101 protein-coding genes and 1 tRNA gene (2 of these 102 only partly in view) are annotated in these 113,982 nt (G+C 72.1%); 56 read left to right on the top strand and 46 right to left on the bottom strand.

The annotated features are described in order from the left end of the window. On the top strand, window positions 1-113 hold the 3' portion of the coding sequence (locus tag ACFYS8_RS27975; RefSeq protein ID WP_387645881.1) for a hypothetical protein. 508 nt of this gene lie to the left of the window's left edge; the window shows 113 of its 621 coding nt (coding positions 509-621); the start codon falls outside the window, past its left edge; the stop codon is at window positions 111-113. A 76-nt stretch (window positions 114-189) separates the two neighbouring features. Here ACFYS8_RS27975 and ybaK read toward each other — a convergent pair whose 3' ends face one another. The 3 genes from ybaK to ACFYS8_RS27960 are packed head-to-tail and all read right to left on the bottom strand — an operon-like array spanning window position 190 to window position 3,189. Next, window positions 190-744, bottom strand: coding sequence for a Cys-tRNA(Pro) deacylase (ybaK, locus tag ACFYS8_RS27970; protein WP_387645878.1), 555 nt, complete (start codon window positions 742-744; stop codon window positions 190-192). Window positions 745-758: 14 nt separating this feature from the next. Continuing rightward, complete coding sequence (locus ACFYS8_RS27965) at window positions 759-1,487, bottom strand: LON peptidase substrate-binding domain-containing protein (RefSeq protein WP_387645876.1); 729 nt, start codon at window positions 1,485-1,487, stop codon at window positions 759-761. A 49-nt stretch (window positions 1,488-1,536) separates the two neighbouring features. Further along, the gene (locus ACFYS8_RS27960; protein WP_387645874.1) at window positions 1,537-3,189 is read right to left on the bottom strand and encodes an oxidoreductase; all 1,653 of its coding nucleotides are present in this window, start codon (window positions 3,187-3,189) and stop codon (window positions 1,537-1,539) included. Window positions 3,190-3,283: 94 nt separating this feature from the next. Between ACFYS8_RS27960 and hisD the strand changes: the two genes are divergently transcribed. The 8 genes from hisD to hisF are packed head-to-tail and all read left to right on the top strand — an operon-like array spanning window position 3,284 to window position 9,036. Further along, window positions 3,284-4,591, top strand: a complete 1,308-nt coding sequence (hisD, locus tag ACFYS8_RS27955; protein WP_387645871.1) for a histidinol dehydrogenase — start codon at window positions 3,284-3,286, stop codon at window positions 4,589-4,591. Further along, the gene (locus ACFYS8_RS27950; protein WP_387645869.1) at window positions 4,588-5,688 is read left to right on the top strand and encodes a histidinol-phosphate transaminase; all 1,101 of its coding nucleotides are present in this window, start codon (window positions 4,588-4,590) and stop codon (window positions 5,686-5,688) included. The genes hisD and ACFYS8_RS27950 overlap by 4 nt, the downstream gene beginning before the upstream one ends. Before the next feature lie 7 nt (window positions 5,689-5,695). After that, window positions 5,696-6,289, top strand: coding sequence for an imidazoleglycerol-phosphate dehydratase HisB (hisB, locus tag ACFYS8_RS27945; protein ID WP_387645867.1), 594 nt, complete (start codon window positions 5,696-5,698; stop codon window positions 6,287-6,289). After that, window positions 6,289-6,432 carry a hypothetical protein gene (locus tag ACFYS8_RS27940; RefSeq protein WP_387645865.1) on the top strand — a complete coding sequence of 48 codons (144 nt, stop codon included), beginning with the start codon at window positions 6,289-6,291 and terminating at the stop codon, window positions 6,430-6,432. The genes hisB and ACFYS8_RS27940 overlap by 1 nt, the downstream gene beginning before the upstream one ends. 12 nt (window positions 6,433-6,444) lie before the next feature. Continuing rightward, window positions 6,445-7,080 carry an imidazole glycerol phosphate synthase subunit HisH gene (gene hisH / locus ACFYS8_RS27935; protein ID WP_387645862.1) on the top strand — a complete coding sequence of 212 codons (636 nt, stop codon included), beginning with the start codon at window positions 6,445-6,447 and terminating at the stop codon, window positions 7,078-7,080. Between the two features lie 29 nt (window positions 7,081-7,109). Further along, window positions 7,110-7,838, top strand: coding sequence for a bifunctional 1-(5-phosphoribosyl)-5-((5-phosphoribosylamino)methylideneamino)imidazole-4-carboxamide isomerase/phosphoribosylanthranilate isomerase PriA (priA, locus tag ACFYS8_RS27930; RefSeq protein ID WP_035861549.1), 729 nt, complete (start codon window positions 7,110-7,112; stop codon window positions 7,836-7,838). Continuing rightward, window positions 7,835-8,269 carry a RidA family protein gene (locus ACFYS8_RS27925; protein ID WP_387645859.1) on the top strand — a complete coding sequence of 145 codons (435 nt, stop codon included), beginning with the start codon at window positions 7,835-7,837 and terminating at the stop codon, window positions 8,267-8,269. Before priA ends, ACFYS8_RS27925 begins: the two co-directional genes overlap by 4 nt. Beyond that, window positions 8,266-9,036 (top strand): imidazole glycerol phosphate synthase subunit HisF, encoded by a 771-nt coding sequence (gene hisF / locus ACFYS8_RS27920; RefSeq protein ID WP_387645857.1) that lies wholly within the window; start codon window positions 8,266-8,268, stop codon window positions 9,034-9,036. The genes ACFYS8_RS27925 and hisF overlap by 4 nt, the downstream gene beginning before the upstream one ends. Before the next feature lie 45 nt (window positions 9,037-9,081). Here hisF and ACFYS8_RS27915 read toward each other — a convergent pair whose 3' ends face one another. Further along, the gene (locus ACFYS8_RS27915; protein ID WP_387645854.1) at window positions 9,082-9,720 is read right to left on the bottom strand and encodes a TIGR03085 family metal-binding protein; all 639 of its coding nucleotides are present in this window, start codon (window positions 9,718-9,720) and stop codon (window positions 9,082-9,084) included. A 76-nt stretch (window positions 9,721-9,796) separates the two neighbouring features. Then, complete coding sequence (locus ACFYS8_RS27910) at window positions 9,797-10,267, bottom strand: septum formation family protein (protein ID WP_387645852.1); 471 nt, start codon at window positions 10,265-10,267, stop codon at window positions 9,797-9,799. Window positions 10,268-10,410: 143 nt separating this feature from the next. On the opposite strand from ACFYS8_RS27910, the gene ACFYS8_RS27905 reads away from it, so the two are divergent. Beyond that, complete coding sequence (locus tag ACFYS8_RS27905) at window positions 10,411-10,725, top strand: hypothetical protein (protein ID WP_387645850.1); 315 nt, start codon at window positions 10,411-10,413, stop codon at window positions 10,723-10,725. A 212-nt stretch (window positions 10,726-10,937) separates the two neighbouring features. After that, a complete protein-coding gene (locus ACFYS8_RS27900; protein ID WP_387645848.1) occupies window positions 10,938-12,464 on the top strand; it encodes a WXG100 family type VII secretion target in 1,527 nt (508 codons plus the stop codon). Window positions 12,465-12,531: 67 nt separating this feature from the next. On the opposite strand, the gene ACFYS8_RS27895 is transcribed toward ACFYS8_RS27900, so the two are convergent. Then, a complete protein-coding gene (locus tag ACFYS8_RS27895; RefSeq protein ID WP_387645845.1) occupies window positions 12,532-13,230 on the bottom strand; it encodes a hypothetical protein in 699 nt (232 codons plus the stop codon). Window positions 13,231-13,339: 109 nt separating this feature from the next. Between ACFYS8_RS27895 and hisI the strand changes: the two genes are divergently transcribed. From hisI to ACFYS8_RS27815, 16 genes are all read left to right on the top strand, one after another. After that, on the top strand, window positions 13,340-13,714 hold the full coding sequence (gene hisI / locus ACFYS8_RS27890; protein WP_387645842.1) for a phosphoribosyl-AMP cyclohydrolase: 375 nt from the start codon (window positions 13,340-13,342) through the stop codon (window positions 13,712-13,714). Window positions 13,715-13,755: 41 nt separating this feature from the next. Next, window positions 13,756-15,258, top strand: coding sequence for an anthranilate synthase component I (locus ACFYS8_RS27885; RefSeq protein WP_387645840.1), 1,503 nt, complete (start codon window positions 13,756-13,758; stop codon window positions 15,256-15,258). A gap of 46 nt (window positions 15,259-15,304) precedes the next feature. Then, window positions 15,305-15,910, top strand: a complete 606-nt coding sequence (locus ACFYS8_RS27880; protein ID WP_387645838.1) for a TIGR02234 family membrane protein — start codon at window positions 15,305-15,307, stop codon at window positions 15,908-15,910. Window positions 15,911-16,040: 130 nt separating this feature from the next. After that, on the top strand, window positions 16,041-16,289 hold the full coding sequence (locus ACFYS8_RS27875) for an HGxxPAAW family protein (RefSeq protein WP_387645835.1): 249 nt from the start codon (window positions 16,041-16,043) through the stop codon (window positions 16,287-16,289). Window positions 16,290-16,380: 91 nt separating this feature from the next. Then, entirely contained in the window at window positions 16,381-16,806 is a 426-nt protein-coding gene (locus ACFYS8_RS27870; RefSeq protein WP_387645832.1) for a DUF2752 domain-containing protein, read from the top strand. A 337-nt stretch (window positions 16,807-17,143) separates the two neighbouring features. Continuing rightward, window positions 17,144-17,956, top strand: a complete 813-nt coding sequence (gene trpC, locus ACFYS8_RS27865) for an indole-3-glycerol phosphate synthase TrpC (protein WP_387645829.1) — start codon at window positions 17,144-17,146, stop codon at window positions 17,954-17,956. Window positions 17,957-17,965: 9 nt separating this feature from the next. Next, window positions 17,966-18,115 (top strand): tryptophan biosynthesis modulator TrpM, encoded by a 150-nt coding sequence (trpM, locus tag ACFYS8_RS27860; protein WP_360291891.1) that lies wholly within the window; start codon window positions 17,966-17,968, stop codon window positions 18,113-18,115. Window positions 18,116-18,331: 216 nt separating this feature from the next. Beyond that, on the top strand, window positions 18,332-19,564 hold the full coding sequence (trpB, locus tag ACFYS8_RS27855) for a tryptophan synthase subunit beta (RefSeq protein WP_387645825.1): 1,233 nt from the start codon (window positions 18,332-18,334) through the stop codon (window positions 19,562-19,564). Window positions 19,565-19,566: 2 nt separating this feature from the next. Next, window positions 19,567-20,376, top strand: coding sequence for a tryptophan synthase subunit alpha (gene trpA, locus ACFYS8_RS27850; RefSeq protein ID WP_387645823.1), 810 nt, complete (start codon window positions 19,567-19,569; stop codon window positions 20,374-20,376). 158 nt (window positions 20,377-20,534) lie between these two features. Beyond that, window positions 20,535-20,705 carry a hypothetical protein gene (locus ACFYS8_RS27845; protein ID WP_387645820.1) on the top strand — a complete coding sequence of 57 codons (171 nt, stop codon included), beginning with the start codon at window positions 20,535-20,537 and terminating at the stop codon, window positions 20,703-20,705. 129 nt (window positions 20,706-20,834) lie between these two features. Further along, a complete protein-coding gene (locus ACFYS8_RS27840) occupies window positions 20,835-21,347 on the top strand; it encodes a MauE/DoxX family redox-associated membrane protein (protein WP_387645818.1) in 513 nt (170 codons plus the stop codon). A 64-nt stretch (window positions 21,348-21,411) separates the two neighbouring features. Beyond that, window positions 21,412-22,269, top strand: a complete 858-nt coding sequence (locus ACFYS8_RS27835; RefSeq protein WP_387645816.1) for a thioredoxin domain-containing protein — start codon at window positions 21,412-21,414, stop codon at window positions 22,267-22,269. A gap of 91 nt (window positions 22,270-22,360) precedes the next feature. Next, window positions 22,361-23,380: a prolipoprotein diacylglyceryl transferase gene (gene lgt / locus ACFYS8_RS27830; protein ID WP_387645814.1), complete on the top strand. Its 1,020-nt coding sequence runs from the start codon at window positions 22,361-22,363 to the stop codon at window positions 23,378-23,380. 188 nt (window positions 23,381-23,568) lie between these two features. Then, window positions 23,569-24,309, top strand: coding sequence for a VIT1/CCC1 transporter family protein (locus ACFYS8_RS27825; protein ID WP_387645812.1), 741 nt, complete (start codon window positions 23,569-23,571; stop codon window positions 24,307-24,309). Window positions 24,310-24,736: 427 nt separating this feature from the next. After that, window positions 24,737-29,329, top strand: coding sequence for a glutamate synthase large subunit (gene gltB / locus ACFYS8_RS27820; protein ID WP_387645809.1), 4,593 nt, complete (start codon window positions 24,737-24,739; stop codon window positions 29,327-29,329). After that, window positions 29,322-30,782, top strand: coding sequence for a glutamate synthase subunit beta (locus ACFYS8_RS27815; RefSeq protein WP_387645807.1), 1,461 nt, complete (start codon window positions 29,322-29,324; stop codon window positions 30,780-30,782). The genes gltB and ACFYS8_RS27815 overlap by 8 nt, the downstream gene beginning before the upstream one ends. A 301-nt stretch (window positions 30,783-31,083) precedes the next feature. On the opposite strand, the gene ACFYS8_RS27810 is transcribed toward ACFYS8_RS27815, so the two are convergent. Further along, window positions 31,084-31,449 carry a nuclear transport factor 2 family protein gene (locus ACFYS8_RS27810; protein ID WP_387645804.1) on the bottom strand — a complete coding sequence of 122 codons (366 nt, stop codon included), beginning with the start codon at window positions 31,447-31,449 and terminating at the stop codon, window positions 31,084-31,086. 97 nt (window positions 31,450-31,546) lie between these two features. Between ACFYS8_RS27810 and ACFYS8_RS27805 the strand changes: the two genes are divergently transcribed. From ACFYS8_RS27805 to ACFYS8_RS27795, 3 genes are all read left to right on the top strand, one after another. Further along, entirely contained in the window at window positions 31,547-34,207 is a 2,661-nt protein-coding gene (locus ACFYS8_RS27805) for an AAA family ATPase (RefSeq protein ID WP_387645801.1), read from the top strand. A 125-nt stretch (window positions 34,208-34,332) separates the two neighbouring features. Further along, window positions 34,333-35,202 carry a helix-turn-helix domain-containing protein gene (locus ACFYS8_RS27800; RefSeq protein ID WP_387645798.1) on the top strand — a complete coding sequence of 290 codons (870 nt, stop codon included), beginning with the start codon at window positions 34,333-34,335 and terminating at the stop codon, window positions 35,200-35,202. Between the two features lie 57 nt (window positions 35,203-35,259). Further along, entirely contained in the window at window positions 35,260-36,717 is a 1,458-nt protein-coding gene (locus ACFYS8_RS27795) for an aldehyde dehydrogenase family protein (protein ID WP_387645795.1), read from the top strand. 149 nt (window positions 36,718-36,866) lie between these two features. On the opposite strand, the gene ACFYS8_RS27790 is transcribed toward ACFYS8_RS27795, so the two are convergent. The 5 genes from ACFYS8_RS27790 to ACFYS8_RS27770 all read right to left on the bottom strand — a co-directional run bounded on the left by ACFYS8_RS27790 (window position 36,867) and on the right by ACFYS8_RS27770 (window position 41,989). Then, window positions 36,867-37,475, bottom strand: a complete 609-nt coding sequence (locus ACFYS8_RS27790; protein WP_387645792.1) for a hypothetical protein — start codon at window positions 37,473-37,475, stop codon at window positions 36,867-36,869. Window positions 37,476-37,524: 49 nt separating this feature from the next. Further along, complete coding sequence (locus ACFYS8_RS27785) at window positions 37,525-38,460, bottom strand: hypothetical protein (protein ID WP_387645789.1); 936 nt, start codon at window positions 38,458-38,460, stop codon at window positions 37,525-37,527. Window positions 38,461-38,593: 133 nt separating this feature from the next. Then, window positions 38,594-39,100, bottom strand: a complete 507-nt coding sequence (locus ACFYS8_RS27780) for a GNAT family N-acetyltransferase (protein ID WP_387645786.1) — start codon at window positions 39,098-39,100, stop codon at window positions 38,594-38,596. A 9-nt stretch (window positions 39,101-39,109) separates the two neighbouring features. Then, window positions 39,110-40,009 (bottom strand): hypothetical protein, encoded by a 900-nt coding sequence (locus ACFYS8_RS27775; RefSeq protein ID WP_387645784.1) that lies wholly within the window; start codon window positions 40,007-40,009, stop codon window positions 39,110-39,112. Window positions 40,010-40,153: 144 nt separating this feature from the next. Next, window positions 40,154-41,989, bottom strand: coding sequence for a bifunctional metallophosphatase/5'-nucleotidase (locus ACFYS8_RS27770; RefSeq protein ID WP_387645781.1), 1,836 nt, complete (start codon window positions 41,987-41,989; stop codon window positions 40,154-40,156). Between the two features lie 554 nt (window positions 41,990-42,543). Between ACFYS8_RS27770 and pyk the strand changes: the two genes are divergently transcribed. Further along, window positions 42,544-43,971: a pyruvate kinase gene (gene pyk / locus ACFYS8_RS27765; RefSeq protein ID WP_387645779.1), complete on the top strand. Its 1,428-nt coding sequence runs from the start codon at window positions 42,544-42,546 to the stop codon at window positions 43,969-43,971. A gap of 38 nt (window positions 43,972-44,009) precedes the next feature. Here pyk and ACFYS8_RS27760 read toward each other — a convergent pair whose 3' ends face one another. Further along, window positions 44,010-44,936: an NADP-dependent oxidoreductase gene (locus ACFYS8_RS27760; protein ID WP_387645777.1), complete on the bottom strand. Its 927-nt coding sequence runs from the start codon at window positions 44,934-44,936 to the stop codon at window positions 44,010-44,012. Window positions 44,937-45,085: 149 nt separating this feature from the next. Between ACFYS8_RS27760 and ACFYS8_RS27755 the strand changes: the two genes are divergently transcribed. Beyond that, the gene (locus ACFYS8_RS27755) at window positions 45,086-46,420 is read left to right on the top strand and encodes a LuxR C-terminal-related transcriptional regulator (protein ID WP_387645774.1); all 1,335 of its coding nucleotides are present in this window, start codon (window positions 45,086-45,088) and stop codon (window positions 46,418-46,420) included. A 114-nt stretch (window positions 46,421-46,534) separates the two neighbouring features. On the opposite strand, the gene ACFYS8_RS27750 is transcribed toward ACFYS8_RS27755, so the two are convergent. Further along, window positions 46,535-46,608 (bottom strand) — tRNA-Leu (locus tag ACFYS8_RS27750). Window positions 46,609-46,706: 98 nt separating this feature from the next. Here ACFYS8_RS27750 and ACFYS8_RS27745 point away from each other — a divergent pair. Further along, window positions 46,707-47,360, top strand: a complete 654-nt coding sequence (locus ACFYS8_RS27745; RefSeq protein ID WP_387645771.1) for an ANTAR domain-containing response regulator — start codon at window positions 46,707-46,709, stop codon at window positions 47,358-47,360. A 65-nt stretch (window positions 47,361-47,425) separates the two neighbouring features. Here ACFYS8_RS27745 and ACFYS8_RS27740 read toward each other — a convergent pair whose 3' ends face one another. The 7 genes from ACFYS8_RS27740 to ACFYS8_RS27710 form a co-directional block, all read right to left on the bottom strand. Next, window positions 47,426-48,142 carry an ABC transporter ATP-binding protein gene (locus ACFYS8_RS27740; protein WP_387645769.1) on the bottom strand — a complete coding sequence of 239 codons (717 nt, stop codon included), beginning with the start codon at window positions 48,140-48,142 and terminating at the stop codon, window positions 47,426-47,428. Then, entirely contained in the window at window positions 48,139-48,963 is an 825-nt protein-coding gene (locus tag ACFYS8_RS27735) for an ABC transporter ATP-binding protein (RefSeq protein WP_387645993.1), read from the bottom strand. Before ACFYS8_RS27735 ends, ACFYS8_RS27740 begins: the two co-directional genes overlap by 4 nt. A 5-nt stretch (window positions 48,964-48,968) precedes the next feature. Continuing rightward, the gene (locus ACFYS8_RS27730; protein ID WP_387645766.1) at window positions 48,969-50,915 is read right to left on the bottom strand and encodes a branched-chain amino acid ABC transporter permease; all 1,947 of its coding nucleotides are present in this window, start codon (window positions 50,913-50,915) and stop codon (window positions 48,969-48,971) included. Between the two features lie 5 nt (window positions 50,916-50,920). Then, window positions 50,921-51,850, bottom strand: coding sequence for a branched-chain amino acid ABC transporter permease (locus tag ACFYS8_RS27725; protein WP_387645765.1), 930 nt, complete (start codon window positions 51,848-51,850; stop codon window positions 50,921-50,923). Between the two features lie 86 nt (window positions 51,851-51,936). Next, complete coding sequence (locus ACFYS8_RS27720; RefSeq protein ID WP_387645762.1) at window positions 51,937-53,169, bottom strand: ABC transporter substrate-binding protein; 1,233 nt, start codon at window positions 53,167-53,169, stop codon at window positions 51,937-51,939. 289 nt (window positions 53,170-53,458) lie between these two features. Then, window positions 53,459-54,124, bottom strand: a complete 666-nt coding sequence (locus tag ACFYS8_RS27715; protein WP_387645761.1) for a Tat pathway signal sequence domain protein — start codon at window positions 54,122-54,124, stop codon at window positions 53,459-53,461. 86 nt (window positions 54,125-54,210) lie between these two features. After that, window positions 54,211-54,663 (bottom strand): PaaI family thioesterase, encoded by a 453-nt coding sequence (locus ACFYS8_RS27710; RefSeq protein WP_073813597.1) that lies wholly within the window; start codon window positions 54,661-54,663, stop codon window positions 54,211-54,213. A gap of 202 nt (window positions 54,664-54,865) precedes the next feature. On the opposite strand from ACFYS8_RS27710, the gene polA reads away from it, so the two are divergent. The 3 genes from polA to ACFYS8_RS27695 are packed head-to-tail and all read left to right on the top strand — an operon-like array spanning window position 54,866 to window position 59,010. Continuing rightward, complete coding sequence (gene polA, locus ACFYS8_RS27705) at window positions 54,866-57,547, top strand: DNA polymerase I (protein ID WP_387645991.1); 2,682 nt, start codon at window positions 54,866-54,868, stop codon at window positions 57,545-57,547. Window positions 57,548-57,587: 40 nt separating this feature from the next. After that, window positions 57,588-58,358, top strand: coding sequence for a GNAT family N-acetyltransferase (locus ACFYS8_RS27700; protein ID WP_387645758.1), 771 nt, complete (start codon window positions 57,588-57,590; stop codon window positions 58,356-58,358). 58 nt (window positions 58,359-58,416) lie between these two features. Next, window positions 58,417-59,010 (top strand): GNAT family N-acetyltransferase, encoded by a 594-nt coding sequence (locus ACFYS8_RS27695; RefSeq protein ID WP_387645756.1) that lies wholly within the window; start codon window positions 58,417-58,419, stop codon window positions 59,008-59,010. On the opposite strand, the gene hrpB is transcribed toward ACFYS8_RS27695, so the two are convergent. Both hrpB and ACFYS8_RS27685 read right to left on the bottom strand, forming a co-directional pair. Then, window positions 59,011-61,554 carry an ATP-dependent helicase HrpB gene (hrpB, locus tag ACFYS8_RS27690; RefSeq protein ID WP_387645753.1) on the bottom strand — a complete coding sequence of 848 codons (2,544 nt, stop codon included), beginning with the start codon at window positions 61,552-61,554 and terminating at the stop codon, window positions 59,011-59,013. Window positions 61,555-61,556: 2 nt separating this feature from the next. After that, window positions 61,557-62,468 (bottom strand): class I SAM-dependent methyltransferase, encoded by a 912-nt coding sequence (locus tag ACFYS8_RS27685; RefSeq protein WP_387645989.1) that lies wholly within the window; start codon window positions 62,466-62,468, stop codon window positions 61,557-61,559. Between the two features lie 423 nt (window positions 62,469-62,891). On the opposite strand from ACFYS8_RS27685, the gene rpsA reads away from it, so the two are divergent. The 3 genes from rpsA to ACFYS8_RS27670 all read left to right on the top strand — a co-directional run bounded on the left by rpsA (window position 62,892) and on the right by ACFYS8_RS27670 (window position 68,620). Continuing rightward, the gene (gene rpsA / locus ACFYS8_RS27680; RefSeq protein ID WP_043913368.1) at window positions 62,892-64,382 is read left to right on the top strand and encodes a 30S ribosomal protein S1; all 1,491 of its coding nucleotides are present in this window, start codon (window positions 62,892-62,894) and stop codon (window positions 64,380-64,382) included. A gap of 1,386 nt (window positions 64,383-65,768) precedes the next feature. Further along, window positions 65,769-67,874: an MMPL family transporter gene (locus ACFYS8_RS27675; RefSeq protein ID WP_387645749.1), complete on the top strand. Its 2,106-nt coding sequence runs from the start codon at window positions 65,769-65,771 to the stop codon at window positions 67,872-67,874. Window positions 67,875-67,975: 101 nt separating this feature from the next. Further along, window positions 67,976-68,620: an MBL fold metallo-hydrolase gene (locus ACFYS8_RS27670; protein ID WP_387645747.1), complete on the top strand. Its 645-nt coding sequence runs from the start codon at window positions 67,976-67,978 to the stop codon at window positions 68,618-68,620. 4 nt (window positions 68,621-68,624) lie between these two features. Here ACFYS8_RS27670 and ACFYS8_RS27665 read toward each other — a convergent pair whose 3' ends face one another. Then, window positions 68,625-69,503 carry an alkaline phosphatase family protein gene (locus ACFYS8_RS27665; protein ID WP_387645744.1) on the bottom strand — a complete coding sequence of 293 codons (879 nt, stop codon included), beginning with the start codon at window positions 69,501-69,503 and terminating at the stop codon, window positions 68,625-68,627. Between the two features lie 197 nt (window positions 69,504-69,700). Between ACFYS8_RS27665 and coaE the strand changes: the two genes are divergently transcribed. From coaE to ACFYS8_RS27640, 5 genes are all read left to right on the top strand, one after another. Next, window positions 69,701-70,297: a dephospho-CoA kinase gene (gene coaE / locus ACFYS8_RS27660; RefSeq protein ID WP_387645741.1), complete on the top strand. Its 597-nt coding sequence runs from the start codon at window positions 69,701-69,703 to the stop codon at window positions 70,295-70,297. Between the two features lie 111 nt (window positions 70,298-70,408). Beyond that, window positions 70,409-72,502 carry an MMPL family transporter gene (locus tag ACFYS8_RS27655; RefSeq protein ID WP_387645738.1) on the top strand — a complete coding sequence of 698 codons (2,094 nt, stop codon included), beginning with the start codon at window positions 70,409-70,411 and terminating at the stop codon, window positions 72,500-72,502. A 266-nt stretch (window positions 72,503-72,768) separates the two neighbouring features. Beyond that, a complete protein-coding gene (locus ACFYS8_RS27650) occupies window positions 72,769-74,082 on the top strand; it encodes an MFS transporter (RefSeq protein ID WP_387645735.1) in 1,314 nt (437 codons plus the stop codon). A 50-nt stretch (window positions 74,083-74,132) separates the two neighbouring features. Continuing rightward, window positions 74,133-75,200, top strand: coding sequence for a DUF2332 domain-containing protein (locus tag ACFYS8_RS27645; protein ID WP_387645733.1), 1,068 nt, complete (start codon window positions 74,133-74,135; stop codon window positions 75,198-75,200). Window positions 75,201-75,343: 143 nt separating this feature from the next. Further along, on the top strand, window positions 75,344-75,601 hold the full coding sequence (locus ACFYS8_RS27640) for a recombinase family protein (RefSeq protein WP_387645731.1): 258 nt from the start codon (window positions 75,344-75,346) through the stop codon (window positions 75,599-75,601). A 346-nt stretch (window positions 75,602-75,947) separates the two neighbouring features. On the opposite strand, the gene ACFYS8_RS27635 is transcribed toward ACFYS8_RS27640, so the two are convergent. The 3 genes from ACFYS8_RS27635 to soxR all read right to left on the bottom strand — a co-directional run bounded on the left by ACFYS8_RS27635 (window position 75,948) and on the right by soxR (window position 78,362). Then, window positions 75,948-76,784, bottom strand: coding sequence for a sulfurtransferase (locus ACFYS8_RS27635; RefSeq protein WP_387645728.1), 837 nt, complete (start codon window positions 76,782-76,784; stop codon window positions 75,948-75,950). 66 nt (window positions 76,785-76,850) lie between these two features. After that, the gene (locus ACFYS8_RS27630) at window positions 76,851-77,702 is read right to left on the bottom strand and encodes an SAM-dependent methyltransferase (protein ID WP_387645726.1); all 852 of its coding nucleotides are present in this window, start codon (window positions 77,700-77,702) and stop codon (window positions 76,851-76,853) included. Window positions 77,703-77,810: 108 nt separating this feature from the next. Further along, window positions 77,811-78,362, bottom strand: a complete 552-nt coding sequence (gene soxR / locus ACFYS8_RS27625) for a redox-sensitive transcriptional activator SoxR (RefSeq protein ID WP_387645725.1) — start codon at window positions 78,360-78,362, stop codon at window positions 77,811-77,813. A gap of 234 nt (window positions 78,363-78,596) precedes the next feature. Here soxR and ACFYS8_RS27620 point away from each other — a divergent pair, with 234 nt between their 5' ends. Both ACFYS8_RS27620 and ACFYS8_RS27615 read left to right on the top strand, forming a co-directional pair. Next, on the top strand, window positions 78,597-79,238 hold the full coding sequence (locus ACFYS8_RS27620) for a transketolase (protein ID WP_387645988.1): 642 nt from the start codon (window positions 78,597-78,599) through the stop codon (window positions 79,236-79,238). 18 nt (window positions 79,239-79,256) lie between these two features. Next, window positions 79,257-80,162, top strand: a complete 906-nt coding sequence (locus tag ACFYS8_RS27615) for a transketolase family protein (RefSeq protein ID WP_387645723.1) — start codon at window positions 79,257-79,259, stop codon at window positions 80,160-80,162. A gap of 13 nt (window positions 80,163-80,175) precedes the next feature. On the opposite strand, the gene treZ is transcribed toward ACFYS8_RS27615, so the two are convergent. The 3 genes from treZ to glgX are packed head-to-tail and all read right to left on the bottom strand — an operon-like array spanning window position 80,176 to window position 86,482. Next, window positions 80,176-81,909 (bottom strand): malto-oligosyltrehalose trehalohydrolase, encoded by a 1,734-nt coding sequence (gene treZ, locus ACFYS8_RS27610; RefSeq protein WP_387645721.1) that lies wholly within the window; start codon window positions 81,907-81,909, stop codon window positions 80,176-80,178. Next, entirely contained in the window at window positions 81,909-84,299 is a 2,391-nt protein-coding gene (treY, locus tag ACFYS8_RS27605) for a malto-oligosyltrehalose synthase (RefSeq protein WP_387645718.1), read from the bottom strand. Before treY ends, treZ begins: the two co-directional genes overlap by 1 nt. 59 nt (window positions 84,300-84,358) lie before the next feature. Then, entirely contained in the window at window positions 84,359-86,482 is a 2,124-nt protein-coding gene (glgX, locus tag ACFYS8_RS27600) for a glycogen debranching protein GlgX (protein ID WP_387645715.1), read from the bottom strand. Window positions 86,483-86,896: 414 nt separating this feature from the next. Here glgX and ACFYS8_RS27595 point away from each other — a divergent pair, with 414 nt between their 5' ends. Both ACFYS8_RS27595 and ACFYS8_RS27590 read left to right on the top strand, forming a co-directional pair. Further along, window positions 86,897-88,150, top strand: coding sequence for an SAV2148 family HEPN domain-containing protein (locus ACFYS8_RS27595; protein ID WP_387645713.1), 1,254 nt, complete (start codon window positions 86,897-86,899; stop codon window positions 88,148-88,150). 103 nt (window positions 88,151-88,253) lie between these two features. Next, window positions 88,254-88,961 (top strand): exonuclease domain-containing protein, encoded by a 708-nt coding sequence (locus tag ACFYS8_RS27590; RefSeq protein ID WP_387645710.1) that lies wholly within the window; start codon window positions 88,254-88,256, stop codon window positions 88,959-88,961. Between the two features lie 16 nt (window positions 88,962-88,977). Here ACFYS8_RS27590 and ACFYS8_RS27585 read toward each other — a convergent pair whose 3' ends face one another. The 4 genes from ACFYS8_RS27585 to ACFYS8_RS27570 all read right to left on the bottom strand — a co-directional run bounded on the left by ACFYS8_RS27585 (window position 88,978) and on the right by ACFYS8_RS27570 (window position 94,705). Further along, the gene (locus tag ACFYS8_RS27585) at window positions 88,978-90,411 is read right to left on the bottom strand and encodes a S1 RNA-binding domain-containing protein (protein WP_387645708.1); all 1,434 of its coding nucleotides are present in this window, start codon (window positions 90,409-90,411) and stop codon (window positions 88,978-88,980) included. 64 nt (window positions 90,412-90,475) lie between these two features. Next, the gene (locus ACFYS8_RS27580; protein WP_387645707.1) at window positions 90,476-91,432 is read right to left on the bottom strand and encodes a polysaccharide deacetylase family protein; all 957 of its coding nucleotides are present in this window, start codon (window positions 91,430-91,432) and stop codon (window positions 90,476-90,478) included. Between the two features lie 129 nt (window positions 91,433-91,561). Further along, the gene (locus ACFYS8_RS27575) at window positions 91,562-92,479 is read right to left on the bottom strand and encodes a phosphotransferase enzyme family protein (protein ID WP_387645705.1); all 918 of its coding nucleotides are present in this window, start codon (window positions 92,477-92,479) and stop codon (window positions 91,562-91,564) included. Between the two features lie 18 nt (window positions 92,480-92,497). Then, on the bottom strand, window positions 92,498-94,705 hold the full coding sequence (locus ACFYS8_RS27570; protein ID WP_387645985.1) for an MMPL family transporter: 2,208 nt from the start codon (window positions 94,703-94,705) through the stop codon (window positions 92,498-92,500). A gap of 512 nt (window positions 94,706-95,217) precedes the next feature. Here ACFYS8_RS27570 and ACFYS8_RS27565 point away from each other — a divergent pair. From ACFYS8_RS27565 to ACFYS8_RS27555, 3 genes are all read left to right on the top strand, one after another. Then, window positions 95,218-97,386, top strand: a complete 2,169-nt coding sequence (locus ACFYS8_RS27565; RefSeq protein WP_387645703.1) for an MMPL family transporter — start codon at window positions 95,218-95,220, stop codon at window positions 97,384-97,386. A 336-nt stretch (window positions 97,387-97,722) separates the two neighbouring features. Further along, a complete protein-coding gene (locus ACFYS8_RS27560) occupies window positions 97,723-97,926 on the top strand; it encodes a cold-shock protein (protein ID WP_376047050.1) in 204 nt (67 codons plus the stop codon). Window positions 97,927-98,103: 177 nt separating this feature from the next. Beyond that, window positions 98,104-99,903 carry a DEAD/DEAH box helicase gene (locus ACFYS8_RS27555; RefSeq protein WP_387645700.1) on the top strand — a complete coding sequence of 600 codons (1,800 nt, stop codon included), beginning with the start codon at window positions 98,104-98,106 and terminating at the stop codon, window positions 99,901-99,903. A gap of 113 nt (window positions 99,904-100,016) precedes the next feature. Here the strand turns inward: ACFYS8_RS27555 and ACFYS8_RS27550 are convergent, their stop codons facing one another. Further along, on the bottom strand, window positions 100,017-100,463 hold the full coding sequence (locus ACFYS8_RS27550) for a MarR family winged helix-turn-helix transcriptional regulator (protein WP_387645699.1): 447 nt from the start codon (window positions 100,461-100,463) through the stop codon (window positions 100,017-100,019). 111 nt (window positions 100,464-100,574) lie between these two features. Between ACFYS8_RS27550 and ACFYS8_RS27545 the strand changes: the two genes are divergently transcribed. From ACFYS8_RS27545 to ACFYS8_RS27530, 4 genes are all read left to right on the top strand, one after another. Then, on the top strand, window positions 100,575-101,066 hold the full coding sequence (locus tag ACFYS8_RS27545) for a hypothetical protein (RefSeq protein WP_387645696.1): 492 nt from the start codon (window positions 100,575-100,577) through the stop codon (window positions 101,064-101,066). 139 nt (window positions 101,067-101,205) lie between these two features. Further along, entirely contained in the window at window positions 101,206-101,532 is a 327-nt protein-coding gene (locus ACFYS8_RS27540) for a type VII secretion target (protein ID WP_387645694.1), read from the top strand. Next, the gene (locus ACFYS8_RS27535) at window positions 101,529-102,464 is read left to right on the top strand and encodes a WXG100 family type VII secretion target (RefSeq protein ID WP_387645691.1); all 936 of its coding nucleotides are present in this window, start codon (window positions 101,529-101,531) and stop codon (window positions 102,462-102,464) included. The genes ACFYS8_RS27540 and ACFYS8_RS27535 overlap by 4 nt, the downstream gene beginning before the upstream one ends. A gap of 28 nt (window positions 102,465-102,492) precedes the next feature. Continuing rightward, the gene (locus ACFYS8_RS27530) at window positions 102,493-103,098 is read left to right on the top strand and encodes a hypothetical protein (protein ID WP_387645689.1); all 606 of its coding nucleotides are present in this window, start codon (window positions 102,493-102,495) and stop codon (window positions 103,096-103,098) included. Window positions 103,099-103,188: 90 nt separating this feature from the next. Here ACFYS8_RS27530 and ACFYS8_RS27525 read toward each other — a convergent pair whose 3' ends face one another. The 11 genes from ACFYS8_RS27525 to ACFYS8_RS27475 form a co-directional block, all read right to left on the bottom strand. Beyond that, window positions 103,189-103,902 (bottom strand): sirohydrochlorin chelatase, encoded by a 714-nt coding sequence (locus tag ACFYS8_RS27525; protein WP_387645984.1) that lies wholly within the window; start codon window positions 103,900-103,902, stop codon window positions 103,189-103,191. 287 nt (window positions 103,903-104,189) lie between these two features. After that, window positions 104,190-105,077: an ABC transporter permease gene (locus ACFYS8_RS27520; protein WP_387645686.1), complete on the bottom strand. Its 888-nt coding sequence runs from the start codon at window positions 105,075-105,077 to the stop codon at window positions 104,190-104,192. Further along, entirely contained in the window at window positions 105,064-105,867 is an 804-nt protein-coding gene (locus ACFYS8_RS27515) for an ABC transporter ATP-binding protein (protein ID WP_387645683.1), read from the bottom strand. Before ACFYS8_RS27515 ends, ACFYS8_RS27520 begins: the two co-directional genes overlap by 14 nt. A gap of 140 nt (window positions 105,868-106,007) precedes the next feature. Then, window positions 106,008-107,150: an aliphatic sulfonate ABC transporter substrate-binding protein gene (locus ACFYS8_RS27510; RefSeq protein ID WP_387645680.1), complete on the bottom strand. Its 1,143-nt coding sequence runs from the start codon at window positions 107,148-107,150 to the stop codon at window positions 106,008-106,010. A 225-nt stretch (window positions 107,151-107,375) separates the two neighbouring features. After that, window positions 107,376-108,686, bottom strand: coding sequence for a sulfate adenylyltransferase subunit 1 (locus ACFYS8_RS27505; RefSeq protein ID WP_387645981.1), 1,311 nt, complete (start codon window positions 108,684-108,686; stop codon window positions 107,376-107,378). 8 nt (window positions 108,687-108,694) lie between these two features. Further along, on the bottom strand, window positions 108,695-109,624 hold the full coding sequence (cysD, locus tag ACFYS8_RS27500; protein ID WP_387645980.1) for a sulfate adenylyltransferase subunit CysD: 930 nt from the start codon (window positions 109,622-109,624) through the stop codon (window positions 108,695-108,697). A 5-nt stretch (window positions 109,625-109,629) separates the two neighbouring features. Continuing rightward, entirely contained in the window at window positions 109,630-110,196 is a 567-nt protein-coding gene (gene cysC / locus ACFYS8_RS27495) for an adenylyl-sulfate kinase (RefSeq protein WP_387645678.1), read from the bottom strand. A 43-nt stretch (window positions 110,197-110,239) separates the two neighbouring features. Then, on the bottom strand, window positions 110,240-110,938 hold the full coding sequence (locus ACFYS8_RS27490; RefSeq protein ID WP_387645676.1) for a phosphoadenylyl-sulfate reductase: 699 nt from the start codon (window positions 110,936-110,938) through the stop codon (window positions 110,240-110,242). Continuing rightward, entirely contained in the window at window positions 110,922-111,098 is a 177-nt protein-coding gene (locus ACFYS8_RS27485; RefSeq protein WP_387645673.1) for a hypothetical protein, read from the bottom strand. Before ACFYS8_RS27485 ends, ACFYS8_RS27490 begins: the two co-directional genes overlap by 17 nt. 100 nt (window positions 111,099-111,198) lie before the next feature. After that, window positions 111,199-112,932, bottom strand: coding sequence for a nitrite/sulfite reductase (locus ACFYS8_RS27480; protein ID WP_387645670.1), 1,734 nt, complete (start codon window positions 112,930-112,932; stop codon window positions 111,199-111,201). 192 nt (window positions 112,933-113,124) lie between these two features. Next, on the bottom strand, window positions 113,125-113,208 hold the full coding sequence (locus ACFYS8_RS27475; RefSeq protein ID WP_318264789.1) for a putative leader peptide: 84 nt from the start codon (window positions 113,206-113,208) through the stop codon (window positions 113,125-113,127). 304 nt (window positions 113,209-113,512) lie between these two features. Between ACFYS8_RS27475 and ACFYS8_RS27470 the strand changes: the two genes are divergently transcribed. After that, window positions 113,513-113,982: the beginning of a YihY/virulence factor BrkB family protein gene (locus ACFYS8_RS27470; protein WP_387645669.1), read on the top strand. Its footprint extends 604 nt past the window's final position; only the first 470 of its 1,074 coding nucleotides appear in the window; it begins with the start codon at window positions 113,513-113,515; its stop codon lies beyond the right edge, outside the window.

The raw sequence follows: 113,982 nt of genomic DNA, 5'->3' as shown, positions 1-113,982 counted from the left end.
CGCACGGGGCGTTGCTGGTGTGGCCGATGACGGCGACGATCGTGCTGCTGGCGCTGTCGGCGACGTTCGGCAAGCGGGAGCCGGACCGGCCGCCGTACTGGGCGCAGCAGTAGCGGGTGCGAGGACAGGGGCGCGGGGAACTGCGCGACAAGCGCAAGTCACGTCCGCAAGGTCGCGATCACGTGCAGGTCATTGTCCTGCGTCGCGATCTTGCGGTTGGGTGCGTTCCCCTTCGCGCAGTTCCTCGCGCCCCTGATTTCGCCTGATCGCCCAAGTGACCGCGTTGGTGAGGCGGATCAGGTCCGCCGGGGCGAGTTCGATTTCCATGCCGCGCTTGCCTGCGGAGACGTAGATCGTGGGGTGGGTCAGGGCGGTGGTGTCGATGACGGTGCGGAGCTTCTTGCGCTGGCCGAGCGGGGAGATGCCGCCGAGGACGTAGCCGGTGGAGCGTTCGGCGGCGGTGGGGTCGGCCATGGTGGCGCGTTTCGCGCCGAGCGCGGTGGCGAGGGCCTTGAGGTCGAGTTGGCCGGAGACGGGGACGACGGCTACGGCGAGGGCGCCGTCGGTCTCGGCGAGGAGGGTCTTGAAGACGCGGGCCGGCGGCACGCCGAGGACTTCGGCGGCCTCCGCGCCGTAGGAGCTCGCGGCGGGGTCGTGGGCGTACTCGTGGACGGTGAACGGGACCGCGGCGGTGTCGAGGGCGACGGTCGCGGGGGTGCCGCCGGCGGTCTTCTTCTTGGCCATGGGTGGGGGTGTCCTCAGTTCGGGCTGAAGGCCTGGCGGGTGAGGTCGGTGGCGGGCAGGGACGGGAGTTTGGCGATCACCGCGCTCTCCTGGCGGAGCAGTTCGAGTTCGCGGGTGAGGCGCTGCGCGGTGTCGGGGCAGGCGAGGAGTTCCTGCTTGACGGCCACCGGCAGGGTGGTGGCGGCGGCGACCAGGTAGGAGAGCACCTGCGGGTCGTCGGGGAGCTCGGGTTCGCCGTTGAGGGTGGCTTCGCGGGCGCCGGCCAGTCGTTTCTGGTAGGTGCGGAAGGCGCGTTCGACGCCGGCGGCGAGTGCGCCGGAGCCCTCGCCGGGTTGTTCGGGCAGCATGGAGACGTCGCCGACGAGGTAGGGGCCGGTGGCGTCGATCGCGCGGAGCCGGAACCGGGTGGTGCCGGTGACGAGGAGTTCGTAGCGGCCCTCGGGCTGGTCGCGGACGGAGGCGACGTCGGCGACGCAGCCGACCGGGTGGAGGGCGTCCAGCGGGTCCTCGCCGGGGGCGCCGATGCCGTCCAACGGGCCTGCGGGCTCGTCGAGTTCGCGGACCGGAGCGACCTCGCGACCGTCCCGGAGGGCGATCACGCCGAAGCGGCGGGGTTCGTCCTCGGGCAGCTTCTTCAGGTCGGCGACCAGCCGGCGGTAGCGCTCCTCGAAGACGTGCAGGGGCAACACCAGTCCCGGGTACAGGACGGTGTTGAGCGGGAAGAGCGGGAGCCGATCAGTCACGGCGGACAGCGTAGTTCCCGTGGGGCCGCCGCCGCTCCGGACTTACCGGCTAGCCGCGCTGGAGGAGCCGGGTGACGCCGGCGACGGCGGTGGTGGCGAGGACCCAGCCGGTCAGGACCAGGGCGGTGGCGACCCACTGGCCGGGGCGGTCGGGGTTCCAGCCGGCCTGGCCGAGGTCGATCAGCGGGAGGACCTTGCCGGCGGCGTACAGGGCGGGGTTCCACATCACCTTTTCGTCGGGTTTGATCGGCTCGGGCGGGTGCTCCTGGAAGTAGATGGTGCCGAGCGCCCAGGCGAGGACCAGCCAGGTGGCGGCGCGGCCGGGGCGGTAGCCGTAGCCGACGGCGGCGTCCTGGAGGTGGCCCCAGAGCCGGCCGGGCAGCGGCAGGGTGGCGCGGCGGCGGCGCTGCTTGGCCAGCAGGACGGTGCGGGCGTCCTCGTCGGCGCCGTCGCGGCGCAGGGCGGCGGCGAGCTGCTCGTAGGCCTCGGGGCGGAACTCGGCGCCGGACTCCAGCCATTCGACGCGGCGTTCCAGCGGGAAGGGCTCGGCGGGGCGGAGCGATTCGTAGCTGAAGCCGGTGAGTGAGATGTGCCGGTCGGTGGGCCAGGCGCCGGGGGAGTCGACCAGGTTGCCGATCCGGGCGCGGTTGAGGCTGACGGTGCCGGTGGGCGGGGTTCGGCAGGTGAAGCGGAGCTCGGGGGTCTGGATCCGGTTGAGGGAGAGTTCCTGGTCGGGGCCGAGGTGGAACTCGGCGGCGGTGATCAGGCAGGCGTTGTCGAAGCGGGCGTCGGAGAGCCGGACCCGGCCCCAGGAGCGGAACGGGGTGTGGGTGACGTCCTCGTAGGCGGCGGTGGCGGGTTCGCCGTAGCCGGAGCCGTAGACGGTGCGGGAGCCGGTCCAGTCGGCGTCGGCGGAGCCGGACAGGTACAGGGTGTGGCCGATGGTGATCCGCGGGGCGTTGAGCGCGTTGGGGTTGACGGGCGAGGCCCGCAGGGTGGCGCCGCGCAGCGAGAGGCGGCCGCCGATCCGGGCCGAGCGCAGGCCCACCTCGCCGAGCACGTCGAGCCGTTCGGCCTCGCAGTCCTGGTTGACGCCGATCCCGTCGGCGGACAGCGAGCGCCCGAAGCTGTCGGGGCCGATGGCGGACTGGTTGAGCAGCAGGTCGGTGCCGATCCGGGCGTCGGTGAGCCGGACGCCGGCGGGTATGCCGCAGCGGGCCAGGTGCAGGTCGCCCTCGGTGGCGATCCGGGACGCCTCCAGCCGGGGGAGTGCGCAGGAGACCAGCCGCAGGGTGGCGGCGGAGGCCTCGGAGAGCAGCAGCTTGTGGTCGAAGCGGCACAGCCGCAGCTCGACGTAGCCGTCGATCCGGCCGCCGGCCAGGTCGAGCCGGCCGGTGATCCGGGCGCCGGTGAGCTTGAGCGAGGTGACCTTGCCGGGCGCGGGGGCGGGGCCGTGCAACAGCAGCCGGGCGATCACTTCGGCGCGGACGGTGCGCTCCGGCCCCCAGGGGGTGGAGTCGAACGGGTCGTCGGGGCCGCGGCTCTCGTCGTCCGGGCGGACGGCCTGCCCGGCGGGGGCGGGCCGGACCAGGTCGGTGCGGGGGTCGGAGCGGTCGGCCCGCAGGTCGTACACGTCGCCGTGGCGGAACGCCTCCCACAGCCCGCGCTCGGTGTCCGTCCAGTCGTCCGGTGCCTGATCCACCGCGCCCCCCGATGATCTTGTAGCCGTCTCACCTTTCGTATCACGGACTGAAATGCCCGGATGTCGTTTTTCGCCACTCCTTACACTTGGGCCTGTGATCTCTCGAATCGACCTCCGCGGCTCCGACCAGGACCCCCGCGACGTGCTGCCCCGTGCCGAGTTCGACGTGGAGGCCGCCCTTGAGAAGGTGCGGCCGATCGCGGAGGACGTACGCCATCGTGGCGTGGCGGCGTTGATAGAGATCACCGAGCGTTTCGACGGGGTGCGGCTGACGTCCACCCGTGTCCCGGCCGAGCAGATCGCCGAGGCCCTGGAGCAGCTCGACCCGAAGGTGCGCGCCGCGCTGGAGGAGTCGATCCGCCGGGCCCGCGCCGTCCACGGCGACCAGCGGCGCACCGGCCACACCACACAGGTGGTGCCGGGCGGCACCGTCACCCAGCGCTGGGTGCCGGTGGACCGGGTCGGCCTGTACGTGCCGGGCGGTCTGGCGGTCTACCCGTCCTCCGTTGTGATGAATGTGGTGCCCGCCCAGGAGGCCGGAGTGACCGGCATCGCCGTCACCTCGCCGCCGCAGAAGGCGTTCGGCGGCCGGGTGCACCCGACCATCCTGGCGGCGTGCGCGCTGCTCGGCGTGGACGAGGTGTACGCGGTGGGCGGCGCCCAGGCGGTGGCGATGTTCGCGCTCGGCACCGAGGAGTGCGCGCCCGTCAACCTGGTCACCGGCCCCGGCAACATCTACGTGGCGGCCGCCAAGCGGCTGTTCGCCGGCCGGATCGGCATCGACTCCGAGGCCGGCCCGACCGAGATCATGGTGCTCGCGGACGACACGGCGGACGCCGCCGAGGTCGCCGCCGACCTGATCAGCCAGGCCGAGCACGGCCCGACCTCCGGTTCGGTGCTGGTCACCGCCTCGGCGGAGCTGGCCGACGCGGTGGAGGCCGAGCTGAAGACCCAGGTCGCCCGCACCCGGCACTCCGAACGGGTGGCCGAGGCGCTTGGCGGCCCGCAGTCCGGCATCATCCTGGTCGACGACCTGGACCAGGGCCTGGCCGTCGTCAACGCGTACGCCGCCGAGCACCTGGAGATCCAGACCGCCGACCCGCACGCCGTCTCCGAGCGGGTGCGCAACGCCGGCGCGATCTTCCTCGGCCGCTTCACCCCCGTCTCGCTGGGCGACTACGCGGCCGGCTCCAACCACGTGCTGCCGACCGGCGGCTGCGCCTGCCACTCCTCGGGCCTGTCCGTGCAGACCTTCCTGCGCGGCGTCCAGGTCGTCGAGTACGACCGCCAGGCGCTGGCCGACATCGCCGCGCACGTGGTCAACCTGTCCGAGGCCGAGGACCTGCCCGGCCACGGCGATGCGATCAAGGCCCGATTCGAGTGGAGTGTCCCCAGCTCGTGACGAAGATCGACGACCTGCCCGTCCGGGACGAACTCCGCGGCCAGTCCCCTTACGGCGCACCGCAGTTGGACGTGCCCGTCCAGCTGAACACCAACGAGAACCCGTACCCGCTGCCCGAGCCCCTGGTGGCCCGGATCGCCGAGCGGGTCGCGGACGCCGCCCGGCAGCTCAACCGCTACCCGGACCGGGACGCGGTCGAGCTGCGCACCGGCCTGGCGGCGTACCTGAGCCGCACCACCGGCCACGCCGTGACGAAGGACCAGGTGTGGGCCGCCAACGGCTCCAACGAGGTGCTCCAGCAGCTGCTGCAGACCTTCGGCGGGCCCGGCCGCACCGCGATCGGCTTCGAGCCCTCGTACTCGATGCACGCGCTGATCGCCCGCGGCACCGGCACCGCCTGGGTCTCCGGCCCGCGCAACGAGGACTTCACCATCGACCTGGACGCGGCCCGCGCGGCGATCGCCGAGCTGCGCCCGGACGTGGTGTTCATCTGCTCGCCGAACAATCCGACCGGCACCGCCGTCGAGGCCGACACGGTGCTCGCGCTGTACGAGGCCGCGCAGGCCGCCAAGCCGAGCATGGTGGTGGTGGACGAGGCGTACGTCGAGTTCTCGCACCGCGCCTCGCTGCTGCCGCTGCTGGCCGGCCGCCCCAATCTGGTGGTCTCGCGCACCATGTCGAAGGCGTTCGGCGCGGCCGGGCTGCGGCTCGGCTACCTGGCCGCCGATCCGGCCGTGGTGGACGCGGTGCAGCTGGTCCGGCTGCCGTACCACCTGTCGGCGGTCACCCAGGCGACGGCGCTGGCCTGCCTGGAGCACACCGACACGCTGCTCGGCTACGTCGCGCAGCTGAAGTCCGAGCGTGACCGGCTGGTGGTCGCGCTGCGCGAGCTCGGCCTCGAAGTGACCGACTCGGACGCCAACTTCATCCAGTTCGGCCGCTTCGCCGACACCCACGCGGTGTGGCAGGCGATCCTCGACCAGGGCGTGCTGGTCCGCGACAACGGCGTGCCCGGCTGGCTGCGCGTCACCGCCGGAACGCCCGCCGAGAACGACGCCTTCCTCGGCGCCGTCGCCAATGTGATCAAGGAGCTGTAACCCCGCAATGTCCCGTATCGGCCGCGTCGAACGCACCACCAAGGAGACTTCCGTCCTGGTCGAGATCGACCTCGACGGAACCGGCAGGACGGACGTCTCCACGGGCGTCGGGTTCTACGACCACATGCTCGACCAGCTCGGCCGCCACGGCCTCTTCGACCTCACCGTGAAGACCGACGGCGACCTGCACATCGACACCCACCACACCATCGAGGACACCGCGCTCGCCCTCGGCGCCGCCTTCCGGCAGGCGCTCGGCGACAAGGTCGGCATCTACCGGTTCGGTAACTGCACCGTCCCGCTGGACGAGTCGCTGGCGCAGGTCACCGTCGACCTGTCGGGCCGCCCGTACCTGGTGCACACCGAGCCCGAGGGCATGGCCCCGATGATCGGCTCGTACGACACCACGATGACCCGGCACATCTTGGAGTCCTTCGTCGCACAGGCCCAGATCGCCCTGCACGTGCACGTGCCGTACGGCCGCAACGCGCACCACATCGTGGAGTGCCAGTTCAAGGCGCTCGCCCGGGCGCTGCGCTACGCCTCCGAGCGGGACCCGCGCGCCGAAGGCATCCTCCCATCCACGAAGGGTGCCCTCTGATGGCATCGGTAATGATCTTCCTCGGCCTCTTCTTCGCCGCCGGCGTCTACTCGTTCTGGAAGCAGGACAAGCCGAAGAGCGTGATCGTCGTCCTCGGCTTCGCCTCGGCCATGCTGCTGGCCGCCGGCATCCTGCGCTACTAGGAGTTTCGCGACATGAGCAAGAACGTGGTGGTGCTGGACTACGGCTCCGGCAACCTGCGCTCCGCCCAGCGCGCCGTCGAACGGACCGGCGCCAACGTCACCGTCACCTCCAACTTCCAGCAGGCGCTGGACGCGGACGGCCTGCTGGTGCCCGGCGTCGGAGCCTTCGAGGCGTGCATGCGCGGCCTGAAGGCGGTGCGCGGCGAGCAGATCATCGGCCGCCGGCTGGCCGGTGGCCGCCCGGTGCTGGGGATCTGCGTCGGCATGCAGATCCTGTTCGAGAAGGGTGTCGAGCACGGCATCGAGACCGAGGGCTGCGACGAGTGGCCCGGCGTGGTCGAGCCGCTGGACGCGCCGGTCGTCCCGCACATGGGCTGGAACACCGTCGACGCCGCCGCGGACAGCCGGATGTTCGCCGGGATGGACGCCGACACCCGGTTCTACTTCGTGCACTCCTACGGCGTGCGGCACTGGCTGCTGGAGACCCACTCCGAGAAGATCCGCGCCCCCAAGGTGACCTGGGCCACCCACGGGCAGCCGTTCGTCGCCGCGGTGGAGAACGGCCCGCTATGGGCCACCCAGTTCCACCCCGAGAAGTCCGGCGACGCCGGCGCCGCCCTGCTGACCAACTGGGTCGACACCCTCTGACGCCCTCCGACTTGGGAGACCAACGGATCATGACCAACCGCCTCGAACTGCTGCCCGCCGTCGACGTCCGCGACGGGCAGGCCGTCCGCCTGGTCAAGGGCGCCTCCGGCACCGAGACCTCCTTCGGCGAGCCGCTCGCCGCCGCCCTGGCCTGGCAGAACGCCGGCGCCGAGTGGCTGCACCTGGTCGACCTGGACGCCGCGTTCGGCACCGGCAGCAACCGCGACCTGCTCCGCGAGGTCACCGGCCGGCTCGACATCAAGGTCGAGCTGTCCGGCGGCATCCGCGACGACGAGTCGCTGGCCGCCGCGCTCGCCACCGGTTGCACCCGGGTCAACCTCGGCACCGCCGCCCTGGAGAGCCCCGAGTGGGTCGCCAAGGTGATCGCCGAGCACGGCGACAAGATCGCCGTCGGCCTCGACGTGGTCGGCACCACCCTGCGCGGCCGCGGCTGGACCCGCGACGGCGGCCAGCTGTTCGACGTCCTGGCCCGCCTGGACTCCGAGGGCTGCGCCCGCTACGTGGTCACCGACGTCAACCGCGACGGCACCCTGACCGGCCCCAACCTCCAGCTGCTGCGCGACGTCTGCGCCGCCACCGACCGCCCCGTGGTCGCCTCCGGCGGCGTGTCGTCGCTGGACGACCTGCGCGCGATCGCCACCCTGGTGCCGGAGGGCGTCGAGGGCTCGATCGTCGGCAAGGCCCTCTACGAGCAGAAGTTCACCCTCGAAGAGGCCCTGGAGGCTGTGTCCCGATGACCGACGAAACCCCGGCCGCCGACGCCCCCCAGTCCGAAGCGTCCTCCCGGGAGGACGCGTACGGACACTCCCGGGCAGTGGTGGCCGGGGACTTCGTCCTGGTCGCGGGCTGCACCGCCTTCGACGACAAGGTCGCCATGGTCGAGGGCGACCCGTACGAGCAGACGATCGCCGCCTTCAAGGTGGCCTTCGAGGCGCTCGACCGCTACGGACTCACCGCCGCCGACGTGGTCCGCACCCGGATGTACCTCACCCACGTCCGGGACTGCGACGAGGTCGGCCGCGCCCACAAGGAACTCTTCGACCAGGTCCGGCCGGTCACCACGATGGTGGTCGTGCAGGGCCTGACCGACTCCCGGATGATGGTCGAGGTCGAGCTGGAGGCCCACCGCCCCGGCCTGGCCCGCACTTTGGAAGGCAAGCAGCCGTGACACTCGCAGTACGCGTGATCCCCTGTCTGGACGTGGACGCCGGACGCGTCGTCAAGGGCGTCAACTTCCAGAACCTGCGCGACGCCGGCGACCCGGTCGAACTCGCCAAGCTCTACGACGCCCAGGGCGCCGACGAGTTGACCTTCCTCGACATCACCGCCTCGTCCGGCTCCCGGGAGACCACCTACGACGTGGTCCGCCGCACCGCCGAGCAGGTGTTCATCCCGCTCACCGTCGGCGGCGGCGTGCGCACCACCGAGGACGTCGACAAGCTGCTGCGGGCCGGCGCCGACAAGGTCGGCGTCAACACCGCGGCGATCGCCCGCCCCGAACTGATCCGCGAGATCGCCCGGCGCTTCGGCCGCCAGGTGCTGGTCCTGTCGGTCGACGCCCGGCGCTGCCCCGAGGGCACCCAGACCGCCTCCGGCTTCGAGGTCACCACCCACGGCGGCCGCCAGGGCACCGGCCTGGACGCCGTCGAATGGGCGGTGCGGGCCGCCGAACTCGGCGCCGGCGAGATCCTGCTGAACTCGATGGACGCCGACGGCACCAAGGACGGCTACGACCTGGAGATGATCGGCGCCGTCCGAAAGGCCGTCTCGCTGCCCGTCATCGCCTCCGGCGGGGCCGGCAAGCTCGCCGACTTCGCACCCGCCGTCGACGCCGGCGCCGACGCCGTGCTCGCCGCCAGCGTCTTCCACTTCGGCGACCTGACGATCGGCCAGGTCAAGGACGAACTCCGGACCACCGGCCACCCCGTCCGCTGACGCAGCGACGCCCCCGCCGGCCCGGTGGGGGCGTCGAACGGTTCGTCAGCTCTCCGGCAGCGGCAGCGCCTCGGCCAGCTCGGCGACCGCCTCCGGCTCGCCCTGCACCGTCACCGCCGTCTTCGCGCCGCGTCCGAACAGGAACAGCACCAGCTCGCCCGGCTCCCCGGTCACCGTCACCAGGGACCGCGCCCCGCGACGGATCGTCACCTCCCGGCCGTCCGGCCGCGCCAGCCGCAGCGAGACCGCCGGGCGCGATTCGCCCAGCCGGGCCGCCATCGGGACCCGCCGCCACAGCGCCTCCGCCAGTTCGGCCGACACCGGCTCCGGTTCGAACGGGACCGCCCGGCGGACGTCCTCCGCGTGCACGAAGTACTCCAGCAGGTTCGCCGCCTCGTCCACCCCCGGCAGGTTGAACGGCGAGAACGCCGGCGGCCCCGAGCGGAAAGACTTCACCAACTGCTCGTACGGGCGCCTCGCCGCGCGGTCCTGCACCCGCCGAGTCCACCTCGCCAGCGCGTGCACCTTGATCCCGGCCGCCGCGTCCGGCCGGCCCTCCCGCACCACCAGATGGGCCACCAGATCCCTGGTCAGCCACCCCCCGCACAAGGTCGGCCCGTCCGGGCCGGCCGCCGACAACAATCCGGTAAGACGGGCACGCTCGGCCCGTGCAAGGCTCGACATGCCGCACAGCCTACGCAGCAGGTCGGGCCTTGAACGTTGGCGCGCACGTGATCCTGCACGCACCTGACGGGTGGGGTCAGGCCTTGAAGGTCAGGGCGCAGGTGATGCCGCGGAACCCCTGCTGGTAGAACTCCAGCGGCAGCCCGACCGAGGTGGCGTGGCGCGGGCCGTCGGCGGTGCGCTGGAGGGCCTGCGTCGTCGGGGCCTTGCACAGCTCGGTCAGGGTGCGGAAGATCGCCGGGAGGTCGGCCAGACCGTCCGGCAGGTCCGCGTTGGCGATCGCCTCGGCGTCGTGCGGCTGGTCGCAGGGGACGGCGATGGGCTGCTGCACCTTGCTGAGCCGCGGGACCTGGAAACACGTGCCCGGGGTGAAGTACGGGTACGGAATTTCCTTGGTCGGACTCGGTGAAGGTGCCGGGGAGGAACTGGGTGGAGGCGGTGGAGCGGCGGCCGGCCGGTGCGGCTCGGGCCACAGCAGGACGGCGGCCAGGGCCGCCAGAAGGACCGCCACTACCGCAGTCAGGACCGTCTTCTGTCGCCCACTCATGCCAACCCCCTGGTTCCACCGCCATTGTGATGGTTCGGCGATGGGCGCGGCAGTGCTTTTCGGACATCTGTTTGCGAAGCCTTTGCCTGCGAATCAGTAGGATGACCGGCCAGTTGAAAGGTCGCCGAGGGAGGGCAACTGTCATGGGGGACGGCGGATTTCGGGTCGAACCGGGCGCACTCGATCGATATGCGTCACTGCTTGCCGAGCAGTCCGAACTGCTGAGCAGGATCGCGTCGGCCACCGCCGCGATCACCATCTCGTCCAACGCCTTCGGGCACCTGCCGAACGCCCAGCACCTGGCTTCGGCGTACCAGGAGCACGCGAACGCCAACAAGGAGAACGTCGGCGTGCTCGGCAACGCCGTCAACAACACCTCCGAGGGGCTGGCGGGCGTCTCGCAGAACTACATGGACCACGAGGACCACGTGGTGCGCACGATGGGCGGTGGCCTGTAATGGCGGGCCGTTCCTCCAACAACAACAGGGTCTCGACCCCCGCCCCGTCGCGCCGGATCACGCCGCCCCCGCCGCCCCCGCCGCGCCCGGCCCCGCAGCCGTCGCGCCCGGTGACGGATCCGCGGACGTTGGGACGCACCCCACAGCAACAGGCGCCGCAGCCGCGTGTTCCGCAGCAGCCGCAGATGCCGCACCCGCAGCAGCCTCCGCAGGTGCAGCACCCGCAGCAGCCTCCGCAGGCGCAGCACCCGCAACAGCCTCCGCAGGCGCCGAATCACCCGACGGGCGGCGATGACGGTGGCGCCGACGGGGTCGGGGCGGTCGATCCGCGGGACGGCTGGTTCAAGGGCAAGCTGAAGGGCTCGGCCTCGACCATCCTCGACGGCCTGACCCAGCGCGGTACCGAGTGGGCCGGCGACCAGATCTTCGGCCCGAAGGACCCGCCGGCCGCCGAGCCGGGCGCCGGCGAGGGTGGCGGCGAGGGCGGCGGGGGTGCCTCCGGTGGGCCGGTCGGGCGGCCGGCGCCGGGTGATGGCTGGGAGGACCTCATTCCGCGCGGCCCCGGGCGGGACCCGGGCTACGACCCGGACCCGGGTTTCCACTTCGACCCGGGCCGCGGTGCCGGGGGTGGCGGCGGTATGTGGAGCGGCCCCTACCCCGTCGATCCGGGCAGCATGCCGGGCGGCCTGGGCGGAATGCTCGGTGCCAGTGACGCCTACGCCTGGGCGCACGCCCGGGTCGAGCAGGCGATGGCGCACCTGCCCCCGGCCCAGCACCCCGACCGCAACGGCCTGGGCGGCATGCTCGACGAGGCGGTCGAGTGGGCGCTGGAGCAGTCCGGCCTGATCGAGATGCTGGAGAAGGTCACCGGCAACCTCGCGGAGCTGAACGCGGCCGCCGAGGAGTGGCAGGCGCAAGCGCACGCCGTGCAGTCGGTCGCGACCGAACTGCGGGGCGGCGCGGTGCCGCTCTCCGAGGCGTGGGCGGGCGGCGCCAGCGACGCGTTCGGCGGTCACATGGGCGAGGTCGCGGACGCGCTCGACCAGACCGCGCAGGGCATGCTGGAGACCGCGCAGATCATCAACTCGGCGGCGCAGGAGTGCGCGATGGCCGAGGGCATGGTGATCGAGATCATCAGCGAGGCGATCGAGGCGCTGATCGTGTCGCTGGCCGCCGAGGCGGTGATCGCGGTGTTCACCATGGGCATCGGCCTGATCGCGGACGCGCTGATCACCGAGGCGGAGATCGCCGTCTTCGTGGCCCGGGTGGGCCGGGTCTCGACCCAGCTGGCGCAGAAGCTGGAGGCGCTGCTGAAGGCGCTGAAGGAGATGGGCCAGGCGGTGAAGGCGGTTCGCAACCTGAGCAGCGTCAGCCGGGCGCTGAAGCAGGTCAAGAACGTGAAGACCGCGGTCCAGGGCATGCGGGAGCTGGAGCAGGGCGAGGGGATGATCGCCAAGGCCGCCCAGCAGCTTGACGGTGAGGCCAGCAAGTGGGCCAACAATCAGTTCCGAGACCTGCTCGGCATCGAGGACGACGACCCGGTGCAGCGCGGCGACGGCACGGTCAAGGGCACTTTGAAGGCGGCCGGCCAGTCCGCGATGGCGGTCGGCAAGGAGGGCCTGAAGAGCCCCGTCAACAAGGAAGCGATCAAGCAGGAGCTCCTGCACGACGTGGGCCTGGCCAACGACCCGGCGCCGTACCGGGTGGACGAGTCGCGGATCGCGACCGCGTTCGGCTGAGAGATGACCGAGGCCCCGCCGCCGTACCCGGGTACGGCGGCGGGGCCTCGTCGTGCGGTCCGTGCGGTCAGCGCCCGGCCGTCGCCGCGCGGAACGCCTCGCGCTCGGCCTCGTCCTCGAAGTCCAGGGCGATCCAGGAGCCGTCCGCGAACAGCAGGTCCTGGCGGGCGGCCCAGATGTCGTTCGGGGTGTCGGGGCGCAGCCACCAGCTGCCGAGCGGGAGTTCGTACATCGGGACGGCGCGGTAGTGCTGCTTGGCCTGCAGGAGGTCCCAGCGGCTGAGGATCAGCAGCCGGCGGTCCGTCAGCAGCACGGTGAAGTAGTCGTGGTCGGCCCGCAGCTTCTCGCCGGGCGTGGTCCGTACCGCCCGCCAGAACTGCCGGGCCGTCGAGCCCTCGTCGCCGCTCAGCGAGCCGCCGTGCATCGGCCGGCGGATCGCCCGGTAGGCGCGCCGGGTCAGCGACAGGCCGTACGGGCGCCGCAGGTGGATGTCCGGGGTGAACCAGAAGACGAACCAGCGCGGCAGGAAGTACAGCAGGAAGCCGTACCAGAGCCGCACGAAGAAGTTGTAGATCCACGCCAGCGGGGCGTGGCTCGCGGCGCGGACGGTGTCGCGGTCCCACCAGAGCGGTGCGAGGCGGTCCAGTTTCATCGCCCAGGTGCCGATCATCGGCTCGCCGGGGTAGAGGTGTTCGCCCGCCGTCCGCTGGAGCAGGTGGTGACCGAAGGCGACGGTCGGCATTGGTTGCGGCTGGTACTGACTCACCCGGCAAATCCCCCATCGTGCAGAGCGGTTCTGTTTTTCGTCGGGGGTCAAACTACCGCCCTGGCGGGGCCGCCCGGGCCGGCTGGGCCCGCCTGCGAGAATGGACTGCATGTCGATCAACCCCGCCGCCCCCGGCAGCACCGCCCTGGACCCGGCGATCGCCGCCCGCCTCAAGCGCACCCCGGACGGTCTGGTGCCCGCCGTCGCCCAGCAGTACGACACCGGCGAGGTGCTGATGCTCGGGTGGATGGACGACGAGGCGCTGCACCGCACCCTGACCACCGGCCGCTGCACGTACTGGAGCCGCAGCCGCAACGAGTACTGGGTGAAGGGCGACACCTCCGGTCACTTCCAGCACGTCAAGCACGTCGCGCTGGACTGTGACGGCGACACCCTGCTGGTCAAGGTCGACCAGGTCGGCGCGGCCTGCCACACCGGCGAGCGGACCTGTTTCGACGCCGATGTGCTGCCGCTGTCCCGCTAGCCTGTTCCCGACCACCCGCTCTCTCATCTGATCGGTGCCCCATGGAACTTGAGGCTTTCCGCGCGCTCGCCGCAGACACCCGGGTCATTCCCGTCACCCGCCGGCTCCTCGCGGACGGCCTCACCCCGATCGGCGTGTACCGCAGCCTGGCGGCCGAGCGGCCCGGCACCTTCCTGCTGGAGTCCGCCGAGCAGGGCAGCTGGACCAGGTACTCGTTCGTCGGGGTGCGCTCCGGCGCCGTTCTGACGGTCGGCCAGGACGGCGGCGCGCGCTGGCTGGGCGAACCGCCGGTCGGCATCCCGACCTCCGGCGACCCGCTGGAGGTGCTGCGTGCCACGCTGGCCGCCCTGCACACCCCCCGGCACCCGGACGACGGCCTGCCGCCGCTCACCGGCGGCCTGGTCGGCTACCTCGGCTACGACGTGGTCCGCCGCCTGGAGAACCTGCCGAACCTCACCCCGGACGACCTGCGGCTGCCCGAGCTGACCATGCTGCTGGCCACCGACCTGGCCGTGCTCGACCACGCGTCCGGCACCGTGCTGCTGATCGCCAACGCCGTCAACCACAACGACCTGGCCACCGGCGTGGACGAGGCGTACGCCGACGCGGTGGCCCGGCTGGACGCGATGGAGGCCGACCTGCGCCGCCCCGTCGACCCGGGCCTGGCGACCTGGACGCCGACCGAGGTGGACGCGCACTCGCCGTTCGGCGGCGAGCCCTACCGCAAGGCGGTGGAGGTGGTGAAGGAGCGGATCCGGGCCGGCGAGGCGTTCCAGGTGGTGCCCTCGCAGCGCTTCGAGGCCCCCTGTGAGGCGTCCGCGCTGGACGTCTACCGGGTGCTGCGCACCACCAACCCCAGCCCGTACATGTACCTGTTCCGCTTCCCCGGCCCGGACGGCGGCGCGGAGGGCGGCTTCGACGTGGTCGGCTCCAGCCCGGAGGCGCTGGTCAAGGTCGCCGAGGGCGAGGCGATGGTGCACCCGATCGCCGGGACCCGGCACCGCGGCGCCACCGCGCTGGAGGACGCCGAGCTGGCCGCCGAGCTACTGGCCGACCCGAAGGAGCGGGCCGAGCACCTGATGCTGGTCGACCTGGGCCGCAACGACCTGGGCCGGGTCTGCGCACCGGGCTCGGTCGAGGTGGTGGAGTTCATGGCGGTCGAGCGCTACAGCCACGTGATGCACATCGTCTCCACCGTCACCGGCAAGGTCGCCGAGGGCCGCAGCGCGCTCGATGTGCTCACCGCCTGCTTCCCGGCCGGCACGCTGTCCGGCGCGCCCAAGCCCCGCGCCATGCAGATCATCGAGGAGCTGGAGCCGACCCGGCGCGGCCTGTACGGCGGCTGCGTCGGCTACCTGGACTTCGCCGGGGACTCGGACACCGCGATCGCGATCCGCACCGCGGTGATCCGCGGCGGCACCGCGTACGTGCAGGCCGGGGCGGGCGTGGTCGCCGATTCCGACCCGCACGCCGAGGACACCGAGTGCCGCAACAAGGCCACCGCGGTGCTGCGGGCGGTCGCCGCCGCGAACACGCTGCGCTGACCGACCCGGCAGCGGGCCGCCGCGTGCGGTCGGGGACACTGGTCGGGTGAGTGAGACCCCCGCTGCATCCAAGTCCCGTGGCCCCCTCGCGCTGATGCTGCTGCTGACCGCGCTCGGCGCCACCCTGCTGCTGACCTCCGTCGGCCGCACCTGGGCGGAGGGGGTGGTCGCGGGCACGGACGGCGGCCGGATCGCGGTGCACGCCTCCGGCAGCACGCTGACCGGCCTGCCGACCGGCATGGCGCTGGTGGCGATGGCCGCCGCCGTCGCGGTGTTCGCGGTGCGCGGCCGGGCCCGGATGCTGGTGGGCGCGCTGACGGCACTGGCGGGCGTGGGCGCGGTCGCCGGGGCGGTGATCGGCCGCACCGACACCGCGGGCCTGCACGCCGCCGCGGCCGGGCAGCTCGGGCTGACCAGCGGCCACGCCGAGCAGATCACCCGCACCGGCTGGCCGTGGGTGGCGCTGGCGGGCGGCCTGCTGCTGGTCGTGGCGGGCGCGCTGACCGTGCGCTTCGGCCGCAACTGGCCCGCGATGGGCTCCCGTTACGAGGCCCCGACCCGCAGCCGTCCGGCCGGGAAGGCCCCGGCGGGCGCCAACAGCCCCGCTGACCTGTGGAAGGCGCTGGACCGCGGCGAGGACCCCACCGGCTGAGTGTGCTCGGCACCACGGTGGCCCCCGCTTGGGGACGCCGTGTTCGGCCCGGCACAATGGGGGTGTCAACCCGTCGAGCGCCGCCCAGGACCGCCCGAGCGGGGCCCAGGTAGAACAAGGAGCAGCATCAATGGCTTCAGCAGCGCACGGCCACACTCCCGCCGCGTGGACCGGCGTGGTCATTTCCTTCGTCGGTTTCTGCGTGGCCGGCGTGGCCATGATCATGCCGAACGTCGTGCTGACCATCGCGGGCCTCGCCGTGGTCCTGGTCGGTGGCGTCGTCGGCAAGGCGATGTCGATGGCAGGCATGGGCAAGCAGCCCAGCAAGAACTTCGCGCCGGCGCCCACCGAGGAGCGCAGCGCAGTCACCGCGGCCTGACCGCGGGACACGGTACGAACGGCGGGCCGCGCGCCCGCCGTTCGGCGTTTTCCGGCGCGTCCTCGGGGCCGGCCCGGGCACAATCGTGGCCGTGAACGCTCCCACTGCCGGCTTTGCGCCGCGCCGCCTGGTCCGCCCGCTGGCGGCGCTGGTCGCGGTGGCGATGCCCACCGCGTTCGTCGCCGCGGTCGACCCGAACACCCCCGGCCACTACCCGGTCTGCCCGGTGCTGCAGGCCACCGGCTGGTGGTGCCCCGGCTGCGGCGGGCTGCGCTGCGTGCACGCGCTGACCAGGGGCGAGCTGCTGACCGCCGCCCACGACAACCTGCTGGTGACGCTGCTGGCGCTGGCCGCGCTCGCGCTGTGGCTGCGCTGGACGGTGCGGGCGCTGCGCGGCCGCCCCGCCGGCTTCCGGCTGACCGGCCGGCAGACGGTCGTGCTGATGCTGGCGCTGGCCCTGTTCGCGGTGCTCCGCAACCTGCCGATCGGCGCCGGGCTCGCGCCCCCGGTGGTCTGAAACCCCGTTCCCGGCGGTCCCGGACCGGCCCGGAACGCGCGCCCGGCGGTCCGCCGATCGAGACGCACGCCGGTCGGATGCGGAGTGCGCCCCCCCGGGCCCGATTTCGCGGTGCTCCGCAACCTGCCGATCGGCGCCGGGCTCGCGCCCCCGGTGGTCTGAGAGCCCCGTTCCCGGCGGTCCCGGACCGGCCCGGAATGCGCGCCGGGCGGTCCGCCGATCGAGACGCACGCCGGTCGGATGCGGAGTGCGCCCCCCGGGCCCGATACCATCGAAAGGCCGGGGGTGTGCACCTGTGTCCCCGGCCACACCAGCGAAACATGATGGGGGCGCACGCGTGACTGTGCTCGACGAGATCATCGACGGGGTCCGGCAGGACCTCGCCGAGCGACAGGCCCGGACCTCCCTGGACGAGCTCAAGGAGCTCGCGGCGAAGGCACCCGCGGCGAAGGACGGCGTGGCCGCCCTGCGCGGCGACGGTGTCCGGGTGATCTGCGAGGTCAAGCGCTCCAGCCCGTCCAAGGGCGCGCTGGCGGCGATCGCCGACCCGGCCGCGCTGGCGGTCGACTACGCGGCCGGCGGGGCCGCCGCGATCAGCGTGCTCACCGAGCAGCGCCGCTTCGGCGGCTCGCTGGCCGACCTGGACGCGGTGCGTGCCGCGGTCGAGACGCCGATCCTCCGCAAGGACTTCATCGTCACCGCCTACCAGCTGTGGGAGGCCCGCGCGCACGGCGCGGACCTGGCGCTGCTGATCGTTGCCGCGCTGGAGCAGCCGGCCCTGGTCTCGCTGATCGAGCGGGCCGAGTCGATCGGGCTGACCCCGCTGGTCGAGGTGCACGACGAGGAGGAGATCGCGCGCGCGGTGGACGCCGGCGCGAAGATCATCGGCGTCAACGCCCGCAACCTGAAGACCCTCGAGGTCGACCGGAACACCTTCGGCAACGTGGTGGACGCCATCCCGGCGCACATCGTCAAGGTCGCCGAGTCCGGGGTGCGCGGCCCGCACGACCTGATCACCTACGCCAACCAGGGCGCCGACGCGGTGCTGGTCGGCGAGTCCCTGGTGACCGGCCGCGACCCGCGCACCGCGGTCGCCGACCTGGTCGCCGCCGGGGCGCACCCGGCGCTGCGCAACAACGGGCGGGGCTGACCCTCCGCCATGTCGATCGCCACCCGCCTCGCTCCCGGCTGCCGCCCGCGCGGCTGCCGCGCGCCCGCACGCCGGGCGCTGGGGCGGCGGGTGCGCTACGTGATCGGCTGCGAGCCCGGACAGGTCCCCGGACGTCGATGGCGCGGAACCTGCGGCTGAGCGGGCCTGTCCGGTCGATCTTGTCGGAAAGGCGCGCGGCGTCGGGCGCCCGGCTGGGAGTGCCGGCGAACCGTCCTCGTACTGGGTGTACTTGGATGGTTTGTCGGTGCTTCCAGGCGGGATGATCCGGCGTCGCGCGCCCGGCAAGATCGGCCGGACAGGCCCGGGCCGCCCGTTTCACCTGCACGCCGTCAACTTCCAGACAGAGGACTGTCCATGTCCGAGCTCAACGTTCCGGGTACCCAAGTCCCGGACGCTCGCGGTTACTTCGGCGCCTACGGCGGCCGCTTCATCCCGGAGGCGCTGGTCGCCGCCGTCGAGCAGGTCGCCGAGGAGTACGAGAAGGCCAAGAACGACCCGGCGTTCGCCGCCGAACTCGACGCCCTGCTGAAGGACTACACCGGCAGGCCCAGCCCGCTGACCGACGTCCACCGGTTCTCCGCCGAGGCCGGCGGGGCGCGGGTGCTGCTCAAGCGCGAGGACCTGAACCACACCGGCTCGCACAAGATCAACAACGTGCTGGGGCAGGCGCTGCTGACCCGCCGGATGGGCAAGACCCGGATCATCGCCGAGACCGGCGCCGGCCAGCACGGCGTGGCCACCGCCACCGCCTGCGCGCTGTTCGGCTTCGACTGCACCATCTACATGGGCGAGGTCGACACCCAGCGGCAGGCCCTGAACGTCGCCCGGATGCGGATGCTGGGCGCCGAGGTGATCCCGGTCAAGTCCGGCAGCCGCACCCTGAAGGACGCCATCAACGAGGCGTTCCGCGACTGGGTCGCCAACGTCGACTCCACCCACTACCTGTTCGGCACCGTCGCGGGCCCGCACCCGTTCCCGATGATGGTGCGCGACTTCCACCGCGTCATCGGCATCGAGGCCCGCCAGCAGGTGCTGGACCGCACCGGGCGGCTGCCCGACGCGGTGGTCGCCTGCGTCGGCGGCGGCTCCAACGCGATGGGCATCTTCCACGAGTTCATCCCGGACGCGGGCGTGCGCCTGATCGGCTGCGAGGCGGCCGGTGACGGCGCCGACACCCCCAAGCACGCCGCCACCCTGACCAAGGGCGACCCGGGCGTGCTGCACGGCTCGCGCACCTACGTCCTGCAGGACGAGGACGGCCAGACCATCGAGTCGCACTCGATCTCGGCCGGCCTGGACTACCCGGGCGTCGGCCCCGAGCACGCCTGGCTGAAGGACACCGGACGGGCCGAGTACCGTCCGGTCACCGACCGCGCCGCGATGGAGGCGCTGCGGCTGCTGTCCCGCACCGAGGGCATCATCCCGGCCATCGAGTCCGCGCACGCCCTGGCCGGCGCGCTCGAACTCGGCCGCGAGCTGGGCCCGGAGGCGACCATCCTGGTCTCGCTCTCCGGCCGCGGCGACAAGGACATGCACACCGCAGCCGAGTACTTCGGCCTCTACGACGACGCCGAGGGGACCAACTGACCATGGCCGACACCAAGCTCACCACCGCCCTCGCCGCCGCCAAGGCCGAGGGCCGGGCCGCCCTGATCGGCTACCTGCCGGCCGGCTTCCCGACCGTCGACGGCGGCATCGCCGCGATCAACGCGCTGATCGAGGGCGGCTGCGACGTCGTCGAGGTCGGCCTGCCGCACTCCGACCCGGTGCTGGACGGCGCGGTCATCCAGACCGCCGACGACATCGCGCTGCGCGGCGGCGTCAAGATCAAGGACGTGCTGCGCACCGTCGCCGAGGTCTCCGCCGCCCACCCGGCCGTGCCGGTGCTGGTGATGACCTACTGGAACCCGGTGGACCGCTACGGCGTCGCCCGGTTCGCCGCCGACCTGGCCGCGGCCGGGGGAGCGGGCTGCATCCTGCCCGACCTGCCGGTCGAGGAGTCGGTGGAGTGGCGCAAGGCCGCCGCGGAGCACGGTCTGGACACCGTGTTCGTGGTCGCCCCGTCCTCCAAGGACGCTCGCCTGGCCGAGGTCACCGCGGCCGGCTCCGGCTTCGTCTACGCCGCCGCCGTGATGGGTGTCACCGGCACCCGGGCCGCGGTCGGCAACCTGGCCGAGGACCTGGTGGCCCGCACCCGCGCCACCACCGCGCTGCCGGTCTGCGTCGGCCTGGGCGTCTCCAACGCCGATCAGGCCGCCGAGGTCGCGGCCTTCGCGGACGGCGTGATCGTCGGCTCGGCGTTCGTGCAGCGCCTGCTGGACGCCGCCGAGCCGGCGGCCGGCCTGGCCGCCGTCCGGGCGCTGGCCGCCGACCTGGCGTCGGGCGTGCGCCGCAACTAGCGCTCGAGGCCGAGAGCCGTCCGGGGAGCATCCCCGGGCGGCTCTTCGCCGTTCTCGGGCCGCCACCTGATCGGGTGAACTGCCCGGGCCGCGCGGTGATCTTGTCGAGGTTCAGGCCGTTGAACCCGTCGACGGCCGGTCGGCGAAAGGGCGTGCGGATGGCGCGGGTGCACAAGGCGGTCCTGCTGCGGGCGCTGGCGGCCGGCCTGGCGCTGGCCGCCGCGCTGGCCGGAACCGGCGGCGTGGAACGGGAGTTGGCGCGCCGGGGTGCGGAGCGGGCGGTGGTGTGCCAGCAGGCGGGGGCGGAGTGCGGGCCGGCGGGGCGATGATCCGAATAATCGGGCGTATGACCGCATAGCGTCACTCATCCGGCGTAACCGGCGAATGTGGAGGAACCGCACCCCATCCCCTACGGTTCATCAGGCAGGAAACGGTGGAGCGTGCCCGAGGGGGAACTGATGGCCAGTCAGCAGGCCGAACACGGCCGGGTGAGCGGGTTTCGCCGGGTGGTGGACGGTTCGGCGGCGGAGTGGTTCGGGCTGGTGGTGCGGCTGGGCCTGGCCGTGGTGTGGGGCTGGGCCGGACTGGCGAAGGTCTCCGACCCGGCGGAGGCGGCGCAGGCCGTACGGGCCTACCAGATCCTGCCGGAGTCACTGGTGAAGCCGGTCGGCTGGGGGCTGCCGTTCCTGGAACTGGCGCTGGCGGTGCTGCTGGTGCTCGGCCTCGGCACCCGGGTCGTCGCGGTGATCTCCGCGACGCTGCTGGTGCTGTTCATCGCCGGCATCTCCTCCGTCTGGGCGCGCGGCATCTCGATCGACTGTGGCTGCTTCGGCGGCGGCGGCGCGGTGAGCGAGTCGCAGACCAAGTACATCCAGGAGATCCTCCGCGACACCGGTTTCCTGCTGATGTCGGCCTGGCTGATCTTCCGCCCCCGCACCAAGCTCTCGGCGGACGCCTGGCTGGCCGCCTGACCGTACCCCGTCCCGCAGCACTCATCCGAAGAGAACCGATCCCTGGACCATGGCAGAGCACCTCATGAGCGAGAAGAACGAAGAAGGCAAGCGCAGCGCCCGTGAGCGGATGCTGGAGGAACGGGTCGAACAGGAGGCCCGGGCGAAGCGGAAGAAGAAGCTGATCGTCGGCGGCGCGGTGATCGCCGTGATCGCCGCCGCCGTGGTGGTCGGCGTGGTGGTGCAGAACAACCGCTCCAAGCCGGAGACGCCGACCGCCGCCCCCGCGGGCACCATCGGCGACAAGAACCTGATCATCCCGGTCGGGTCCGCCAACGCCCCGTCCACCCTCACCGTCTACGAGGACCCGCGCTGCCCGGCCTGCGGCGGCTTCGAGCGCGCCTTCTCGCCGACCATCGACCAGTTGGAAGACGCCGGCAAGATCTTCGTCAACTACCACATCGTCTCGTTCATCGACCGCTCGCTGGGCGGCAACGGCTCCAAGTACGGCGCCAACGCGCTGGGCTGCGCGCAGAACGCCGGGCACTTCCGGGACTACCACGACGTGCTCTACCGCAACCAGCCCGGCGAGACCGAGGACACCTTCGGCAGCAAGCAGACCCTGATCGACCTGGGCAAGCAGGTGCCGGGCCTGGACAACGCCGAGTTCCAGTCCTGCGTCAACACCAACAAGTTCGGCGGCTGGGTCTCCGCCGTGCAGCAGGACTTCGACAAGTCCAGCTTCAAGTCGACGCCCACGGTGCTGCTCAACGGCGAACCGATCTACCCGAAGAAGGGCGACGAGCAGATCAGCACCGACAACCTGGTGAAGTGGGTGGACCAGGCCAACCAGGGCAAGCAGTTGGGCACCCCCGGCTCGCACGGGCAGAGCCCCGCGCCGACCTCGACCGCCGGCGAGTCCAACAACACGCCCTCGCCCTGATCGCTCGGAGGCCCGACCGGGAGGCTTGACGTTTCCGTGACCCGTTCCGGTGCCGATGCGGCGGGCGGGACACGGTAGCGTCGAGGGTGTCATGGATCTCGCATACATTCCGAGCCCGTCGCGGGGCGTCCTCTACCTAGGACCCATCCCGCTGCGCGCCTACGCGTTCTGCATCATCATCGGTGTCGTCGTGGCCGTGTGGCTCGGCAGCAGGCGCTGGGTCGCCCGCGGCGGCGGCAAGCACACGGTCGGCGACATCGCCGTCTGGGCGGTGCCGTTCGGCCTGGTCGGCGGTCGGCTGTACCACGTCATCACCGACAACCAGCTGTACTTCGGTGAGGGAAAGCACCCGATCGACGCGCTGAAGATCTGGCAGGGCGGCCTCGGCATCTGGGGTGCCGTCGCGCTCGGCGCGGTCGGCGCCTGGATCGGCGCCCGCCGCCGCGGCGTCCCGCTGCCCGCCTGGGCCGACGCGGTCGCCCCCGGCCTCGCGCTCGCCCAGGCCATCGGCCGCTGGGGCAACTGGTTCAACCAGGAGCTGTACGGCAAGCCCACCACGCTGCCCTGGGGCCTGGAGATCGACAAGACCCTGCCGAACGGCGAGGTCGTCACGGGCACCTACCACCCGACCTTCCTGTACGAGTCGCTCTGGTGCGTGCTGGTCGCGGTGCTGGTGATCTGGGCCGACAAGCGCTTCACCCTCGGCCACGGCCGAGCCTTCGCGCTGTACGTCGCGCTCTACACGCCGGGCCGGTTCTGGACCGAGTGGCTGCGGATCGACGAGGCGCACCGCTTCTTCGGCCTGCGGCTGAACGACTGGACGGCGATCGCCCTCTTCATCGGCGCGGTGGTCTACCTGGTGGTCTCCGCGCGGCTGCGGCCCGGCCGCGAGGACCCGGACGAGATCGACCCGGCTGCCACCCTGGAGCGCGCCGAGGCGGCGGCCCGGGAGGCCGGGGCGGAGCCGGTCGCGGACGCGGCGCCCGGCAAGGGCGAGGGCGAGGGTGGTCCGAAGGACGGCGACGGAACTGCCGCGGACGCCGCGGACTCCGAGGATTCCGGGGACGACAAGGGCGTCAAGAGCGCCAAGGATTCCGAAAAGTCTTCCTGAGTACGTGAGTTGACCCCGTTGGGGCCGCCCCTGCCGCAGTCGGCGGAGGCGGCCCCAACTGCCTTTGGGCAGGCTTACTTTGCTGGAAAGTCGCAGGTCAAACGGCTAGTTTCGAGGGGCACCAGCAGCCCTGGCCGGAACATGCGCCCCGGGGGGCCTTCGCCGTGCCCGGAAGGGGAGCCGCAAGCATGAGCACCATCACTGCCGACCAGCACATCGACAGCCCGCAGCCCCGGATTCCCGCCGACGGCCACCACCGGGACGTCAACGGCGGCTGGCTGCGGCCGGCCGTGTTCGGCGCGGTGGACGGCCTGGTGTCGAACTTCGCGCTGATGACCGGCGTGGTCGGCGGGGCCGCCGAACCGAGCACCGTGGTGCTGACTGGACTGGCCGGCCTGGCGGCCGGCGCGTTCTCGATGGCCGTCGGCGAGTACACCTCGGTGGCCTCCCAGCGCGAGCTGGTGGAGGCCGAGCTGGAGGCCGAGCGGATCGAGCTGAAGCGCAACCCGCAGGGCGAGCTGGCCGAGCTGGCCCAGCTGTACGTGGCCAAGGGCGTCGACCCGGAGCTGGCCATGGAGGTCGCCCGCCAGCTGTCCGCCGACCCGGACACCCTGCTCGCCGTGCACGCCCGCGAGGAACTCGGGGTGGACCCGGAGGACCTGCCCTCGCCGCTGGTCGCCGCCGGATCCTCGTTCGCCTGCTTCGCGCTCGGCGCGCTGCTCCCCGTGCTGCCCTACCTGCTGGGCGCCACCGCGCTGTGGCCGGCCGCGCTGCTGGCGATGCTCGGCCTGTTCGTCTGCGGTGCGGCGGTGGCCCGGGTGACCGCCCGCACCTGGTGGTTCAGCGGCCTGCGCCAGCTGGCGCTGGGTGGCGCGGCGGCGGTCGTCACCTTCCTGCTGGGCCGGCTGATCGGCGGGGCGATCGGCTGACCGGGCCTTCGGACGGGCCTGTACGAACACCCAGACCTCTGCATGTTTATGCAGAGGTCTGGGTGATGTTGCACACATGGGCACGGGCTGCCCCCTTGCCCTAGTCTCAACATCCGGTCGCCGACCCGCACAATCCCAACCGTGGTCGGCATCCCGCTCGCGGAATCCCAGGTCAACCTCTGGCAAAGGTCCTTCCGGGGCGTTTCGCCCCTGTTTCGACCCTCTCGACCCCGGGCACACTGGTCGGGACGCGCGACGCTGCGCCTACCCTCCAGCCGCCCCGTGACCTGGGGTCGCGTCCGCGATACGGACGCAGAATTCCACTTCCCGGGACACCCGGCATCATGTAACCTGCACCGACCAAATCGCATCAGGGCCAACGTCGTCCCTTTGCATCAAGCAACTGATCACGACGACGGGAGAGCCGATGCTGTCTGCATCCATGCACTCCGGCCACGAGGACGCCCGGGCCACCGGCCCCTACGCCCTCGTTCCGGACGCGCGTCCCCAGGCCCAGGGTCTGTACGACCCGCGCAACGAGCACGACGCCTGCGGCGTCGGCTTCGTGGCCACGCTGACCGGTGTCGCCGACCACCGGATCGTCGAGCAGGCACTGACCGTGCTGCGCAACCTGGAGCACCGCGGCGCCACCGGCGCCGAGCCCGACTCCGGTGACGGCGCGGGCATCCTGACCCAGATCCCCGACGCCTTCCTGCGCGCCAACGTCGACTTCGAACTCCCCGCCGCCGGCTCCTACGCGGTCGGCATCGCCTTCCTGCCGCAGGACGACGAGGCGACCGACGCCGCCGTCGCCCGGATCGGCGCGATCGCCGCCGAGGAGGGCCTGACCGTCCTCGGCTGGCGCGAGGTCCCGACCGCCCCCGAGCTGCTGGGCTCCACCGCCCGCTCCGTCATGCCGCGCTTCCGGCAGTTGTTCCTGTCGCACGGCGAGCGCGCGGGCATCGAGCTGGACCGGGTCGCGTTCGTGGTGCGCAAGCGCTCCGAGCGGGAGGCCGGGGTGTACTTCCCGTCGCTGTCCGCGCGGACCCTGGTCTACAAGGGCATGCTGACCACCGGGCAGCTGGAGCCGTTCTTCCCCGACCTGTCGGACCGGCTGTACGCCTCCGCGATCGGCCTGGTGCACTCGCGGTTCTCCACCAACACCTTCCCGAGCTGGCCGCTCGCCCACCCGTACCGCTTCGTCGCGCACAACGGCGAGATCAACACGGTCAAGGGCAACCGCAACTGGATGACCGCCCGGGAGTCCCAGCTCGCCACCGACCTGATCCCCGGCGACCTGGGCCGGATCTTCCCGGTCTGCACCCCGGAGCACTCCGACTCGGCGTCCTTCGACGAGGTGCTGGAGCTGCTCCACCTCGGCGGCCGCTCGCTGCCGCACGCGGTGCTGATGATGATCCCGGAGGCGTGGGAGAACCACGCCACCATGGACCCGGCCCGCCGCGCGTTCTACCAGTACCACTCCAACCTGATGGAGCCCTGGGACGGCCCGGCCTGCGTCACCTTCACCGACGGCACCCGGATCGGCGCCGTCCTCGACCGCAACGGCCTGCGCCCGGCCCGGTACTGGATCACCGAGGACGGGCTGGTCGTGCTCTCCTCCGAGGTCGGCGTGCTCGACATCGAGCAGGACAGGGTCGTCAAGAAGGGCCGCCTGCAGCCCGGCCGGATGTTCCTGATCGACACCGCCGAGCACCGGATCGTCGAGGACGAGGAGATCAAGTCCGCCCTCGCCGCCGAGAACCCGTACGAGGAGTGGGTCGCCGCCGGGCAGATCCAGCTCGCCAAGCTCCCCGAGCGCGAGCACATCGCCCACACCCACGCCTCGGTGACCCGCCGGCAGCAGACCTTCGGCTACACCGAGGAGGAGCTGCGGGTCATCCTCGCGCCGATGGCCAAGACCGGCGCCGAGGCGCTCGGCTCGATGGGCACCGACTCGCCGATCGCCGCGCTCAGCGAGAAGCCGCGCCTGCTGTTCGACTACTTCACCCAGCTGTTCGCCCAGGTCACCAACCCGCCGCTGGACGCCATCCGCGAAGAGCTGGTCACCTCGCTGCACAGCAACCTCGGCCCCGAGGGCAACCTGCTGGACGCCACCCCGGCGCACTGCCGCTCGGTCGGCATCACCTTCCCGGTGATCGACAACGACGAGCTGGCCAAGCTGATCCACATCAACGCGGACGGCGACCAGCCCGGCCTGAAGGCCGTCACCCTCTCCGGCCTGTACAAGGTCGCGACGGGTGGCCAGGGCCTGGCCGCCCGGCTCGCCGAGATCGCCGCCGAGGCCGACGCGGCGATCGCCGAGGGGGCCCGGATCATCGTGCTCTCCGACCGGCACTCGGACGCCGAGCACGCCCCGATCCCGTCGCTGCTGCTCACCTCGGCGATCCACCACCACCTGATCCGCACCAAGCAGCGCACCCAGGTGTCGCTGCTGGTCGAGGCCGGTGACGTCCGCGAGGTGCACCACGTCGCGCTGCTGATCGGCTACGGCGCCGGCGCGGTCAACCCGTACCTGGCGATGGAGTCCGTCGAGGACCTGGTGTCCCAGGGCGTGTTCGTCAAGGGCGAGCCCGAGAAGGCGATCAAGAACCTGATCAAGGCGCTCGGCAAGGGCGTGCTGAAGGTGATGTCCAAGATGGGCATCTCCACCGTCGCCTCCTACCGCGGCGCGCAGGTCTTCGAGGCCATCGGCCTGTCCCAGGAACTGGTGAACGCCTACTTCGCGGGCACCACCACCAAGCTCGGCGGCATCGGCCTGGACGAGATCGCCAAGGAGACCGCCGCCCGGCACGCCAAGGCGTACCCGGCGTCCGGCATCTCCGCCGCGCACCGCGCGCTGGAGATCGGCGGCGAGTACCAGTGGCGCCGCGAGGGCGAGCCGCACCTGTTCGACCCGGAGACGGTGTTCCGGCTCCAGCACTCCACCCGCACCAAGCGCTACGACGTCTTCAAGCAGTACACGGACCGGGTGAACGCCCAGTCCGAGCGGCTGATGACGCTGCGCGGCCTGTTCCAGCTGGACGGGCTCGGCCGCACCCCGATCTCCGTCGACGAGGTCGAGCCGGTCTCCGAGATCGTCAAGCGGTTCTCCACCGGCGCGATGTCGTACGGCTCCATCTCGATGGAGGCGCACGAGACGCTCGCGATCGCGATGAACCGGCTCGGCGGCAAGTCCAACACCGGTGAGGGCGGCGAGGACCCGGAGCGCCTGCACGACCCCGAGCGCCGCTCGGCGATCAAGCAGGTCGCGTCCGGCCGGTTCGGCGTCACCTCCGAGTACCTGGTCAACGCCGACGACATCCAGATCAAGATGGCCCAGGGCGCCAAGCCCGGCGAGGGCGGCCAGCTGCCCGGCCACAAGGTCTACCCGTGGGTGGCGAAGACCCGGCACTCCACCCCGGGCGTCGGCCTGATCTCCCCGCCGCCGCACCACGACATCTACTCGATCGAGGACCTGGCTCAGCTGATCCACGACCTCAAGAACGCCAACCCGGACGCCCGCATCCACGTGAAGCTGGTGTCGGAGGTCGGCGTCGGTACGGTCGCCGCGGGTGTGTCCAAGGCGCACGCGGACGTGGTGCTGATCTCCGGTCACGACGGCGGCACCGGCGCGTCTCCCCTCACGAGCCTCAAGCACGCCGGCGGCCCCTGGGAGCTCGGCCTCGCCGAGACCCAGCAGACCCTGCTGCTCAACGGCCTGCGCGACCGCATCGTCGTGCAGACCGACGGCCAGCTGAAGACCGGCCGCGACGTGGTCATCGCCGCCCTGCTCGGCGCCGAGGAGTTCGGCTTCGCGACCGCCCCGCTGGTGGTCTCCGGCTGCATCATGATGCGGGTCTGCCACCTCGACACCTGCCCGGTCGGCGTCGCCACCCAGAACCCGGTGCTGCGCGAGCGGTTCACCGGCAAGCCCGAATTCGTGGTCAACTTCTTCGAGTTCATCGCCGAAGAGGTCCGCGAGCTGCTCGCCGAACTGGGCTTCCGCTCGATCGAGGAGGCCGTCGGCCACGCCGAGCACATCGACGCCCGGGCCGCGATCGACCACTGGAAGGCCGCCGGGCTCGACCTGGCCCCGCTGTTCCACGTCCCCGAGCTGCCCGAGGGTGCCGCGCTGCACCGCACCACCGAGCAGGACCACGCGCTGGACAAGGCGCTCGACAACCAGCTGATCGAACTCGCCGAGGACGCCCTGGAGCGCGGCGACGCCGTCCGCATCCAGCTGCCGATCCGCAACGTCAACCGGACCGTCGGCACCATGCTCGGCCACCGGGTCACCAAGAAGCACCGCGGCGAGGGCCTGCCCGAGGGCACCATCGACGTCACCTTCACCGGCTCGGCCGGCCAGTCGTTCGGTGCGTTCGTCCCGCGCGGCGTGACGCTGCGACTCGAGGGGGACGCCAACGACTACGTCGGCAAGGGCCTGTCCGGCGGCGTGATCGTGATCCGCCCGGCCCGTGACGCCGCCGCGATCGGCGCCGACGCGCAGCACCACGTGATCGCCGGCAACACCATCGGCTACGGCGCCACCGCCGGCCGGATCCACCTGCGCGGCAAGGCCGGTGAGCGTTTTGCCGTCCGCAACTCCGGTGCCACCCTGGTGGTGGAGGGCGTGGGCGACCACGGCCTCGAGTACATGACCGGCGGCCGGGTCGTCATCCTCGGCGAGACCGGCCGCAACCTGGCGGCGGGCATGTCCGGCGGCATCGCCTACGTGCTGGACCTGCGCCCCGCCAACGTCAACAGCGGCATGGTGGGCATCGAGGCCCCCAACGCCGCCGACCGCGAATGGCTGCGCGAGACCGTGCAGCAGCACTACGAGGAGACCGGCTCCACCGTCGCCGCCGAACTCCTCGCCGACTGGGGCAGCGGAGTCTCCCGCTTCTCCACGATCATGCCGACCGACTACAAGGCAGTGCTCGCCGCCAAGGACGCCGCTGAGCGCGATGGCCTCTCCGAGGCCGACACCACCGCGAAGATGATGGAGGCGGCACGTGGCTGACCCCAAGGGCTTCCTGACCACGCCCAAGCAGCTGGCGGAGCGCCGTCCGGTGGACGTGCGACTGCGCGACTGGAACGAGGTCTACGTCGAGCGCAGCCTCCTTCCGATCATCACCAAGCAGGCCGGACGCTGCATGGACTGCGGCATCCCGTTCTGCCACAACGGCTGCCCGCTCGGGAACCTCATCCCCGAGTGGAACGACCTCGCCTACCGGGACGACTTCGTCGGCGCCATCGAGCGCCTGCACGCCACCAACAACTTCCCGGAGTTCACCGGCCGCCTGTGCCCCGCCCCGTGCGAGTCCGCATGCGTGCTCGGCATCAACCAGGACGCGGTGACCATCAAGAACGTCGAAGTCACCATCATCGACAAGGCCTGGGACCGGGGCGGCGTCACCCCGCAGGTCCCCGAGCGGCTGTCCGGCAAGACCGTCGCCGTGGTGGGCTCCGGCCCGTCCGGCCTGGCCGCCGCCCAGCAGCTCACCCGGGCCGGGCACACCGTCGTCGTCTACGAACGCGCCGACCGGATCGGCGGACTGCTGCGCTACGGCATCCCCGAGTTCAAGATGGAGAAGCGCCACATCAACCGCCGCATCGAGCAGATGCGCGCCGAAGGCACCCGGTTCCGCACCGGCGTCGAGGTCGGCGTCGACCTCACCGGGCAGGACCTGCGCTCCCGCTTCGACGCCGTGGTGATCGCGGCCGGCGCCACCACCGCGCGCGATCTGCCCGTCCCCGGACGGGAGTTGAACGGCATCCACCAGGCGATGGAGTACCTGCCGCTGGCCAACAAGGTCCAGGAGGGCGACTACGTCGACTCCCCGATCTCGGCCAAGGGCAAGCACGTCGTCGTCATCGGCGGCGGCGACACCGGTGCCGACTGCGTCGGCACCGCGCACCGTCAAGGCGCCGCGTCCGTCACCCAGTTGGAGATCATGCCGCGACCTTCGGACTTGCGTCCGGCCGGGCAGCCGTGGCCGACCATGCCGATGACGTACAAGGTGACCTCCGCGCACGAGGAGGGCGGGGAGCGGATCTACTCGGTCTCCACGACCCACTTCGCGGGCGACGCGGACGGGAACGTGCAGGAGCTGCACCTGGTCGAAGTCGCCTTCAAGGACGGCAAGTTCGAGCCCGTGCCCGGGAGCGAGAAGGTGATTCCCGCTCAGCTGGTCACCCTCGCCATGGGTTTCACCGGGACGGACGTCAAGAACGGTCTCGTGGAGCAGCTGGGTGTCGAGCTCGACGCCCGCGGAAACGTCGCCCGTGACGGCAAGTTCGGCACCAACGTTGATGGGGTGTACGTTTGCGGTGACGCCGGTCGCGGCCAGTCGCTGATCGTCTGGGCGATCGCGGAAGGCCGTTCGGCCGCCGCGGCGGTCGACACCTACCTGGGCGGCAAGACGGCGCTCCCCGCGCCGATCAAGCCGACCGACCGTCCCCTGGTGGTCTGACCACCTCACAAACACCGACCCGCCAGAGTCGCCGGGATCCGGTCGACGCCTGCCCCTTTCCCCGACCAGGTTTAGGGCAGGCGTCGTTGTTTTTCTGGAAGGGCGGAAGGGTGCGAAACCGGGGCGCGGGCAACTGCGCGAAGCGGAAGGCACCCGACCGCAAGATCGCGACGCGGGACAACGACTTGCACGTGATCGCGACCTTGCGGATGTGGTGTGCGCTTGTCGCGCAGTTCCGCCCCCTCGGCTTCGCCTGGGGGTACCCCCAGCGCCCCTGTTTTCGCAGCCGCCTGCCTAGGCTCTATGCGCTCGGCACCTTGTCCAGGAAGCCGACGACAGTCGCGATGCGGCCGTCCTCCGTTGCCGTGAGGACGTCGAAGCCGATCACCAGGGCCTCGTCCGCGCCTTCCTGGGCGAGTTCCCAGGTGAAGCGGGCGACGTTGTGGTGGGTGTCGACGGGGCCGCCGAGGCGGAAGGTGAGGCCGGGGAACTGGGACTGGACGGCGGCGAGGGTGGCGTCGAACTCGTCGCGGCCGCGGGTGGCGGTCAGGGGGTCGGTGTAGGTGCCGTCGGTGGCCCAGACGTCGTCGATGAGCTTGCGGCGGGCGGTCGGGTCGGTCTCGTTCCAGACGGCGAGGTAGCGCTCGACGATGTTGTGCAGGTCCATGGTGGGCTCCGTTCCGGGTGGCTTCTTCCTTGCGGGACAAGAAGTTACGGAGCTTGCGCGGACGGCGAATCAGTCGTGCATAGGTAGGGTGCGGGGCATGGTGCTGTACGGGCGGGGGGCGGAGCAGGCGGCGGTCGGCCGGCTGCTGGCGGAGGCGGTTGCGGGCCGGGCCGGGGTGCTGGTGCTGCGCGGGGAGCCGGGGGTGGGGAAGAGCGCGCTGCTGGGCGCGGCGGCGGAGGGCGCGGCGGGGCGGGTGCTGCGGGCGACGGGTGTGGAGTCGGAGGCCCGGCTGCCGTACGCGGCGCTGAGTCAGCTGCTGGCGCCGGTGCTGGACCGGGTGCCGGAGCTGTCGGGGCCTCAGCGGGCGGCCCTGGAGCGGGTGTTGGGGCTGTCGGACGGCCCGGCGGGGGATCGGCTGCTGGTGGGGCTGGCGGTGCTGACGCTGCTGGGCGATCTCGCCGAGCAGGGGCCGCTGCTGTGCCTGGTGGACGACGTGCAGTGGGCGGACCGGGAGTCCGTGGCGGTGCTGCAGGTCGCGGCCCGCCGGCTGGGTGCGGAGGCGGTGGCGCTGCTGCTGGCGACCCGGACGGACGGCCCGGAGCTGCCCGGGCTGCCCGAGTTGCGGGTGGAGCCGCTGAGCGACCGGGCCGCCGCCGAGCTGCTGGCCGCCGTCGCGCCCGAACTCGCCGACACCGACCAGGTGTTGAAGGCGGCGCAGGGCAACCCCCTGGCGCTGCTGGAGCTTTCGGCGGGCGAGGTCGCCGGTGTGCTGCCCCCGGCGGGGCGGCTGAGGCTGACGTACCACGGGCAGGTCAGCCGCCTGCCCGGCGGGACCCAACGGTGGCTGCTGCTGGCGGCGTTGGAGGAGTCCGGTTCGCTGGAAGTGCTGCTGCGTGCGGCGGCCGAGTGCGGGCTGACCGTGGCGGACCTCGCGCCCGCCGAGCAACAGGGGCTGGTGCGGGTCGAGTTGGGCGCCGACCGGGTGACCTTCCGGCATCCGATGCTGCGTTCGGCACTGATCGACCGGGCACCGCTGGTGGACCGGCTGGCCGCGCACACCGCCCTCGCGCAGGCGTACGGCGAGCGGGCGCCGCTGTGCCGGGCCTGGCACCTGGCCCTCGCGGCGACCGGCCGGGACGCGGCGGTGGCGGAGGAGCTGGCGTCGGCGGCGGCGGGCGCGGCGTGGCGCGGCGGCCACCTGGGTGCGTCGGCGGCGTACGAGCGGGCCGCGCGGCTGAGCCCGGACCCGTTGCGGGCGCGGGAGTTGACGGTGGAGGCGGTGGAGGCCGCGCTGGAGGCGGGCGAGGTCGCCCGGGCCGAGGCGCTGGCGTCGGCGGCGGACGGCCCCGGGCTGGACGCGAAGACCCGGGCGCACCTGCTGTTCGCCCGCGGGGTGGCGGAGTTCTGGCGGGGCGAGCACCGTTCCGCGCACCGGCGGTTGGTGGAGGCGGCGAGCCTGGTGGCGGACTTCGCGCCCGGCCCGGCGGCCCGGGTGCTGGTGCAGGCGGTGCACGCGGCCTGGTACCACGACGCGCAGGCGGTGCGCCGGACGCTGGAGGCACTCGGCGGGCTCGCTCTGCCTGCGGACGATCCGCTGGCGCCGGTGGTGCGGTACGTGACGGCGGCGCTGGAGGACGCGTCGGACGTGCCGGAACTGGCAGAGGCCGAACGGGCGGCGCGGGCCGCCGGGGCCGTGGCGCCGGTCGATCTGGCGTTGGCGTGCGGGGCGGCCCTGCTGCCCGGCCGGGACGAGGAGGTGCTGGACCTGGCGGGCCGGCTGGTCCGGGAGGCGCGGGAGGGCGGCGCGTTCGGGACGCTGCCGACGCTGCTGTTCTTCCTGGCCGAGGCCGAGCTGTTCACCGGCCGTCCGGGCACCGCCGACGAGCACGCCGCGGAGGCGCTGCGGCTGGCCGAGGACTGCGGGCAGCCGCTGTGGACCGGGCAGTTGCACGGCTTCCTGGCGTACCTGGCGGCGGCCCGCGGCGAGGACGACCGGTGCCGGGAGCACGCCGGGCTGGCGCGGGCCCGGGGCGCCTCCGGGATGCCGTGGGCGCAGTGGGCGCTCGGGGTGCTGGAGTTGGGCGCGGGCCGGGCCGAGGACGCCTTCGCGCAGCTGGCGGCGCTGGCCGGCGGCGCGCAGAACTTCCAGGTGTCGGCGGTCCGTTCGGTGCCGGACCTGGTGGAGGCGGCGGTGCGGCTGCGCCGGCCGGAGGAGGTCGCCGAGCCGCTGGCCCGGTACGAGCGGTGGGCGCGGCGCAGCGGCCTGCCGTGGGCGCGGGCGCTGGTGCACCGCTGCCACGCGCTGCTGGCCCCCGAGGAGTTGGCGGAGGAGCTGTACCTGGCGGCGCTGGCCCGGCACGCCGAGCAGCCGCGTCCGTGGGAGCAGGCCCGCACCGAGCTGCTGTACGGCGAGTGGCTGCGCCGGGCCCGGCGCAAGGCGGAGGCCCGGGTGCCACTGCGGGCGGCCGAGCAGACGCTGCGCCAACTGGGCGCGCTGCCCTGGGCGGAGCGGGCCCGGCTGGAGCTGGACGCCACCGGCGCGCCCGCCGCGCGCGGCCCGGTCAAGGTGGTGGCGGGTCTGACGCCGCAGGAGTCGCAGATCGTCCGGCTGGCCGCGCAGGGCCTGTCCAACCGGGACATCGCCGCACAGCTCTTCCTCAGCGCCCGTACTGTCGGCCACCATCTGTACAAGGCGTATCCGAAGCTCGGGGTGAGTTCCCGCACCGATCTTGCCGAGGTGCTGCCGGCACTGTCCTGAGCGGCGTTGCAGTACAACTGTGCAACGGCTTGGCCAAATGCCGGAAGCCCCTCGCGGAGTGTCGCCGGGCAGTGGCAGACTGCATCCCTACAGGGTCCAACTGTTGGTTCGGCGCGGAGGTTTGCATGACGGGCCTGCAGACGGGCAGCGGTGCGACCGCGCGTCGCATCCAGTTGGGTGCCCAGTTGCGGCGCCTGCGCGAGGCCCGGGGTGTGACCCGGGAGGACGCGGGCTACTCGATCCGCGCCTCCGAGTCGAAGATCAGCCGGATGGAGCTCGGCCGGGTCGGCTTCAAGCAGCGCGACGTGGCGGACCTGCTGACGCTGTACGGCGTCGAGGACGAGCAGTCCCGGGCGGCGTTGCTCGGCCTGGTCGGCGGGACCAACGCCCCGGCCTGGTGGCACGGTTACGGGGACGTCATCCCCGGCTGGTTCCAGACGTACCTCAACCTGGAGGACGCGGCGAACCTGGTGCGCAGCTACGAGGTGCAGTTCGTGCCCGGGCTGCTGCAGACCCCCGAGTACGTGCACGCGGTGATGCGGGCGGGCAGCCCCAGCGCGCCGGAGGAGGAGATCACCCGACGGGCGGCCGTCCGGCTGCGCCGCCAGGAGCGGTACCTCGCGGCGGACACCACCGCCCGGCTGGAGCTGATCGTCGACGAGACGGCGCTGCGGCGGCCGTGCGGCGGGCCGGAGGTGATGCGCGGTCAGCTGGCGCGGCTGGCCGAGCTGTCGCTGCGCGAGACCATCAGCCTGCGGGTGCTGCCGCTGGGCATGGGCGCGCTGGCGGCGGACAGCGGGGCGTTCACGGTGCTGTGCTTCCCGGAGCCGGACCTGGTGGACGTGGTGTACGTCGAGCAGTTCACCACCGCGCTGTACCTGGACAAGCCGAGCGAGGTCGCCGAGTACGCGGCCGCGCTGGACCGGGTGTCGGCGGCGGCGCTGTCCGAGGAGGAGACCCGGTCTCTTCTGGCGGAGATCCTCCAGGAGGGCTAGCCCGCAATTAAGATGATGATCCGTCAGTAGGTGATCGTTAACGCCGAAAGGGATCGCATGTCCTTGATCGCGGAACTCGCCCAGCAGTACATCGACGGCCAGTGGCGGCCGGGAACCGGCTCCTGGGACATCGTGGACCTCGATCCCTTCAGCGGGGAGAAGCTGGCCTCGTTCACCGTCGCCACCGCCGAGGAGATCGACCAGGCCTACCGCGCCGCCGAGCGGGCCCAGCCCGCCTGGGCCGCCACCAGCCCCTACGAGCGCCGACTGGTGTTCGAGCGGGCACTGCAGGTGGTGGAGGCCCGCGAGGCCGAGATCCTCGAGGTGATGACCGTCGAACTCGGCGGCACCCTGATGAAGTCCGCGTTCGAACTCTCGCTGGTCAAGGACATGCTGCGGGAGTCCATGACGACCGCGATGCGCGTCGAGGGCAAGATCCTGCCCTCCCCGGTGCCCGGCAAGGAGAACCGCCTCTACCGCCTACCGGTCGGCGTGGTCGGCGTGATCAGCCCGTTCAACGCCCCCGTCTTCCTGTCGCTGAAGGCCGTCGCGCCCGCGCTCGCACTCGGCAACGCGGTCGTCCTCAAGCCCCACCAGGACGCGCCGGTGGCCGGCGGCACCCTGATCGCCAAGATCTTCGAGGAGGCCGGGCTGCCCGCCGGCCTGCTCAACGTCGTCCTCACCGACATCGCCGAGATCGGCGACGTGTTCATCGAGCACCCCGTGCCCAAGGTGATCGCTTTCACCGGCTCCGACACCGTCGGCCGGCACGTCGCCACCGTCGCCGCGAGCCACCTGAAGCGGACCGTGCTCGAACTCGGCGGCAACAGCGCCCTCGTGGTGCTCGACGACGCGGACGTCGACTACGCGGTGGATGCTGCGGTGGCCAGCCGCTTCGTCCACCAGGGGCAGATCTGCATGGCCGCCAACCGGATCCTGGTGGACCGTTCGCTGTTCGCCGAGTTCAGCGAGAAGTTCACCGCGAAGGTCGCCTCCCTGCGGGCCGGCGACCCCGGCGACCCGGACACCCAGCTCGGGCCGCTCATCAACTCCGCGCAGGCCGAGTCGATCACCGCGGAGGTCTCCCAGGCGATCGCGGCCGGCGCTCGGCCGCTGCTGCACGGGGTGACCGTGGGCACGCTGGTGAAGCCGACGGTCCTGACGGACATTCCGGCGGACGCGCCGATTCTGCAACGTGAGATCTTCGGGCCCGTTGCGCTGCTGATTCCGTTCGACGGCGAGGACGAGGCCGTCCGGATCGCCAACGACACGCCCTTCGGCCTGTCCGGGGCCGTTCACACTGCGGATGTCGAGCGCGGCGTGCGGTTCGCGCAGCGCATCGACACCGGGATGATCCACGTCAACGACGGGACCATCGCGGACGAGCCGCTGGTGCCGTTCGGGGGGCAGAAGAACTCGGGGCTGGGGCGACTGAACGGTGAGACCAGCGTGGACGCGTTCACGACGGTGAAGTGGATCTCGATTCAGCACGGGCGGTCGCGCTTCCCGTTCTAGGAGTTGCTGCCCATCCGCAAGGTCGCGATCGATGGCGAGTCATTGGCCTGCGTCGCGATCTTGCGGTCGGGTCCTTCCGCTTCGCGCAGTTCCGCCCCCTCGGCTTCGCCTGGGGGTACCCCCAGCGCCCCCGGTTTCGCGCCCACCAGCTACGTGTTGTAGGGCAGCCGGACCGAGATGGCGAGGATCGCGCCGTGTGCCGGGTACGCGGTGGAGAGCTGGGCGTGGCTGTACGGCTGCCAGTCCACGAAGTGCGTGGGCGTGACCGTCGGATACTCAAGTGTTCGGTCGTGCTCGGCCGTTCCGTCGTCGATGCGCGGCAGGAGAGGGGCCTGCACCACCTCGACCGTCGCGTGCGGCCCGAGCGGGTACGCGCCGTTGTCGTGCGGGATCACGAAGACGGAGGGGATCGGCGGCGTGTATTGCATGGTGGCCTTGTCCGGTGGGCCGTCCACTGGATGCATGCGGTCGAAGTCTGCGACCAGTCCGGGTGGATCCCCCGGCCCCTGCTTGGGCTTCCAGCCTGCGGTGGCCAGCGTCGTGTCGAGCTGGGCGAGGTGCTCGCGGAAGTCGCCGTCGAAGGCCAGGTAGGCGGTGCCGGTTCTGGTGCACATCACCGGGGTCCAGGTCCGGCGGGTGAAGCCGGTGTTGGCCGGATAGGTCTCGCAGATGTCCGCCACGGTTGTCCCCAGGTGGGTCGCCCAGGGCAACGCGGTGCGCAGCTGGGCGAGTTGCTGGTCCACGTGGGCGGTGACCAAGAGGTCCGCCGCGCGGGCGGTGTGCGACCGGGCGGCCCCGAGTCGGGTGTCAGTGCTGCGCGGGCAGTGCCTGCGGGCGGCCGTCGGCGAGGCCGAGGACGGCGCGGGTGCCGAGGGGGTGGGAGAGGCGGAACTCGACCGGGGTGGCGCGGAGGGCGGCGTCGCAGACGTGGTCGGGGTCGGGGGTGACGGGGGCGGTGCGGCCGATCAGGACGACGGCCTGGTCGGTCTCGTAGACCTCGCCGGGCAGGAGGGTGGAGCAAGTGCCGTGCGGGACAGTGGCGGTGAGGACCAGGCCGTCGCTGGAGACCGAGCGCAGCCAGGTGGAGCCGGGTTCGGAGTTGGGGCCGTGCGCGGGGCCGGCCTGGGCCTGGGGGAGGACGGCGGGGTAGCGGAACGGCCGGTCGTAGCCGGTGATGGTGAACTCCCAGACGGGGATGGTCGCTTGGCCGCGGCTGGTGGCCACGGTGGTGGTACCGGGCTGGACGGCGGTGATGGTCAGCCGGCCGCCGCAGTCACCGGGGCAGACCCCGCCCTTCTCGGTCAGCGAGTCGAGGACGGCCTGTGCGGTGCGCTGCGGCAGGGTCAGCCGGGAGCCGTCCGCGAACTGCACCTCGGCGGTGCCGGAGACGGCGACCGGCAGGGTGGTCTTCAGGTCGAAGCGGCCGGAGTAGTAGGCGGCCTTGTCGTCGCCGCTGTGGAACGCGCCGTCGGCCAGCCACTCGGTGGTGTCCTCGGTGGGGAAGTAGCCGTGTTCCCACGCCTGTTGGGCGGGCGAGCCGGGCCAGGCGGCCGTCACCTCCGCCGCCCGCCGGGCCGCGTCGCCGGTGGCGGGGTGCACCTCGGGGCCGGCGGGGACCGGGCTGGGCGCGAGTGCCGCGTTGCTTCCCACCGCCGGTGTCTGCGTCGGCGAGGTGCTCGCGCACCCGCCCAGCAGTAGCGCCACTGTCACCGTTGCCACGGCGATCCGTCCACGCATGTCCATCGTCCCCTCAACGTCCGTTTCTCGATCGCGAGTTGGACGGGGCACCCGGTGATCCGGTTCCGTGGAACGCGGCGGGGACCGGCTGCGCGCAGGTGCCGGGCCCCCGGATTCGCGCCCGCCTGCGTTTCGCCTCCTACTGGCCGAGGCGGAACGCTTCCATCTCGGTTTCGTACCAGCGGTCGGTGCGGCCGAGTGGCGTCATGCCCAGGCGGTGGCAGACCGCCATCGATCGGGTGTTGTCCGGGCGGACGACGGCGTACAGCTCCGTGAGTCCGTCGGCGAAGGCGCGGTCGCGGATCGCGGCCGCGGCCTCCGTCGCGTAGCCGTGCCCCCAGCTGTCCGGGTGGAAGTGCCAGCCGATCTCGATCTCGCCGGCGCCGTCCGGTATCGGGATCAGCAGCAGCGTCCCGGCGATCACACCGGTCTCGCGGACCTCGACCGCCCAGACGCCGTACCGGCCGTCAGGCGTGCAGCGGGAGCGGAAGCGGGCGATGATCCCGTCCGCTTCGGCGGGCTCGGTGAGGGCGCGGGGTTCGCGGCCGAGCCAACGGGCCACCTCCCAGCGGGAGTACAGGTCGAAGGCGCGGTCGCGGTCGGCGGGTTCCCAGCGGCGCAGGGTGAGGCGGTCGGTGATCAGCATGCGGTCAGGCTAGTGCGCTGCCACGGTCTGCGGGAGGCCGTCGCCGAGGCCGAGGACGGGGCGGAGGCCAAGGGGGCGGGAGAGGCGGAACTCGACCGCGGTGGAGAGCAGGATGGCGGTGCACGGCCCGTCGGACTTGTCCGGGGTGGTGCGGCCGATCAGGACGACGGCCTGGTCGGTCTCGTGGACCTCGCCGGGCAGGACGGTGTCGCAACTGCCGTGCGGCACCGAGGCGGTGAGGACCAGGCCGTCGGGGGAGGCCTTGCGCAGCCAGGTGGTGGCGGGGTCGGTGTCGGATCCGGGCGCCGGACCGGCCTGGGCCTGGGGGAGGACGGCGGGGTAGCGGAAGGGGTGGTCGTAGCCGGTGATGGTGAACTCCCATACCGGGATGGTCGCTTGGCCGCGACTGGTGGCCACGGTGGTGGTGCCGGGCTGGACCGCGGTGACGGCCAGCCGGTAGCACTGGGCGGGGCAGGGGTTGCTGTGTTCGGTCAGTGAGTCGAGGACGGCCTGTGCGGTGCGCTGCGGCAGGGTCAGCCGGGAGCCGTCCGCGAACCGGACCTCGGCGGTGCCGGACACGGCCACCGGCAGCGTGGTCTTCAGGTCGAAGTGGTGGGAATAGTAGGCGGCCTTGTCGTCGTCGCTGTGGAACGCCCCCTCGGGCATCCACACGGTGGAGTCCTCGGTCGGGAAGTAGCCGTGTTCCCAGACCTGTTGGGTGGGCGAGCCGGGCCAGGCAGCGGTCAGTTCCGCCGCCCGCTCGGCCGCCTCGCCGGTGGCGGGGCGCACCTCCGGTCCGGCCGTGATCAGGCTCGGCCTGGGTGCCGCCTTCGGGCTGCTTCCCGGTGTCGGCGTCCCCGAGTTGCCCGTGCACCCGCCGAGCAGCAGCGCCACTGCCACTGTCGTCATTGCGATCCGTCCGCGCATGTCCATTGCCCCCTCAATGTCCGTGCCTCGATTGTGAGTTGGACGGACCAAGGGGCACAACGGTTCCGGAGACCGCGACCGGGGCCGTCCGGACGATTGTCCGAACGGCCCCTGGGCGAGCGGGACTTAGAAGACCGGCACGCCGGCGCGGACCAGGCGCCAGCCGGACTGGCCGTAGAAGTCGGCCGGGTCGATGACGCCCTTGGCCTTCACCCAGGCGATCATGGTGTTGCGGATCTCCTCGGAGTTCGCCCACACCTGCTGCGCCTTGGCGACGTGCGGGAAGTTGCCGCCGCCGTTGGCCCGGTAGTTGTTGACGGCGAGGACGAACTGCGCGGTCGGGTCGACCGGCTTGCCCTGGTACGACAGGTTGACGATGCGGCTGCCGACGGGCTGCGCGATGTCGATGTCGTAGCTGACGCCGTAGAGCGAGTCGTAGTTGTAGTCGGGCGTGTTGTTGGCCTGGTTGGTCAGGGTGTCCAGGTTGATCGGCGCGCCCGGGGCGACCTGGGCGAAGTACTTGGCGGAGTACTCCAGGTAGTCCTTGATCTGGGCGCCCGTCAGGATCCGGGCCTCCAGGGTGTTCTCGTAGATGTACAGGCCGGCCGCGTCGCGCAGCTTGACCTCCCCGGCCGGGATGACCGCGGTGCGGTTGAACGGCGCGGTCTGGGCGATCACCGGCAGGCTCGCGTACTGGCCGCCGGCCAGCGCGGTGCGCACGGCGTCGGCCTGGACGCGGCCGATCAGGTCGATGATCGGGGTGTCCTTGAACCGGGACTCAGCGATGGAGAGGCTCTCCTTGCAGGTGCCGATGACCTGGTTGACGTACGCGACGACCTTCTTGTGCTGGGCGTCGACCAGCTTGACGATCTTCTGGTCCTCGGCGACGGTGTTGGAGTTCAGCAGTCGCGAGGTGACGCCGGTGACGGTCCAGTGGCCGCGGGCGAACTCGACCTCGAAGTCGAAGCAGGTCAGGCGCTCGCCCCAGCACAGCGGCTCGGACAGCACGACGTTCTTGCCGGTCTGGGTGTTGACCACGATCCGCTGCGCGATCTCCTTGTGGGCGTGGCCCACCAGCACCGCGTCGATGCCCGGGACGGTGGCGGCCATCGCGGCGCCCGCGTTCTCCGCGTAGGGCAGCTGGTCGCCCCAGGAGGACGGGTCGTCGACGCCGGTGTGCGCGGAGACCACGACCACGTCGGCGCCGGCGGCGCGCAGCTTCGGCACCCACTTGGCGGCGACCTCGGGGATGCCCGGGAAGGTCAGCTTGCCCTGGACGTTGGCCTTGTCCCAGATCGCGATGCCCGGGTTGGTGAGGCCGAGGATGCCGACCCGGATCGGGCGGCCGTGGCCGAGGTGCAGCTCGCGGATCACGTAGGGCGGGAAGGCCGGCTTGTCGTCCTTGGCGTTCAGCGCGTTGGCGCCGAGCAGCGGGAAGTCCAGCTGGTCCTGGTAGGCGCGCAGCAGCGGGATGCCGTAGTTGAACTCGTGGTTGCCGAGCGCGGCGGCGTCGTATCCCATGGCGTTCATCGCGGCGGCCATCGGGTGGACCGGGGCGCGCTTGCCGGTGATCGGCTCGACCCGGGCGTAGTAGTAGGACAGCTGGGTGCCCTGGATGGTGTCGCCGGCGTCGATCAGCAGGGTGTGGCCGCGGCCCTTCTCGGCGCGGACCTGCTCGACCAGGGTGGAGACCTTGGCCAGGCCGACGTCGTTGTGGGCCTTGTCGTCGAACTCGGAGTCGGTGAAGTACTCCCAGTTGAAGACGTGGCCGTGCAGGTCGGTGGTGCCCATCACGGTGAAGCTCGCCTTGAACGGGACGGGGCCCCGGCCGCGGAACTCGTCCTGGTTCTGGTCCGCCGCGGCGGCGGGGGTGGCCACGGCGGCGGTCAGGCCGCCGGCCAGGGCGGCACCGGCCGCGGTGGCGGCGGAGCGGGTGACGAAGTCACGGCGGTTCAGGGACATCAAGACTCCAAGTCGGGCGTACGGGCCGTCAGGCGGGCATGGCGGCGGGACGGCTGACCCCCCGCCACCTGCCGCGACGCGCGTAGAAAACGCGTGTGGCAGTCTGCCCTCTTCTCGCCTCCGGTACCAGCCCCGCGAGCTTTCCAACAGGTGAGATCTGGGCAACTCACCCGTGACACCGCCCCATCCGCCCGCACGACTGTGCGTCAATCGAAGGCGTGGGAATTCACCCGGTTCTGGCCGCCGGTCGTGCAGGCCGGAGGGGTACGCGCGACGGTGCGCCCGGTCGGCGAAAACCGAGCCGACCGGCGCCTGCCGCCGGGCCGGCGGGAAGTCAGGTCTGTGGAGGATGTGAGACCGATGGGCGGCGCTCCGTCCCGCAGCCGGTGACCCCGGGTCGGCAGTCGGCTGCGAAGCAGAAAGCCCGGCTCGCGAGGGCCGGCGGCCACCGGTTCCGGCCGGTGGAAGATGTCAACAGATCTTTCGCCAACTGTCATGGGAGGATTGGCCGGAAGCGCGTTGTTACGGCTCGGTAATGCCATAGTTTCGGAGCCATGCGCCGAGCAAAAATCGTCTGTACTCTCGGGCCTGCCGCAGACTCGTACGACCAGATCAAGGCCCTGGTCGACGCCGGCATGGACATCGCCCGACTGAATCTCAGCCACGGCTCCCACGCGGAGCACGAGGAGCGTTACCACCGGGTCCGCAAGGCCTCGGACGAGACAGGCCGCAGCGTCGGGGTGCTCGCCGACCTGCAGGGCCCGAAGATCCGGCTGAGCACCTTCGCCGACGGCCCCGTGCTGCTGGAACGCGGCGACGAGTTCACCATCACCACCGACGACGTCCCCGGCGACCGGGACATCTGCGGCACCACGTACAAGGGCCTGGCCGCCGACGTGTCGCGCGGCGAGCGGATCCTGGTCGACGACGGCCGGGTCTGCCTGGAGGTCACCCACGTCGAGGGCCCCCGGGTGCACTGCATCGTCATCGAAGGAGGCCTGGTCTCCGACCACAAGGGCCTCAACCTGCCCGGAGTCGCCGTCTCCGTGCCCGCGCTCTCCGACAAGGACGTCGAAGACCTGCGCTGGGCACTGCGGATCGGCGCCGACATCATCGCGCTGTCGTTCGTGCGCAGCGGGAAGGACGTCGAGGAGGTGCACCGGGTGATGGCCGAGGAGGGCCGCCGGATCCCGGTCATCGCCAAGATCGAGAAGCCACAGGCGGTGGACAACCTGGACTCCATCGTGGACGCCTTCGACGGTCTGATGGTCGCCCGCGGCGACCTCGGCGTCGAACTCCCGATGGAGCAGGTGCCGATCGTCCAGAAGCGGGCGATCAAGCTGGCCAAGCGCAACGCCAAGCCGGTGATCGTCGCCACCCAGATGCTGGACTCGATGATCAACGCCTCCCGGCCGACCCGTGCCGAGGCGTCCGACGTCGCCAACGCGGTGCTCGACGGCACCGACGCGCTGATGCTGTCCGGCGAGACCTCGGTCGGCAAGTACCCGGTGGAGACGGTCAGGACCATGGCCCGGATCGTTGAGGCCGTCGAGTCCGACGTGCTGGCCGCCGGGCTGCCGCCGCTCACCGGGAAGGGCAAGCCGCGCACCCAGGGCGGCGCGGTCGCCCGGGCCGCCGCCGAGATCGGCGACTTCCTGGACGCCAAGTACCTGATCGCGTTCACCCAGAGCGGCGACACCGCCCGCCGGCTGACCCGCTACCGCTCGCCGATCCCGGTCCTGGCGTTCACCTACGAGCCCGCCGTGCGCAGCCAGTTGGCGCTCACCTGGGGCGTGGAGACCTTCCTCGGCCCGTACGTCACCACCACCGACGAGATGGTCGCCCAGGTCGACGCCCAGCTGATCGGCCTGGGCCGCTGCGAGCGCGGCGACATCGTGGTGATCACCGCCGGCTCCCCGCCCGGCCTGGCCGGCTCCACCAACCTGGTGCGGGTGCACCACGTGGGCGAGCTGGACAACTGACGGCGCAAGGGCCGCCCCCCGGAGGGCGGCCCTTCGTGTCAGACCGTCAGGACGATCTTGCCGCGCAGGTGGCCGTGCTCGCTGATCCGGTGCGCCTCGGCCGCGTCCGCGAGCGGCAGCACCCGGTGGATCGGCAGCACCAGGGTGCCCGCCCCGTGCAGCGCCAGCGCGGCCGCGAACGCCCGCGGGTGGTACTGCTCGACCTCGTCGCCGCCGGTGAAACGGACGCCGTGCTGCTGCCCGGCCATCGGCGAGGTGATGGTCAGCACCCGGTCCGCGCTGCCGGTCAGTTCGATCGACACCGGCACCTCGTCGGCCTTCCCGGACGCGTCCAGCGCCCGGTCCACCCCGCCCGGGGCCGCCGCCCGCACCCGCTCGGCCAGACCCTCGCCGTACGCCACCGGGATCGCGCCCAGCGACCGCAGGTACTCGTGGTTGGCCTCGCTCGCGGTGCCCACCACGGTGATGCCGCGGGCCCGGGCGAACTGCAGCAGCAGCGTGCCGACACCGCCGGCCGCGCCGTGCACCAGCAGCGTCTCGCCCGGCCGCACACCCAGCACGCCGAGGATCCGCTCGGAGGTCTCCGCCGCCACCGGCAGCGCCGCCGCCTCCGCCCAGCTCAGCGAGGCCGGCTTGCGGGCCAGCAACTCGGCGTCCACCAGGGCGTGTTCGGCGTAACCGCCACCGTGCACCGAACCGAACACCTCGTCCCCGACGGCGAACTCGGTCACCTCCGCGCCGACGGCCTCCACCACGCCCGCCACCTCGTGGCCCGGCACCCACGGGAAGGAGATCGGGAAGAAACCGTCCAGCATGCCGCTGCGCAGCTTGTGGTCCAGCGGGTTGACGCCCACCGCACGGATCGCGACCCGCACCTGGCGCGGACCCGGCACGGGCAGGTCGAGGTCGATCGGGCGCAGCACGTCCGGGTCGCCGTACTGTGCGAAAGCAATGGCCTTGGTCATGGCAATGTCCTTGGAATCGAGGGGAGTTGGTTGCTCCGACGAGTTCCATCCTGGTCCCGCGGCAAGCACTGCCCGGCCAGCCTTTCGGCCAGTTCGACCTGGCCGAAAAGCCAGGGCCGTCACGCGGCGCCCGAACTAGGCTGACGGGTATGGACGAGACCGCCCCCTGGGCCCGCCCGCAGGACGCGCTGGCCCGCGTCGTCGAGGTGCTGCGCGAACCCCGCCCCGGCCTGCTGGCGCGGCTGTCCGAGGTGCTCGAACCGCTGGTCCCGCACGTCGCGGCCGCCCAGCTCAGCGGCGTCTGCGCGTACTCGCCGGCGAACACCGTCGGGCCGCCGGAGTTCGCCGACGCCTTCGGCAGCCTGGTGATCTCCCGGCTCGGCGAGCGCGCCCTGACCGAGGCCGGGCCCGGCCGCCCCTGGCAGGGGAAGGCCCAACTCGCCGGGGCCGAGCGGCCGTTGGTGGTGGTCACCACCACGCCGGGCGCCGGCAAGGGCGCCGTCCTGGTGCTGGTCCGGCCGAACGACCGGCCGCTCGCGACGGACGCGCTGGAGATCCTGCAACCACTGTGGGACCTGCTCGTCGCCCACTCCGAACACCGCGCCACCGACGCCGCCCCCGCCCAGGCCGCCGTCTCCCGGGTCTCCGCCAACGCCCGCGCCTGGGCCATCGCCAAATCCACCGGCGCCCACAGCGCCGCGCTCACCGCCATCCTCGCCCCGCTGCGCTCCGCCGACCTGGACGACGCCGCCGCCCGCCGCGCCGCCACCGAACTCGCCGTCACCGCCCTGCTCGACGTGCGCCGCTCCGCCGACCTGGACCGCACCCTCAGCGAGGAACCCGCGGACGCCGCGTTCGCCCGGCTGGCCCGCGAACTGCGCCCGCTGCTGCGTCACACCCGGATCCGCCTCGACGTCGCACCTCCGGCCGACGCCGCCCGCTCCGTCCCCGCCGACCTGGCGCACACCGCGCGGGACGCCGTCCGGGCCGCCGTGCTGGTGATGCTCGACCAGGAGAAGCCCGCGCGGCTGCACGTCAGTTGGCAGTTCACTGACGCCCTCGCAGGGCACGGCACAGCCCTGCGCGCGGTGGTGCGCGGCGACGGCCTCGGCGTGCTGGCGGCCGACGCGCTGGGCGTGCACCGCACCGCGGAGCGGATCGCCGCGCTGGGCGGCCGCAGCACCGTCGAGGCCGTCCCCGGCTGGGGCGCCACCGTCACCGTGGACCTGCCGCTCGCGCTGCCCGAACCCGCCGCGGCCGGCGGCCCGCTGGACGGCCTTCAGGCCCGCGAGTTGGAAGTCCTCGACCAGCTCGCCCGGGGCCGTCGCAACCGGGACATCGCCGCCGCGCTGCACATCAGCGAGTCCACGGTGAAGTTCCACGTCGCCAACATCCTGGCCAAACTCGCGGTCACCTCCCGCGGCGAGGCCGCCGCCCTCGCCCACCGGGCCGGCCTGCCCGGCGGACTGCACCTGGCGTCCTAGGGGCTATCTCGCTGGGTGAGACGGTCGGTCCGCAAAAACAGCGACGCCGCCGTGGTGATGATCACCGCGGCGGCGCACACTCCAAGGCCGGTGACCTTGGAATCGAAGAGAAAGTGCCCCGAGTGGGATTCGAACCCACACCGGACGGTGTTTGAGACCGTTGCCTCTGCCGATTGGGCTATCGGGGCCCAACGGTTAGAAGGTCAAACCCCCCACCGTGGTGAACCAAACATACCGTGTCTGGGTAGGCTCGTGCATGCAGCACCCCGCCGGACCGAGGAGCCCCGTGAGCACCGCCGACGAGCAGGCCCAGCCGCTTGACACCGACTTGCCCCAGATCACCCGAATCGTCATCGCCGAGGACGAGGCGCTGATCCGCCTCGACCTCAAGGAGATGCTGGAGGAGGAGGGCTACACCGTCGTCGGTGAGGCTGGTGACGGTGCGACGGCGCTCCGGCTGGTCGAGGAGCTCAGGCCCGACCTGGCCATCCTGGACGTCAAGATGCCGGTGCTGGACGGTCTGTCCGCCGCCGAGCGGATCCACGAGCAGCACCTGGCCCCGGTGCTGATGCTCACCGCCTTCTCGCAGCGCGAACTGGTCGACCGGGCGCGCGACGCCGGCGCGATGGCGTACATCGTGAAGCCGTTCAGCAAGAGCGACCTGGTGCCGGCGATCGAGATGGCGGTCTCGCGCTACACCGAGATGCGCACCCTGGAGCAGGAGATCGCGGACCTCTCGCAGCGCCTGGAGACCCGCAAGCTGGTCGACCGGGCGAAGAGCGTGCTGCAGACCAAGTTCGGACTGAACGAGCCCGCCGCGTTCCGCTGGATCCAGAAGACCTCGATGGACCGCCGGATGACCATGGCCGCCGTCGCCGAGGCCGTGATCGAGGAGGGCGCCGCCCAGGACCGCAAGCAGGCCGAGGCCACCGAGGGCTGAGCCCACCCGAACGCCGAGGTGCCCGCCGTCGGAGGTCCGACGGCGGGCACCTTGCTGACGGAGGGTCAGTCCTCGCCCAGGTACGAGCGGCGCACCGTGTCGTCGCGGAGCAGTTCCGCGCCCGTGCCGGAGAGGGTGATCTCGCCGGTGGTCATCACGTACGCGCGGTCCGAGAGCGACAGCGCGGCCTGCGCGTTCTGCTCCACCAGCAGGATGGTGGTGCCGGTGGCGCGCAGCTCGATGATGGTCGCCATGATCTTCTGCATCATCAGCGGCGACAGGCCCATCGACGGCTCGTCCAGCATCAGCAGCTTCGGACGGGACATCAGCGCCCGGCCCATCGCCAGCATCTGCTGCTCGCCGCCGGAGAGCGTGCCGGCGGCCTGCTTCCGTCGTTCGGCGAGGATCGGGAACAGCGTGCAGGCCCGTTCCACGTCCTCCGTGATGCCCGCCTGGTCGCGGCGCAGGAACGCGCCGAGCAGCAGGTTCTCCTCGATGGTCATCCGGGGGAAGATGTGCCGGCCCTCGGGGGAGTGGGCCAGGCCCAGGGCGACGATCCTGTGCGCGGGCACGGTGTCGATCGGCTCGCCCTGGAAGGTGATCCTGCCCGCGGTCGGCCGGAGCAGGCCGGACAGGGTGCGCAGGGTGGTGGTCTTGCCGGCGCCGTTGGTGCCGATCAGGGTGGTGACCTCGCCCTTTTCGACGGTGAAGCTGATGCCCTTGACGGCCTCGATCTTGCCGTAGGCGACGCGAAGGTCCTCGACCTCCAGCAGAGCGGTCACTGGTCGGCCTCCGTTGCGGTGGTGTCTTCGAGCGGGGCACCCAGGTAGGCGGTGACGACCCGCTCGTCGTTCTGGACGGTCTCCCGGTCGCCCTCGACGATCTTCTGGCCCTGCACCAGCACCGCCGTGCGGTCGCACAGGTTGAAGATGAACTTCATGTCGTGCTCGATCACCAGGATCGCGATGCCGAGGTCCCGGATCGCGAACACCAGCTCCTCGGCGGCCCGGGTCTCCTGCGGGTTCATGCCCGCGGTCGGCTCGTCCAGCAGCAGCAGCCCGGGCTCGGAGGCCAGCGCCCGGGCGATCTCCAGCTTGCGCTGCTCGCCGTAGGGCAGGTTGCGGGCCAGGTGCTCGGACTTCGCGGCCAGGCCGCAGAACTCCAGCAGTTCCATGGCCCGTTCGCGGCTCTCGGCCTCGGCCCGCCGGTAGCCGGGGCCGCGGACGATCGCCGAGAACAGGCCCTCCTTGGTGCGGGTGTGCCGGCCCACCAGGACGTTCTCCAGCACCGTCATGTTGGAGAACAGCCGGATGTTCTGGAAGGTCCGGGCGATGCCCGCCTGGGTGACCAGGTGCGGCTTGGGCGGCAGCACCTTGCCCTTGTACATGACGGTGCCCGCGGTCGGGACGTACAGCCCGGTCAGGCAGTTGAAGAAGGTGGTCTTGCCGGCGCCGTTCGGGCCGATCAGGCCGACGATCTCGCCCTGGCGGACCGTCAGGTTGACCTGGTTGACGGCGGTCAGGCCGCCGAAGCGCATCACCACGTTGCTGGCGGTCAGCACGGGTTCGGCGAGCGGCGCGGCGGGCGCGGTGTCGGTGGTCATGGTGCTCACGCCCCTGCCTTCGAGAGTGCGTCGTCGGTCGGGCCGCCCTGCGCGGGCAGCTCGGCCTCGTGGAACTCCAACTTCTGCCGGCGGTTGGCGATCAGCCCCTCGGGGCGGAAGCGCATCAGCAGGATCAGCGCGACGCCGAACGCCAGCAGCTGGTAGGACTGCAGGAACTGGAGCTTCGCCGGGATCAGGAACAGCAGCGCCGCGCCGACCAGCGGACCGCTGATGGTGCCCATGCCGCCGAGGATCACCGCGGCCAGCAGGAACGCCGAGTTCGGCGGGACCGGCCCGGCGAACTGGTACTGGTCGGGGGAGACCGCGCCCGCCACGTGCGCCTGCACCGCGCCGGCCAGACCGGCCAGGGTGGCGCCCAGCGCGAAGGCGATCAGCTTCACCCGGAAGCCGTTGATGCCCATCGCCTCGGCCGCCGTCTCGTCCTCGCGGATCGCCACCCAGGCGCGGCCGATCCGGGAGTTGGCGACCCGGCCGAACACCACCACGACGATCGCGGTGACCACCAGCATCAGCAGCAGGTAGTTGCCGAACTTGCCGAGCTGGACGAAGCCGAAGTCGTGCGGCTGACCGAAGTCGAAGCCGAACAGGTTGACGTCGGGGATCGCCGCGACGCCGTTCGGGCCGTTGGTCAGGCTCGGGCCGGAGCGGCCGTCCAGGTTGTTCATGGCGATCCGGAAGATCTCACCGAAGCCGAGCGTGACGATCGCCAGGTAGTCGCCGCGCAGCCGCAGCGTCGGGGCGCCGATCACCACGCCGAACACCAGCGCGGCCAGCGCGCCGATCAGCACCGCGAGCGGGAACGGCAGGTGCAGGCCGCGGAACACCGAGTACGGCGAACCGGAGACCAGCGCGGCCGCGTAGGCGCCGACGCCGAGGAAGGCCACGTAGCCGAGGTCCAGCAGACCGGCCAGGCCGACCACCACGTTCAGGCCGAGCGCCACCGTGGCGAAGATCAGGATGTTCGCCCCGATCAGCACGTACGTCTCGCTGCTCTGGGTGAACGGGAACGCGCCCGCGGCGGCGAACGCCGCGCCGGTGGTCACCGCGCGGTGCCGGGTGGTCAGTTCGCTCAGCCGGCCGACCGCGCCGCTGGCCAGCAGGGCGGCGGTGGCGAAGACCGCGAGCAGCAGGAAGCCGATGAACAGCTCGCCGTACTCGGTGGAGATGCCGAACTCGACCACGCCCAGGCCGAGCGCGAACACCGCGGTGATCACCAGGATCTCCGCCCAGGACGGCAGCGCGCGGGCGGCGGGCAGCGGGCGCTCGATCCGGCCGATCCGCAGCCAGGCGTCCAGCAGCTGCCAGAGCCGGAAGCCGAGGATCACGACCGGCACCGCGACGAAGAACCACAGGTTCTCGCTGAAGATCGGCCGGATCCCGGGCGGAACGGCGTTCACCGCCCAGCCCTGGCCGAAGCCGACCCGCAGCACCAGCGCGACACCCGCGACCAGGTACCACCACCAGGCGACGGGGGCCTGCTTGACGGTGCGGCGGCGGTCCAGCGGCAGGCCGAGCGCGCCGACCACGGCGAGCAGCGAGCCGACCGCGGCGACCCAGCCGCCCGGGTCGAGGTTGACCAGGCCGTCCAGCTCGACGGCGATCGCGATCACCGAGTACCAGCACACCGCGAGGGTGCCGAGGGCGGCGAACAGCACGCCGTTGTGGCTGCCGGACGGGCTCAGCCAGCGCAGGCCCTTCAGCCCGCGGGCGGCGAGCGCCAGCAGCGCGGTCAGCAGGCCGCCGGCCAGGGCCAGCCACTGCAGGCCGGCCGGGGAGCCGTAGTAGGTGAGGTCGCCGGGGAACCGGTCGGTCCAGGTCCAGGACATCGCCGCCGACGCGGCGGCCAGTACCCCGCCGGCCGCCGCAGCGGCGAGTGCCGCGGTGCCGGGCAGCGGCAGAACGGGCTTGGTCTCGTGGGAAGTTGCTTTCATGGTGTTCACGCCCGATCCGCGACGCGCTCGCCGAGCAGGCCCTGTGGCCTGACCAGCAGCACGACGATCAGCAGGACGAACGCCCACACGTTGGCCCAGGCGCCGCCGCCGAGCTGGTGCATGCCGGGGACGTTCTGGATGTACGCGGTGGCCAGCGATTCGGCGACGCCGAGGACCAGCCCGCCGAGCATCGCGCCGTAGATGTTGCCGATGCCGCCCAGCACGGCGGCGGTGAAGGCCTTCAGACCGGCCAGGAAGCCCATCATGAAGTCGACCTGGCCGTACCGCAGACCGTGCGCCACGGCCGCGACCGCGGCGAAGGCCGCGCCCAGTGCGAAGGCGATCACGATGATCCGGTCGGTGTTGATGCCCATCAGCTTCGCGGTGTCCGGGTCCTGCGCGGTGGCCTGCATGGCCCGGCCGGTGCGGGTGAAGCGCACGAACGAGGCCAGGATCAGCATGCACAGCGGCGCCGCGGCCAGCAGGAACAGGTCGTTGCGCTGCAGGTGGAACAGGCCGAGGCTGACGTTGGCGCCCTCGAACTGCGGGAAGGAGATGGCCTTCTTGGCTCCCGGGTAGAACGCCCAGACCACCTGCTGCAGCGCGATGGACAGGCCGATCGCGGTGATCAGCGGGGCCAGCCGGGGCGCGGTCCGCAGCGGCCGGTAGGCGAACCGCTCGGCCGCGGTGGCGGTGAGCACGGAGGCGATCACGCCGCCCAGGATCATGACCGGCAGCGCCAGCCAGAGCGAAGTGCCGTGCGGCAGTGCGGCGTAGGCGGTCAGTGCCCCGAAGCCGCCGATCATGAAGATCTCGCCGTGGGCGAAGTTGATGAGTTGGACGATGCCGTAGACCATCGTGTACCCGATGGCGATCAGGCCGTACATCAGGCCGAGCATCAGTCCGTTGGCCAGGTTTTGCGGCAGTTCGTGCACCGCGGGCCTCCGTGGATAGGGGGGTATGAGGAGGCGGGGGGCACTTGTGGCGCCCCCCGCCGGACATCGGCTGGTGCGGTGCGGAATCAGCCGGTGTAGGTACCGCTCTTGACCGCCTTCCACTCCCCGCCCTTGACGCTGTAGACGGTGAGCTGCTTGTTCGTGGTGTCGCCGTACTGGTCGAAGGAGACCTGGCCGGTGACGCCGGAGAAGTTCACCTTGGCCATCTCGGCCAGCACCTTGGTGCGCAGGTCGCTGGGCACCTTGCCGCCGTTGTGCTCGACCGCGGCCTTGACGGCCTCGATGAGCGACCACGCGGCGTCGTACGAGTAGCCGCCGTACGCGGAGTACGCGTCCTTGTAGCCGGCGGCCGAGTAGTCGGAGATGAAGGCCTTGGCGGAGGGCAGCTCCTCCACCGGGGCACCGACCGAGGTGGCCAGGTCGCCGTCGCTGTTGTTGTTGGAGAGCTTGATGAACTCGGCGTCGAAGATACCGTCGCCGCCCATCAGCGGGATCTTCGCGCCGGCCTTCTTGATCTGGTCGGAGAGCGGGCCGGCCTCCGGGTACTCGCCGCCGTAGTACACCGAGTCGGCGCCGGAGGCGGCGACCTTGGTGGCGACCGCGGAGAAGTCCTTGTCGTCCGGGTTGATGTGGTCGGTGCCGGCCACGGTGCCGCCGAGCTTCTTGAACTCCTCCTGGAAGATGGCCGCCAGGCCCGCGCCGTAGGTCTTCTTGTCGTCGATGACGTAGACCTTGGTCTTCTTCGCCTCGGTGAACAGGTACTGGGCGGCGTACTTGCCCTGCACCACGTCGGTGGTGGCGGTGCGGAAGTACGAGGCGTACGGGCGGGTGAACTTGCTGCTGCCCCAGTCCGGGCCGAGCGACAGCTCGGGGCTGGTGTTGGCCGGGGAGACCTGGGTCAGCTTGGCGTCGTTGAAGACCTTCTGCATGGTCTGCGAGACGCTGGAGTTCAGCGGGCCGACCACGCCGATGACGTCCTTCATGTCGACCAGGGCGGTGGCGTTCTGCTTGCCGGAGGTCGGGTTGGCCTGGTCGTCCTTGGCCTCGATGGAGAAGGTGACGCCGGGGACCAGGTTGTCCTTGTTGGCCTTCTTGGTGGCGAGTTCGGCCGAGTTCCTGATGCCGAGGCCCAGCGCGGACAGCTTGCCGCTGATCGGGGCGTCCACACCGATGACCACCTTGGTGGTGCCGCCGGCCTTCCCGCCCTCCGTGGACTTGTCACCGCGCGAGCCACAGGCCGAGAGGGTGAGCGCTCCGGTAACTGCAATGGTCACGACAAGAAGTGAGCTCTTTCGCACGACGGGGGTCTCCTTCTGGACGGAAGACACGCGCACAGGGCTGGCGGTGCCGGAACGCGTCGACCGAGCCCGAAAATCGGACAGACGGTGACTGGGCGTGACTCTAGACCGGGCGCGGCGGCTCGGGCAGAGGGGCGAGAGAGGCTGTGATTCTCTTGTTATGACCACGCCGGAAGTTGATCTCTGTGCGCGGTCGAAAAATCCCAGGTGGAGCCCTCGATTCCGGGCCCCACTCCGAGGAGTGAACGGTGAGGGTTCTCAACTCCCTGTTCAGGCTTGGGAACTCCGCTTATCGAACAGGTTTGTCCGGGTCGGTCGGGCTGGTCGTCGGCGTCCGATTATCGGGACTGTCGCAGGTGGCGTGCAGGGCGGTGGACAGGTCGCGGGCGTACGAGTCGCCCAGGATCTCGCTCTGGGTCTCGATGGCGCGCGTGTTACGCAGCGTGACGTCGAGGAAGGGCATTCCGGCGTCCGCCGGGGCGGCCGAGCAGTCCGTCACCCGCAGGCCGACCCGCAGCGAGACCGTCTGCCCGGGCGGCACCGTCTGCGGCAGCCAGCCCGCCACCGCCACCGACAGCCCGCGGTAGCCCTGGCTAACCGCCAGCACGTCCACCGGGCCCGCGCTGGTGTTGTGCACTGTCAGCGACAGCGCGAACGAGTCCTGCCAGGACGGCAGCGGGCCGCCGTATTCGAACCGGGTGGCCTGCGAAGGGAACGGCAGTGCGAGCTCCGACGGCGCCGGGCCGGCCGCCGCCGAGCGGTCCAGCGCGTGACGGACGGTCAGGGCGAGCGCCAGCGCCAGCAACAGGCCGACCACCAGCGACTTCTGACGCAGACTCAGCAGGCGTGGCGGCTGGTCGGCGTTCCTCCGGAACTGCGTCCAGGTGCCCTCGCCCGGCTCCACCGGGCCGAGGAACCCTCCTGGTTCGCCCGGTCTTTCGCTCTCTGCGGACATGACGGCGCCCCCTCGTCCAGCCGAGATTTCCCCTGCCGGGGAGTGGCCAAACACCGGGGGCGCGTAGGGAGTTGGGGATCTACGGGTTACAGGTCGCGCAGCATGCAGGTCAGTCGGCAGCTGGTGATCCGGCGGCCGGTGTCGTCCGTCACCGCGATCTCGTAGGTCGCCGCGGTGCGGCCCTTGAACACCGCCGTCGCCACGCCCGTCACCAGGCCGGAGGTGGCCGAGCGGTGGTGGGTGGCGTTCAGGTCCACGCCCACCGCGTAGCGGCCCGGGCCGGCGTGCAGCATCGCGCCGATCGACCCCAGGGTCTCCGCGAGCGCGGCCGAGGCGCCGCCGTGCAGCAGCCCGTACGGCTGCTGGTTGCCCTCCACCGGCATGGTGCCCACCACCCGGTCCGGGGAGGCCTCGACGATGGTGATGCCCAGCTTCTCGCCCAGGTGCCCGCCGGAGAAGGTCTCCGGGCTCACCCCCAGCTTCGCGAAGTGGTCCAGCACGTCCTGGGGCACGTTCAGTACGGGCGCCGCGTCGGTCATGGTGCTCCTGTTCGGGGGTTCACTTCGTCTGTGCGCGTCGATCGTACGACTGTCTACCCGCCAGTAGGGAGGTGCTCCGCGCCGCGCCGGGAGATGTCGGCCACGGGCCATAGGATCGTGGAGGCAGTGCAATCCGGCAGGAACAGGACGTGACGTGGCGACACAGGGTGCAGGCAAGAGTGCGGCCGAACGGCCCCGGCTGATGCTGCTGGACGGGCATTCGATGGCCTACCGGGCCTTCTTCGCCCTGCCGGTGGAGAACTTCTCCACCACCACCGGCCAGCACACCAACGCGGTGTACGGCTTCACCTCGATGCTGGTCAACACCGTGCGCGACGAGGCACCCACCCACCTCGCGGTCGCCTTCGACCTCTCCCGGCAGACCTTCCGCGCCGCCGAGTTCCCCGAGTACAAGGCCAACCGCGCCAAGACGCCCGACGAGTTCCGCAGCCAGATCCCGCTGATCGGCGAACTCCTCGACGCGATGCGGATCCCCCGGCTCACCGCCGAGGGCTTCGAGGCCGACGACATCATCGCCACCCTGGCCACCGCCGCCGCGGCCGAGGGCTTCGAGGTGCTCATTGTCACCGGCGACCGGGATTCGCTGCAGCTGGTCAACGAGCACGTCACCGTGCTCTACCCGACCAAGGGCGTCTCCGAGTTGACGCGCTACACCCCCGAGAAGGTCGCCGAGAAGTACGGCGTGCGCCCCGACCAGTACCCCGACCTCGCGGCGCTGCGCGGCGACCCGTCCGACAACCTGCCCGGCATCCCCGGCGTCGGCGAGAAGACCGCCGCGAAGTGGGTCAACCAGTTCGGCTCCTTCGAGGAGTTGGTCAACCGGGCCGACGAGGTCAAGGGCAAGATCGGCGAGAAGCTCCGCGAGCACCTCGACTCCGTCAAGCGCAACCGGGTCCTCACCGAACTCGTCCGGGACGTCGAACTCCCGCTCGCCGTCCCGCAGTTGGAGCGCACGCCGTTCGACCGGGAGGAAATCGCCCGGCTGATGGAGGCGTTGGAGTTCCGCAACCCCAACTTCCGCGACCGGGTGCACGGCATCGACCCGGCCGGCGCCGAGAGCGCCGCCGCCGAGATCCCCACCGGCCCCGCCGTCGAGGGCGACCTGCTCACCGAACCCGGCGCGCTCACCGCCTGGCTGGAGGAGCACACCGGCAAGGGCGAACGCACCGCGCTCGCCGCCGACTACGCGTGGGCCCTCGGCGCAGGCGAGGTCAAGCAGGTCGCGCTCGCCACCGGCACCGCCGCCGCCTGGTTCGACCCCGCCACGCTCGACGAGAACGACGACCGGGCGTTCACCGCCTGGCTCGCCGACCCCGAGCGCCCCAAGGCCCTGCACATCGCCAAGCAGGTCATCCGCGCCTTCGCCGAACAGGGCTGGCAGTTCGCCGGCGTCAGCGCCGACACCGCGCTCGCCGCCTACCTGGAGAAGCCCGGCCGCCGCACCTTCACCCTCGACGTCCTCGCCGAGGAGTACCTGGCCCGCTCGCTCGCCCCCGCCGCCCAGGCCGAGACCGGCCAGCTCAGCTTCGACGCCGACGAGCCCGACCCCACCGCCGGCGCCCAGGCCCTGATGACCGAGGCCCGCGCCATCCACGACCTCGCCGAACTCTTCGACACCCGGCTCGCCGAGGTCGGCGCCGACAAGCTGTTCCACGACATGGAACTGCCCATCGCCGAACTCCTCGCCCGGATGGAGCGCTACGGCATCGCCGCCGACCGCGCCTGGCTGCAGGGCCTGGAAGCCCAGTTCGCCGCCGAGATCCAGCGCTGCGTCGAAGAGGCGCACGCCGCCGCCGGCCGCGAGTTCAACCTCGGCTCGCCCAAGCAGCTCCAGGAAATCCTGTTCGGCGACCTCAACCTGCCCAAGACCAAGAAGATCAAGACCGGCTACACCACCGACGCCGACGCCCTCACCTGGCTCGCCACCCAGACCGACAACGAACTCCCGGTCATCCTGCTCCGCCACCGCGACCAGGCCAAGCTGCGCACCACCGTCGAGGGCCTGCTCAAGACCGTCTCGCCGCAGGGCCGCATCCACACCACCTTCAACCAGATGGTCGCCGCCACCGGCCGGCTCTCCTCCCAGGACCCGAACCTGCAGAACATCCCCGTCCGCACCGAGGAGGGCCGCGCCATCCGCCGCGCCTTCGTGGTCGGCGAGGGCTACGAGTCGCTGCTCACCGCCGACTACTCGCAGATCGAACTGCGCATCATGGCGCACCTGTCCGAGGACGAGGCCCTGATCGAGGCCTTCGCCTCCGGCGAGGACCTGCACACCACCGTCGCCTCCCAGGTCTTCGCGGTCTGCCCCGACTCCGTCGACGCCGAGATGCGCCGCAAGATCAAGGCCATGTCGTACGGCCTCGCCTACGGCCTGTCCGCGTACGGCCTGTCCCAGCAGCTCGGCATCAAGCCCGGCGAGGCCCAGGGCCTGATGGACACCTACTTCGAGCGCTTCGGCGGCGTCCGCGACTACCTGCAGAACGTCGTCGAGGAGGCCCGCGCCGTCGGCTACACCGAGACCCTGCTCGGCCGCCGCCGCTACCTGCCCGACCTCACCAGCGACAACCGCCAGCGCCGTGAGATGGCCGAACGCATGGCCCTCAACGCCCCCATCCAGGGCTCTGCCGCCGACATCGTCAAGATCGCCATGCTCCGCGTCGACGAAGCCCTCCGCGCCGCCGACCTGAAGTCCCGCATGCTGCTCCAGGTCCACGACGAAATCGTCCTCGAACTCGCCCCCGGCGAGCGCGAACAGGTCGAAGCCCTGGTCCGCGAACAGATGGCCGCCGCCTACCCGCTGCGCGCCCCGCTCGACGTCTCGGTCGGCATCGGCGCCAACTGGGAGGCCGCCGCCCACTGATCCCTTGCGGCGCGGCCCGGCCGGTCCCGAGACTGGCCCGGTGATCGAATCGCGCACCCCCTTCGCCGACAGGCCCACCCTGGTGGGCGAGAAGGTCCTCCTGCGTCCCGTCCGGCCGCAGGAGGACCTTTCCGCGCTCCGTACCACGTTCGACGACCCGAAGGCCCCCGAACGGGCCAGGGCGACGGAGCGCCGCACCGTCAGGTGGTGGCACCGCAGCCGCAACAGGCAGGCCGACCGGCTCGACCTGATCGTTGTCGACCGGTCCACCGATCGCGGCGTCGGCGAGATCGTCCTCGACCAGTGGGACGAACCCAACAACTCCTGCACCCTCCGCATCGCCATCGCCCCCGACGGCCGCGACCGCGGCTTCGAGACCGAGGCCCTCCGCCTGCTCACCGACCACGCCTTCCGCGTCCTCGGCCTCCGCCGGGTCTCGCTCCCCGTCCGTATCCCCGGCCACAGCATCCAAAGCGCCTGCCAGCAGGCCGGGTTCAGAGTCGAGGGCGTCCGGCGGAAGGCCGTGCGGTACGGCGATCGGTGGGCAAACGTCATCGACATGGCGGCCCTCGCGGAGGACTGGGGCCACGAACTGCCGTCCGGTCCCGAGCCCGAGCGCACAGGCGACCCCGAGCTCAGGCTCACCGCCGCCGAGTGGACCCGGCTCCGCGACTACCTGCGGCGTTACGCCATGACGGAGCTCGACCAATTCGAGAACTGGCGCATCGATACGCAGTACGGTCCGATCGCTGTGACCTTCACCAACGACTTCCCGGAGGACACGGACCATCGGATATGGCACGCGATCTGATCCGGCCGCCCGAACAATCCGATTGCGGTCGGTCGGCCGGTCCTCCGAGACTGGCCGAATGACTGATCAACTTCCCGCCCCCGCCGCCACGTTCGCCGACAAGCCGACGCTGGAGGGGGAGCGGATCGTTCTCCGGCCGGTCAGGGCCGAGGAGGACCTTCCCTGGCTGCGCGTCATGCTCAACGACCCGGAGGTGCTCAAGTACACCTCGAGCGAGTACACCCCCGTCGCGCCGGAGTGGGACGAGGTGATGGAGAAGCGCATCGTCGCGTGGTACTCCACCCGCAACACGCAGACCGACCGCCTCGACCTGATCATCGTCGACAAGTCGACCGGCCGCGGCGTCGGCGAGGTCGTCCTCAACGAGTGGAGCGAACCCAACCGCTCCTGCAACCTCCGGATCTGCATCGGCCCCGACGGCCGCGACCGGGGCTTCGGCACCGAGGCCGTCCGGATGGCCACCGACCACGCCATCCGCGCCCTCGGCCTGAACCGGGTCTCGCTGGGCGTCTACGCCTTCAACGGGCGCGGCCAACGGGCCTACGAGAAGGCCGGGTTCAAGGTCGAGGGCGTCCGCCGGCAGGTCCTGCGGTACGGCGACGAGTGGATCGACGACATCGACATGGCCGTCCTCGCGGAGGACTGGCTGTAGTCACTTGCGTGGGTTGGCCCGGCGGGTGGGTTCGGCGGTGGTCGGGTCCTCCGGCCAGGGGTGGCGGGGGTAGCGGCCGCGCAGGTCGGCGCGGACGGCGCGGTAGCCCTCGCGCCAGAACGCGGCCAGGTCGCCGGTGACGGCGGCCGGCCGGCCCGCGGGGGAGAGCAGGTGGACGGTGAGCGGGGCGCGGCCGTCGGCGAGGGCGGGGGCGGCGTCCCAGCCGAACAGCTCCTGGAGCTTGACGGCGAGGACGGGGCGGTCGCCCGAGTAGTCGACCCGGATCCGGCTGCCGGTGGGCACGGTGATCCGCTCGGGGGCCAGCTCGTCCAGCCGGCCGGCCTGGCCGCTCGCCCACGGCAGCAGGCGTTGCAGCGCGGCGGCGGTGTCGATCCGCTCCAGGTCGGCGCGTCGCCGGGCCCGGGACAGTTCCGGCTCCAGCCACTGCTCGGCGGCGACCAGCAGCGCCGCGTCACTCACGTCCGGCCACACCCCGCCGAGGGTTCGGTGCAGGAACGCCAGCCGCTCACGCAGCCCGGCCGCGGCCGGCGGCCAGCTCAGCAGGGCGGAGACGCCCTCGCGGGCGAGGCCCTCCAGCAGCGCGTCGCGCACCAGCGCCGGGTCGGGCGCCGTCAGCGGCACCGCGGCGAGTTCGATCGCGCCGAGGGTCTCCACCCGGCGGGCCGTCACCTCCCGCTGCCGGGCCGACCAGCCGACCTCCTCCCGCCCGTCCAGCAGCGGACCGCCCGCCCGGCGGGCCGTCGCCTCGTCGATCGCCACCGCCCGCAGCACCCGCGCCGACGGCGACCCGGCGGGCCGGTCGGCCACCGCGATCGCCAGCCACCCGCCGGCCGGCAGCCGCGATCCGGCCTGCACCTGGGCCGCCGTCCCGGAGGCCATCAGGTACGCGCCCTCGCCGCCCTCCCGGGCCCGGGCGATCCGTTCCGGGTACGCCAGGCCGACCACCAGCCCGACGGCCGCGGCGTCGGGGAGCCCGCCCGACGGCCCGTCGACCTGCTGTTCCAGCCGCCGGGTCTCGTCCTTCCACCGGCGTGCGTACGGGTCGTTGCTCTGCTTGACGGTGCGCCAGATGTGGGCCAGGTCGTCGCCGAGGGCGCGCGGCGGTTCCTCGGACAGCAGTGCGACCAGCTCGGCGGCGCGCCGCGGGCCGACGGCGGCGGCGCCGTCGAGCAGCGCGCGGGCCAGCCGGGGGTGCAGGCCGGTGCGGGCGATCGCCCGGCCGCGGTCGGTGGGGCGGCCGTCGGCGTCCACCGCGTCCAGCGCGCGCAGGGTGGTGCGGGCGGCGGCCATCGCCCCGGCGGGCGGCGGATCGGGGAGGGTGAGGCCGGTGGCGTCCGGGTCGCCCCAGCAGGCGGCCTGCAGGGCGAACGAGGTCAGGTCGGCGAGCGCGATCTCCGGCGTCGGGAAGCGCGCGGCGCGGGCGTCCTCCACCTCCGCCCAGCACCGGTACACCGTGCCGGGGGCCTCGCGCCCGGCCCGGCCGGCCCGCTGCCGGGCGGCGGCCAGCGAGGTGCGGACGGTGACCAGCCCGGACAGGCCGCGGGCGTGGTCGGTGCGCGGCTCACGGGTCAGCCCGGAGTCGACCACCACCCGCACGCCCGGCACCGTCAGCGAGGACTCGGCGACCGAGGTGGCCAGCACCACCCGCCGCCGCTGACCGGCCGCCAGCGCCGCGTCCTGCACCGCCTGCGGCGCCTGCCCGTGCAGCTGCAGCACCTCGACGCCGTCCAACTGCCCCGCCACCCGGGCGATTTCGCCCACGCCCGGCAGGAAGCACAGCACGTCCCCGTCGCGCTCGGCGAGCGCCCGGCGGACCGTCGCCGCGACGTGCGCGAGCAGCGCCGGATCGACCTTCGTCCCGTGCGGCGGGCGGACGGTGCCGGGCGGCGGCGCCCACACCGTCTCCACCGGGTGCGAGACACCCTCGGCGGCCACCACCGGCGCGCCGTCCAGCAGTTCGGCCCAGGCGTCGGTGTCGGCGGTGGCCGAGGCCAGCAGCAGCCGCAGCTCCGGGCGGAGCGCCGCCCGGACGTCCAGCAGGAACGCCAGCGCGGTGTCCGCGTCCAGGTGCCGCTCGTGGCACTCGTCGAGCACCACCACGTCCACGCCCGGCAGCTCCGGGTCGCGCTGCAGCCGCTGCAGCAGGACGCCGGTGGTGACCACCTCGACCCGGGTGTCCGGGCCGACCCGGCGCTCGCCGCGCACCGTGAACCCGACCCGGCCGCCGATTTTCCCCCAGCCCCGGGGGGGCTGGGAGGTACCCCCATCGCCTAGCGGCTCGCCCAGCAGCCAGGCCATCCGCCGTGCCGCGGCCCGCACCGCCAGGCGGCGCGGCTCCGCGACCAGCACCCGGCGCGGCGGGCCCGGGAAAGCGTCCAGCAGCCCCGCCAGCGCGAGCGGCACCAGGGTGGTCTTGCCGGTGCCCGGCGGCGCGGACAGCACCGCCGCGCCGTACTCCTCCAGCGCCTCGGCCAGCGGGGGCAGCGCGGTGCGGACCGGCAGTTCGAGCCCCCCGGTGCGCACCGTCAGCCGTTCCGGCGGGCGACGAAGATCGCCGTCCCGGGGATGTGCTGACCGCGCAGCGGGCTCCAGCCGCCCCACTCCTGCTCCAGCTCCTCCGGCCACTCCGGCTCGATCAGGTCGAGCAGCACGAACCCGGCCCCCACCAGCTCCCGCACCCGGTCGCCCAGCGTCCGGTGGTGCTCGACGTACGTCGCCACACCCTGTTCGTCCTGCTCCACGTACGGCGTCCGGTCGAAGTACGAGGACGACGCCGTCAGGCCCTCCTCCCCGGGTTCGTCCGGGAACGCCCAGCGGATCGGGTGCGTCACCGAGAACACCCACCGCCCGCCCGGCCGTAGCACCCGGTGCACCTCGCGCATCAGCCGCTCGGTGTCCGCGCTGAACGGCACCGCGCCGTACGCCGAACACGCGTGGTCGAACGAGCCGTCCGCGAACGGCAGCGCCGCGCCGTCCGCCTGCACCACCGCGACCGGCTCCAGACCGCGGCCCAGGTCGATCCGCCGTGAGTGCTGCAACTGCCGGTACGAGATGTCCAGCGCCACCGGCCGGGCCCCCTGCGCCGCCAGCCAGCGCGAACACTGCGCGGCCCCCGAACCGATCTCCAGGATGTCCGCACCCTTCAGCGCGGCCGGCTCACCGAGCAGCCGCACCTCGGCCTCGTCCACCCCCTCCGGACACCAGGTGAACCGGTCGTCCCCCAGGAACTCCCCATGCTCGTCCTGGTAGTCGTCCGCGTTCCGGTCCCACCAGTGCCGACTCGCCCGGCTCGACTCCACCTCACCTACCTCCCGGCGCAGCGCCTCGTCGCCGTCGTCCTCCTGATCGGGCTCGACGTGGTAGGCGCTCGGGACGTCGTACCCGGCAGGGTCGTAGTCGCTGGGCTCGATGGGACCGGGGGTGGTGGAGTGGTTCATGGAATCCGTCACGTAGGCTATGGATCGCGGAAGCGCCACTGCCGCGGAGCCGGTCCTTTGCTGGGCCGGGTCGGGCTGTGGCATCCGGGGTAGGGCCGGTGTTCGAGCCGCCGCGAGGTGCGCCTTCGGAGGATATGGCCTGATCCGTCCCGGCCTCTACCGGTCTCGCCGACTTCGGCATTGACCGTGTCCGGGTGTCCCCGTATGCTACAAGTTGCGCTGCGGGCCTGCGCGCCTCGGACGGAGCAGGTCGCGCTCGCATCTGTCGAAGACCCCAACGGTCGTCAGACGGACATCGGGATTCCGATCGCAGGAATCGTTTCGGTGGCCGTTTTCTGGCCTGTACGGCTTTCGGTGGGAGCGATCAGGGCCCTCCGCGTGGCATTACTACGACTTCATGTCCGTACCGGAGCCCTTTTCCTAATGACGAGCCCCACCGACACCTCTGTCAGCACCACCCCGCAGGTTGCGGTCAACGACATCGGCGACGCCGAGGCCTTCCTCGCCGCCATCGACGAGACCATCAAGTACTTCAACGACGGCGACATCGTTGAGGGCGTCATCGTGAAGGTCGACCGTGACGAGGTGCTCCTCGACATCGGTTACAAGACCGAGGGTGTCATCCCGTCCCGCGAGCTCTCGATCAAGCACGACGTCGACCCCCACGAGGTTGTCGCGGTTGGCGACAACATCGAGGCCCTGGTTCTCCAGAAGGAGGACAAGGAGGGTCGCCTGATCCTGTCCAAGAAGCGTGCGCAGTACGAGCGCGCCTGGGGCACGATCGAGAAGATCAAGGAAGAGGACGGCATCGTCACCGGTACCGTCATCGAGGTCGTCAAGGGTGGTCTCATCCTCGACATCGGCCTCCGCGGCTTCCTCCCGGCCTCGCTGGTCGAGATGCGTCGCGTCCGCGACCTCCAGCCCTACGTGGGCAAGGAGCTCGAGGCGAAGATCATCGAGCTGGACAAGAACCGCAACAACGTGGTCCTGTCCCGCCGTGCCTGGCTCGAGCAGACCCAGAGCGAGGTTCGCCAGACGTTCCTCACCACCCTGCAGAAGGGCCAGGTCCGCTCCGGCGTCGTTTCCTCGATCGTCAACTTCGGTGCATTCGTGGACCTCGGCGGCGTCGACGGTCTGGTTCACGTCTCCGAGCTGTCCTGGAAGCACATCGACCACCCGAACGAGGTTGTCGAGGTCGGCCAGGAGGTCACCGTCGAGGTTCTCGACGTTGACATGGACCGCGAGCGTGTCTCCCTGTCGCTGAAGGCGACCCAGGAGGACCCGTGGCAGCAGTTCGCCCGCACGCACCAGATCTCCCAGGTCGTGCCGGGTAAGGTCACCAAGCTGGTTCCGTTCGGTGCGTTCGTCCGCGTGGACGAGGGCATCGAGGGCCTGGTCCACATCTCCGAGCTGGCCGAGCGCCACGTCGAGATCCCGGAGCAGGTCGTCCAGGTCGGCGACGAGATCTTCGTCAAGGTCATCGACATCGACCTCGAGCGTCGTCGCATCAGCCTCTCGCTGAAGCAGGCCAACGAGTCCCTCGGTGCCGACCCGGCGTCGGTCGAGTTCGACCCGACCCTGTACGGCATGGCTGCCTCGTACGACGACCAGGGCAACTACATCTACCCGGAGGGCTTCGACCCCGAGGCGAACGACTGGCTGCCCGGCTTCGAGAAGCAGCGCGAGGAGTGGGAGCGGCAGTACGCCGAGGCCCAGGCCCGCTTCGAGCAGCACCAGGCCCAGGTCATCAAGTCCCGCGAGGCCGACGCGGCTGCCGCCGCCGAGGCCGGCGAGGAGGCCCCGGTTTCCGGTGGCGGCTCGTACTCCTCCAGCAGCGACGAGGGCTCGGGCGCGCTGGCGTCCGACGAGGCCCTGGCCGCTCTGCGCGAGAAGCTGGCCGGCGGCCAGAGCTGAATCGCTCTCGCTGAGTAGCTGACGCAACAGGAACCCCCTGTCCAGGCTTGTCCTGGGTGGGGGGTTCCTGCTTTTGCGCCCACCCGCCGGCGGAGGGTGATGCGCTGCGCCCGGCTGTGCCCGCCCACCCGCCCGGGCACCCGCCAGCGAAGGGTGCGCTGCGCGCGGGGGAGGGCGGATCGCGGCGCGGTGCACGGTGCCGATGCGCTGCGCGCGGCTGTGCCCGCCCGCCCGCCCGGGCGCCCGCCAGCGAAGGGTGCGCTGCGCGCGGGGGGAGGGCGGATCGCGGCGCGGTGCACGGTGCCGGGGCCCGGTGCGCGCATGCCCCCGTCCCGGCCTGCCTCGCGCGGCGTGTCCTCCGCTGGTGGGTGCTCGGGCGGGTGGGTGGCCGGTGGCTGTACCGGTCGCCCGGGTGCCCGGTTGCTCGCGCAGCGCCGGCCCCCACCCTCCCGACCGGCCCCGGCCTGCCTCGCGCGACGCTCCCGTCCCGGCCCGCTGCGGTCCCGCCACGGCCTGCCGCGCAGCGTCCCCGTTCCAGCAGGGTTTGCCGCGCGCAGCGTTCCCCTGCCGCCCAGCGCTCCCGTCCTGGCCTGCCTCGCGCGGCGTGCTCCGCTGGTGGGTGCTCGGGCGGGTGGGTGGGTGTGCCTGGCTGCGCGCCCCCGCCCGGTCGCTTGGGCAGTGCCGGCTCCCCGCGCTCCCGACCGGCCCCGGCCAGCTTCACGCAGCGCCCCCGTCCCGTCCCGGCCCGCTGCGGTCGCGCCGTGGCCTGCCGCGCAGCGTCCCCGTTCCACCAGGGCCTGCCGCGCAGCGTCCCCGTTCCACCAGGGCCTGCCGCGCGCAGCGTTCCCCTGCCGCCCAGCGCTCCCGTCCCGGCCTGCCTCGCGCAGCGTGTCCCTCCGCGGGTGGGTGGGTGTGCCCGGCTGCGCGGCCCCGCCCGGTCGCTCGGGCAGTGCTGGCTCCCCGCGCTCCCGACCGGCCCCGGCCAGCTTCGCGCAGCGCCCCCGTCCCGTCCCGGCCCGCTGCGGTCGCGCCGTGGCCTGCCGCGCAGCGTCCCCGTTTCACCAGGGTTTGCCGCGCGCAGCGTTCCCCTGCCGCCCAGCGCTCCCGTCCCGGCCTGCCTCGCGCAGTGTGTCCTCCGCTGGTGGGTGCTTGGGCGGGTGGGTGGGAGTGGGGGAGCTTAAGTGGCGTTTATGTGAAGGGAATTGTGAGATGCGGCTCATCATCCGGCTATAGGACGTTCGGGAAGTCACGCATACATTGAGGTGACTTGTCCGAAAGGCTCCCCGCATGCGCAGCTCTCGCTCCACCGCAGCAGAGGTCGAGGTTTCCCAGGTATCCGGCCGGTTGGCGGGGCTTGGGCGAGTGTGTTTCCGGCACCGGCGTTGGGTGTTGGGGGTGTGGGCGCTGGTGCTGGTGGCGGGGGTGCTGATCGGCGGGCGGGTGTTCGAGGGGTCGGTGGCGGGGACGGGGAGTGGCGGGTCGGAGTCGGCTCGTGGGGTTGCGGTCGTGCAGGCGGCGGATCCGGTGCAGGGCACCGTGACGGCGGTGGTGGGCGGGCCGCAGGTGGGTGGCGAAGGCGTCAAGGGTGCCGTCCAGCAGGCGAGTGCGGAGGTGGCGAAGCTCCCGGGGGTGCTCTCGGTGGCGGACACGTATTCGACGCAGGGGCAGTTGACGGCTGACGACGGCCGGGCGTCGCTGGTGAACGTACGGATGGCGGACGGAGCGAGCGCCAAGCAGATCGGCGCCGTGACCGACCGGCTGGAGCGGATCACCGCGGACGGGGCGCACACCGTGGTGGGCGGCGATCTGGTGCTGCAGCAGGAGGTGAAGGACCAGACCGCGAAGGACACCCGGTTCGGGGAGATCGTGACGCTGCCGCTCACCCTGATCGTGATGGTGCTGGTGTTCGGCGGGCTGGCCGCGGCGGGGTTGCCGGGGATCGGGGCGGTGGCTTCGGTGGGCGGGGCGCTGCTGGCGATGTTCGGGTTCAGCCGGATCATGGAGATCGACACCAGCGTGCTGCCGATCGCGACGGTGCTGGGGCTGGGTCTTTCGATCGACTACGCGTTGCTGATGGTGAGCCGTTTCCGAGAGGAGCGCGGCCTGGGCGCGACGATCGCGCAGGCGGTGGAGCGGACGTCGGCGACGGCCGGCCGGACGGTGGCGTTCTCGGGGCTGACGGTGGCGGTGGCGCTGAGCGGCTTGTTCGTGTTCACCAGTCCGGTGTTCCGGGCGGTCGCGGCGGCGGGGGTGAGCGTGGTGGTGATCGCGGTGGCGGCGGCGCTGACGCTGATTCCGGCGCTGCTGGGTTTCATGGGGCGGCGGATCAAGGCGCCGAGCGCGCCCGTCCCGGACGAGGGGTTCTTCTCCCGGACGGTGCGCCGGGTGCAGCGGCGGGCGGTGCCGGTGATGCTGGCGTGCGTGGCGCTGCTGCTCGCGGCGGGGGCGCCGTTCCTGGGTTCGCACTTCCGGAACTCGGGCGCCGACGTTCTGCCGAAGAGTTTCGCGTCCCGGCAGGTCGCCGAGGCCGTGCAGGAACGTTTCCCGGCGCAGGCCCCGGCCCCTGTGCAGGTGGTCGTCGAGGGCACGCCGCAGCAGGCGCAGCACTACGCGGACACCGTGGTGGCGGCGCTGCCGGGCGTGTCGGGGGTGCGGGCCGTCACCCCCGTCTCGGACGGGGTGCAGACCGTGGACGTGCTGGTGAAGGGCGACCCGCAGGGCGCGGAGGCCAAGCGGGTGGTCGGTGAGCTGCGCGAGCACCGGGGCGGCCTGGAGACGTACGTGACGGGGGACGCGGCGTCGCTGGTGGACTTTCAGCACGAGATCGGCTCGCGCGGGCCGTGGGCGGTGGGCCTGGTCGCGGCCGGGACGCTGGTGCTGCTGTTCATGATGACCGGGTCGGTGGTGCTGCCGGTCAAGGCGCTGCTGATGAACGTGCTGTCGCTGGGCGCCTCGCTCGGGGCGCTGACGCTGGTGTTCCAGCACGGGTACTTCAGCGGGCTGCTCGGGTTCACTCCGACCGGCGGCCTGGAGACGATGATTCCGGTGCTGGTGTTCGCCTTCGCGTTCGGGCTGTCGATGGACTACGAGGTGTTCCTGCTGTCCCGGATCAAGGAGCTGCACGACCAGGGCCACGGCTGTCTGCGGTCGGTGGAGCTGGGACTCCAGCGAAGTGGTCGGATCATCACCTCGGCCGGGCTGCTGATGGTGATCGTGTTCGCCGGATTCGCCGCCGGACAGATGCTGATGGTCAAGCAGATGGGCATCGCGCTCGCCGTCGCCGTCGCCGTGGACGCCACCCTGGTGCGCACCCTGCTGGTGCCCGCGACCATGTCGCTGTTCGGCCGGCTCAACTGGTGGGCGCCCGCCCCGCTGCGCCGCCTGCACCGGATCATCGGCCTCAGCGAGCACGTCGAACTGCCGCCGCTGCGCCCGGCAGCGCTGCCCGCACCGCGCACCGCCGAGCAGCCCGCACTGGTGCCTGCGTCCTAGGCTGCCGCGCACCGCCGAGCAGCCCGCGCTGGTGCCTGCGTCCTAGGCTGCCGCGCACCGCCGAGCAGCCCGCACTGGTGGGTGCGCCCTAATCTGGCGGTATGCGACTGACGAAGTTCGGCCATGCCTGCGTCCGGATCGACCACGCGGAAGGGGCGGTGCTGATCGATCCCGGCATGTTCACCGGCCCCGAGGCGGTGCGGGACGTGAGCGCACTGCTGATCACCCACGAGCACGCCGACCACTTCACCGAGCCGCAGGTCCGGGCCGCCGTCGAGGCCAACCCGGGGCTGCGGGTGTACAGCAACCGCTCGGTGGCCCGGCAGCTCGAGGGCATCGGGATGCACGTGACGGTGGTCGGCGAAGGCGACGCGTTCGAGCTGGACGGGCTACCGGTGACGGTGCACGGCGAGTGGCACGCGGAGATCCACCCGGACATCGAGCGGATCCCGAACATCGGCTTCCTGCTCGGCGGCCGGGTGTTCCACCCGGGCGACGCGCTGACCGTCCCGCCGGACACGGTCGACACCCTGCTGCTGCCGCTCGGCGCGCCGTGGCTGCGGGTCGGTGAGCTGGTCGACTACCTGCGCGACGCCCGGCCCCGGCAGGCGGTGGCGATCCACGAGGAGACGCTCAGCCAGGCCGGGCGGGCCGTCCACGGGCGGCTGCTCGGCCCGCAGGGGCCCGGCACCGGCGGCGTGGTGTACCGGACCCTCGACGTCGGCGAGTCGGTCGAGCTGGCCTGACCGGTCAGTGCACGGGCGCGGCGGCCGTGAACGGGCGGCCGTCGAGCGTCCAGTGCGAGTCGGGGACGATCTCCAGTGCCGCGTACACGTGCGCCGCGACGTCGGTGTGGTGCAGCGGGCCGACCGGCGCGCCCGGGGTGATGCCGGGGCCGAACGCGGCGATCCACGCGGTGCGCTCCAGTTCGCTGCGGCCGCCGTGGCCGCCCGCGTCCACGTGGCCGTGGTCGGTGACCACGATCACCGTCCACTCCTCGGCGGCGTACGTGGAGCGCTCGCGCAGGGCGGCCAGCAGGCGGCCGAGGCGGACGTCGGCGGCCTCGATCGAGCGGCGGTAGTCCTCACCGCAGCCGCGGAAATGCGCCGTCTCGTCGACCGCGCCGAGGTAGACGAAGGACGCCTGCGGGTCGTCGTCGGAGCGGGCCAGCACGTACTCGGCCTCGGCGGTGACCCGCTCGTCGCAGACCTCCCACGCCTCCGGGGTGTCCTCCAGCGGCGCGATGTACGAGAGCCGGCCGGGCGCGTTGAACAGCGGGCCGCCGTCGCGGGCCAGGAACAGCGGCTCCCAGCCGCCGACCGCGAAGGTGCGGCGGCGGTGCTGCTTGGCCAGGCGGGTGGTGAAGTCCGGGAACACGTCGAGCCGGTGGCCGCCGAAGTGGTTGCCGAGCACGCCGTGCTTGGCGACGCCGACGCCGGTGGCGATGGTCGCCCAGCACGGTCCGGACATGGTCGGGGTGGCGTCGTCCACCTCGACGGTGCCGAGGAAGCCGGCGGCGGCGACCGCGTCCAGGTGCGGGGTGTGCAGCTCGGGCAGCAGGTCGAGACGGACGCCGTCGATGCCGACGACCAGGACCCGGCGCGGGCCGGCGGGCCAGTTGCTGGACACGGGTGGTGCTCCGATCGTTCGAGGGTGGTGCGGGTGTTCGGAACCCTAGCGGCCGGATCGGGCCAGCGGAGCTGTATGGACAACTTTTCCCGGACGCCCCTTGGGGAGGCGGTCGGAGAGTTCCCGCGGATTTCGCTCGGCGTTCGTTCTGCCGGGGCTGCAACCGGCGCCCTCGTACGGGCCGGTAACCTGACGGCATGCTGAGGATCGGACTGACGGGCGGCATCGGCGCGGGCAAGAGCGAGGTCTCCCGCCAACTGGCCGCGCTGGGCGCGGTGATCGTCGACTCGGACGTGATCGCCCGCGAGGTGGTCGCCCCCGGAACACCCGGACTGGCCGCCGTGGCCGCCGAGTTCGGCCCCGGGGTGCTGCTGCCCGACGGCTCGCTCGACCGCCCCGCGCTCGGCCGGATCGTCTTCGCCGACCCCGCCCGGCTGGCCGCGCTGAACGCCATCGTGCACCCGCTGGTGCGGGCCCGCTCCGCCGAACTGGAGGCCGCCGCCGGGCCGGACGCGATCGTCGTGCACGACGTGCCGCTGCTCGCCGAGAACGGCCTCGCCCCGCTGTACGACCTGGTCGTGGTCATCGACGTCCCCGACGCCGAACGCCTGCGCCGCCTCACCGCCCTGCGCGGCATGCCCGAGGACGAGGCCCGCGCCCGGATGGCCGCCCAGGCCACCCGCGAGGACCGGCTCGCCGTCGCCGACCTCGTCCTCGACAACAGCGGCGACCTCGACGGCCTCACCACCCGCGTCCGCGAACTGTGGCGGCAACTGGAGCAGCGTAGCGCCTGACCTGGGCTTTTGGGCCCATGGCGGGCGGGCGGGCGGCCCCGGCCCGATGCTGGGACGAGGAGGGCGGCGCGGACGGCCCCGCCCGGGGTCGTCGACTGGGGGCCGGTCGCGATGAGTTCCGGCACGAGATGGTCCGCGCTGCCGTGCGGGCGGCGTCGGAAGTGGGTGGTGCTCGGCCTGTGGCTGGTGCTGCTGGTGGCCGCCGTGCCGCTGGCCGGGAAGCTGACGGGCGCCGAGGACAACCAGGCGTCCAGCTGGCTGCCCGCGAACGCCGAGTCGACCCGGGTGCTGGACGCGCAGCGCCGGTTCCAGCCCGTCGAGACCGCCCAGGCCGTGGTGGTGTACCAGCGGCCGGGCGGCATCACCGCCGAGGACCACGCCAAGGCGATGCGCGACGCCGAGAGCTTCACCACCGCGCCGCACGTGGTCGCGCCGGTGGTGGGGCCGATCGTCTCCGCGGACGGGCAGGCGATGCAGACCGTGGTGCCCGTCGCGGTCGGCACCACCGGGTGGAACAACCTCAAGCCGGCCGTGGACAGCTTGCGCGCCACCGCCGCCGCCGGCGCGCCCGCCGGGCTGGTCACCCACGTCACCGGCCCCGGCGGGATCGCCGCCGACCAGGCGAAGGTGTTCTCCGGCATCGACAGCACGCTGCTGTTCGCGACGGTCGGCGTGGTGATCGTGCTGCTGCTGCTCACCTACCGCAGCCCCGTGCTGTGGCTGCTGCCGCTGCTGTCCGCCGGGGCGGCGCTGATGGTGGCCGAGGCCGTCATCTACCTGCTGGCCAAGCACGCCGGGCTGGTCGTCAACGGGCAGAGCGCCGGCATCCTGATCGTGCTGGTGCTCGGCGCGGGCACCGACTACGCGCTGCTGCTGACCGCCCGCTACCGGGAGGAACTCAGACGCCACCAGGACCGGCACGAGGCGATGGCCGCCGCCCTGCGCCGGGCCGGGCCGGCCATCCTGGCCAGCTCGGCGACCGTCGTCGCGTCCATGCTCTGCCTGCTGGTCGCCGAGATGAACTCCACCAGAGGCCTCGGCCCGGTCTGCGCGATCGGCGTGGTCGTCGCCCTGCTCGCCATGCTCACCCTGCTGCCCGCGCTGCTGGTCGCCTTCGGACGCTGGGTGTTCTGGCCGGTCCGCCCGGGCTACGGCACACCCGAACCGACGAAGACCGGACGCTGGGCACGCATCGGCGCCTGGATCGCCGGCCGCCCCCGCAAGGTGTGGATCGGCACCGCGTTCGCCCTGGCCGTCTGCACCGCCGGGCTGACCTCGCTGAACGCGACCGGCCTGAGCGCCGCCGGATCGTTCACCGGCACACCCGACTCCGTCACCGGCCAACAGGTCCTGGCCGCGCACTTCCCCGGCGGGACGGGCGCGCCGCTGTCGGTGATCAGCAACGCCGGGCCGCCACTGGAAGCCGTCCGGCAGGCCACCGCGAGCACCCCCGGCATCGCCGGGATCGGCCCGGCCGACGTGCGCGGCGGCGAGGCGTTCTTCCAGGCGACACTCACCGACCCACCCGACAGCGCCGCCGCCCGCGCCACCGTCGACCGCGTCCGGGCGGCCGTGCACGCCGTACCCGGGGCGAACGCACAGGTCGGCGGATCCACCGCGGTGATCCTCGACGCCGGACGAGCCGCCAGCCGCGACAACCGGGTGATCATTCCGCTGGTGCTGGCCGTGGTCCTGGTGATCCTCGCCGCCCTGCTGCGTGCCGTGGTGGCGCCGCTGATCCTGATCGCCACCGTGGTCCTCTCGTACGCGGCGGCGCTCGGCATCAGCGCGTTCTTCTTCGAGCACGTCTTCCACTTCGAGGCCCAGGACCCGGCGTTCCCGCTCTTCGTCTTCGTCTTCCTGGTGGCCCTCGGCATCGACTACAACATCTTCCTGATGACCCGCGTCCGCGAGGAATCCGCCCACCTCGGCACCCGCCGCGGCGCCGTCGCCGGCCTGGCCGCCACCGGCGGCGTCATCACCTCCGCCGGCCTCATCCTCGCCGCCACCTTCGCCGTCCTCGGCACCCTCCCCCTGGTCGGCTTCGCCGAAATCGGCTTCGCCGTAGCCCTCGGCGTCCTCCTCGACACCCTGGTCGTCCGCTCCGTCCTGGTCACCGCCCTCACCGCCGACCTCACCCACCACATGTGGTGGCCGGGCTGGCTCTCGCACGGGCAGCCTCCGACGGTCGAGGCCGGTCGGTAGGGCGCCGGTCCGGCGTCATTTGGCGACGTCCCCCACCGTTTCGATATCTCATGAGACACCCGTGTTGAGCGTTGAGCTGGCCTTTTCGCCGGCCTTCGCCAACTGCCGCCGGTCGGACGGGTGAGACATCGGCTTGGGGGCGCCGCGGGTGAAGCGCCGCAGGACCTGTTCGGCCTCCGTGGTGCCCAGTGGTTCATGGTCGTTCGGGTTGTGATCCGGCTCTCAGCGGTGGTCAACCGGCTGTTCGGCACCGCTACGGTCGGCGCATGCCACACAAGATCGTGAGTGCGGGTGAGAGCGACGAGCGGCTCTCCGCCCACCGGAGGCGGTTTGCGCCGGAGCCGTTCCGTGCGGTCCTGGGCGCGTCCGTCCTGGCCAATACGGCCGACGGTGTTTTCCAGATGGGGCTGCTTCTCGTGGCGGCCCGACTCACGCATTCCGGCGGCGCGTCCTCCCTGGTGATGGTGGTGATGACACTGCCGTGGCTGATCTTCGGAGTTCCCGCCGGTGTGCTGGCGGACAAAACCAGCCGCAAGGTGTCGATGGTCGCCGCCGACGGGGCCCGCGCCCTGCTCATCGCCGTGGTCGGTGTCGCCGCGGCCTGCCACGTCCTGTCGCTGCCCGTGCTGCTGGTGCTGGCGTTCCTCGTCGGCGTCGCCGAGACGGTGTTCAACACCAGCAGCGAAACCGTGCTCCCCACCATCGTCGCGCCGGACGCTCTCACCAAGGCCAACGGCCGGCTCAACACCTCCATGCGGGTGACCAGCCAGTTCATCGCCCCGCCCCTCGCCGGCTGGCTGACCGCCATCGCCATGCCCCTGACGTTCCTGGGTGCCGCAGCGGGCTACCTCGGCTCGATGCTCCAACTGGCCCTGCTGCCCAAGGACGTCGGACGCGTCCCGGCGCGCGAGGAAGAGCCCACGAGGATCTGGACCGGCCTCGCCTTCGTGCTCCGCCACCGAACCATACGGATGATCACCTTCACGGGCGCGCTGACCACGCTCGCGAACACCTCCTTCCTCGCCCTGCTCGTGGTGTACGCCACCTCCGGGCCGCTCCACCTCAGCGACGCCGGCTACGGACTACTCCTCAGCTGCGTCGGAGTCGGCACGGCGCTCGGCTCCCTGACCGCGCACCGCGCCGAACAGCGACTGGGCAGCGCCCCGGTGCTGTGTGCCTCACGCATCGGCTGGGGCCTGATGTTCGTCGCACCCGTGCTGTTCCACGGCCCCTGGCTCTGGGCCACCATGACTGCGGGCAGCTGCCTGGGAGGCATGTGGGGAGTCGTCACCGTCTCGCTGCGCCAACGACTTACACCGCCCGAGATCCGAGGCGCCGTCGGCGGGGCCTATCGCACGATCATCATGGGAGCCATGCCCGCCGGAGCCGCGCTCGGAGCCCTCGTCCAGAGCCGACTCGGAACCCCGACCACCTTCCTGCTCTACGGCGTCGGCATGGCTGTGCTCGCCGTCCCGGTGTACCGGTCCATGCCCAAGAAGCCGAGGAAGTCGCCCGCTCTCGACCCGCACCCCTCGGACGCCCTCACCGGCCCCGGCCGGCCCGGTGCCGATGTTCAATGAGGTGCGGCGAACGCGAGTGAGACGTTGCGCATTGGGGCTATGTTCCGGTTGTGACCGAGACGATCATTGACTTCACGCGGGAGGCGTTCGCCCAGCCGGACGAGTTCACTTCCTCGCCGCTCTACCGCGCGCTCAGCCGCACCGTCGCCGCCGAGGAAGAACTGCTCGCCCTGGCCGCGCGGGGCCGGGCCGGGCAGTACCCGACCTTCCTTTTCTTCGGCGCGGTGCACCAGCTGCTGCTGGCGGGCGCGGACCATCCGCTGGCCCGGTACTACCCCTCGGTCGCGGGCCCGGACGCGCTCGTCCCCGACGAGGCAGCCGGGGGCGCGCTGCTGGACTTCTGCCGACGCCATGAGGCCGAACTGACCGAGTTGATCAGCAGCCGACTCGTGCAGACCAACCAGGTGCAGCGAGCCCTCGGCCTGCGCATAGGACTGGCCGAGATCGCGCGCCACACCGACGCGCCGGTCCACCTGATCGAGGTCGGCACCAGCGCCGGGCTGAACCTGCGCTTCGACCGGTACGGCTACCGCCTGGGGGGTCGCAACTACGGCGATCCGGTCTCGCCGGTGCAGTTGGTCGCCTCGCTGCACGGCCCGGACACGCTGCCCGATCTGGACGCGCTGCCCGTGCTGGCGAGCGTGTGCGGGGTGGACCTGAACCCGGTGGACGTACGCGCCGAGGCGGACCGCCGCTGGCTGGAGGCGCTGGTATGGCCGGAAAACCTGGACCAGCGCAGGCTGCTGACCGCGGCGCTCGGCGTCGTCGCCGCGGACCCGCCGCGGGTGTTGCGCGGCGACGCCGTCGACGTGCTGCCCGCCCTGGCGGCGGAACTGCCGCCAGGCGAGCTGCGGGTGGTGTTCCACTCCGCGACCCGCATGCATGTGCCGTTGGAGCGGCGGGCCGCTTTCGATGCGGCGATCGCCGCGCTCGGCACGGCCGGCCCGCTGTGGTGGCTCTGCGTCGAAGACGGGCCCGACCCCGATCTCCGGCCTGTGGCCTCGCGCCGCGACCGCATCGGCGCCGCACTGCGCCTACGCGGGCCGGAGGGGGACGATCGCACCCTCGCGGTGGTCGAGGGCCACCTGCGCTGGGTCGAGACGCTGACGCGGCACTAGCTATAGGACCCGGTGCACTCACCCGGCTCGACCGACTCTCCCGTTCTCCACCTGGTCACACTCGGCGCTGAGCTGCGCGAACGGCAGACCGGGCTGCACGTGATTGAGAGGGCATCGACACGGCCACGGCGGAGGGTCGGGCGATGTTCGGCATGCTGTCAGTGCTCGCCGAACTCCAGCGCGAGCTGATCGTGGCGAACACGAGGGACGGCCTGGCCGCCGCCCGCGCTCGCGGCCGGGTCGGCGGGCGCCGGCCCCAGGCCAGTTCGTCCCCGGGCCCAACAGTGAGGATTCGGCGCTGCGAGAGGACGAAGAGATCGTCGACCTTCTGGGTCGAGTGCCGCAGCCCACTTCCGGTCCCGACAGCAAGGACTCGGCCTCGCGGCAGATGGAGGACCTGATGAACAATTTGGGACTCAGGCCCGACAGCGACAAGGGTCAGGTGTGGCTCCACCGGGTCGAGCGCGCCACCCAGCAAGCAGTCCAGGACGAGACCGAGGACTCTCCCGCCGACACTGCTGGGCCCGCGTATGCCGCCAGGTCCGTCTTTGTTGCAGGGCCCGATTATGTTGCCGGGCCTGCCGATGCCGCCGAGCCCGACTGGCCCGCTCCGGGGGCGGACCAGAGCGGGACATCCCCGCTGTTCGACTCGATGCCGCCCAGCGGGCACCTGCCCCCGCAGAGTCCTGCAGGAGAGTGACGGCACTGGCCCCGTGTGTGAGCGGCTCGGGGCTCACCGGCGGCCGGTCAACTGCCGGTGGCTACTGGGAGGTTGGTTTCCGGGCGGCCCCAGTCGGACCAGGAGCCGTCGTAGACGGTGGGGGTGGGGTGGGTGGTGAGGTGGGCGGCGAAGGCGAGGATGCAGGCGGTGATGCCGGAGCCGCAGGTGGTGATGAGGTGGGGGCGGTGGGCGGTGGCGGTGGTGAGGCGGGTGTGGAGGGCGGGGAGGGGGAGGTAGTGGCCGTCGGGGGTGAGCAGGTCGGTGAAGGGGAGGTTGGTGGAGCCGGGGAGGTGGCCGGGGCGCAGGTGGGGGCGGGGTTCGGGGGCGTCGCCGGTGAAGCGGTCGTGGGAGCGGGCGTCCAGGACGGTGGTGTCGGGGTCGGTGAGGGCGGCGGCCACGGCGTCCCGGTCGGTGAGCAGGCCGGGGCGGGGGCGGGCGGTGAAGTCGCCGGGGGAGTAAGGGGATTGGAGGTCGGTGACGGGGTGGCCGGCGGCCTGCCAGGCGGGGAGTCCGCCGTTCAGGACGGCGGCGCGGTCGAAGCCCATGGCGCGCAGCATCCACCAGGCGCGCGGGCTGGAGTAGATTCCGGCGCCGTCGTAGACGACCACGGTGGAGCGGTCGTTGACGCCGAGGGCGCGCAGTTCGCGCTGGAAGTCGGCGGCCGGCGGCATGGTGTGCGGCAGGTCGGAGCGGTGGTCGGAGAGTGCCCCGTCGAGGTCGAACGGGCGGGCGCCGGGGATGCGGTGGGCCGCGTGGCGGTGGGCGCCGATGCTCGCGTCGAGGACGACCAGGTCGGGGTGGTCGAGGTGGTCGGCGAGCCAGGCGGCGTCGACCAGGGGTGGGGGCGGCGGCAGTGCGGTCACGGCGGGGCTCCAGAGGTGAGGGAGACAGAATGATCGCACCGCCGCCGTCGGGCAGTTGAGGTGGTGTCAGGGCTTGCGGGCGACGCCGGCCCAGATGGCGACCTGGCCGTCGGTGTCCTGCGGGGCCTGGTCGGGGCGCCACTGCGGGGCGGTGACCAGGCCGGGTTCGAGCAGTTCGAGGCCGTCGAAGAAGCGCAGCACCTGTGCGCGGGTGCGCATGGTGAGCTGGGCGGTCGCGGAGCGGTAGATGGCCGGGCCCTTTTCGGCGTGCGCCGGGTCGATGAAGTCGGCGGTGGCGTGCGAGAGCGCCAGGTAGCTGCCGGAGGGCAGGGCGTCGATCAGGGTGCGGACGAGGGTGTACGGGTCGTCGGCGTCGTCGATGAAGTGCAGGATCGCGAACAGCATCAGGGCGACCGGCCGGTCGAGGTCGAGCAGTTCGCGGACGGCGGGGTCGGCGAGGATCGCCTTGGGGTCGCGCAGGTCGGCCTGCAGGACGCTGACGCTGCCCTGCTGGGCGCCGGCCAGCAGGGCCCGCCCGTGCACCAGCACGATCGGGTCGTTGTCCAGGTAGGCGACCTTGGCGGTGGGGTCGACGGACTGGGCGATCTCGTGGGTGTTGCCCGCCGTGGGTATGCCGGTGCCGATGTCGAGGAACTGGCGGATGCCCTGCTCGGCGGCGAGGGTGCGCACCGCGCGCTGCAGGAAGGCCCGGTTGGCGAGCGCGCTGATCCGGACCAGCGGGCTGAGCGCGACCACCTGCTCGGCGGCGGCCCGGTCGGCGGGGAAGTTGTCCTTGCCGCCCAGGTAGTAGTCGTACATCCGGGCCGGGTGCGGGACCTCGGGTCGCAGCTCGGAGGACGGCGGCGGACTCTGGTCGCTGGACATCCAGTCGAGCGAGATCTCCTGATGATCGGTCATTTCCGGCCCCCCGTCGGTTGGAACGCGCTTTCGGGGGCAGCATAGACGGCCCGGAAACCGGTACGACCACGGATGGCCGAAACCGGTCGGTCCGGCGACGCGGCCAGGCTACCGGTCGGGTGCGACAGCCGGTCCGGTGGCGGGTCCGGCAGCCGGTCCGGTGACGGGCTCGGCGACGGGTTCGGCGGCGGGCTCGGGCCCGGTCTCCGGGTCGCGGGTGAGCAGGTAGCGGGCGCCCGGTCCGGCGGCGCCGGCCCGGTCCTCGGCGTTGTACAGCGTGCAGCGGCTCAGGGAGAGGCAGCCGCAGCCGATGCAGCCCGTCAACTTGGCCTTCATCAGCTGGAGTTCGGCGATCTGCCGGTCGATGCGGTGCTGCCAGGTGGCGGCCACGGTGTGCCAGTCGCGGGGCGAGGGGGCGCGGTCCTCGGGCAGCCGGGCGAGCGCGGTGCGGGCCTCCTCCAGCGAGAGGCCGACCTGCTGGGCGGCCCGGACGAAGGCGATCCGGCGCAGCGCGGCGCGCGGGTAGCGGCGCTGGTTGCCGCTGGTGCGTTCGGCGTGAATCAGGCCGAGGCTCTCGTAGTAGCGCAGCGCGGAGGCGGCGAGCCCGCTGCGCTCGGCGAGCTGGCCGATGGTGAGGCGGTCGTGCCGGGACGGCGTCATGGTCCGGAACACTACCCGCGAGCGCCCCTTGACCTGAAGCGGACTTGAAGTTGGATGCTCATCGGCATGACGAGCGAAGCAACGAGCACTCCCGGCAGTCAGAAGGACCCGGCCGCCACCCACCCGGTCGCCACCCACCCGGTCGCCACCCACCCGGTTGCCACCCACCCGGCCGCCACCGATCCGGCCGCCACCGGCCTGGGCTTCGCCGACCTGCCGCACCTGATCTCGCTGATGACCGGCGACGAGAAGCACACACCGGCCGCCACCTCCACCCTGGACGCCCTGTGGGTGTTGTACGACCGGGTGCTGAAGGTCGGCCCGGCCGCCGCCGACGCGCCCGAGCGGGACCGTTTCCTGCTGTCCAAGGGCCACGGCCCGATGGCGTACTACGCGGTGCTGGCCGCGAAGGGCTTCTTCCCGGTGGAGCTGCTGTCGAGTTTCGGGTCGTACGACTCGCCGCTCGGCCATCACCCGGACCGGCTGCTGGTGCCCGGCGCGGAGATCGGCTCCGGCTCGCTGGGGCACGGGCTGCCGCTGGCCGTGGGCACCGCGCTGGGCCTGCGGGCGCAGGGCCTGGACGCCCCGGCGGTGTGGGTGCTGCTCGGGGACGCCGAGTTCGACGAGGGCAGCAACCACGAGGCGCTGGCGTTCGCCGGCGCGTACGGCCTGGAGCGGCTGCACGCGGTGGTGATCGACAACTCCTCGGCCACGCACGGCTGGAGCGGCGGCATCGCGTCCCGGTTCGCCGGCGCGGGCTGGTCGACGGCCTCCGTGAACGGCCGCGACCACGAGGAGCTGTACCGGGCCTACACCGCCCCGCACCCCGGCCGCCCGTACGTGGTGGTGGCCCGCACCGAACCCAAGTACAGCTGAGAGCGGAGACAACAGGCCATGACCACCCAGGAATTGACGATGCGCGACCAGTTCGCGCTGACCACCACCGAGCTGCTCGCCCGGGACCCGCGCACCGCACTGGTGCTCGCCGACGTCAGCGCCGCCCAGTTCCCCGAGGCCGCCCGCGCCCACCCGGACCGGGTGGTGAACGTCGGCATCCGCGAGCAGTTGCTGATCGGCGTCGCCGGCGGCCTGGCGCTGACCGGGATGCGCCCGATCGCGCACACCTTCGCCAGCTTCCTGATCGAGCGGCCCTTCGAGCAGGTGAAGCTCGACCTGAACCACCAGGGCGTCGGCGCGGTGCTGGTCAGCGCGTACGGCTCCTACGACTGGGCGGCCGGCGGCCGCACCCACATGGCGCCCGGCGACATCGCCCTGCTGGACACCCTCCCCGACTGGAACGTGCACGTCCCCGGCCACCCCGCCGAGGCCGACCTGCTGCTGCGCCACGCCGTCGCGGCCGGCGACAGCCTGCAGTACGTGCGGCTGTCCGCCCAGCAGAACCGCGAGGCCCGGCCGATCGTCCCGGGGAAGTTCCTGACGGTCCGCGAGGGCAACCGCGGCGTGGTGCTGGCGGTCGGTCCGATGCTGGACGCGGTACTGGAGGCCACCGAGACGCTGGACGTGACGGTGCTGTACGCCGCCACCGTGCGGCCGTTCGACGCGGCGGGCCTGCGGGCGGCGATCGGCGGCCGGGCCGATGTGGTGCTGGTGGAGCCGTACCTGGCCGGTACCTCGGAGCGCGAGGCGCACCGGGCGCTGGAGCAACTGCCGCACCGTGTCCTCGGGTTGGGCGTGCCGGTGGCGGAGCACCGGCACTACGGGTCGATGGCCGAGCACCTGACGGCGTACGGCCTGGACGCGGCCCACCTGAACGCCCGGATCGCCGCCTTCCTGTGGTGATGTCGGTAAAGCCTCAGGCCGTGCGCAGCACCGCCGCCGAGTCCGGCCCGAGCAGCACCGCGCCGTCCGGCCCGGGCCGCACCTCGCCGAACGCGGCCTCCAGCGCGGCGAGTTCACCTTCCAGCGGGACGGCGGCGGGCCCCTCGCCGCCGATCCTGGCGAGCACCCGGTAGCGGCCCCGGTGGACGGCCAGCCAGCCCGCCGCCGCGTCGTGCCGCACCCGCACCGCCGCCAGGTCGCCGGACGTCAGCTCGGGCGCGGCGCGCCGCAGCCGGATCAACGCCCGGTACCAGCCGAGCAGTTCGGCGTGCGGGGCGCGGCCGGGCTCCGACCAGTCCAGCGTGGAGGCGCGCACCGTGGCCGGGTCCTGCGGGTCGGGGACGTCCTCGGCACGCCAGCCGTGTTCGGCGAACTCCCGGCGCCGGCCCTGCCGGACGGCCTCGGCGAGCTGCGGGTCGGTGTGGTCGGTGAAGTACTGCCACGGGGTGGACGCCCCCCACTCCTCGCCCATGAACAGCATCGGCGTGAACGGGGACGTCAGCACCAGCGCGGCCGCGGCGGCCAGCCGCCCGGGTGGCAGCGAGGCCGACAGGCGGTCGCCGGTGGCCCGGTTGCCGATCTGGTCGTGGGTCTGCGCGTAGCCCAGCAGCCGGTGCCCGTAGGCGGCGGGGAACGGTCGGCCGTGCGAGCGCCCCCGGAACGAGGACCAACTCCCGTCGTGGAACCACCCGTTGGTGAGCGTCTTGGCGAGCGCCGTCCACGGGTCGGCGGCGAAGTCCGCGTAGTAGCCCTGGCTCTCGCCGGTCAGCAGCGCGTGCAGGGCGTGGTGGAAGTCGTCGCTCCACTGCGCGGTCAGCCCGAGCCCGCCGGCCGGGCGGGGCGCGGTGGTGCGGGGATCGTTCAGGTCCGACTCGGCGACCAGGAACAGCGGGCGTCCGGTCGCCTCCGCCAACTCCTCTACAGAAAGCGCGAGTTCCTCCAGGAACGGCAGCGCCCGGTCGTCCGCCAGCGCGTGCACGGCGTCCAGCCGCAGCCCGTCGATCCGGTAGTCGCGCAGCCAGGCCAGCGCGCTGCCGATCAGGTACGCCCGTACCTCGTCCGAGCCCGGTGCGTCCAGGTTCACCGCCGCGCCCCACGGCGTGTGGTGCCGGTCGGTGAAGTACGGGCCGAACCGGGGCAGGTAATTGCCGGACGGGCCGAGGTGGTTGTGCACCACGTCCAGGATCACGCCGAGGCCGCGCCGGTGCGCCGCGTCCACCAGGCGCTTCAGCCCGTCCGGGCCGCCGTACGGCTCGTGCACCGCCCAGAGGGACACCCCGTCGTAGCCCCAGCCGGAGCGGCCGGGGAACGGGCAGACCGGCATCAACTCGACGAAGTCCACGCCGAGTTCGACCAGGTGGTCGAGGCGGGCGGCGGCCGCGTCGAAGGTGCCCTCGGCGGTGAAGGTGCCCACGTGCAGCTCGTAGACCACCGTGCCCGGCAGCGGGCGGCCCCGCCAGGCCGTCTCCGACCAGTCGAACGCGGCGTGGTCGACCGGGCGGCTCAGCCCGTCCGGGCCGAACGGCTGCCGGGGCGAGCGCGGATCGGGCAGCGCCGAACCGCCGTTCAGCCGGAAGCCGTAGTCGCCGTCCGGGCCGTCCCCGTGCCACCAGCCCGGGTGCGCCGGGTCGCGCTCCAGCAGGTACGGGATCGCCCCGACCTCCACCTCGACCACCTTGGCCGCCGGCGCCCACACCCGGTACCGCATCAGGCCCCCTCCACCAGCAGCGCCACCGGCAACTGCTGGAACAGATACGACAGTTCGACCGGCCCGCCGACGAAGTGGCGGCCCGTGAGCCGGTCCGTCCAGCGCCCCGGCGGCAGCTCCAGCAGGGTGCTGCCCCAGCCGCCCGCCCGGTGCAGCCCGTACGGCAGCCGGGTCGCCGCGCCCAGCACCCGCCCGCCGCGGGCGAACGCCACCAGGTGGTCGGCCGCCGGGCCCACCCCCGCCAGCGGGCGGTAGCGGCCCAGCGCGCCCTCCCGGCGCAGGTGCAGCGCGGTCCTGGTGAGGTGCAGCTTCTCCCGGGCCAGGTCGCCGGGGCGCGGCGCGGCCGAGTCGGTGAGGCGCACCGCCAGCGCGTCCAGGTCCACCGGCGCCCGGTTGTCCGGGTCGACCAGCGTGTACAGCGGCTCCTCGCCGCCCTGGAACACGTCCGGAACGCCCGGCACCAGCAGGTGCAGCAGCGCCGCCGACAGCGAGTTCACCCGGGCGAACGGCTCCAGCATCCCGACGAACCCGGCGATCCGCGGACACAGCCCCGGATTGGCCAGCGCCCCGCGCACGTACTGGGCGAGCCGCCGCTCGAAGGCCTCGTCCGGCTCCGTCCACGAGGTGCGGCGCTTGGCCTCCCGCACCGACTTCAGCAGCACCCCCAGCAGCCGCTCCTCGGACAGCGGCCACGCCGCCAGCAGGGTCTGCCACAGCAGCCACGCCGAGGCCCGGTCCGGACACGGCCCGGCCGCCACCGTCCACGCCGCGCACTCCGCCGCCCACGCCTCCGGCAGCTCGGCCAGCACCGCGAGCCGGGCCCGGGCGTCCGCGCTGCGCTTGGTGTCGTGCGTGGACAGCGCCGTCATCGCGTGCGGCCAGTGCTCCTCCTGCCGCTCGCACCAGCGGTGGAAGTCCGCGGGCGGTACGCCCGGGTGCTCGGGCAGGCCGCCGACCTCGTTCAGCGACAGCAGCGCGTTGAACCGGTAGAACGCGGTGTCCTCCACGCCCTTGGCCGCCACCGCCGAGGCGGTCTGGCCGAAACGGTGGCAGAACTCGTCCTTGGCGGGGGAGCGGCCCAGCTCCCCGAGGGCCAGCAGGTGCACCAGCCGCTCGGCGCCGGACGCCTCCTCGGGCAGGGCGAGCGCCCGGGCGGCGTCGGGCGGGGCCGCCTCGCCCGGCACCACGTACGGGCGGTACACCGGGTACTCGGTCAGCAGGGTCTCCAGCGCCCGGCGCACCGCCAGCGGCGAGTGGTCGGCCAGCTCCGGGCCGTCCGCGCAGATCCGCTCCACCAGGCGCACCAGCCGGTCGGTCTCGGCCGACAGCGCCCCGTCCGGCGCGACCATCTCGGCCCGGCCGATCAGCGCCGACGCCGCCGCGTCGGCCCGGTCGCCGACGTCGCGCCGGTAGGAGACCGCCAGCTTCTCCGCGCCCCGCCGGTCGGTCAGCACCCCGTCGATCCGGCGCAGCGCGTCGTATCCGGTGGTGCCCGCGCACGGCCAGTCCCCGGGCAGTTGTTCCTCGCCGGTGAGGATCTTCTCCACCACGGTGTACGCGCCGCCGGTGGCCTCAGCCAGGCGCCGCAGGTAGCCGCGCGGGTCGGCCAGCCCGTCCGGGTGGTCGATCCGGAAGCCGTCCAGGACGCCCTCGCGGTGCAGGCGCAGCAGCACCGCGTGCGTCGCCTCGAACACCTCGGGGACTTCCATCCGCACCGCGATCAGCTCGTTCACCGTGAAGAACCGCCGGTAGTTGACCTGCTCGTCGGCGAGTTTCCACCAGGCCAGCCGGTACCACTGGCGTTCCAGCAGCTGCGGCAGCGGCAGCTGGGCGGTGCCGGGGCGCAGCGGGAACTCGTGCTCGTGGTAGCGCAGCACCTCGCCGTCCACCGTCAGCCGGTCGATCTCCACGCCGAGCCGGTCGCCGAGCAGCGGCAGCAGCAGCCGGCCGCGCCCGGGGGCGTCGATCGGGCCCGGCTGGGACGTCCAGTCGATGTCGAACCAGGCGGCGAACGGGTCGTCCGGGCCGTTCGCCAGCACCTGCCAGAGCGGCCGGTTCAGCTGCTCGGGCACGGGCAGCGCCATGTGGTTGGGCACCACGTCGGCGATCAGGCCCAGGTTGTGCCGCTGGGCCGCGGCCGCGAGCTCGCGCAGCGCCGTCTCGCCCCCCAGCTGCTCGGCGATCCGGCCGTGGTCGACGGTGTCGTAGCCGTGCGTGGAGCCCGGCACGGCCTCCAGCAGCGGCGACAGGTGCAGGTGCGAGACCCCGAGCGCCGCCAGGTACGGCACCGCCCGGCGGGCGTCGTGCAGGGTGAACTCCGGCTGCAGCTGGAGCCGGTAGGTGGCCGTCGGGAAGCGGGCCGTGGAAGGGCGCGCGGCGGCTGACGTCATAGCCGAATCCCTACCCGGACCGGCGGAGGCCTACCGCACATTGCCCCGAACGGGCGGTGTCAGGCCGGTCGTTGGAGGACCAGCAGGGAGTAGTCCGGCAGGTGCAGGGTGTCGCCGGCCTTGGCGCGCGGGCCGGTGCCGGGGGCGGGGAGGGCGGGCAGCGAGGTGTCGACGACGACCTGCCAGACCTCGCCGTGGCCGGCCGGGACGGTGAAGGCGATCGGCTCCGAATGGGCGTTGAACATCAGCAGGAACGAATCGTCGACGATCTTGCCGCCGCGCCGGTCCGGTTCCGAGATGGCGTTTCCGTTCAGGAAGACCGTCAGCGACTTCGCGTACGAGGTCGACCAGTCCTGCTCGGTCATCTCCTCGCCGCCCGGGGTGAACCAGGCGATGTCGGTCAGCGCGTCGTGGGTGCCGGAGACCGGGCGGCCGTGGAAGAAGCGGCGGCGGCGGAAGACCGGGTGGTCGCGGCGCAGCCAGATCATGCCCTGGGTGAACTCCAGCAGCCGGGTGTCGGCCTGCCCGCCGTCGCGGGTCGGCCAGGTCAGCCAGGTCAGTTCGGAGTCCTGGCAGTAGGCGTTGTTGTTGCCGCGCTGGGTGCGGCCGAGTTCGTCGCCGTGCGAGAGCATCGGCACCCCCTGGGAGAGCATCAGGGTGGCGATGAAGTTGCGCTGCTGGCGGGCGCGCAGTTCGAGCACCCCGGGGTCGGTGGTGTCGCCCTCGGCGCCGCAGTTCCACGACCGGTTGAAGGATTCGCCGTCCCGGTTGTCCTCCCGGTTGGCCTCGTTGTGCTTGTCGTTGTAGGAGACCAGGTCGCGCAGCGTGAAGCCGTCGTGGCAGGTGACGAAGTTGATCGAGGCGATCGGGCGGCGGCCGTCGTCCTGGTACAGGTCGGAGGAGCCGGTGAGCCGGGAGCCGAACTCGGCCAGGGTGGCGGACTCGCCGCGCCAGAAGTCGCGGACGGTGTCGCGGTACTTGCCGTTCCACTCCGTCCACAGCGGCGGGAAGTTGCCGACCTGGTAGCCGCCCTCGCCGAGGTCCCACGGTTCGGCGATCAGCTTGGCCTGCGAGACCACCGGGTCCTGCTGGACCAGGTCGAAGAACGAGGACAGCCGGTCCACCTCGTGGAACTGCCGGGCCAGCGTCGCCGCCAGGTCGAAGCGGAAGCCGTCCACGTGCATCTCGGTGACCCAGTAACGCAGCGAATCCATGATCATCTGGAGCACGTGCGGCGAGCGCATCAGCAGCGAGTTGCCGGTGCCGGTGGTGTCCTCGTAGAACCGCTGGTCCTTCGCCAGCCGGTAGTACGAGGCGTTGTCCAGGCCGCGGAAGGACAGCGTCGGCCCGAGGTGGCTGCCCTCGGCGGTGTGGTTGTAGACCACGTCGAGGATCACCTCGATGCCGGCCGCGTGCAGCGCCTTCACCATCGACTTGAACTCCTGCACCTGGTGCCCGCGGTCGCCCGTCGAGGAGTACGAGGAGTGCGGGGCGAAGAAGCCGATCGTGTTGTAGCCCCAGTAGTTGGACAGCCCCAGGTCGCGCAGCCGGTGGTCGCGGACGAACTGGTGCACCGGCATCAGCTCGATCGCCGTGACGCCCAGCTTTGCCAGGTGCTCGATCACCGCCGGGTGCGCCAGGCCCGCGTAGGTTCCGCGGATCTCCTCCGGGATGCCCGGGTGCAGCCTGGTCAGGCCCTTCACGTGCGCCTCGTACACCACCGTGCGGTGGTAGTCGGTGCGCGGCGGCCGGTCGGTGCCCCAGTCGAAGTACGGGTTGATCACCACCGAGTGCATGGTGTGCGGCCCCGAATCCAGGTCGTTGCGGCGCTCCGGCGCGCCGAAGTGGTAGCCGTACACCGACTCGTCCCAGTCGATGTGGCCGCCCATCGCCTTCGCGTACGGGTCCAGCAGCAGCTTCGAGGCGTTGTGCCGCAGGCCCAGACCCGGCTGGTACGGGCCGTGCACCCGGAACCCGTACCGCTGGCCCGGCAGCACGCCCGGCAGGTAGGCGTGCCGGACGAAGGCGTCGGTCTCGCGCAGTTCGACGGCCGTCTCGGAGCCGTCCTCGGCGATCAGGCAGAGCTCGATCCGGTCCGCGCTCTCGGAGAACACCGCGAAGTTGGTGCCGGCGCCGTCATAGGTGGCGCCGAGCGGGTAGGGCTGCCCCGGCCAGACCTGCATGTGTCCTCGACTTCCCAGTGCCAGACGCCAGTCGGCGCCCCTACGGGTGACCACCCGGCGGAGCGCCCGAACGTGTGCGGGGCGTCGGTGGCGCGACGGGCCGGACGCACGGCACACCCGCATACTCCCCGCCGGACGGCCGAACGCCGCGCCCATCCGGTCCCATTCGCCCGTTGTTCGCCCGAACGGGTGTCCCGGATGTCGGGCCGGACAACCGCGTACTGACGGCCCGTCGACTGCCGGTGCGCGTGCTGTCAAGAGGGCTGTGTCAGGGCCACGGGGGGCGATACCCTTGATCGTCCGGACCGCGAGAACCCCGGGCCCGTACGGCCGGCGACCAAGGGCCGTCATGGTGGAGCGAGTCAGCGGACAGACCGGCGGCCGAGCGGCGGCGGGCGAGAGGTGAGGTAGCGGATGGCGTTCCCCGCCGACGGCGACGGACCCGACCCGCGGGCCGGCGGCAGCGAGGCCCCGACGCTGGTCGTCCGCACCGGCGTCGGACGCGGGGCGCTGCCCCCGCAGGGCGGCCCCGCCGAGGGCATGCCGCCCGCCTGGGCCGCCGACCAGTGGGACGGCGCCTACCGCCGGGTCCGGCTGGCCGGCCGCGCCTACGTCTGGCTCAACCTGGTCGAACAGCGGATGCGCGCCCTCGTGCACGAAGTGCTGCACCCCGTCTACGCGCCCGCGCACGGCGAGGAGTGGGTCACCGCCGCCGCCGGACCGGCCGGCGAGGAATGGGTGCACCGGGCCGCCGCCGTCCGCGAGGTCTCCCGCCGCAAGGGCTACCTGCTCGACCCCGTCGACGACGACCCGCTGGTCTTCCTCACCCTTCCGCAGCTGCGCGAACTGATGGTCCAGCACTGGCCGCTGTTCGAACCGCACCTGGTGGACCGCCGGGAGATCGAACTCGCCCTCGACGAACTCGAGGTCGCCCGGCACGTGGTCTCCCGCAACCGGGCCCTGACCAAGACCGTCCTCGACCAGACCGAACGGGCCGCCGCCCGGCTGCTCGCCCTGCTCGACGGCACCCACGGCGGCGTGCCCGCCGACGTGGTCGAGGAACTCGTGGCCGGCCGCTACGCCGACGTGATCGCCGTCCACCCCGACCGGGTCCGCCTGCAGCGCGACCTGCCCGTCGAGGACCTGCTCGACGGCGCCCGGCGCCTGGACGCCGTCGGCATCGGACTCGGCATGCTCTGCCAGAACTACACCGGCAAGCGCCTGGTACGCCTCGCCAGCGACGGCTGCCGGGTGCGGCTGCTGTTCCTCAACCCGGCGAGCAGCGCCGTCCGCCGACGTGAACGCGAACTCGGCCTCGGGCGCGGCGAGTTGGGCCGATCCGTGGAGATGAACATCATGCACGCGCGGCGGGTCCGGGCCCGGCTGCGCGACCCCGGCAGCTTCGAGATCCGGGTCTTCGACGAACTGCCCCGGTTCACCGCCTACCTGGTGGAGGGCCCGCGGACCACGGGCGCCGGCGGACGGCGGCGCTCCACCGACCTCGGCGTCATCCAGCCCTACCTGCGCAAGGCCCGCGGCATCGAATCGCCCGCCCTGGTGCTCCGCGGCGGCGCCGGGCAGGAGGCCGGCGGCACCGAACCCGGGCTGCTGGAGGTCTACCGGGAGGAGTTCGAGGACCTCTGGGGGGACTCCCGCGCAGTGTCCTGACCAGCACGGTCGCCCCCGCCAGGGCGGACGCGCCGTCGGCGCTGTCACAGCGGCGCGCGATGATGGTCCGCATCTTGGCAGTGCTGACGGAAGGACACACCCCATGACCTGGTGGAAGGGGCCACTCACCGGATTCGACCTGGAGACCACGGGCACCGACCCGCAGGAGTCCCGGATCGTCACCGCCGCCGTGGTCGACACCCTCGGCGGCCGGGTCGAAACGGCCACCAACTGGCTGATCGACCCCGGCGTCCCGATACCCGCCGAGGCCACCGCCATCCACGGCATCACCGACACCGAGGCCCGCACCCATGGCCGGCCCGCCGACGAGGCGATCGAGGAGATCGCCCAGGCCCTGCACCAGCGGCTCGCCGCCGGACGGCCCGTGGTCGCCTTCAACGCGCCCTACGACCTGTCGCTGCTCGACGCCGAACTGCGCCGCCACGGCCGCCCCACCCTCGCCGAACGCCTCGGCGGGCCGGTCACCCCCGTGGTCGACGCCATGGTCGTCGACCGTGCCCTCGACAAGTACCGCAAGGGCTCACGCACCCTCCAGCGGGTCTGCGAGGTCTACGGCGTCGAACTCCACGACGCCCACGAGGCCGGCAGCGACGCACTCGCCGCCGTCCGGGTCGCCGTCGCCCTCGGCCACCGCTACCCCGAACAGGCCGGCGACCTGCCGCTCGACGAACTGCACCGCCGCCAGATCGTCTGGCACCGCGACTGGGCCACCGGCCTGCAGGACTGGCTGCGCCGCAAGGACCCGGCCGCCACCGTGGACCCGCGCTGGCCGCTCAAGGCAGCGTCCTGAGGGCGGCGGCCGACGATCAGCGGCAGGAGAGCAGGACCCGCTGCCGGGCCAGGTCGACTTCGAGGATCCGCACGGTCAGCCCGTCGCCGACCTGAACGGCCCCGCAGGCCGACTCGGCGGCGGGCACCAGCCCCTGGAGGCCGTCGGGGCGGTCCTCGATCCGGACGAGCAGGCCGAACGGAAGCACCCTCGTCACCACGCCGTCCACCAACTCGCCGACGCGGGTGGACAGTTGCTCCAGCGGGTTGTCCTGCAGCGCCCTCAGGGACAGGTACAGCTCCTCGCGCGCCAGGTCGGCGCCGAGCACCGCGGCCGTGACCTCCTGGCCCACCTCGACGAGGTCCGACGGGTCGCTGATCGACCGCCAGGACAGCTCCGGTTGGCGGAGCCGTGCCGTGAAGCCGCCGACGTCCACGAACACGACGGTGTCGGCGATCCGGGTGACGGTGCCGGTGACGGCCTGACCGGGGCGCAGGGACTTCAGGAACATCCAGGTCTCGTCGCACGGCGACCAGGTGGTGCGCCAGCGGGCCCGCAGTATGCCGTCCTCGTCGGGGAGCACGCCGCTGAGCAGCGGACGGTGCTCGTCGATCGTGATCGGCAGCGCGCAGGCGGCCCGGGCGTCCGCCACCCGGGCGGTCAACTCCTCGTGCTGGTCGTCGTGCACGACCACGCTGTGAACGGCGCCCGATCCGTCCTCCCAGACGAACTCCCGGGTGTCGTCCTCGGGGAGCGCGGCCAGCACGGCCGCGACGTCGTCGGACAGCGGCGGCCAGAGGGTCAGCATGGCGCGCGGGGTGAGGCCGGCGCGGACGGCGTCGATGGTCTCGGGCGTCAGCCGGTGCCAGCGGGAGGCGTTCTGGACGTAGCCCTCCTCCAGCAGGCCCGCCCGGCCTCCGGCGACCAGCCAGTGCACCCGGGCCCAGAACTCCTCGTCGGCGGGCCGCTGTTCGCCCGGCTCATCCGACTCCTCGGAGTACGGCGACTCCGGTATCGGCTCCGGGAACAGGCCCAGCCGGCGGACTCGTGCCGCGGCGCGCTCGCAGGGGCGGTCGGTGCCGATGTACATGTACTGGTCCCAGCCGATGTGCACGAAGAACCGGTCGCCGGCCTCCAGCAGGCACCAGCCCTCGCCGCCGCGCAGCATCATCCGCACCAGCTCCAGCGCGGTCTCCAGGGAGACCTCCGCGCCGTCGTGGAACCCGCGCAGGCCCGGGAAGAGGTCCTCCAGGCGGCCGCCGTCCTCGGGGGAGGCGAAGAAGGCGGCCTCCGGGCGGCCGATCGTCAGCCGGTCGACGCCGCACTCCCCGGCGAACGCGACCACCGCCTGCAGGTACGCCGCCTCGATCGGCCCGCGGTCGCTGTCGGTGTCGTCGTCGGCCAGGTAGTGGCCGCGCTCGTCGCGGTTGGCAGGGTCGTACTTGGTGACGCGGTGCACGAAGGCGGGCACGGGGCTCCTGAAGGCCGAAGAGGCGCCCTGACAAGCCGTCAGGACGCCTCGGCAGGAGAGCCGGTCAGGACTGCGGGAAGTCGAAAGTGTAGCCCTGGGCCACCAGCCACGGGAGCAGCTGCTTCAGGGCCGCGACGGTCTGGGTGCGGTCGCCGCCGCCGTCGTGCATCAGGACCACGCCGCCGGGGCGGAGGTTCTGCTCGACGGTGGTGACGATCGACTGCACGCCCGGGCGGGACCAGTCGCGCGGGTCGACCGACCAGCCGAGGGACTTCATGCCCTGGTCGGCGCCGATCTTCTCGTTCTCCGCGGTGAAGTCGCCGCCCGGGGCGCGCCACCAGGTGATCGGGGCGTTGCCGCCGGCGGCGTCCTCGATCTGGGTCTTGGCGTCGGCGATCTCCGCCACCTGCTGCTGGTGCGACTGGGTGTGCATCGGCTGCGGGTGGTCCACGGTGTGGTCGCACAGGCGGTGGCCCTCGGCGACGATCCGCTTGACCATCGCCGGGTGCGCCTGCGCGTTGTCGCCGATCTCGCAGAACGTCGCCTTGGCGTTGTACTGCGCCAGCAGGTCCAGCACCTGGCCGGTGGCCTGGCCCGGGCCGTCGTCGAAGGTCAGCGCCACGGTCCGGCCGCCCGAGGCGGTGTGCGCCAGCACGTGGGTGGCCGGGGCGTGGCTCTGCTGGCCGCCGGACGGCTGCGAGGCGCCGGTGCCGGGCGTGGACGGGGTGGTGCTCGGGGCGGGCGGTGCCGGCGTCCGGGTGGGCGCCGTCGGGTCCTGGCTCGGCGAGGCGAACGGGGACGAGGTGCTCTCGCTCGGCGTCGGCCGGGCCGCCACCGAGGAACCCCCGCTGCCGCCCGTGGTCGTGCTCGCGCTCGGCGTGGCCGGGTGCTGCGCGGCTGCCCCTGCCGCGGAGGGGGTGCCGTGCGCACCGCACGCCACCAGCAGGGCCGGGGCGAGCAGTGCGGCGGAGGCACCGAGAAGAAGAGAACGACGACGGGCGATTATGCGGGACTTCACCATGGACGACTCCTACGTCGTACCTGCCACATGGAGCGGGGCGTCCGGTCGACTACGACGACGCCAGGTACGACTGAGGTGGTTCCGTCCGGATGTGCGCTGCGCCACAAGGCGGGCACCGAACGGAAGCGGTCAGAACGCGAACCAGCGTACTTCCGCCTCTCCGTCACGCAGTGAGTCGACACGGCGACGGAACTCCGTCCGGGCGGCCGGGTTTCCGGCCGTCTGCTGCGCCACCCAGGCGGCACTCGCGGTCTCCCGCGCGCCGCGCAGCACCGCGAAGCCGGGCCACTCGCGGACGTCCCACCCGTAGGCCGCGTTGAACGCCGCGACCTCCTCGGCCGGTACGCCGTACCGGTCCTGACTGAGGGCCAGCACCACCAGGTCGTGCTCGCGGAGGTCCGAGGCCATGTACTCGAGGTCGAGCAGTACCGGGCCGGCGGGGGTGATGTGCACGTTGCGCGGCAGGGCGTCGCCGTGGATCGGGCCGGAGGGGAGGTAAGGGGTCAATTCGGAAATAGCGGTGACAAAGGTCTCTTTCCGGTCACGGAGGAACGCCACGTCCGCCGGATCGATGTGACCCTCCGCGGTCGCCAGCCAACTGTCCACGGGGGCGAGGAGGTCGCGCCGGCCGAGCGGCACCGGCGGGGCCGGCTCCGCGGGCAGGGCGTGCAGGGCGCGCAGCAGCGGGGCGAGGTCCGCGGGCCGGGCCGGGCGGACGGCGGGCTCCAGTCGGTGCCACAGCGTGACGGGGTGGTCCTGGGCCAGGTGCACGACGGGGTCGGCGGGGCGGACCACCGGCACGCCCGCGCCGTCCAGCCAGCCGGCCAGCGCGAGCTCGCGGGCGGCCCGGTCGGCGGAGCCGGGGGCGCGGCCGACCTTGGCGACCAGGCCGAGCTCCGGCAGGTCGAAGACGGCGTTCTGGCCGAGCGAAATGAGCGTGGCCCCGGCCGGGTCGATACCGGCCGGGGCGCACGCCTGCTGGAGGAGGGCCTGGGCCCCCGATTCGTCGAAGATCACCTGCTCATTGTCGGCGAACCGGGGGCGCATCAGGAGGGAGGGGGTGGGTCAGCCGATCAGCTCGTGGTCGCCGCGGCCGCGGTGGGTGCCGGTGCCGGCGGGGGCGGCGGCGGGCGCCTCGCCCTCGATCCGGGGCAGCCAGTGCAGCCAGCGCGGCAGGTACCAGTTCCTGTCGCCGAGCAGGGACATCACGGCGGGGAGCAGCACGGCGCGGATCACCGTGGCGTCGATCAGGACGGCGGCGGCGAGGCCGACACCCATCTGCTTCATGGTCTGCATGGAGAGCGTCCCGAAGACCGAGAACACCCCGACCATGATCACGGCGGCGCTGGTGACCACACCGGCGGTGGTGCGGATGCCGTGGGCGACGGCCGCGCCGGTGGGCAGGCCGCGGTCGTGCGCCTCCTTGATCCGGGAGACCACGAAGACGTGGTAGTCCATCGACAGGCCGAACAGGATCACGAACAGGAACAGCGGGATCCAGCTCTCCACCGCGCCGACGCCTTCGGTGCCGATCAGCGAGGCGCCGATGCCGTGCTGGAAGACCAGCGCCAGCACACCGTAGGCGGCGCCGACCGAGAGCAGGTTGAGTATCACGGCGGTGACGGCGATGGACAGCGAGCGGAACGAGCAGAGCATCAGCAGGAAGGCGAAGCCGACCACGAACCCGAAGACCGGGAGCATCGAGCCGGACATCTGCTTGTTGAAGTCGATCGAGGCGGCGGTGCTGCCGGTGACCGGGGTCTCGGCGCCGGCGATCCTGCCGACCGTGGCGGGCACGACCTGCTCGCGCAGGGTCTTCAGGGCCTCGGCGGAGGTGGTGTCGTTGCCGCTGCCGTTGAGCGGGATGTCGACCGTGGCGACGTTCTGTCCGGCGTGCACCGTCAGGCTGGTGGGGCCGTGCATCCGGCCGGTGGCGAGGGCCTTGGACTGGAGATCGGCGAGCGCCTGCTTCATCTCGGGCGAGGAGATGTCCTTCGCCTTGATCACCACGGTGGCGGGGGAGGGGCTGCCGGGGAAGGCGTCCTGGATCCGCTGGGAGGTGGCCACCAGGGCGTTGTCCTTGGACAGCTGCTGCTGGAACGTCAGCTTGGCGGTGTGCATGGTGAGCGTCGGCGAGGCGATCGCCAGCAGGGCGACGGTGGCCAGCCCCGCGGCGGCCAGCGGGTGGCGCAGCACCGGGGTGAGCACCGCGTTCCAGAACCGGCTGCCCTCGTTCGTGTCACGGCGCAGGCGGTGCAGGTAGGGGACCTTGCCCTTCTCCACCCGGTCTCCGAGCATCGAGAGCAGCGCGGGCAGCACCGTCAGCGAGCCGAGCACCGCGGTGATCACGACCAGGATGGTGGCGAAGGACATCGCCTTGAAGGTGCCGATGCCGGTGAGGAACATGCCGCCGATCGCGACCACCACGGTGATGCCGGAGACCAGCACGGCGCGGCCACTGGTGGCGGCGGCGATCCGCAGCGCCGTCTCGGCGTCGTGCCCGGCGGCGCGCTCCTCGCGCTCGCGGCGCAGGTAGAACAGGCAGTAGTCGACGCCGACGGCGAGGCCGACCAGCAGCATCACCGAGGAGGCGTCGCTGCTGGTGTGCAGCATGCCGGAGGAGAGCGCGACCAGGCCGGAGGCGGCGATGAAGGCGGTCAGCGCCAGCACCACCGGAAGGACCGCGGCCACCAGCGCGCCGAACGCGATCAGCAGGATGCCGAGGGCGAGCGGCACGGCCGTCCACTCGGCGCGGGCGAAGTCCGAGGAGAACTGCTCGGCGAACCACTTGCCGGAGCTGGCCTGGCCGTACTCCTCGACCGTCAGCTCGGGGTGCTGCTTCTGAACGCCCGTCACCGCGTCCATGATCGGCGGCACGTTGGCGACGGCCGCCTTGTCGTCCTCCCCGATCACCGTGAACTGGAGCAGCGCCGAGTGCTTGTCGGCGGAGATCGCGCCCGTCTCGTACGGGCTGTGCAGCTCCCCGGCCTTGCCGGTGGCCCGGACGGCGGTGGCGACCTGCTCGACGACCGCTTTGAAGGACGGGTCGTCCGCCATCAGCGTGCGGCTCTGCACCAGGACGACCTCACCGGCCGGAGACTTGATGCCCGCGTCGTCCAGAATCCTGGCGGCCTGCGCGACCTGGCCCGGCATCTGCTCGGACTCGGTGATCTTGGTGGAGCCGTGCATGCCGCCGAGGTAGGCGGCGAGGACGACGAAGAGCAGCCAGCCGAAGACCGCGCTCTTTCTGTGGCGGGCGCTCCAGGCGCCCATCGAGGCGGCGATTCCATGCTTCACGGTGGTGTCCCCCAGGGGCTACGGGCGGGTGCGGACCGCCCCGGTCAGTGGGCCTCCGGGCTGCTTCCGGCGGCACAACAGACGCTATGAGCTGGGGTTCTGACGAACCATCCGGCTAGTCACCGACTTTTTCCTCCCCCTGTCCCCAGGAGGGAGTAGGGGGTTAACCCCACCCCCGGGGTCGGGGTCTCCTCCTTGAGGGCAGCCGGGCGTCCACCCTGAGGGGGAGCGATCTCCACCCCACGCACGAGGTGGGAGGGGGTGCGGGCGGGCGACGATAGTGCGGGGGCAGGTTCCGTGGCCGCCCCCAGGGGGCACACGCGAAACCCACTTGCCGGGCGGCAAGCAAGTTCCCGTAAACTGCCCGCTGTTACTTACCTGCCGACCGGCTAGGCCCTGTTGAGGGTTTCGCGCGCCGGTCCTGCCGCTGCCCGGTACCTGGTGTTTTTCGGCTGCGGTGAACCATGCCCAGGGGAGGCATTTCGATCATGTTCCACCGACTTGGACACTTCGTCGTCAAGCGGGCCTGGTGGGTGATCATCGCGTGGGTGATCGGCTCCATAGCCCTGATCGCCACCGCTCCGAAGATGAGCGCCTCGACCGACGAGTCGGAGTTCCTGCCGAAGCACTACGAGTCCATCCGGGCCGCGGTGGTCCAGCAGGAGAAGTTCCCGGCCGAGTTCTCCCCGAGCGCACTGCTGCTGTTCGAACGCAAGGACGGCGCCGCGCTCACCGACGCCGACAAGGCCGACATGGCCAAGGTCGTCAAGGGGCTGACCGACAAGCACATCCCGCTGGTCGAGCAGATCATCCCCCCGATCGAGGGGAAGACGTTCTCGCCCGACGGGCAGTACGCCATGGGCATGGTCTCCATCGACAAGACCAAGATGCAGACCGACGAGTTCACCGTCGCCGCCAAGGACCTGCGCGAAGAGGGCAGGGCGCTGGCCAGCGGCACCGCGCTGAAGTACCAGGTCGGCGGCCCGGCCGCGATGGGGCTGGACCAGAAGGAGTCCTCCAGCGCCACCGACGCGATCACCATGCTCGCCACCATCGTGCTGATCGTGGTCATCGTCGGCGTGATCTTCCGCGGCATCCTGGTCGGCTGGCTGCCGGTGCTGCTGTCGATCTTCCCGATGATCGCCGCCAGCGGCCTGATTGCCCTCGTCACCAAGGCGTTCGACCTGAAGTCCTCGCCGATCGCCTCGGCGATCGACATCGTGGTGATCCTCGGCGTCGGCACCGACTACTTCCTGTTCCTGATGTTCCGCTACCGCGAGCGCCTGCGGGCCGGCGACGACCGCAAGGCCGCCGTGGCCAACGGCGTCGGCCGGGTCGGCGAGGCGATCGCCTCCGCGGCCGGCGCGGTCACCGTCGCCTTCGCGGTGCTGCTGCTCTCCGAGCTCGGCATGTTCAAGTCGCTCGGCCCGGCGCTGGCGATCTCCGTCATCGTCACCGCGCTGGCCTCGCTCACCCTGACCCCCGCGCTGCTGGCCGTCACCTCCACCAAGGCGGTGTTCTGGCCCGGCCGCAAGTGGATGCAGGAGCCGGAGGGCGCCCGCTTCCACAAGCTCGGCAAGATGGTCAGCCGTCGCCCCGGCCTGATCGCGCTGGTCTCCGGCGGCCTGCTGGTGATCCTCTCGCTGGCCGGCCTCGGCTACCAGGGCACCTTCGACATGGCGAAGAGCATGATGCCGAAGGACAAGGAGTCCATGCTCGTCATGGACACCCTCAGCAAGAAGGGCGGCGAGGGTGCGGCCGACCCCACGCACGTCTTCCTGACCACCAGCACCAAGGGCGGCGGCAAGCTCGACCCGGCCGGCCTGGACGGCTTCGGCGCGAAGCTCGGCCAGGTCCCCGGCGTCGCCGCCGTCCAGCCCGAGCCCAAGCTCAGCGAGGACGGCACCACCGCCGACTTCGTCGTGGTGCTCAAGGACTCCGCGGCCAGCAACGCGGCGATCGACACCATCACCAAGCTGCGCTCCACCGCGCACCCGGCCGCCCCGGCCGGCAGCGAGGCACTGGTCGGCGGCACCTCGTCGATCTACAAGGACATCAACCTGGCGATGGCGCACGACTACAAGCTGGTCTTCCCGGTGGCGGGCGTGCTGATCCTGCTGATCCTGGGCCTCCAGCTGCGCAGCGTGGTCGCGCCCTGGTACCTGATGGCCTCGGTCGGCCTCGGCTTCGCGGCCACGCTGGGTGCCACCACGGTGGCCTTCCTCAAGCTCGGCTCCGAGTCCGGCCTGATGTTCATGCTGCCGATCTTCATCTACCTGTTCGTGGTGGCGATCGGCACCGACTACAACATCCTGATCATCGCCCGGCTCCGAGAGGAGGCCCGCGAGGGCCGCAGCCCCCGCGAGGCGGCCAAGGAGGCGGTCCGGCACGCCGGTCCGACCGTCGCCGCGGCCGGCTTCATCCTGGCGGCGTCCTTCGCGACCTTCATGCTGGCGGGCAACGTGCTCTTCGCCGAGCTGGGCTTCGCGCTGGCCATCGGCATCGTGCTGGCGGCCTTCGTGATGGCGATGTTCTTCACCCCGGCGATCACCGCGCTGCTCGGCAAGAAGGCCTGGTGGCCCGGTCACGGCGCGATGCCCGACCACGGCCCCGAGGCCGTCGCCGAGCGCGAGCCGCAGGTGGCCGGCCGGGCCTGACGGGCCCGGCGGCGGGTAGCGCCGGGCAGCCCTGCGGGGGTACCGACGGGTAGCCCCGAGTAGGAGGGGGCATGCGGTCCAACGGGACCGCATGCCCCCTTGGCGTCGCACTGAAACGCGGTGTGACCAGCGGAACTTTTGCCGCCGTTGGCGAGGGGGACCGTGCTATTGTCGAAGCAGTTGCAGTATTGGTTCCCATGAACGTGTGTGTGCGCCTGCTGGTTCCAACCACAGGCGCATTTGTTTTGTCCGGTGTTTAGTCTCCGGATGGGGATCGCGGCTACGTGGGGCTCACGAGGTGTGTGCCCCAACGCCCCAGTGAAAGTGGAGACGGTTATGGCTACCGGCACCGTGAAGTGGTTCAACAGCGAAAAGGGCTACGGCTTCATCGAGCAGGACGGCGGCGGCGCCGACGTGTTCGCTCACTACTCGAACATCCAGTCCACCGGCTTCCGTGAGCTCCTCGAGGGCCAGAAGGTCGAGTTCGACGTCACCCAGGGCCAGAAGGGCCCGCAGGCGGAGAACATCCGCCCCATCTGAGTCCCGGCCTACGCCGACTCAGTGTGACGCAGGCGAGGGCCCGTACCTCCAAGGTACGGGCCCTCGCCCATGCCGCCCGACGGCCGGGGCGGCGCCTTTCTCCTCCCTGACGGCCGACACACCCGCCGCCGTGCCTCCGCGTACGCCGGCCGAAGGCCCTCAGGAAGAGGAACACGCATGCCCGAGCAGTCCCGTCCGCGCGCCGAGAAGGCCGCGGCGCAGTCCGTTTCGCGATCCGGTTCGAAGTCCGTTTCGCAGTCCGGTTCGCGTACCGACCAGCCCCGTGCCGACAAGCCGCGCACCCGTAGCGGGAAGCCGCGCACCGGCGCCGCGCGTGGCGGTGCTCCGCGTACCGAGCAGCCGCGCGGCGGCGAGCAGGCCCGTACCGAGCGTCCGCGCCGGCCGCGCCGGAGTGCCGCGCCGTCGGTCGCCGCGCCCGCCGAGGACTTCACGCACGTGCAGGGAACCCCGTCCCGCCCGGCGGCGGAGAGCTTCGCCGAGCTGAACCTGCCCTCCGGGCTGATGAAGGAACTGGGCGCGCAGGGCGTGACCGAGCCGTTCCCGATCCAGGCCGCCACCCTGCCGGACGCGCTGGCCGGACGTGACGTCCTCGGCCGCGGCCGCACCGGCTCCGGCAAGACCCTGGCGTTCGGCCTGCCGCTGCTGGTGCGCACCGCCGGGAAGCGGGCCAGCGCCCGCCACCCGCTGGCCCTGGTGCTGGTCCCCACCCGTGAGCTCGCCCAGCAGGTCACCGACGCGCTCGCCCCCTACGCCGGGGTGCTCGGCCTGCGGATCACCACCGTGGTCGGCGGCATGTCGATCACCCGCCAGGCCAACCAGGTCCGCCGCGGCACCGAGGTGCTGGTGGCCACCCCCGGCCGGCTGGACGACCTGATCCAGCGCGGCGACGTGCGCCTGGACGACGTGGCGATCACCGTCCTCGACGAGGCCGACCAGATGGCCGACATGGGCTTCCTGCCGCAGGTCGTCAAGCTCCTGGAGCAGGTCGCCGAGGGCGGGCAGCGGATGCTGTTCTCCGCCACCCTGGACCGCAACGTGGACCGGCTGGTCAACCGCTTCCTGACCGACCCCGTCACCCATTCGGTGGACCCGTCGGCCGGTGCCGTCACCACCATGGACCACCACCTGCTCCAGCTCGACCCCGCCGACAAGGCCGAGACCACCGCCCGGATCGCCGCCCGCGAGGGCCGCGTGATCATGTTCGTGCACACCAAGCACGGCGCGGACCGGCTCGCCAAGCAGCTGCGCGCCCACGGCGTGGTCGCCGCCGCGCTGCACGGCGGCAAGTCGCAGCCGCAGCGCAACCGGGTCCTCGACCAGTTCCGCGACGGCCAGGTCACCGCGCTGATCGCCACCAACGTCGCCGCCCGCGGCATCCACATCGACGGCCTCGACCTGGTCGTCAACGTCGACCCGCCGATCGACCACAAGGACTACCTGCACCGCGGCGGCCGCACCGCGCGGGCCGGCGAGTCCGGCACCGTGGTCACCCTGGTGCTGCCCGAGCAGCGCCGCGAGGTCAACCGCCTGATGAGCATCGCCGGTATCCGGCCCACCATCACCAAGGTCCGCCCCGAGGACGGCGAGCTCAAGCGCATCACCGGCGCGAGGATGCCGTCCGGCGTGGCGGTCATGCTTCCGGTTCCGGCGACGGCGGTGGCTGTTGCCGCTCCCGTCTCCGAGGGGACGGAGGGCCGTGGCCGCGGGCGTGGCGGGGTCAAGCCGGCGGACGGCGAGGCGCGACGCCGCCCCGCGAAGCGTTCCGGCGGCCTGCCCAAGGACGTCGACATGAGCGGCAACCCGCGCCGCCCCCGGCCCAAGCAGCGCCCCGGCGGCGGGAGCTCGCAGATGGCGGCCGGGTTCATCGGCAAGTCGTCCGGGCGGGCGAAGCCGGGGTCCGGGACGAAGAGTGGCTCCAACTACGGGACGGGGCGGCAGCGGCGCAAGGCCGACTAGCGCTTCGCGGGACCGGGGAGAGCACCATCAGGGGCGCTGGGGGTACCCCCAGCGCCCCTGTTTTCGTGCCCATCCGCTCGCGCGAGTCTTCCCGCGCCCCTGAGGGTGCTCTCTCAGGCCTTGGACATCTCGCGGACGGTCGCGACCAGGGGAGCCAGCTCGGGGCGCTGCTCCGCGGTGGTGAGGGCCTCGGCGAGGGCGGTGTCGTTGGTGGGGCGGGCCTGGGCGAGGAGGTCGAGGCCGGCCGGGGTGACGTTGGTGTAGATGCCGCGGCGGTCGGTGGGGCAGAGGTAGCGGGCGAGCAGGCCGCGGTCCTCGAGGCGGGTGACCAGGCGGGTGGTGGCGCTCTGGCTGAGCACGACCGCGTCGGCGAGCTGGTTCATCCGGAAGTGGCCGCCGTCGCCGTCGTGCTGCTCGCTCAGGACGTTCAGGACGGAGAACTCGCGGACGCTGAGCTCGTGTTCGGCCTGCAGGGCGCGTTCGACATGGGCCTCGATCCGGCCGTGCAGAGCGGTCAGGGCGCACCAGCCGTGGGCCAGGGCAGGATCAGGGCGGGTCATCGGACACGCTCCCTTCGGGGTCGCTTCACTCCGTACAAGCTTAGTCGAAATGCGCAAATTCCCGCGCCTGCAAGTATTCGGCGGGAGTCCGCGGGAGATGAGGAGACGTCGATGGAGCAGCACGTGCGGCTGGACGCGCAGGAAGCGGCGCTGGACGCCCTGCTCGAGGCTCTCGGCGAGGCGGTGGGCGACACCTCGCAGGACGACCGGGTGGCGCGGCTCGACGCGCAGGCGCCGGGCTACGCGCAGTACCACCGGATCGGGCACAAGCGGCAGGCCGCGTACCGGCGGCTGAGCGCGGACCGGGCGGCCGCGCACCACTGCTACCCGCTGGTGCTGGCCGCGCTGCTGGCCGACGACGACCCGTCCTCGCCGCGCTGGCTGGCGCAGGTGCTGCTGACGGTGGGCGGTCGGCGGCGGCTGCAGGAGGAGCTGGTGGCGGCGGTGGAGGGCGGAGACCCGTTGCGGCAGGTGTGCGCGGTGGGTGCGTGGCGGTGGGCGGACGCCGGGGACGGGCCCGTGGCGGAGCGGTTCCTGGCGGTCCGTCGGGAGGCGGCCGAGCGCTGCGTCGACCCGTGGGTGCGGGAGCGGTTGGCCGACTGAGCGTCAGCAGGGCGTGCAGGGGTACCACTTGGGGGCCGCGCCGTGTTAGCTTCTTTGCAAATTCATGGTCTGCGCATGGTGTCGCCTATGCCTTCGCCCATGCCATCGGACCTTGGCAACGGGGAAGAGGTACGCCGACATGGCGGGGGAGTTCACGGTCGATCCGGACGCGTTGCGCCGGTTCGCCCGCACCAGTACCGAACGGGCCGAGCGGCTGCGGGCGATCCGCGCCGAACTCGGCGGACACCAGCTGTCGCCGTCCGCCTTCGGGAAACTCCCGGAGTCCGACGAAACCGGCCGCGACTACGTGGAACGCTCCGAGGCGGCGATCGACAACGCCGGGGCCGCCTCCGACACCATGGACCGGATCGCCGAATACGCCGACGGCATGGCCGGCGCGTACGAACGCACCGACGAGGGCATCGGGCGCACCATGCAGGCGATCGCCGGAGGGCTGGACGGATGAGCGGGCCGATCGCGGGCGCCGTCGACGCCTACACGAAGATCAACGACTGGATGACCCCGCTGGGCAGCCTGATCGACGAGATCATGCGCCCCATCGTGGAACCCCTCGCCGAGCCGCTGGAGTTCGTCACCGGCGACCCCGAAGGCCTGGAAGCCGCCGCCCAGTTGTGGCAGAAGCAGGCCGAGCAACTGCGCGAGGTGATCGCCGACCAGCGCCGCGACCGGGCCGCCCTGGCCGGCGAATGGCAGGGTGAGGCGTCCGAGGCGTTCCAGCGTGAACTCGCCGAGTACGAGCAGGCGTTGGAGGACGAGGCGGAGGACATGGAGGCCACCGCCGAACTCCTCACCGAAGCCGCCGCCGAAGCCCGGATGGCACAGGACCTGGTCGAGACGATCATTCGCGAGCTGATCGAATGGGCGATCATCACGCTCGCCGCGTCGCTCGCCTTCAGCGTGATCACCGCCGGCATCTCGCTGGCCGCCGAAGCCGCCGCGGCCGCCGCCGAGGGCGCCATCGCCAGCGCCCGGATAGCCAACCTGGTGCGCAAACTCGCCAGCGCGCTGAAGAAGATCGCCGACGCGATGAAGGCACTCAAGGCCGTCTCCAAGCGCCCGCACCTCAACCCGAAGAAGCCCTGGACCTGGAACAAGCCGCTCGACGTCGAGGCGTACCTGGCCAAGACGGGCGTCAAGATGATCGGCAAGGGAGGCCTGCACGGCATCGGCCTGACCGGCAACCCGGCCGGCGAAGCGCTCCAGCAGATCACCCAGAGCGGCGCCGGAATCGTCGCCGACGAGGCCGACGACCGGATCAGCGGCAACCGCGGCCCCAGCACCGGCCTCCGTCAACGCGCCGGCATCGCGCAGCCCGCCCAGGCACCCGACCTCAGCCCCGAGGAGCGCCGCCGCCGCTTCGAGGACGCCTTCGGCTGAGCCACCCACCACATTCAGGAGGACCACCGTGCTCGACCGGGACCGCCAGTTCGCCACGCCGTTCCTCGCCGCCGGCGAGGAGCTGCTGGCCGCTGCCCCCGTCTCGCTGGCGCCCGGCATTCCGCGACCGCCCGAGGCACTGCTGACCCCGCGCCAACCGGGCGAACTGGAACAGAAGTTGGCCAAGCCGTTCACCCTGCTGCGGCGCGCATACGCGGTGGTCAACCCCGTCTCCGCCGGCGTCGGCGCCGTCGAGGACCGGATGATGGACGCCGTGCCGGACTCCGTCTGGCACGGCAAGGGCATGGCCGGCGACTGGCACACCACCGCCGGCCGCCTGGTCGTCCGCCTCCACGAGGACGGCGCGAACGGCAGCGCGCTGCTCGTCCTCACCGGCCGGCGGCTGCTGCTGCTCGCCGACCGCGCCAAGCTCTGGCAGCTCACCGAACAGCACGCCCTGCAGTTCGAACTCCCGCGCGATGAGATCGCCGGGGCTCAGCGCAACGCGAAGGGCGTCACGCAGCGGGGCCGCCTCGACGTGCACTTCCGCGACGGCTCGTGGGTCGGCGTCACGACGCCGCTGCCGTCGGCGGCGGACGAACTGGCTGCGGCGTTCGCGGCGCTCGGGGGCTGATGCCTCCGGTCGGAATTTCGTGGCGGGGAATGCCGTTCGGCCGGGGATGTCCCCGTGGCAGTGGTGACTTGGCCCCGCTGTGGTGAGACGTCAGGCGGTGCGGGCCGTTGAGGTGCTGGTGGCGGCGGTCTCGGCGTGGCGGGTGAGGACGAGGCGGGCGAGTTCGGGGGCCGCGCCGAGAGTGGCTGCGAGGTGGTCGGCCGGGGCTGCGGCGGTGGCGATGCGGTCCGGGAGGAGGCCCGGGGCGAGGAGGTACGGGGCGACGGCGGTGGTGCGGACGGCCGGGTCGGCGCGGAGGGTGGCGAGGGCGTCGGTGACCGTTGGGGTGGTGGCGGAGGCGTAGGCGGTGGTGACCGCGGCCCAGCCTCGGGTGCGTTGCCAAGTGGCGGCGACGGCGCGGGTGGTGGCGTTGGCGGCCGGGTCGGAGGAGCCGGCGGCGGCCAGGACGATTCCCGTGCGGGCGCGGACGGTGGGGTCGGTGACGTCGAGGCCGGACTCGGCGAGGCGGCGGTCGAGGGCGTCGAGGAGGAGCGGGGACGGGCCCAGGACGTCGGCGACCGGGATGGCGGAGCCGGCGGCGCGGAGGGCGGCCGGGATGTCGTGCTTGGCGTGGAAGGCACGATTGAGGAGGAGGGGGACGGCGATCGCGTCGGTGAGGCGCGGGGCGACCTGGGCGATGCGAGGGGCGCAGTGGTCCAGGTACGCGGTGGTGACGGGGAGTTCGGGGCGGAGCGCGCGGATCGCGTCGGCGAGGGCCTCGACGGTGGCGGCGTGGCGGGGGTCGCGGGAGCCGTGCGCGAGCAGGAGGAGGGGGCGTGGTGGTTGCTCGCCTGCTGGGTGCGAGCGGCGGGTGGGGGTGGGCGAGGTGCGCGGCTGTGGGAAGTCGCCTTCCGCCGCGCGCAGTTCCGCCCCCTCGCCTTCGGCTGGGAGGTGCCCCCAGCGCCCCTGGCGGGGCGCGGGGGTTCTGTGCGTCAGGTCGCTGCGCTCCTGACGGGGCGTGAGGGTGCTGTCCGGCGTCAGGTCGCTGCCTGACTGACGACGGTTCGCAGGGGTGCCCTCGGGCGTCAGGGCACGGCGGGGGGTCATGGGATCTATCGGGTGGTGACGAGGAGGCCGCGGCTGCGGAGGACTCGGCGTTCGAGGGGGGAGAAGAAGAGGAGGTCGATGGCGACGCCGACGGTGAGGATGAGGAGGATGCCGAGGAGGACGCCGGACATGTTGGTGAACTCGCGCTGGTTCTCGAGGTAGCGGCCGAGGCCGAGGCCCAAGTCCGGTGAGGAGGCGATGAGTTCGGCGGCCATGAGGGAGCGCCAGGAGAAGGCCCAGCCCTGCTTGAGGCCGGCGAGGTAGCCGGGGAGGGCGGCGGGGAGCAGGATGTGGCGGGCGCCGGCCAGGCCGGTGGCGCCGAGGGTCTGGCCGGCGCGGAGGAAGAGCGGGGGGACCTGGTCGACGCCGGCGATGAGGCCGTTGGCGATGGAGGGGACGGCGCCGAGGAGGATGACGGCGTACATCGCGGAGTTGTTGATGCCGAGCCAGATGACGGCCGCGGGGACCCAGGCGACCGAGGGGAGGGACTGGAGGCCGGAGAGGACGGGGCCGAGTGCGGCGCGGACCGGCTTGACCTGGGCGACCAGGAGGCCGATGGGGGTGCCGATCAGGACGGAGAGCAGGAAGCCGGAGAGGCCGCGCCAGACGCTGGTCCAGATGATGGAGAACAGCGTTCCGGCGTACCAGAGTTCGGTGAGGGAGTCCCAGACGTCGGCGGGGCTGGGGAGCTTGTCGGGGGTGGTGAGGTGGAGGCTGTAGGCGAGCTGCCAGGCGGCGAGGACGAGGAGTACGCCGAGGACGGGCGGGAGGACCGACCGGCGCAGGACGACGGAGAGGGGCGCGCGAGTGGCGTGGACGGTTTCGAGTGCGTCGAGGCCGGCCTCGACACCCGCGGAGTCGTCGGCGGCGGGGAGGGTGTCAGTGCTGGACATGGCGGCGGATCTCCCCACGCAGTTCTTCGGTGATCTCGATGGACAGATCCGCGACCCCGGCGGATTCGATGCGGCGCGGCTGGGGCAGGTCGATGCGCCATTCGCGGGCGATCCGGCCGGGGCGGGAGGAGAGCAGGACGACGCGCTGGGCGAGGCGGACGGCTTCGCGGACGTTGTGGGTGACGAACAGGACGGCGAGCCGGCGTTCGGCCCAGATGCGGGTGATCTCGTTGTGCAGGACGTCCCGGGTGATGGCGTCGAGGGCGGCGAACGGCTCGTCCATCAGCAGGACTTGGGAGCCCTGGGCGAGGGAGCGGGCGAGGGCGACGCGCTGGCGCATGCCGCCGGAGAGTTCGTGAACGCGCTTCTTGTAGGAGCCGCCGAGGCGGACCAGGTCGAGCAGGCGTTCGGCCTCGGTCTGGCGTTCGGTCTTGGGGACGCCGGCCAGGCGGAGGGCGAGTTCGATGTTCTTGCCGGCGGTGAGCCAGGGGAAGAGTGCGTGGTCCTGGAACATCAGGGCGGGGCGGCCGCCGGGGACGTCGATGGTGCCGGAGGTGGGCCGGTCGAGGCCGGCGACCAGGTTGAGCAGGGTGGATTTGCCGCAGCCGGAGGCGCCGAGGAGGGTGACGAACTCGCCGGGGGCGACGGTCAGGTTGATGTCGTCCAGGACCGGGGCGGCGGTGCCGGGGCGGCCGAAGGTCTTGTGCACGTGCGAGATCCGGACGGCGAAGTCGCTGTCCGGGTGTTCTGCGCCGGGGGCGTCGGGCGAGGTGGTCAGTGCCGTGGTCACGGGCACCTCCTGCGGGTGTGGGCCGGGCAGGGCAGGGGCGGGGTGCGGTGGCCGGGGTCCGTCCCGCGCCCGCCCGGCGAGTGGGCATCGGGTGGGCGGGCGCGAGACGGACGCCGGGGCCTGGGAGGGCTTCCGGAGGGCTACTTGGCGCCGAGGCCGGCGTCGGCGACGGCGGGCTGCCCGGCCGCGGCGAGCACCTTGTTGAGCAGGGTCAGGTCGTAGATCCCGGCCAGGTTCGGCTTCTTCAGGAGGCCGGCGGTGACGGCGTGGTCGGCCTCGGCCTGCAGGGTGTTGGCCAGCGGGTCGTCGATGAAGTCGATGTCCTGCCAGGCCGGGTCGAGGACCGCGGCGTCCAGCGCGTTGCCGGCGTCGGCCTTGATCTGCTCGTTGGCGACGGCCTTGGCCTGGTCGGAGTTGGCCTTGATCCAGGCGTTGGTCTTCACCGAGCCGCGCAGGACGGCCTCCACCACGTCGGGGTGTTCGGTGAGGAACTTCTGCGACACGATGATGTTGGTGATGACGAACTTCTTGTCCGGCCAGACGTCCTTCTCGTTGAGCAGGACCTTCGCGCCGAGGGTGACCAGCTTGGAGGCGGTCGGCTCGGGGACCCAGGCGCCGTCGATGGAGCCGGACTTGTAGGCGTCGGGGGTGACCTTGTTGTCGCTGCGGATCACCTTGACGTCGCCGTCGCCGGTGTTGGCGTCGACCTTCCAGCCCTTGCCCGCAAGGTAGTTGAGCAGGGCGACGTCCTGGGTGTTGCCGAGCTGCGGGGTGGCGATCCGCTTGCCCTTGAGCTCGTCCACCGAGGTGATCTTCGCCGGGTTGACCACCAGCTTGACGCCACCGGAGGCCGAACCGCCCACGATCTTCAGGGACTTGCCGCCGGACTGGGTGTAGCCGTTGATCGACGGGGAGGGGCCGATCCAGCCGATGTCGATGGAGCCGGCGTTCAGCGCCTCGATCTCGGCGGGGCCGGCGTTGAAGACCTGGGTCTTGATCTGGGTGCCGCCGAGTTCCTGCTGGAGGATGCCCTGCTTGAGGCCGACCAGCGCGGTGCCGTGGGTGAGGTTGGCGAAGTAGCCGATCTTCACGGTGTCGGCGGACAGCTTCGCGCCGGACGCGGCGGGGGCGGCCGAGGCCTTGTCGTCGCTCTTGGAGCCGTAGCCGCAGGCGGTGAGCAGGCCGGCCGCGGTGAGGACGGCGACGGTCGCGACGGCGGCGCGTCTGATCCGGCCGGCGGTGGGGCGGGCCTGGGTATGGGTGGGCAGGGAGCTGGGTGCCATGAGAGGTGTCCCGTTCGTGGAGAAGGAAGACGGTCGTGCCTGACCGGGGCCGGGCCGCCCCCGCCGTACCTGCTGTGGGAAGGTGCGGCGGCTGCGGGCCCGGCGACAGGGGCTAGGTCCCCTGTCAGCCCTCACATCGCGTCAGGCCGCCCTGGCCGCTGCCGAGGACGCCGCTGCCGATGCGGCCGCCTTCCTTGTCCATGCCCGAGAACGCCTCGCTGGGCATCAGACCCAGTCCTCCTCAGTGGAAGCGTCGATGGTGCTGACGGGGGTGGTGTCGAACGCCTCGCCCGCCATGCCGGCGGTGAGCGTGGTGCCGTCGGCCGGGTCGATCAGGATGAACGAGCCGGTCCGCCGGTTGTCGCGGTACGGGTCGAGGGCCAGCGGCTCGGCGGTGCGCAGCACCACGTGGCCGATGTCGTTGACGTTCAACCCCTCGGCGCCGGAGCGCTGTTCGAGAGTGTCGATGTCGATGCGGTAGCTGATCTCCTTGACGAGCGCGCGCACGGTGCGGGTGGTGTGCTTGAGCAGCACCTTCGCGCCGACGTGCAGCGGGCGCTCGTTCAGGTGGCAGACCGTCGCCTCGATGTCCTTGCTGGGCAAGGCGGTTGACCCGGACGCGATCAGATCGCCGCGGGAGATGTCGAGGTCGTCGGCGAGGCGGACCGTCACCGACTGCGGGGCCCGGGCGAGTTCGGTCTCGACGCCGAGCGCGTCGATCGCCGCGACGGTGGTGGTGTGGCCCGAGGGCAGCACCGTCACCGGGTCGCCGACCCGCAGCACGCCGGAGGCCAACTGCCCGGCGTAGCCCCGGTAGTCGTGGTGCTCCTCGCTCTGCGGCCGGATCACGTACTGGACCGGGAACCGGACCGGCTCGGTGCTCGGGTCGGAGCCGACCGGGACGGTCTCCAGGTGCTCCAGCAGGGTCGGGCCGCCGTACCAGTCCATGTGCCCGGACGGCTCGACCACGTTGTCACCTGCGAGCGCCGAGATCGGCACCGCGACGACGTCCTTGACCCCGAGCGAGGCGGCGTAGGAGGTGAACTCCTCGGCGATCCGCGCGAAGACCGGCTCCGCGTAGTCGACCAGGTCCATCTTGTTGACGGCCAGCACGACGTGCGGGACGCGCAGCAGCGCGGCGACCGCGGCGTGCCGGCGGGTCTGCTCGACGACGCCGTTTCGGGCGTCGACCAGGACGACGGCGAGTTCGGCGGTGGACGCGCCGGTCACCATGTTGCGGGTGTACTGCACGTGGCCGGGGGTGTCGGCGAGGATGAACCGGCGCCGGGCGGTGGCGAAGTAGCGGTACGCCACGTCGATGGTGATGCCCTGCTCGCGCTCGGCGCGCAGGCCGTCGGTGAGCAGCGCCAGGTCGGGCGCCTCCTGGCCGCGGCGGCGGGAGGCGTGCTCGACGGCCTCCAGCTGGTCGGCCAGCACCGACTTGGAGTCGTGCAGCAGCCGGCCCACCAGGGTGGACTTGCCGTCGTCGACGGACCCGGCGGTGGCGAAGCGCAGGAGGGAGGTGGAGGTGTCGATGGTCACGGTTAGAAGTACCCCTCGCGCTTGCGGTCTTCCATGGCGGCCTCGGACAGCTTGTCGTCGGCCCGCGTGGCGCCGCGCTCGGTGAGGCGGCTGGCGGCGATCTCGGCGATCACGGCCTCGATGGTGTCGGCGTCGGAGTCGACCGCGCCGGTGCAGGACATGTCGCCGACCGTGCGGTAGCGGACGAGACGGGTCTCGGTGCTCTCGCTCTCCTTCGGGCCGCCCCACTCGCCGGCGGTCAGCCACATGCCGTCGCGCTTGAACACCTCGCGGTGGTGGGCGTAGTAGATCTCGGGGAGGGCGATGCCCTCGCGCTCGATGTACTGCCACACGTCCAGCTCGGTCCAGTTGGACAGCGGGAAGACCCGGACGTGCTCGCCGACCGCGTGCCGGCCGTTGTACAGCGACCACAGCTCGGGGCGCTGGCGGCGCGGGTCCCAGGCGCCGAACTCGTCGCGCAGCGAGAACACCCGCTCCTTGGCGCGGGCCTTCTCCTCGTCGCGGCGGCCGCCGCCGAAGACCGCGTCGAACTTGTTCGACTCGATGGCGTCCAGCAGAGGCACGGTCTGCAGCGGGTTGCGGGTGCCGTCGGGGCGCTCGCGGAGCCGGCCGTCGTCGATGAAGTCCTGGACGGAGGCCACGTGCAGGCGCAGGTTGTGCTGCGCCACGGTGCGGTCGCGGTACTCGAGGACCTCGGGGAAGTTGTGGCCGGTGTCCACGTGCAGCAGCGCGAACGGCACCGGGGCGGGCGCGAACGCCTTCAGCGCCAGGTGCAGCATGACGATGGAGTCCTTGCCGCCGGAGAACAGGATCACCGGCCGCTCGAACTCGCCCGCCACCTCGCGGAAGATGTGCACCGACTCGGCCTCCAGCGCGTCCAGGTGGGACAGCGCGAAGGGGGTGTCGTCGGTACGGACCGGGCTGTCGGTCACAGTGGTCACGCGAGGCCCCTCTCGGTCAGGAAGGCGTGCAGTTCGTCGGCGGACTCGGCCACCGTCCGGCCCTGCGTCTGGAGGCGCAACTCCGGCTTCCCGGGCGCCTCGTACGGGTCGTCGACGCCGGTCAGACCGGAGATCTCGCCGGCGGCCTGCTTGGCGTACAGGCCCTTCACGTCTCGCTCCGAGCACAGCTCCACCGGGGTGGCGACGTGGATCTCCAGGAACTCGGTGCCGTTCGCGGCGTGCCGCTCGCGCACCGCGGCGCGGGAGTCCGCGAACGGGGCGATCACCGGGGCGAGCACCTTGACGCCGTTGGCGGCGAGCTTCTCGGCGACGAAGCCGATCCGGGTGACGTTGGTGTGCCGGTCCTCGCGGGAGAAGCCGAGGCCCTTGGAGAGGAACTCGCGGATCTCGTCACCGTCCAGCACCTCGACCCGGTGGCCCTCGGCGCGCAGCCGCTCGGCCAGCGCGAACGCCAGCGTGGTCTTGCCGGCGCTGGGCAGCCCGGTCAGCCACACGGTGGCGCCGCGCTCGCGGCCCGCTGCCGGGGTGTCGGCGGTGGTCACGGTGGTTACTCCTGACAGTCGGTGACGGTGGATCAAGTGGTGCTCAGAGGTGGATGCCGCACTCGGTCTTGCCGGAGCCCGCCCAGCGGCCGGCCCGGCCCTGCTCGCCCTCGCCGGGCTTGGCGGTGCAGGACAGCGGGGAGCAGCCGATCGAGGTGTAGCCCTCCCACAGCAGCGGGTTCAGTAGTACCCCGTTGGCCTGCACGTAGGCGTCCACGTCGTCCTGCGTCCAGCGGGCGATCGGGGCGAGCTTCACCTTGCGGCGCTTGGCGTCCCAGGCCACCACCGGGGTGTTGGCGCGGGACGGCGACTCGTCGCGGCGCAGTCCCGTCGCCCAGGCGTCGTACCCGCCCAGGCCGCGGTTCAGCGGCTCGACCTTGCGCAGCGAGCAGCACAGGTCCGGGTCGCGGTCGTGCAACTGCGGCCCGTACTGGGCGTCCTGCTCGGCCACGGTGAGCTTCGGGGTCAGCGTGATCACGTTGACCGGCATGGTCGCGGCGACCGCGTCCCGGGTGCCGATGGTCTCCGCGAAGTGGTAGCCGGTGTCCAGGAACACCACGTCCACGCCGGGCAGCGCGGTGGACGCCAGGTGGGCGACCACCGCGTCCTCCATCGAGGAGGTGACGCAGAACCGCTTGCCGAAGGTGTCGGCCGCCCACCGCAGGATCTCCTGCGCGGAGGCCTCCTCCAGCTCCCGGCCGGCCTTGACGGCCATCGCTTCGTAGTCAGTCGCGGTCGTCATTCCCGGTCCCCCCGTCGGAAGTCGACAACAGCCCGAGGAACTTCAGCTGGAACCCCCGGCGGCAGGCCCGGCACTCCCAGGTGCCGTGGCCGCTCTCGGACGGGCGCAGGTCCTCGTCCCCGCAGTACGGGCAGTAGAAGGGTGCCGCTCGCTCGCTCATGCACCCACCTCGCTGCGCTCGGTGGTCGCTTCGCGAGAACGCGCTGCCCTATTGGTTCTCCCCCAGCCTTCGGCCGGGGGGACCCCCATGCTTCGCTCGCTCACGACAGCTGCTCCTCGCTCGCCCGCACCGCCCACTGGGCGAAGCGCTCGCCGTCCTGACGGTCCGCCTGGTAGCGGGTCAGCAGGCGCTCGACGTAGTCGGGCAGTTCGGCGCTGGTGACCTTCAGGCCGCGGATCTTGCGGCCGAACGCGGCGTTCTCGAAGCCGAGCGAGCCGCCCAGGTGGATCTGGAAGCCCTCGACCTGCCGGCCGTTCTCGTCGGTGACCAGCTGGCCCTTGAGGCCGATGTCGGCGGTCTGGATGCGGGCGCAGGCGTTCGGGCAGCCGTTGATGTTGATGCTCAGCGGCTCGTCGAACTCCGGCAGGCGGCGCTCCAGTTCGTCGATCAGGGTGCGGCCGCGGTCCTTGGTGTCGACGATCGCGAGCTTGCAGTACTCGATGCCGGTGCAGGCCAGCGTGCCGCGCCGGAAGGTGGACGGGGTGACCCGCAGGTCGAGCGCCTCCAGGCCGGCCACCAGCGAGTCGATCTGCTCCTGCTCGACGTCCAGCACGATCAGCTTCTGCTCGACGGTGGTGGCCAGCCGGCCCGAGCCGTGTTCGGCGGCTAGGTCGGCGACCTGCTGGAGCAGCTTGCCGTTCAGCCGGCCGACCTTCGGCGCGAAGCCGACGTAGAAGCGGCCGTCGTTCTGCGGGTGGACGCCCACGTGGTCGCGCCAGCGTCCGGCCGGCTGCTCCGGGCCCGGGCCGTCCGTCAACTCCCGCTTCAGGTACTCGTCCTGGAGGATCTGCCGGAACTTGGCCGGGCCCCAGTCGGCGACCAGGAACTTCAGCCGGGCCCGGTTGCGCAGGCGGCGGTAGCCGTAGTCGCGGAAGATGCCGACCACGCCGGCCCACACGTCCGGGACGTCCGCCAGCGGCACCCAGGCGCCGAGCCGGACGCCCAGCTTCGGGTTGGTGGACAGGCCGCCGCCGACCCACAGGTCGAAGCCAGGGCCGTGCTCGGGGTGGACCACGCCGACGAACGCGATGTCGTTGATCTCGTGGACCACGTCCAGCAGCGGGGAGCCGGAGATCGCGGTCTTGAACTTGCGCGGCAGGTTGGAGTACTCGGGGTTGCCGATGTACTTGCGGTTGATCTCGTCGATCGCCCAGCTGCCGTCGATGATCTCGTCGGCGGCGAGGCCCGCCACCGGCGAGCCGATCACCACGCGCGGGCAGTCGCCGCAGGCCTCGGTGGTGGACAGGCCGACCGACTCCAGCTTCTCCCAGATCGCCGGGACGTCCTCGATCCGCACCCAGTGGAACTGGACGTTCTGGCGGTCCGTCACATCGGCGGTGCCGCGCGCGTACTGCTCGGACGCCTCGCCGATGGCGCGCAGTTGAGGGACGGTCAGCTGACCGCCGTCGATCCGCACCCGGAGCATGAAGTACTCGTCCTCGAGCTCGTGCGGCTCCAGGATCGCGGTGCGGCCGCCGTCGATGCCCTGGCGGCGCTGGGTGTACAGGCCCCACCAGCGCATCCGGCCGCGCAGGTCGGCCGGGTCGATCGAGTGGAAGCCGCCCTTGGAGTAGATCGTCTCAATGCGTGTCCGCACATTGAGACCGTCGTCGTCCTTCTTCATCTGCTCGTTGGCGTTGAGCGGGGTGTAGTGCCCCATCGCCCACTGGCCCTCGCCGCGGTGGCGGGTCACCTTGCGGGCGGCGGGGCGGGCCGCGACGGCGGCGCCGGCCTGAGGCTCGTCCGGCGCTTCCGGCTCGGGAGTGCGGGCCATGGTGTCAGTCCTTTGAGCGGCTTGGCAGGTGCGGGGGGTGCTGGCCGATTCCCGGGCGTGCCCCGCTCCCACCTGCGGAATTCAGCAGGCGGCGGGAGGGGTGACGCTGGGCCGGGTGTCGAGGGTGCGCGCATCCGCGACGGCGGGGATGCGCGGGCAGGGCGCCGGTGCGGGGCGGCGTGCGAGTGGGGCTCAGGTCACCGGACAGATGGCGCTGGACACGCGAAGGAGGTCGACGTGGAGTCGGCCAACTAGGGTGGTACCGGCGCTAGACATGGCAAGAGATTCGCACGGCTGGCGACTCGAGGTCCACTAACGTCCGAATCCTGGACCTGAACGTTCCGCATTCCGGGACGGTCGGCCGGCCCGGGCCGCTCCACGCCCTGTGGTCCGTCGGTTCCCGGCAGTGGCGCATCGGTCGGCGAGTGCGGGCCGATACCGTAGGGACGTGCAAGCAGCAGGCAGTACTCCGCATCCGCCCGGGGGGGCCGGTCCGACCGCCGACCGGCAGTCCCGTCGTCGCGGCGGCCGCCGCCGGGCCGTAAAGCGAACCACCTGGTACCGCACCCTGTGGGCGCTGGTGAAGGACACCACCAACACCTGCGTCGAGTACCGCGTCACCGGACTCGCGGCGGAGGCGGCGTTCTTCACGCTCCTCTCCATCCCGCCCCTGCTGCTCTGCCTGGCCGGCACCCTCGGCTACCTCGACGACATCCTCGGCGCCGGCACCATCGTGCGGCTCAAGGCGGACGTCATCTCAGCAGCTGGGACGGTGCTCTCACCGGGCTCGATCGACCAGATCGTCCAACCCCTGCTCGACGACGTCTTCGGCAGCGCCCGGCCGGACCTGATCTCGATCGGCTTCCTGCTCTCGCTCTGGTCCGGCTCCCGCGCCCTCTACATCTTCATCGACACCATCACCGTGATGTACGGCCTCGACGGCAAACGCGGCCTGGTCAAGACCCGGCTGATGTCGCTCGGCCTCTACCTCGGCGCACTGGTGATCGGCTCCCTGGTACTGCCACTGCTGGTCACCGGGCCCGGACTGCT

Source organism: Kitasatospora sp. NPDC004615, assembly GCF_042873545.1.
In the GTDB taxonomy this organism is placed as follows: Bacteria; Actinomycetota; Actinomycetes; order Streptomycetales; family Streptomycetaceae; genus Kitasatospora.
Note: the sequence above shows the minus strand (reverse complement) of the source record. Positions and strands in the feature narration are given on the sequence as shown.

Bases quoted from the DNA above. Each gene is read 5' to 3' on its own strand.
- ybaK (WP_387645878.1), bottom strand. From the start codon at position 744: ATGGCCAAGAAGAAGACCGCCGGCGGCACCCCCGCGACCGTCGCCCTC.
- hisB (WP_387645867.1), top strand. From the start codon at position 5,696: ATGTCCCGTATCGGCCGCGTCGAACGCACCACCAAGGAGACTTCCGTC.
- ACFYS8_RS27940 (WP_387645865.1), top strand. From the start codon at position 6,289: ATGGCATCGGTAATGATCTTCCTCGGCCTCTTCTTCGCCGCCGGCGTC.
- hisH (WP_387645862.1), top strand. From the start codon at position 6,445: ATGAGCAAGAACGTGGTGGTGCTGGACTACGGCTCCGGCAACCTGCGC.
- priA (WP_035861549.1), top strand. From the start codon at position 7,110: ATGACCAACCGCCTCGAACTGCTGCCCGCCGTCGACGTCCGCGACGGG.
- ACFYS8_RS27925 (WP_387645859.1), top strand. From the start codon at position 7,835: ATGACCGACGAAACCCCGGCCGCCGACGCCCCCCAGTCCGAAGCGTCC.
- ACFYS8_RS27915 (WP_387645854.1), bottom strand. From the start codon at position 9,720: ATGTCGAGCCTTGCACGGGCCGAGCGTGCCCGTCTTACCGGATTGTTG.
- ACFYS8_RS27910 (WP_387645852.1), bottom strand. From the start codon at position 10,267: ATGAGTGGGCGACAGAAGACGGTCCTGACTGCGGTAGTGGCGGTCCTT.
- ACFYS8_RS27905 (WP_387645850.1), top strand. From the start codon at position 10,411: ATGGGGGACGGCGGATTTCGGGTCGAACCGGGCGCACTCGATCGATAT.
- hisI (WP_387645842.1), top strand. From the start codon at position 13,340: ATGTCGATCAACCCCGCCGCCCCCGGCAGCACCGCCCTGGACCCGGCG.
- ACFYS8_RS27885 (WP_387645840.1), top strand. From the start codon at position 13,756: ATGGAACTTGAGGCTTTCCGCGCGCTCGCCGCAGACACCCGGGTCATT.
- ACFYS8_RS27875 (WP_387645835.1), top strand. From the start codon at position 16,041: ATGGCTTCAGCAGCGCACGGCCACACTCCCGCCGCGTGGACCGGCGTG.
- trpM (WP_360291891.1), top strand. From the start codon at position 17,966: ATGTCGATCGCCACCCGCCTCGCTCCCGGCTGCCGCCCGCGCGGCTGC.
- trpB (WP_387645825.1), top strand. From the start codon at position 18,332: ATGTCCGAGCTCAACGTTCCGGGTACCCAAGTCCCGGACGCTCGCGGT.
- trpA (WP_387645823.1), top strand. From the start codon at position 19,567: ATGGCCGACACCAAGCTCACCACCGCCCTCGCCGCCGCCAAGGCCGAG.
- ACFYS8_RS27845 (WP_387645820.1), top strand. From the start codon at position 20,535: ATGGCGCGGGTGCACAAGGCGGTCCTGCTGCGGGCGCTGGCGGCCGGC.
- ACFYS8_RS27840 (WP_387645818.1), top strand. From the start codon at position 20,835: ATGGCCAGTCAGCAGGCCGAACACGGCCGGGTGAGCGGGTTTCGCCGG.
- ACFYS8_RS27835 (WP_387645816.1), top strand. From the start codon at position 21,412: ATGAGCGAGAAGAACGAAGAAGGCAAGCGCAGCGCCCGTGAGCGGATG.
- lgt (WP_387645814.1), top strand. From the start codon at position 22,361: ATGGATCTCGCATACATTCCGAGCCCGTCGCGGGGCGTCCTCTACCTA.
- ACFYS8_RS27825 (WP_387645812.1), top strand. From the start codon at position 23,569: ATGAGCACCATCACTGCCGACCAGCACATCGACAGCCCGCAGCCCCGG.
- gltB (WP_387645809.1), top strand. From the start codon at position 24,737: ATGCTGTCTGCATCCATGCACTCCGGCCACGAGGACGCCCGGGCCACC.
- ACFYS8_RS27810 (WP_387645804.1), bottom strand. From the start codon at position 31,449: ATGGACCTGCACAACATCGTCGAGCGCTACCTCGCCGTCTGGAACGAG.
- ACFYS8_RS27805 (WP_387645801.1), top strand. From the start codon at position 31,547: ATGGTGCTGTACGGGCGGGGGGCGGAGCAGGCGGCGGTCGGCCGGCTG.
- ACFYS8_RS27800 (WP_387645798.1), top strand. From the start codon at position 34,333: ATGACGGGCCTGCAGACGGGCAGCGGTGCGACCGCGCGTCGCATCCAG.
- ACFYS8_RS27795 (WP_387645795.1), top strand. From the start codon at position 35,260: ATGTCCTTGATCGCGGAACTCGCCCAGCAGTACATCGACGGCCAGTGG.
- ACFYS8_RS27785 (WP_387645789.1), bottom strand. From the start codon at position 38,460: ATGGACATGCGTGGACGGATCGCCGTGGCAACGGTGACAGTGGCGCTA.
- ACFYS8_RS27780 (WP_387645786.1), bottom strand. From the start codon at position 39,100: ATGCTGATCACCGACCGCCTCACCCTGCGCCGCTGGGAACCCGCCGAC.
- ACFYS8_RS27775 (WP_387645784.1), bottom strand. From the start codon at position 40,009: ATGACGACAGTGGCAGTGGCGCTGCTGCTCGGCGGGTGCACGGGCAAC.
- ACFYS8_RS27770 (WP_387645781.1), bottom strand. From the start codon at position 41,989: ATGTCCCTGAACCGCCGTGACTTCGTCACCCGCTCCGCCGCCACCGCG.
- pyk (WP_387645779.1), top strand. From the start codon at position 42,544: ATGCGCCGAGCAAAAATCGTCTGTACTCTCGGGCCTGCCGCAGACTCG.
- ACFYS8_RS27760 (WP_387645777.1), bottom strand. From the start codon at position 44,936: ATGACCAAGGCCATTGCTTTCGCACAGTACGGCGACCCGGACGTGCTG.
- ACFYS8_RS27755 (WP_387645774.1), top strand. From the start codon at position 45,086: ATGGACGAGACCGCCCCCTGGGCCCGCCCGCAGGACGCGCTGGCCCGC.
- ACFYS8_RS27735 (WP_387645993.1), bottom strand. From the start codon at position 48,963: ATGACCACCGACACCGCGCCCGCCGCGCCGCTCGCCGAACCCGTGCTG.
- ACFYS8_RS27730 (WP_387645766.1), bottom strand. From the start codon at position 50,915: ATGAAAGCAACTTCCCACGAGACCAAGCCCGTTCTGCCGCTGCCCGGC.
- ACFYS8_RS27715 (WP_387645761.1), bottom strand. From the start codon at position 54,124: ATGTCCGCAGAGAGCGAAAGACCGGGCGAACCAGGAGGGTTCCTCGGC.
- ACFYS8_RS27710 (WP_073813597.1), bottom strand. From the start codon at position 54,663: ATGACCGACGCGGCGCCCGTACTGAACGTGCCCCAGGACGTGCTGGAC.
- polA (WP_387645991.1), top strand. From the start codon at position 54,866: ATGCTGCTGGACGGGCATTCGATGGCCTACCGGGCCTTCTTCGCCCTG.
- ACFYS8_RS27695 (WP_387645756.1), top strand. From the start codon at position 58,417: ATGACTGATCAACTTCCCGCCCCCGCCGCCACGTTCGCCGACAAGCCG.
- ACFYS8_RS27685 (WP_387645989.1), bottom strand. From the start codon at position 62,468: ATGAACCACTCCACCACCCCCGGTCCCATCGAGCCCAGCGACTACGAC.
- rpsA (WP_043913368.1), top strand. From the start codon at position 62,892: ATGACGAGCCCCACCGACACCTCTGTCAGCACCACCCCGCAGGTTGCG.
- ACFYS8_RS27670 (WP_387645747.1), top strand. From the start codon at position 67,976: ATGCGACTGACGAAGTTCGGCCATGCCTGCGTCCGGATCGACCACGCG.
- coaE (WP_387645741.1), top strand. From the start codon at position 69,701: ATGCTGAGGATCGGACTGACGGGCGGCATCGGCGCGGGCAAGAGCGAG.
- ACFYS8_RS27655 (WP_387645738.1), top strand. From the start codon at position 70,409: ATGAGTTCCGGCACGAGATGGTCCGCGCTGCCGTGCGGGCGGCGTCGG.
- ACFYS8_RS27650 (WP_387645735.1), top strand. From the start codon at position 72,769: ATGCCACACAAGATCGTGAGTGCGGGTGAGAGCGACGAGCGGCTCTCC.
- ACFYS8_RS27640 (WP_387645731.1), top strand. From the start codon at position 75,344: ATGTTCGGCATGCTGTCAGTGCTCGCCGAACTCCAGCGCGAGCTGATC.
- ACFYS8_RS27630 (WP_387645726.1), bottom strand. From the start codon at position 77,702: ATGACCGATCATCAGGAGATCTCGCTCGACTGGATGTCCAGCGACCAG.
- soxR (WP_387645725.1), bottom strand. From the start codon at position 78,362: ATGACGCCGTCCCGGCACGACCGCCTCACCATCGGCCAGCTCGCCGAG.
- ACFYS8_RS27620 (WP_387645988.1), top strand. From the start codon at position 78,597: ATGACCGGCGACGAGAAGCACACACCGGCCGCCACCTCCACCCTGGAC.
- ACFYS8_RS27615 (WP_387645723.1), top strand. From the start codon at position 79,257: ATGACCACCCAGGAATTGACGATGCGCGACCAGTTCGCGCTGACCACC.
- treZ (WP_387645721.1), bottom strand. From the start codon at position 81,909: ATGCGGTACCGGGTGTGGGCGCCGGCGGCCAAGGTGGTCGAGGTGGAG.
- treY (WP_387645718.1), bottom strand. From the start codon at position 84,299: ATGACGTCAGCCGCCGCGCGCCCTTCCACGGCCCGCTTCCCGACGGCC.
- glgX (WP_387645715.1), bottom strand. From the start codon at position 86,482: ATGCAGGTCTGGCCGGGGCAGCCCTACCCGCTCGGCGCCACCTATGAC.
- ACFYS8_RS27595 (WP_387645713.1), top strand. From the start codon at position 86,897: ATGGCGTTCCCCGCCGACGGCGACGGACCCGACCCGCGGGCCGGCGGC.
- ACFYS8_RS27590 (WP_387645710.1), top strand. From the start codon at position 88,254: ATGACCTGGTGGAAGGGGCCACTCACCGGATTCGACCTGGAGACCACG.
- ACFYS8_RS27580 (WP_387645707.1), bottom strand. From the start codon at position 91,432: ATGGTGAAGTCCCGCATAATCGCCCGTCGTCGTTCTCTTCTTCTCGGT.
- ACFYS8_RS27575 (WP_387645705.1), bottom strand. From the start codon at position 92,479: ATGCGCCCCCGGTTCGCCGACAATGAGCAGGTGATCTTCGACGAATCG.
- ACFYS8_RS27570 (WP_387645985.1), bottom strand. From the start codon at position 94,705: ATGGGCGCCTGGAGCGCCCGCCACAGAAAGAGCGCGGTCTTCGGCTGG.
- ACFYS8_RS27565 (WP_387645703.1), top strand. From the start codon at position 95,218: ATGTTCCACCGACTTGGACACTTCGTCGTCAAGCGGGCCTGGTGGGTG.
- ACFYS8_RS27560 (WP_376047050.1), top strand. From the start codon at position 97,723: ATGGCTACCGGCACCGTGAAGTGGTTCAACAGCGAAAAGGGCTACGGC.
- ACFYS8_RS27555 (WP_387645700.1), top strand. From the start codon at position 98,104: ATGCCCGAGCAGTCCCGTCCGCGCGCCGAGAAGGCCGCGGCGCAGTCC.
- ACFYS8_RS27550 (WP_387645699.1), bottom strand. From the start codon at position 100,463: ATGACCCGCCCTGATCCTGCCCTGGCCCACGGCTGGTGCGCCCTGACC.
- ACFYS8_RS27545 (WP_387645696.1), top strand. From the start codon at position 100,575: ATGGAGCAGCACGTGCGGCTGGACGCGCAGGAAGCGGCGCTGGACGCC.
- ACFYS8_RS27540 (WP_387645694.1), top strand. From the start codon at position 101,206: ATGGCGGGGGAGTTCACGGTCGATCCGGACGCGTTGCGCCGGTTCGCC.
- ACFYS8_RS27535 (WP_387645691.1), top strand. From the start codon at position 101,529: ATGAGCGGGCCGATCGCGGGCGCCGTCGACGCCTACACGAAGATCAAC.
- ACFYS8_RS27520 (WP_387645686.1), bottom strand. From the start codon at position 105,077: ATGTCCAGCACTGACACCCTCCCCGCCGCCGACGACTCCGCGGGTGTC.
- ACFYS8_RS27510 (WP_387645680.1), bottom strand. From the start codon at position 107,150: ATGGCACCCAGCTCCCTGCCCACCCATACCCAGGCCCGCCCCACCGCC.
- ACFYS8_RS27490 (WP_387645676.1), bottom strand. From the start codon at position 110,938: ATGACGACCGCGACTGACTACGAAGCGATGGCCGTCAAGGCCGGCCGG.
- ACFYS8_RS27485 (WP_387645673.1), bottom strand. From the start codon at position 111,098: ATGAGCGAGCGAGCGGCACCCTTCTACTGCCCGTACTGCGGGGACGAG.
- ACFYS8_RS27480 (WP_387645670.1), bottom strand. From the start codon at position 112,932: ATGGCCCGCACTCCCGAGCCGGAAGCGCCGGACGAGCCTCAGGCCGGC.
- ACFYS8_RS27475 (WP_318264789.1), bottom strand. From the start codon at position 113,208: ATGTCTAGCGCCGGTACCACCCTAGTTGGCCGACTCCACGTCGACCTC.